Source organism: Streptomyces sp. NPDC015144, assembly GCF_043079735.1.
GTDB lineage: Bacteria > Actinomycetota > Actinomycetes > Streptomycetales > Streptomycetaceae > Streptomyces.
In genome coordinates this window covers 1-114782 of sequence record NZ_JBIBUU010000015.1, presented here as the reverse complement: position 1 = coordinate 114782, position 114782 = coordinate 1, and the positions used below count along the sequence as shown (strand labels likewise).

At 72.1% G+C, this 114782-nt stretch carries 94 protein-coding genes, 2 tRNA genes and 1 pseudogene (1 of these 97 running past the window's edge); 59 read left to right on the top strand and 38 right to left on the bottom strand.

Annotated elements, in window-relative coordinates:
* Positions 1-471, top strand: partial view of a glycoside hydrolase family 19 protein gene (locus tag ACF08W_RS24575; protein WP_392280545.1) — the 3' portion only. The gene continues 420 nt to the left of window position 1, outside the view; the window shows 471 of its 891 coding nt (coding positions 421-891); its start codon lies off the left edge, out of view; its stop codon occupies positions 469-471.
* Positions 472-565: 94 nt separating this feature from the next.
* Here the strand turns inward: ACF08W_RS24575 and ACF08W_RS24570 are convergent, their stop codons facing one another.
* A complete protein-coding gene (locus ACF08W_RS24570) occupies positions 566-2149 on the bottom strand; it encodes a helix-turn-helix domain-containing protein (RefSeq protein WP_392280586.1) in 1584 nt (527 codons plus the stop codon).
* Between the two features lie 427 nt (positions 2150-2576).
* Between ACF08W_RS24570 and dnaN the strand changes: the two genes are divergently transcribed.
* Together dnaN and ACF08W_RS24560 are read left to right on the top strand one after the other, a co-directional pair.
* On the top strand, positions 2577-3728 hold the full coding sequence (gene dnaN, locus ACF08W_RS24565) for a DNA polymerase III subunit beta (RefSeq protein WP_392280544.1): 1152 nt from the start codon (positions 2577-2579) through the stop codon (positions 3726-3728).
* A gap of 42 nt (positions 3729-3770) precedes the next feature.
* Positions 3771-4604, top strand: coding sequence for a phosphotransferase family protein (locus ACF08W_RS24560; RefSeq protein WP_392280543.1), 834 nt, complete (start codon positions 3771-3773; stop codon positions 4602-4604).
* A gap of 298 nt (positions 4605-4902) precedes the next feature.
* Here ACF08W_RS24560 and ACF08W_RS24555 read toward each other — a convergent pair whose 3' ends face one another.
* Both ACF08W_RS24555 and ACF08W_RS24550 read right to left on the bottom strand, forming a co-directional pair.
* Positions 4903-5337 carry a GNAT family N-acetyltransferase gene (locus ACF08W_RS24555; RefSeq protein WP_392280542.1) on the bottom strand — a complete coding sequence of 145 codons (435 nt, stop codon included), beginning with the start codon at positions 5335-5337 and terminating at the stop codon, positions 4903-4905.
* Positions 5338-5402: 65 nt separating this feature from the next.
* Complete coding sequence (locus ACF08W_RS24550; protein ID WP_392280541.1) at positions 5403-6224, bottom strand: S1 RNA-binding domain-containing protein; 822 nt, start codon at positions 6222-6224, stop codon at positions 5403-5405.
* Positions 6225-6510: 286 nt separating this feature from the next.
* Here ACF08W_RS24550 and ACF08W_RS24545 point away from each other — a divergent pair, with 286 nt between their 5' ends.
* Positions 6511-6885 (top strand): VOC family protein, encoded by a 375-nt coding sequence (locus tag ACF08W_RS24545; protein ID WP_392280540.1) that lies wholly within the window; start codon positions 6511-6513, stop codon positions 6883-6885.
* A 74-nt stretch (positions 6886-6959) separates the two neighbouring features.
* Here the strand turns inward: ACF08W_RS24545 and ACF08W_RS24540 are convergent, their stop codons facing one another.
* From ACF08W_RS24540 to ACF08W_RS24530, 3 genes are all read right to left on the bottom strand, one after another.
* On the bottom strand, positions 6960-8948 hold the full coding sequence (locus ACF08W_RS24540; RefSeq protein WP_392280539.1) for a YncE family protein: 1989 nt from the start codon (positions 8946-8948) through the stop codon (positions 6960-6962).
* Positions 8949-9112: 164 nt separating this feature from the next.
* Positions 9113-9349 carry a DUF397 domain-containing protein gene (locus ACF08W_RS24535; protein ID WP_392280538.1) on the bottom strand — a complete coding sequence of 79 codons (237 nt, stop codon included), beginning with the start codon at positions 9347-9349 and terminating at the stop codon, positions 9113-9115.
* The gene (locus tag ACF08W_RS24530) at positions 9346-10182 is read right to left on the bottom strand and encodes a helix-turn-helix domain-containing protein (RefSeq protein ID WP_392280537.1); all 837 of its coding nucleotides are present in this window, start codon (positions 10180-10182) and stop codon (positions 9346-9348) included. Before ACF08W_RS24530 ends, ACF08W_RS24535 begins: the two co-directional genes overlap by 4 nt.
* A gap of 155 nt (positions 10183-10337) precedes the next feature.
* Here ACF08W_RS24530 and ACF08W_RS24525 point away from each other — a divergent pair, with 155 nt between their 5' ends.
* Positions 10338-10748 (top strand): hypothetical protein, encoded by a 411-nt coding sequence (locus ACF08W_RS24525; RefSeq protein ID WP_385203385.1) that lies wholly within the window; start codon positions 10338-10340, stop codon positions 10746-10748.
* Between the two features lie 30 nt (positions 10749-10778).
* Here the strand turns inward: ACF08W_RS24525 and ACF08W_RS24520 are convergent, their stop codons facing one another.
* Entirely contained in the window at positions 10779-12725 is a 1947-nt protein-coding gene (locus ACF08W_RS24520; protein WP_392280536.1) for a protein kinase, read from the bottom strand.
* 232 nt (positions 12726-12957) lie between these two features.
* Here ACF08W_RS24520 and ACF08W_RS24515 point away from each other — a divergent pair, with 232 nt between their 5' ends.
* The 3 genes from ACF08W_RS24515 (at position 12958) to ACF08W_RS24505 (ending at position 15925) form a co-directional block, all read left to right on the top strand.
* A complete protein-coding gene (locus ACF08W_RS24515; RefSeq protein ID WP_392280535.1) occupies positions 12958-14325 on the top strand; it encodes an aspartate aminotransferase family protein in 1368 nt (455 codons plus the stop codon).
* Positions 14326-14468: 143 nt separating this feature from the next.
* Complete coding sequence (locus ACF08W_RS24510; RefSeq protein ID WP_392280534.1) at positions 14469-15164, top strand: GntR family transcriptional regulator; 696 nt, start codon at positions 14469-14471, stop codon at positions 15162-15164.
* A gap of 110 nt (positions 15165-15274) precedes the next feature.
* On the top strand, positions 15275-15925 hold the full coding sequence (locus tag ACF08W_RS24505) for a hypothetical protein (protein ID WP_352275816.1): 651 nt from the start codon (positions 15275-15277) through the stop codon (positions 15923-15925).
* A gap of 50 nt (positions 15926-15975) precedes the next feature.
* Here the strand turns inward: ACF08W_RS24505 and ACF08W_RS24500 are convergent, their stop codons facing one another.
* Entirely contained in the window at positions 15976-16794 is an 819-nt protein-coding gene (locus tag ACF08W_RS24500) for an SLATT domain-containing protein (protein WP_392280585.1), read from the bottom strand.
* A 363-nt stretch (positions 16795-17157) separates the two neighbouring features.
* Between ACF08W_RS24500 and ACF08W_RS24495 the strand changes: the two genes are divergently transcribed.
* The 8 genes from ACF08W_RS24495 to ACF08W_RS24460 all read left to right on the top strand — a co-directional run bounded on the left by ACF08W_RS24495 (position 17158) and on the right by ACF08W_RS24460 (position 26086).
* A complete protein-coding gene (locus ACF08W_RS24495; protein WP_352275815.1) occupies positions 17158-17493 on the top strand; it encodes a YbaB/EbfC family nucleoid-associated protein in 336 nt (111 codons plus the stop codon).
* Positions 17494-17548: 55 nt separating this feature from the next.
* The gene (recR, locus tag ACF08W_RS24490) at positions 17549-18148 is read left to right on the top strand and encodes a recombination mediator RecR (RefSeq protein ID WP_124719582.1); all 600 of its coding nucleotides are present in this window, start codon (positions 17549-17551) and stop codon (positions 18146-18148) included.
* 159 nt (positions 18149-18307) lie between these two features.
* On the top strand, positions 18308-18967 hold the full coding sequence (locus tag ACF08W_RS24485) for a DUF5063 domain-containing protein (protein ID WP_352275673.1): 660 nt from the start codon (positions 18308-18310) through the stop codon (positions 18965-18967).
* A 117-nt stretch (positions 18968-19084) separates the two neighbouring features.
* Complete coding sequence (locus tag ACF08W_RS24480; protein WP_392280533.1) at positions 19085-21199, top strand: LamG domain-containing protein; 2115 nt, start codon at positions 19085-19087, stop codon at positions 21197-21199.
* Between the two features lie 274 nt (positions 21200-21473).
* Positions 21474-22745: an aspartate kinase gene (locus tag ACF08W_RS24475; protein WP_352275670.1), complete on the top strand. Its 1272-nt coding sequence runs from the start codon at positions 21474-21476 to the stop codon at positions 22743-22745.
* A complete protein-coding gene (locus ACF08W_RS24470; protein WP_392280532.1) occupies positions 22742-23806 on the top strand; it encodes an aspartate-semialdehyde dehydrogenase in 1065 nt (354 codons plus the stop codon). Before ACF08W_RS24475 ends, ACF08W_RS24470 begins: the two co-directional genes overlap by 4 nt.
* A 367-nt stretch (positions 23807-24173) precedes the next feature.
* A complete protein-coding gene (locus tag ACF08W_RS24465) occupies positions 24174-24749 on the top strand; it encodes a SigE family RNA polymerase sigma factor (RefSeq protein WP_352275814.1) in 576 nt (191 codons plus the stop codon).
* Positions 24746-26086, top strand: a complete 1341-nt coding sequence (locus ACF08W_RS24460; protein ID WP_392280531.1) for a hypothetical protein — start codon at positions 24746-24748, stop codon at positions 26084-26086. The genes ACF08W_RS24465 and ACF08W_RS24460 overlap by 4 nt, the downstream gene beginning before the upstream one ends.
* Positions 26087-26259: 173 nt before the next feature.
* Here ACF08W_RS24460 and ACF08W_RS24455 read toward each other — a convergent pair whose 3' ends face one another.
* Positions 26260-27165, bottom strand: coding sequence for an SURF1 family protein (locus ACF08W_RS24455; protein WP_385203405.1), 906 nt, complete (start codon positions 27163-27165; stop codon positions 26260-26262).
* 98 nt (positions 27166-27263) lie between these two features.
* The gene (locus ACF08W_RS24450; RefSeq protein WP_392280530.1) at positions 27264-29111 is read right to left on the bottom strand and encodes a S9 family peptidase; all 1848 of its coding nucleotides are present in this window, start codon (positions 29109-29111) and stop codon (positions 27264-27266) included.
* Positions 29112-29181: 70 nt separating this feature from the next.
* Here ACF08W_RS24450 and ACF08W_RS24445 point away from each other — a divergent pair, with 70 nt between their 5' ends.
* Both ACF08W_RS24445 and ACF08W_RS24440 read left to right on the top strand, forming a co-directional pair.
* Positions 29182-30018 (top strand): methyltransferase domain-containing protein, encoded by an 837-nt coding sequence (locus ACF08W_RS24445; protein ID WP_352275661.1) that lies wholly within the window; start codon positions 29182-29184, stop codon positions 30016-30018.
* Positions 30019-30095: 77 nt separating this feature from the next.
* Complete coding sequence (locus ACF08W_RS24440; protein WP_392280529.1) at positions 30096-30644, top strand: nuclear transport factor 2 family protein; 549 nt, start codon at positions 30096-30098, stop codon at positions 30642-30644.
* Here the strand turns inward: ACF08W_RS24440 and ACF08W_RS24435 are convergent.
* The 3 genes from ACF08W_RS24435 to ACF08W_RS24425 form a co-directional block, all read right to left on the bottom strand.
* Positions 30614-31420, bottom strand: a complete 807-nt coding sequence (locus tag ACF08W_RS24435; RefSeq protein ID WP_392280528.1) for an SGNH/GDSL hydrolase family protein — start codon at positions 31418-31420, stop codon at positions 30614-30616. The genes ACF08W_RS24440 and ACF08W_RS24435 overlap by 31 nt on opposite strands.
* Before the next feature lie 348 nt (positions 31421-31768).
* Positions 31769-31948 carry a hypothetical protein gene (locus ACF08W_RS24430; RefSeq protein ID WP_352275657.1) on the bottom strand — a complete coding sequence of 60 codons (180 nt, stop codon included), beginning with the start codon at positions 31946-31948 and terminating at the stop codon, positions 31769-31771.
* Between the two features lie 108 nt (positions 31949-32056).
* On the bottom strand, positions 32057-32479 hold the full coding sequence (locus ACF08W_RS24425) for a hypothetical protein (RefSeq protein WP_392280527.1): 423 nt from the start codon (positions 32477-32479) through the stop codon (positions 32057-32059).
* A gap of 104 nt (positions 32480-32583) precedes the next feature.
* Between ACF08W_RS24425 and sigJ the strand changes: the two genes are divergently transcribed.
* On the top strand, positions 32584-33564 hold the full coding sequence (gene sigJ / locus ACF08W_RS24420) for an RNA polymerase sigma factor SigJ (protein ID WP_392280584.1): 981 nt from the start codon (positions 32584-32586) through the stop codon (positions 33562-33564).
* Between the two features lie 46 nt (positions 33565-33610).
* Here sigJ and ACF08W_RS24415 read toward each other — a convergent pair whose 3' ends face one another.
* The 4 genes from ACF08W_RS24415 to ACF08W_RS24400 form a co-directional block, all read right to left on the bottom strand.
* Complete coding sequence (locus ACF08W_RS24415; protein ID WP_392280526.1) at positions 33611-33766, bottom strand: hypothetical protein; 156 nt, start codon at positions 33764-33766, stop codon at positions 33611-33613.
* Positions 33763-34596: a DUF4365 domain-containing protein gene (locus ACF08W_RS24410; protein WP_392280525.1), complete on the bottom strand. Its 834-nt coding sequence runs from the start codon at positions 34594-34596 to the stop codon at positions 33763-33765. Before ACF08W_RS24410 ends, ACF08W_RS24415 begins: the two co-directional genes overlap by 4 nt.
* Before the next feature lie 244 nt (positions 34597-34840).
* A tRNA-Pro gene (locus ACF08W_RS24405) sits at positions 34841-34914 on the bottom strand.
* A gap of 101 nt (positions 34915-35015) precedes the next feature.
* The gene (locus tag ACF08W_RS24400) at positions 35016-35954 is read right to left on the bottom strand and encodes a metallophosphoesterase (RefSeq protein ID WP_392280524.1); all 939 of its coding nucleotides are present in this window, start codon (positions 35952-35954) and stop codon (positions 35016-35018) included.
* A 79-nt stretch (positions 35955-36033) separates the two neighbouring features.
* Here ACF08W_RS24400 and ACF08W_RS24395 point away from each other — a divergent pair, with 79 nt between their 5' ends.
* Positions 36034-36501: a GatB/YqeY domain-containing protein gene (locus ACF08W_RS24395; protein WP_352275648.1), complete on the top strand. Its 468-nt coding sequence runs from the start codon at positions 36034-36036 to the stop codon at positions 36499-36501.
* 154 nt (positions 36502-36655) lie between these two features.
* Here ACF08W_RS24395 and ACF08W_RS24390 read toward each other — a convergent pair whose 3' ends face one another.
* Positions 36656-38896 (bottom strand): transglycosylase domain-containing protein, encoded by a 2241-nt coding sequence (locus tag ACF08W_RS24390; RefSeq protein ID WP_392280523.1) that lies wholly within the window; start codon positions 38894-38896, stop codon positions 36656-36658.
* 386 nt (positions 38897-39282) lie between these two features.
* Between ACF08W_RS24390 and ACF08W_RS24385 the strand changes: the two genes are divergently transcribed.
* Positions 39283-39633: a WhiB family transcriptional regulator gene (locus ACF08W_RS24385; RefSeq protein ID WP_366299087.1), complete on the top strand. Its 351-nt coding sequence runs from the start codon at positions 39283-39285 to the stop codon at positions 39631-39633.
* A 12-nt stretch (positions 39634-39645) separates the two neighbouring features.
* Here the strand turns inward: ACF08W_RS24385 and ACF08W_RS24380 are convergent, their stop codons facing one another.
* Entirely contained in the window at positions 39646-41229 is a 1584-nt protein-coding gene (locus ACF08W_RS24380) for an ArsA family ATPase (RefSeq protein WP_392280522.1), read from the bottom strand.
* Entirely contained in the window at positions 41226-42212 is a 987-nt protein-coding gene (locus ACF08W_RS24375) for an ArsA-related P-loop ATPase (protein ID WP_352275642.1), read from the bottom strand. The genes ACF08W_RS24380 and ACF08W_RS24375 overlap by 4 nt, the downstream gene beginning before the upstream one ends.
* A gap of 72 nt (positions 42213-42284) precedes the next feature.
* On the opposite strand from ACF08W_RS24375, the gene ACF08W_RS24370 reads away from it, so the two are divergent.
* The 4 genes from ACF08W_RS24370 (at position 42285) to ACF08W_RS24355 (ending at position 44853) form a co-directional block, all read left to right on the top strand.
* Positions 42285-42443 (top strand): DUF4177 domain-containing protein, encoded by a 159-nt coding sequence (locus ACF08W_RS24370; protein ID WP_003967454.1) that lies wholly within the window; start codon positions 42285-42287, stop codon positions 42441-42443.
* On the top strand, positions 42443-42913 hold the full coding sequence (locus ACF08W_RS24365) for a RidA family protein (RefSeq protein WP_366299038.1): 471 nt from the start codon (positions 42443-42445) through the stop codon (positions 42911-42913). The genes ACF08W_RS24370 and ACF08W_RS24365 overlap by 1 nt, the downstream gene beginning before the upstream one ends.
* Positions 42914-43105: 192 nt before the next feature.
* Positions 43106-44026: an NUDIX hydrolase gene (locus tag ACF08W_RS24360; protein WP_392280521.1), complete on the top strand. Its 921-nt coding sequence runs from the start codon at positions 43106-43108 to the stop codon at positions 44024-44026.
* Positions 44023-44853 (top strand): MBL fold metallo-hydrolase, encoded by an 831-nt coding sequence (locus ACF08W_RS24355; RefSeq protein WP_392280520.1) that lies wholly within the window; start codon positions 44023-44025, stop codon positions 44851-44853. Before ACF08W_RS24360 ends, ACF08W_RS24355 begins: the two co-directional genes overlap by 4 nt.
* 139 nt (positions 44854-44992) lie before the next feature.
* Here ACF08W_RS24355 and ACF08W_RS24350 read toward each other — a convergent pair whose 3' ends face one another.
* Positions 44993-45667, bottom strand: a complete 675-nt coding sequence (locus tag ACF08W_RS24350) for a Crp/Fnr family transcriptional regulator (protein WP_014046869.1) — start codon at positions 45665-45667, stop codon at positions 44993-44995.
* Between the two features lie 253 nt (positions 45668-45920).
* Between ACF08W_RS24350 and nth the strand changes: the two genes are divergently transcribed.
* The 3 genes from nth to ACF08W_RS24335 all read left to right on the top strand — a co-directional run bounded on the left by nth (position 45921) and on the right by ACF08W_RS24335 (position 49096).
* Positions 45921-46859 (top strand): endonuclease III, encoded by a 939-nt coding sequence (gene nth, locus ACF08W_RS24345; protein ID WP_392280519.1) that lies wholly within the window; start codon positions 45921-45923, stop codon positions 46857-46859.
* A gap of 95 nt (positions 46860-46954) precedes the next feature.
* The gene (locus tag ACF08W_RS24340) at positions 46955-47803 is read left to right on the top strand and encodes an NUDIX hydrolase (protein ID WP_392280518.1); all 849 of its coding nucleotides are present in this window, start codon (positions 46955-46957) and stop codon (positions 47801-47803) included.
* 87 nt (positions 47804-47890) lie between these two features.
* Positions 47891-49096 (top strand): MarP family serine protease, encoded by a 1206-nt coding sequence (locus ACF08W_RS24335; protein WP_385203511.1) that lies wholly within the window; start codon positions 47891-47893, stop codon positions 49094-49096.
* A gap of 87 nt (positions 49097-49183) precedes the next feature.
* On the opposite strand, the gene ACF08W_RS24330 is transcribed toward ACF08W_RS24335, so the two are convergent.
* The 6 genes from ACF08W_RS24330 to ACF08W_RS24305 form a co-directional block, all read right to left on the bottom strand.
* Complete coding sequence (locus ACF08W_RS24330; RefSeq protein WP_352275629.1) at positions 49184-49387, bottom strand: hypothetical protein; 204 nt, start codon at positions 49385-49387, stop codon at positions 49184-49186.
* A 106-nt stretch (positions 49388-49493) separates the two neighbouring features.
* Positions 49494-50540, bottom strand: a complete 1047-nt coding sequence (locus ACF08W_RS24325) for an alpha/beta fold hydrolase (protein ID WP_392280517.1) — start codon at positions 50538-50540, stop codon at positions 49494-49496.
* Positions 50537-51070 carry a phage holin family protein gene (locus tag ACF08W_RS24320; protein ID WP_392280516.1) on the bottom strand — a complete coding sequence of 178 codons (534 nt, stop codon included), beginning with the start codon at positions 51068-51070 and terminating at the stop codon, positions 50537-50539. Before ACF08W_RS24320 ends, ACF08W_RS24325 begins: the two co-directional genes overlap by 4 nt.
* Before the next feature lie 46 nt (positions 51071-51116).
* Entirely contained in the window at positions 51117-52511 is a 1395-nt protein-coding gene (gene nhaA, locus ACF08W_RS24315) for a Na+/H+ antiporter NhaA (protein WP_352275624.1), read from the bottom strand.
* Between the two features lie 344 nt (positions 52512-52855).
* Positions 52856-54823 (bottom strand): acetate--CoA ligase, encoded by a 1968-nt coding sequence (gene acs / locus ACF08W_RS24310; protein WP_352275623.1) that lies wholly within the window; start codon positions 54821-54823, stop codon positions 52856-52858.
* Between the two features lie 254 nt (positions 54824-55077).
* Positions 55078-57930 carry a SulP family inorganic anion transporter gene (locus tag ACF08W_RS24305; RefSeq protein WP_392280515.1) on the bottom strand — a complete coding sequence of 951 codons (2853 nt, stop codon included), beginning with the start codon at positions 57928-57930 and terminating at the stop codon, positions 55078-55080.
* 419 nt (positions 57931-58349) lie between these two features.
* Here ACF08W_RS24305 and ACF08W_RS24300 point away from each other — a divergent pair, with 419 nt between their 5' ends.
* The gene (locus ACF08W_RS24300) at positions 58350-59615 is read left to right on the top strand and encodes a hypothetical protein (RefSeq protein ID WP_392280514.1); all 1266 of its coding nucleotides are present in this window, start codon (positions 58350-58352) and stop codon (positions 59613-59615) included.
* 99 nt (positions 59616-59714) lie between these two features.
* Here the strand turns inward: ACF08W_RS24300 and ACF08W_RS24295 are convergent, their stop codons facing one another.
* Positions 59715-60710: an ATP-binding protein gene (locus tag ACF08W_RS24295; RefSeq protein ID WP_352275621.1), complete on the bottom strand. Its 996-nt coding sequence runs from the start codon at positions 60708-60710 to the stop codon at positions 59715-59717.
* A 102-nt stretch (positions 60711-60812) separates the two neighbouring features.
* On the opposite strand from ACF08W_RS24295, the gene ACF08W_RS24290 reads away from it, so the two are divergent.
* On the top strand, positions 60813-61637 hold the full coding sequence (locus ACF08W_RS24290; protein ID WP_352275619.1) for an oxidoreductase: 825 nt from the start codon (positions 60813-60815) through the stop codon (positions 61635-61637).
* A 592-nt stretch (positions 61638-62229) separates the two neighbouring features.
* Here the strand turns inward: ACF08W_RS24290 and ACF08W_RS24285 are convergent.
* Positions 62230-63069 carry an HAD-IB family hydrolase gene (locus tag ACF08W_RS24285; protein ID WP_352275617.1) on the bottom strand — a complete coding sequence of 280 codons (840 nt, stop codon included), beginning with the start codon at positions 63067-63069 and terminating at the stop codon, positions 62230-62232.
* Between the two features lie 511 nt (positions 63070-63580).
* Here ACF08W_RS24285 and ssd point away from each other — a divergent pair.
* From ssd to ACF08W_RS24250, 7 genes and pseudogenes are all read left to right on the top strand, one after another.
* Positions 63581-64714: a septum site-determining protein Ssd gene (ssd, locus tag ACF08W_RS24280; RefSeq protein ID WP_392280513.1), complete on the top strand. Its 1134-nt coding sequence runs from the start codon at positions 63581-63583 to the stop codon at positions 64712-64714.
* A complete protein-coding gene (locus ACF08W_RS24275) occupies positions 64711-65859 on the top strand; it encodes a TadA family conjugal transfer-associated ATPase (RefSeq protein WP_392280512.1) in 1149 nt (382 codons plus the stop codon). Before ssd ends, ACF08W_RS24275 begins: the two co-directional genes overlap by 4 nt.
* Positions 65856-66731 carry a type II secretion system F family protein gene (locus ACF08W_RS24270; RefSeq protein WP_392280511.1) on the top strand — a complete coding sequence of 292 codons (876 nt, stop codon included), beginning with the start codon at positions 65856-65858 and terminating at the stop codon, positions 66729-66731. The genes ACF08W_RS24275 and ACF08W_RS24270 overlap by 4 nt, the downstream gene beginning before the upstream one ends.
* Positions 66728-67531 carry a type II secretion system F family protein gene (locus ACF08W_RS24265; RefSeq protein ID WP_392280510.1) on the top strand — a complete coding sequence of 268 codons (804 nt, stop codon included), beginning with the start codon at positions 66728-66730 and terminating at the stop codon, positions 67529-67531. Before ACF08W_RS24270 ends, ACF08W_RS24265 begins: the two co-directional genes overlap by 4 nt.
* An 84-nt stretch (positions 67532-67615) precedes the next feature.
* On the top strand, positions 67616-67816 hold the full coding sequence (locus tag ACF08W_RS24260) for a DUF4244 domain-containing protein (protein ID WP_385203541.1): 201 nt from the start codon (positions 67616-67618) through the stop codon (positions 67814-67816).
* Positions 67803-68162, top strand: coding sequence for a TadE family type IV pilus minor pilin (locus ACF08W_RS24255; RefSeq protein WP_352275612.1), 360 nt, complete (start codon positions 67803-67805; stop codon positions 68160-68162). The genes ACF08W_RS24260 and ACF08W_RS24255 overlap by 14 nt, the downstream gene beginning before the upstream one ends.
* Positions 68159-68527, top strand: a pseudogene (locus tag ACF08W_RS24250) (Rv3654c family TadE-like protein); the annotation flags it as partial. The gene ACF08W_RS24255 and the pseudogene ACF08W_RS24250, both read left to right, overlap by 4 nt.
* Before the next feature lie 43 nt (positions 68528-68570).
* On the opposite strand, the gene ACF08W_RS24245 reads toward ACF08W_RS24250, so the two are convergent.
* Positions 68571-71183, bottom strand: a complete 2613-nt coding sequence (locus tag ACF08W_RS24245) for a DEAD/DEAH box helicase (protein ID WP_392280509.1) — start codon at positions 71181-71183, stop codon at positions 68571-68573.
* Positions 71184-71261: 78 nt separating this feature from the next.
* Between ACF08W_RS24245 and ACF08W_RS24240 the strand changes: the two genes are divergently transcribed.
* The 11 genes from ACF08W_RS24240 (at position 71262) to ACF08W_RS24190 (ending at position 88312) form a co-directional block, all read left to right on the top strand.
* Complete coding sequence (locus ACF08W_RS24240) at positions 71262-71615, top strand: STAS domain-containing protein (protein ID WP_003967428.1); 354 nt, start codon at positions 71262-71264, stop codon at positions 71613-71615.
* A gap of 445 nt (positions 71616-72060) precedes the next feature.
* Positions 72061-72534 (top strand): ATP-binding protein, encoded by a 474-nt coding sequence (locus ACF08W_RS24235; protein ID WP_392280508.1) that lies wholly within the window; start codon positions 72061-72063, stop codon positions 72532-72534.
* Between the two features lie 309 nt (positions 72535-72843).
* A complete protein-coding gene (locus tag ACF08W_RS24230) occupies positions 72844-75231 on the top strand; it encodes a sodium-translocating pyrophosphatase (RefSeq protein ID WP_392280507.1) in 2388 nt (795 codons plus the stop codon).
* Positions 75232-75648: 417 nt separating this feature from the next.
* Entirely contained in the window at positions 75649-76257 is a 609-nt protein-coding gene (locus ACF08W_RS24225) for a small secreted protein (protein WP_385203553.1), read from the top strand.
* A gap of 105 nt (positions 76258-76362) precedes the next feature.
* The gene (locus ACF08W_RS24220) at positions 76363-77880 is read left to right on the top strand and encodes a methyltransferase (RefSeq protein WP_392280506.1); all 1518 of its coding nucleotides are present in this window, start codon (positions 76363-76365) and stop codon (positions 77878-77880) included.
* Positions 77881-78281: 401 nt separating this feature from the next.
* The gene (locus ACF08W_RS24215; RefSeq protein WP_392280505.1) at positions 78282-78479 is read left to right on the top strand and encodes a hypothetical protein; all 198 of its coding nucleotides are present in this window, start codon (positions 78282-78284) and stop codon (positions 78477-78479) included.
* Between the two features lie 424 nt (positions 78480-78903).
* Positions 78904-81786: a type I DNA topoisomerase gene (gene topA, locus ACF08W_RS24210; RefSeq protein ID WP_392280504.1), complete on the top strand. Its 2883-nt coding sequence runs from the start codon at positions 78904-78906 to the stop codon at positions 81784-81786.
* A 136-nt stretch (positions 81787-81922) separates the two neighbouring features.
* Complete coding sequence (gene tmk / locus ACF08W_RS24205; RefSeq protein WP_392280503.1) at positions 81923-85051, top strand: dTMP kinase; 3129 nt, start codon at positions 81923-81925, stop codon at positions 85049-85051.
* Positions 85052-85300: 249 nt separating this feature from the next.
* Complete coding sequence (locus ACF08W_RS24200; RefSeq protein WP_392280502.1) at positions 85301-86506, top strand: DNA polymerase III subunit delta'; 1206 nt, start codon at positions 85301-85303, stop codon at positions 86504-86506.
* A gap of 83 nt (positions 86507-86589) precedes the next feature.
* Complete coding sequence (locus ACF08W_RS24195; RefSeq protein ID WP_392280501.1) at positions 86590-88140, top strand: alpha/beta hydrolase; 1551 nt, start codon at positions 86590-86592, stop codon at positions 88138-88140.
* A gap of 98 nt (positions 88141-88238) precedes the next feature.
* A tRNA-Thr gene (locus ACF08W_RS24190) sits at positions 88239-88312 on the top strand.
* Between the two features lie 90 nt (positions 88313-88402).
* Here the strand turns inward: ACF08W_RS24190 and ACF08W_RS24185 are convergent.
* Positions 88403-89047 (bottom strand): response regulator transcription factor, encoded by a 645-nt coding sequence (locus ACF08W_RS24185; RefSeq protein WP_352275596.1) that lies wholly within the window; start codon positions 89045-89047, stop codon positions 88403-88405.
* A 259-nt stretch (positions 89048-89306) separates the two neighbouring features.
* The gene (locus tag ACF08W_RS24180; protein WP_392280500.1) at positions 89307-90620 is read right to left on the bottom strand and encodes a sensor domain-containing protein; all 1314 of its coding nucleotides are present in this window, start codon (positions 90618-90620) and stop codon (positions 89307-89309) included.
* Positions 90621-91035: 415 nt separating this feature from the next.
* On the opposite strand from ACF08W_RS24180, the gene ACF08W_RS24175 reads away from it, so the two are divergent.
* The 5 genes from ACF08W_RS24175 to ACF08W_RS24155 all read left to right on the top strand — a co-directional run bounded on the left by ACF08W_RS24175 (position 91036) and on the right by ACF08W_RS24155 (position 100353).
* Positions 91036-91770: an ABC transporter ATP-binding protein gene (locus ACF08W_RS24175; RefSeq protein WP_392280499.1), complete on the top strand. Its 735-nt coding sequence runs from the start codon at positions 91036-91038 to the stop codon at positions 91768-91770.
* Positions 91764-94226, top strand: coding sequence for an FtsX-like permease family protein (locus ACF08W_RS24170; RefSeq protein WP_392280498.1), 2463 nt, complete (start codon positions 91764-91766; stop codon positions 94224-94226). Before ACF08W_RS24175 ends, ACF08W_RS24170 begins: the two co-directional genes overlap by 7 nt.
* 264 nt (positions 94227-94490) lie before the next feature.
* Positions 94491-95477: a hypothetical protein gene (locus ACF08W_RS24165; protein ID WP_385203705.1), complete on the top strand. Its 987-nt coding sequence runs from the start codon at positions 94491-94493 to the stop codon at positions 95475-95477.
* Between the two features lie 56 nt (positions 95478-95533).
* A complete protein-coding gene (locus tag ACF08W_RS24160) occupies positions 95534-97384 on the top strand; it encodes an HSP90 family protein (protein WP_392280497.1) in 1851 nt (616 codons plus the stop codon).
* Positions 97381-100353, top strand: coding sequence for a tetratricopeptide repeat protein (locus tag ACF08W_RS24155; protein WP_392280496.1), 2973 nt, complete (start codon positions 97381-97383; stop codon positions 100351-100353). The genes ACF08W_RS24160 and ACF08W_RS24155 overlap by 4 nt, the downstream gene beginning before the upstream one ends.
* Before the next feature lie 82 nt (positions 100354-100435).
* Here the strand turns inward: ACF08W_RS24155 and ACF08W_RS24150 are convergent, their stop codons facing one another.
* On the bottom strand, positions 100436-101116 hold the full coding sequence (locus ACF08W_RS24150) for a phosphotransferase (RefSeq protein ID WP_392280495.1): 681 nt from the start codon (positions 101114-101116) through the stop codon (positions 100436-100438).
* Positions 101117-101282: 166 nt separating this feature from the next.
* On the opposite strand from ACF08W_RS24150, the gene ACF08W_RS24145 reads away from it, so the two are divergent.
* From ACF08W_RS24145 to ACF08W_RS24135, 3 genes are all read left to right on the top strand, one after another.
* Positions 101283-102650, top strand: coding sequence for an alpha-lytic protease prodomain-containing protein (locus ACF08W_RS24145; protein ID WP_392280494.1), 1368 nt, complete (start codon positions 101283-101285; stop codon positions 102648-102650).
* Between the two features lie 160 nt (positions 102651-102810).
* A complete protein-coding gene (locus ACF08W_RS24140; RefSeq protein WP_385203718.1) occupies positions 102811-103656 on the top strand; it encodes a carbohydrate-binding protein in 846 nt (281 codons plus the stop codon).
* A gap of 184 nt (positions 103657-103840) precedes the next feature.
* Complete coding sequence (locus tag ACF08W_RS24135; RefSeq protein ID WP_385203721.1) at positions 103841-104053, top strand: hypothetical protein; 213 nt, start codon at positions 103841-103843, stop codon at positions 104051-104053.
* Here the strand turns inward: ACF08W_RS24135 and ACF08W_RS24130 are convergent.
* From ACF08W_RS24130 to ACF08W_RS24115, 4 genes are all read right to left on the bottom strand, one after another.
* On the bottom strand, positions 104016-105722 hold the full coding sequence (locus tag ACF08W_RS24130) for a bifunctional 3'-5' exonuclease/DNA polymerase (protein ID WP_392280493.1): 1707 nt from the start codon (positions 105720-105722) through the stop codon (positions 104016-104018). The genes ACF08W_RS24135 and ACF08W_RS24130 overlap by 38 nt on opposite strands.
* Positions 105723-105812: 90 nt before the next feature.
* Positions 105813-106877: a type III polyketide synthase gene (locus ACF08W_RS24125; RefSeq protein WP_352275578.1), complete on the bottom strand. Its 1065-nt coding sequence runs from the start codon at positions 106875-106877 to the stop codon at positions 105813-105815.
* 468 nt (positions 106878-107345) lie between these two features.
* Positions 107346-108551 (bottom strand): cytochrome P450, encoded by a 1206-nt coding sequence (locus tag ACF08W_RS24120; RefSeq protein ID WP_385203728.1) that lies wholly within the window; start codon positions 108549-108551, stop codon positions 107346-107348.
* A 239-nt stretch (positions 108552-108790) separates the two neighbouring features.
* Entirely contained in the window at positions 108791-109789 is a 999-nt protein-coding gene (locus tag ACF08W_RS24115) for a DUF1259 domain-containing protein (RefSeq protein ID WP_392280492.1), read from the bottom strand.
* A 206-nt stretch (positions 109790-109995) separates the two neighbouring features.
* On the opposite strand from ACF08W_RS24115, the gene ACF08W_RS24110 reads away from it, so the two are divergent.
* Positions 109996-111192, top strand: coding sequence for a DUF2786 domain-containing protein (locus ACF08W_RS24110; RefSeq protein ID WP_392280491.1), 1197 nt, complete (start codon positions 109996-109998; stop codon positions 111190-111192).
* A 155-nt stretch (positions 111193-111347) separates the two neighbouring features.
* Positions 111348-113540 carry an FUSC family protein gene (locus tag ACF08W_RS24105; RefSeq protein WP_392280490.1) on the top strand — a complete coding sequence of 731 codons (2193 nt, stop codon included), beginning with the start codon at positions 111348-111350 and terminating at the stop codon, positions 113538-113540.
* Between the two features lie 7 nt (positions 113541-113547).
* Here ACF08W_RS24105 and ACF08W_RS24100 read toward each other — a convergent pair whose 3' ends face one another.
* A complete protein-coding gene (locus ACF08W_RS24100; RefSeq protein WP_392280489.1) occupies positions 113548-114051 on the bottom strand; it encodes a hypothetical protein in 504 nt (167 codons plus the stop codon).
* A 253-nt stretch (positions 114052-114304) separates the two neighbouring features.
* Between ACF08W_RS24100 and ACF08W_RS24095 the strand changes: the two genes are divergently transcribed.
* A complete protein-coding gene (locus tag ACF08W_RS24095; protein ID WP_352275568.1) occupies positions 114305-114547 on the top strand; it encodes a DUF397 domain-containing protein in 243 nt (80 codons plus the stop codon).
* Positions 114548-114782: the final 235 nt, after the last annotated feature.

The following is a 114782-nucleotide window of genomic DNA, read 5'->3' as shown; positions in this document are numbered from 1 at the left end:
GCGTTCCTCGCCAACGTCAGCCACGAGACGGGCGGCCTGGTGTACGTGGTCGAGCAGAACACGTCCAACTACCCGCACTACTGCGACGCCTCCCAGCCCTACGGCTGCCCGGCCGGCCAGGCCGCCTACTACGGCCGCGGCCCGATCCAGCTCAGCTGGAACTTCAACTACAAGGCCGCCGGTGACGCGCTCGGCATCGATCTGCTGAACAACCCGTACCTGGTCGAGCAGAACGCCTCGGTCGCCTGGAAGACCGGCCTCTGGTACTGGAACACCCAGAACGGGCCGGGCACCATGACCGCCCATCAGGCCATGGTCAACGGCGCCGGGTTCGGCGAGACCATCCGCTCCATCAACGGCTCCCTGGAGTGCAACGGCGGCAACCCCGCCCAGGTCCAGAGCCGCATCGACCGCTACAAGGCGTTCACGGCGATCCTCGGCACCACGCCGGGCAACAACCTGAGCTGCTGACCCCGTACCCCCTTGGGTGCGCACGACCCCACCCGACAGGGGCGTGTCCGGCTTCGGCCGGGCGCGCCCCTTCTCGGTGTCGGGGGGCGGTGGTTCAGCCGTCCCGGGCGTCCAGGGACCGCAGGGCGAGCCAGAGGTCGTACCGGGCGCTGGGCGCCTGGAGCAGCGAGCGGCCCAGTACGGATTCGAGCCGGGTGAGGCGCTTGCGCAGCCCCGGTACGGAGATGCCCAGGGCCTCGGCGGCCGGGGCGAGCTGGGCCTCGTGGCGCAGCCAGACCCGGAGGGTGGCGAGCGGGTCGGCGGTGTTCCGGGGCGTCTCGGGCCCGCCGGTCAGCGGGCGCAGCTGCTGGGCGGCCCACTCCCGTACGGCGGGGGCGCGCAGCAGTTCGTCCAGGTCGGGCGGTGTTCCGGCCGGTGTCCGTTCGTCGGGCCGGTGGCGGGCGCGGGGCTCGGTGGGGGTGGCGCGGATACGGAGGGCCAGGTCGAGGGTGGCCTGGTCGCCGACCCGGTTCAGGTCGAGCCCGAGCAGTTCACCGATGAGCCGGAGCCGGGCGGCGAGGGTGTTGCGGTGGATCTTCAGATGGTGGGTCGCGTGCGAGGAGAAGGCGAGCCAGGAGGCCAGCGTCGCCGAGAGCTCCTGGCTGCCCGGGTCCTGGGCCCGTCGCGGCAGATGGGCCAGCAGCGGGTGCAGCAACTGGTCGGCCCACCGCGCCCCGGCCGCTCCGGTGGCCACCGCCGGGTCGGGCGTCGAACCGAAACGGGAGTGCCGGTCCGGCAGGGTGCGGGCCACGGCCAGTGCGTGGAAGGCCTGGCGGTAGCCGGTCGCGGTGTCGGGCAGCGGCAGGTCCGCGCTGACGCCCACGACGCATTCGGGCACCGCCTCGGCCACCCGCAGCCCGAGCCGGTGTTCGGCGGCATCCGCCTCCGCCCTCGCGTCCGTGCCGGAGCCGGAGCCGGAGCCGGAGCCGGAGCCGGGGCCGGGGCCTGCGCCCGTGTCCGCGCCCGTGTCCGCGCCCGTATCCGTGTCCGTGTCCGTCGGGACGATCAGGATCAGGTGGCGGGCGTAGACCGGGCAGCGGACGATCCAGGACCGGCCGCCGGACAGCTCCGTGCAGATCCGGGCCACCTCGTCCCGGCGCCCGTTCGCGCACTCCACGACGTACACCCGGACCGGGTCCGGCAGCGGGGGTCTGAGGGCGCCCGCCACCTGGTGCGCTATCGACAGCTGGCCCGTCATGAGCAGATGCAGCACCGCCTCCCGGCTGCGGGACTCCGCGAGTTCGACGCGGCGCCGCTTGCTCTCCACCTCCTCCGCCGTCCAGCACAGGGCGAGCGGTGTCGCCACGTCGGAGAGCAGCCGGGCGAGCCCGTTCGGCAGCGGGTTCGGCGCGACCACGGCGAGGATCGGCCCGGCGGCGCCGTCCGGTCCGTCCAGCGGGAGGAGGAGGGCGGTGTGCTGCTCGTGGTCGAAGGAGAAGGCGCGCGCGTCGAGCCCCGCGATGTCCTTGGCGTACGCGCCCGCCAGCGCGGCCGCCGTGGTGCCCGTACCGTCCGTGCCCCGGTCCACGGCGTGCAGCACGGTGCCGGCCCCGTCGAGCAGTCCGGCCCAGCCCGCCGCCCGGCCGGACACCCAGTGCAGGAGTTCCCGCGAGCCGCCCGACCGGGCCAGCCGGTGCATCCGCATGACGTCATCGGCCCGTTCTCGCGCGCGCACCCATCCTCCATCCACCTGAAGTTCAGTCGAACGTCTGTCCGGATTTGGCTCCGGAGTCACCGGCCGAAACGGTCGGCCGGAGTCGGCGGCCGTGACCGTCCCACGGTTAAGCGGAATCAAGGCTGCCGGTTTGATTGTGCGTGCTGATACCCGCAGCGGTCCACACCGTGCGAATTGAAGCTTTCGGCCATGTACCCGAAGACCTAAAGTCCGAACACGGTTGCGGCACACCCCTTGGGGGAGGGGTTGGGGGGCGGCGGCCGCGGCTTACGGGGGTGGCCGCTGTCGTCGGCCGCAGCCGTTCTTTCTTCTCTCCGTTGTCAGTGACGGCTTCTAGGGTCGGGCCACGCCTTCGCGTCCGCGAGCCGAGCCGACCGGGAGAAGCCGCACCATGGAATTCCGTATTGACCGGGCCACCTTGACCGATGCCGTGGCCTGGGCCGCCCGGGTGCTGCCCACGCGTTCACCCGTTCCGGTGCTGGGCGGGTTGCTGCTGGAGGCGGCGGACGGCCGGTTGCGCGTCTCGGGGCTGGACTACGAGGCGTCCGCCCGGATCGAGGTGGAGGCGGAGACCGTACTGCCCGGTCGGGTTCTGGTGCTGGGGCGCCGCCTGTTCGACGTCTGCCGGGTGCTGCCCGACCAGGTGGTGGAGTGCGCGGTGGAGGGTTCGCGGTTCTCGTTGACCGGAGGGGGTGCGCGTTTCGGCCTCTCGGTGCTGCCGCTCGACGACTACCCGGCCGCTCCGGTGGTGCCGGAGGCGCTCGGCGAGGTGGACGCGGCGGAGTTCGCGGCGGCCGTCTCCCAGGTGGCGGTGGCGGCGGGCCGGGACGACGCGCTGCCGACCCTCACCGGCATCCGGCTGGCGCTGGACGGGGACACGATGACCCTGGCCGCCACGGACCGCTACCGGTTCGCGGTGCGCACCCTCACCTGGAAGCCCGGCCGGGACGGGGTCCTCGCCGATGCCGTGGTCCCGGCCCGCAGGCTCACCGAGATCGCCCGCGCGCTCAGCCCGTCCAGCCCGGTCCGGCTCGCGCTGGACGGTGGTTCCGCCGGCTTCGAGCAGGCCGGTACGCGGACGACGGTGCGCCTGTTCGACGGCCGACTGCCGCGCCACGCCAAGCTGTTCACGCTGACCGGCGCGTCCATCGCCGAGATGGAGCGGGTGCCCCTGCTCGCGGCCGTGAAGCGGGTCGCCGTCGTCGCGGAGGGCGGGAATCCGCTCCACTTCACCTTCTCCGGCGACTCGGTCCTGCTCCAGGCGGGGTTCGACGACGACGTCGCCTCCCAGCGCATCCCCGCCGTGTGGGGCGGTGCCGGTGAGCTGACCGTCGCCTTCAACCCGGCCTACCTGATGGACGCGCTGGGTTCGTTCGACGCCCCGGTGATCAGGTTCGAGCTGATGGGCCCCGGCCAGCGCGCGATGGTCACCGGCCGGACCCCGGGCCAGGAATCCCCGGGCCAGGAATGCCCGGACGATGAATTTCCGGAGCGGGAGACGTCCCACCAGCACCTGCTGATGTCGGTCAAGCCGCTCCTCTGACGTACGTCCGTACCCTGCGCGGAACTTGGCAGGATCGGCGTCATGACGGCTGCTGAACGGTGGAGCACCCACGCGATCGAGATCTGCGGCGACCTCGTGACGAAGCGGTACATGAAGGGGGACGCCCCTGCGCTTCTCGACCGCGAGTGGCGGGCGCTGACCCTGCTGGACGCCCACGCCCCGGGCTTGGCCCCCGTACCGGTCGCCGTGGACCGCGACGCCGATCCGCCGATGGTGGCGATGTCCCGGGTTCCGGGGGTTCCGCTGCGGGGGAGCCCGGTGGACGGGGAGCGGATGGCGGCGATGGCGAAGACGCTTGACGCGTTGTACGGAGCGGTCCCGGGCGACCGCCTTGCCCGGGTCCCGGTCCGGCCGGACCACTGGGCCGGGCTGGCCGTGCGGTTGCGCGACTGGCACGGGCGGGGGCCGGGCAAGGCGGCCGAGGGTCCGGTGTGGGCGGCCTTGGACGAAGGTATGGCCTGGCTGGACCGCCCGGGCCGGGCAGCGGGCCCCGACCCGGGCGGCCCGTCCGTGTTCGGGCCCGGCGACGGGAATCTCGCCAACTACCTCTGGGACGAGACCACGGCCCGGGTCGGGGTGGTCGACTTCGAGGACTCCGGCCGGAGCGACCGCCCCTTCGAACTCGCGGAGATCACCGAACATGTCTCCGGCTGGGTCGACGGAGGCTTCGACGCGGCTGCCTTCCTCGACTGTTTCGAGCTGACCGCCGCCGAGCGGGCCCGGTTGCGGGAGTGCCGTCGTCTGCTCGCTCTGACCTGGACGTTCATTCTCTCGTTCGACGACCCTGAACGGCCCAGGAACCCGCCCGGCACGGCAGCGCGCCAGGCGGAACGGCTCAGCGCTCTGCTGGGCTGACCGGCACGGTGGCTGCGGGCCTCGCGGCCGACCGGGCTCACGGCGCTGCGGGCATTCACGACGCGGTGGGGGCGTGGGACGCGGTCGCGAGTCGTCAGGCTTTTCTGGCACCGGTCCACCAGCGCTCCGACCGGGAACGCCCGCCGGAGCGCGTCGGCGGCGGGCCCGTCGACGGGACGGTGTACTCCCGCACCGGCTACGTACGCCCGCACTGGCTACCGGGTACGGCTCGGCTCGTGGACGTGCCACCCGGAAGCGGGGCAGGAGCTGCGTGCGGGCGCCTGCCAGGCGCTCCCCTTCACCCCTCGGCGCTGAGGGTCATGAACGTCTCCGGGTTCGGCACGACGACGAATCCGGCCTTCGCGTAGATCGCGTGCGCGTCGAGGGTCGTGAGGAGAATGCGCTTGAGCCGATAAGGGGCGAGGCGGTCGCGGACCGCTGTCGCAAGCCACGTTCCGAGCCCCCTGCCACGATGGGCCGGGGCGACGTAGACATCGCAGAGCCAGGCGAAGGTGGCCCGGTCGGTGACCACACGGGCGTAGGCGGCCTGGGTGCCTTCCGCGTCGTAGATGCCGAAGTTCAGCGATCCGCGCACCGCGTCCTCGACCGTCTTCCGGCTGCGTCCCAGTGCCCAGAACGCGTCCGTCGAGAGCCAACGGTGCACCCGTTCCACATCGAGGCGATCCGGGTCCGTCGAGAGTTCGTACCCCTTGCTTCCACCGCTGGTGACCATGGAGCGGCAGCGTATTCGTGACATCGGCACTTCCAAGTGGCCGCCACATGTGCCGAGATGACGTCTCAGCTTCTGTCGGACCCGTGGGGGAGGGCGAGTCGTACCCGGTGACGCGGGAGGTCGACCTCCGTGACCCTCACCGTGATCGGTTCGTCCTCATCGACGAACTGCTCCGGGGGCCGGTCCGGCTCGGCGGTCAGCTCGGACAGGTGGAGGAACCCCATCACGTCGGGGGCGAGCCGCACGAACACACCGAAGGGGACGATCCTGGTGACCGTTCCGGTGAGGACGCGCCCGAGCTGATCCGCGAACCGGATGAGTGGGTCTTCCTTCAGAGCCTTCAGGGAGAGCATGACCTGCCCGGAGCGCGTCTCCGCGATGATCACCTCGGCGGCGATCCGTTGGCCGGCTTCGACTGCCTCGGAGGGGTGGGTGATCCATTCCCACGACAGGTCCGGCACCCGGATGAAGCCGGTGCACGGACCGTCCGGTTCGCCGTCGACGTGGACGAACACCCCGAAGTTGTGCACCGCGGCGACCGTGCCGGTGACGACCTGCCCGGGGTCCAGCGCGAGGAGGAAGGATCGCAGGGCCGGAATCTCGCACGCTCTGGCGGAGAGGTGGAGCTGCCCTTCCCGCCAGCGTCCGATCTCTTCGGCCCTGATCTCCTGGCCCAGCTCGAACAGCTCGGACGGGTGCCCCGTCCGGCGCATCGACGCTTCGTGCTGAGGAATCCGGCCGATCTCGGCCGTCTCTGCTCCGGCGTCTACCAGCCGCACCAGGGTGTCCGCTCCGTCGAAACCGACGACCTTCACCGTTCTCGCGGCGCCCGGCCGGAGACGGTCGGCCAAGGCCCGAAGGCGGGGGTCGGGGGTCGACTCGGACACGGAGGCGAGTCTACGGGCCGTCCCGCCTGTCGGGACAAGGACGCCGCGTGCACCAACATCCGCTGCTGGAAAGTCCGTTGTCGGAGTCGGCCTGCTCGCGTAGGGTCGCTCGACGTGAACACCGGACCGGCACTACGCCACGCACGGATTGGCCACCCGGTGGAGGGCTGATCCCCCAGCGGGTGCGGAGAACGCACCCCCTCGGTTCTGCACGCGGACCTCCCGGCACTCGCGCATCGCGAGTCCCTCTCCATATTCCGCGTCGAACACCAACGAGGTCAGCTGAATGACAGCCACGTTCAACCACACCATCATCGCTTCCAAGGACCGCCACGAATCGTCCCGGTTCTTCCGTGAGTTGCTCGAACTCTCGGAGGCGCCGTCCTGGGGACCGTTCACCAATATCCGGTTCACCGACGGCGTGCTGCTGCAGTTCGCCGAGCCGCCGGTGGATCTCCAGATGCAGCACTACGCGTTCCTGCTCGACGACGAGCTGTTCGATCGCGCGTATCAGCGGCTGTGCGAGCGCGGCATCGAGCACTGGGCCGACCCGCAGATGCGCCGCTCGGGCGAGATCAACAACGAGCACGGTGGCCGGGGCGTGTACTTCAAGGACCTCTCCGGCCACGCGATCGAGCTGATCACCCGCCCTTATCTGTAACCGGGGCCGGACGGACGGGTGCGGGGCCGGGTGGATCACCCGGCCCCGCGGTCGAACGACGTTCCGCCGTACTTCTACTTGGTGAAGTAGAAGTACTGCCAGGAGCTGTGCGTGGTGGAGTTCACCGAGTCGCCCGAGCTGCCGTTGATGTAGGAAACCCGCATGCGCATCCGGTACCCCGTCTCATGGGTGCCCTTCAGCGTGATGACCGTCTTCCCGTTGGTGCCGAGCCGGAAGTAGTCCGAGCCCGCGTCGTACCACTTGCCCTGGTAGTTCAGCTGGAGCGACAGCTTGTGGGCGCGGTTCTTGTAGTACGTCATCGACGTCGTGAAGACCGGGTCGGTCTTCTTGTGGAAGTACTTGTACGACGTCTTGCCGATCTTCGCCGTCTTGTACTGCTTGGAGATGGAGGTCGAGACCTTCACCTTCGCGTACGAGGTCGACTTGGTCGTCTTGCCCGCGTACCGGCCGTCACCCTTGAAGACCGCGGTGACGGTGGTGTCCCGGGTCATGGCGATGACGGCGGACAGGTTGCCCTTGGAGTTGACCTTGCCGGTCTTCACCAGCCTGTTCGGCTTGTCCGCGCCGAACGGGTCCGCCCACAGCTCGACGGTGCGGTTCTTGTACGTCTTGCCGAGGTGCGCGGTGAACGTCACGTCGGCACCGTACGAGTACAGCGCCTTGTTGTGGTTCAGGGTCAGCGAGGGCACCGTGCGGGGCACGGAGACCTTCGCGGAGCCGGAGCCCGCCGAGTGGGACGCGTCGCCCGCGTACGTCACCTTGTACGTGACCTGGCCGCCCGCGGTCGGGGTGTCGGTGAACGAGAAGCTGCCGTCCGACTTCAGCGTCACCGCGGGCAGTGCCTTGCCCTTGGGCGACTCGATGTCGGTGCGGGTGACCGTGGCCTTCGCGCCGGCCGGGAAGGGGCTCGCCGAGCTCGCCTTGCCGGTGACGGTCAACTTCTTGTTCAGCGCCGACTTCTCCGGAGCCTTGACCGTGACCGTCGTCGGCGACTTCATCGCCTCGGTCAGCACCCGCAGCGAGCGGACACCGTAGCTGTTCTCGGTGACCGCGAACAACCGGCTGTTGTCCGGAGCCCAGGCCAGTCCGGCCGGGGTCAGCGTGTCCGCACCACTGGTGTTGCCGGTGTTGGGGAAGTCGTACGTCCGGATCGCCTTGGTGGAGCCCTGCTTGTAGACGTACACGTCCGGGCTGTATATGCCGTCGATACCCGCGGCCACCGTGCCGTCCGGCGCGATGTCCACGGCGTTGGGGTACGAGTTGGACGGGTAGGCGATCCCCGGCGTCAGGTCCGCGGTCTTGTACGACTGGTGGTTGTACGGGTACCCGCTGGCCACCACGACCTGCGAACCGTCCGGCGTCAGCGCCAGGTCGCGCAGGTTGCTCCCGTCGGTGCGGGTCTGCGCGGTGCGCGTGGCCGTGCCCGAGGCGACGTCGTAGACGGCGAGCTGGACGGGGCTCTGCCCCTCGATCCCGGCGGCCAGGGTGTTCGGGGCGCCCGGCGTGGACGCCAGGGTCGGCGCCGCGTACCAGGTACGGTCCGGGTCCTGGTCCAGGGCCACGACGGGCTCCACGCCGGACAGGTCGAGCGAGCCGATGTTGCCCTCGGCCGCCGCCCCGTAGCCGAACCAGAGCTTGCCGCCGGCCAGCGCCGGATAGGCGGGCTTGGTGTTCTCGCCGGTCGCGTACCGGGCGGACTCCACCAGAGCGGCGGTGTCGATCACGGCGATGGCGTCGGCGCCGGGCACACCGGCGTACAGCGTGCCGGAGTCGGCGGAGAGTTCGAGACCCTTCACGCCGGGCAGGGACGGGATGGTGCCGACCACGTTGCCGCTGTAGTCGGTGGCGAGGACCTTGCCGGTGACCGGGTCACTGATGAAGACCCGGTGGTGCACGCCGTCCGCGACGACATCGCCGACGGAAGCGGCGGGAATGACCTTGCTGGAGTCGGCGGCGGCCGGATTCGCCGCCCCGCCGACCAGAACCACTGAGCTGAAGAGGACCGCGAGCGTGGTCGCGGTCGAGATTCTGCGCGTACGCAAAATGAATTACCCCCACGGTAAGAGGGGGGCCGAGGCATCCGTCGACAAGAGACGGGACGCGACCCCACGCACGCAGGGTATGACATGTACGTCCACAGGTCGCACACATTTGCGGTGCCGGGGTCCGGATGACCGTCCCCGACCCGCGAATTGTTCCGTTTCGCTCAGTCCGCCCAGGTGAGGAACGCAGCCCAGGCCCCGGGAGCCACGGCGAAGGCGGGCCCGTCGGTCGCCTTGGAGTCCCGGACGTGGACGGCGTGCGGGCAAGTGGCCACCTCGACGCAGTCACCGCCGCTGGCGTTGCTGTACGAGGACTTGTGCCAGTCGAAGGCCACCTCGACGCACTGGCCGCCGCTGGCGTTGCTGTAGCTGGATTTGAACCACCGGAGGGACGTGCTCATTCCGTTTCTCCTGCCAACTGCTGGAACAGGTCCAGCGATTCACGAGGACCCATGGCCTGTGACTGGATCTTCGCACACCGCTGGGAGTACGTACTCACCTTCGCCGGGTCGCTGAGCGTCCAACTCTCCTCCTGTGCTTCCAAGTAGGCGAGGTGCTGGTGGTCCGGAGTCTCGATCAGGCTCAGGCCGCCATGTCCTCCGGCGTACTCCCCGCCCAGCCCGGCGTCCAGAGGGAGCACCCGAAGCGTGACATTGCGGCGCTGGGCGCACTCGACCAAGTACTGCATCTGCTCCCGCATGATCTCCTTGCTGCCGATGATCCGCCTGAGCACCGACTCTTCCAGAACGACCTCGATCAGAGCCGGCGGCTCGCGGTCGAACAGTGCCTTACGTGCCATCCTTGCGCTGACCAGCTCCTCCACCCGATCGTGGGGCAGTGGCGGGTATCCTCCGCCGATCAGCGCTCGCGCGTATGCCTCGGTCTGGAAGAGACCATCGATGAGATAGGTGGCGTACAGCCGAAGGCTGAGCGCCTCCTGCTCCAGCAGCGCGTAGTTCTTGAACTGCTCCGGGTACGTCTCCAGCCGCATGTACCGGCGGCAGCGGTTGAAGAATTTCGTCTCGCCGTGGAACACCTCGTTCAGACCCACCAGCATCTCGTCACTGGCAGGCTGGGCGCAGGTCTCCATCGCGCTCACCGCTGCAGCGGAGTAGCCGAGCTCTTCGCCCAGCCGGGTCTGCGTCCAGCCCCGTTCGGTGCGCAGATCACGCGCCATGTCGGCGACGATCCTGGCCATGGCACTGGCCGTTTCCTTGTTCTCCGCTCGCGCCATGTGCGACCCCCTTTCGACTCAACCGGTCTCAACCGGTCACTACCCGAATCAGCCCGACTCGACTGGAATTCAGGGGAGTTCGCGCAGGTCAACGAGTGTGCGACGCCCCTGTGTGGCCTGAGGAAACGCTAGCCAGTCAAGGGAAGACTGGTCCTGTGAACGCAACGAAAAGTGCGGTCGGATTCGGGTGGATTCCATACTCCGGATTTCAACTGCGCAAAACAGGAGTCCAATTCGACGCCGTGCGCTTCGAGGGGGACGAAGGGCGTCGGCTCGCCCTGATGATGGAGACGATCACGGGCGGTGAGCCCGGTCCGGTGGTGGCCGAGGCCAGTGGGAAACGGTCGGTGTACTTCCTCGTGCCGGCCGGGAGCGCCGAGGGGAAGGCGTGGCCGGACGGGGCCGTGGTGCTGAACGCGGCGCCCGGCCGGGTCAGCTACGTACCGGTTCCGGCTCTCCACGGCCGTACCTGGCCGGTGTCGTGGTACTTCCCGCCCACCGCTCCCGGCAGGTTCGTCCACACGTTGCTGCTGCTCGGCACGGCCACGGCGATACTGGGCCGATAACGTGCGTGGTGGGGCGTGAGGGGCGGCCGCCTAGCCACCCTTGGTGTAGGTGAGCCGGTCTCCGCTGGCGCTGTTCTCGCGGGTCAGGGTGCCGTTCGGGTGCAGGGTCAGCGTGGTGGCGCCCCCGGCGGTGCAGGACGTCATCGGCTCGCCTGACTCGACCTCGGACGGTCCCACCCTGACCGGGCCGCCCTCGGCGGGCTCCGCGGCGAGGTCGGCCCGGAAGACACAGCGGTAGGTGTTTCCGTTGTCGAGCGGCCCCTCGGCGGTGAGGGTCAGGACGCTCTGGCCGACCGAGCCCTGCTGGATGACGAGTTTCCGGGTGGAGCGTCCGGCCGGGTTGTCGATGGTGCCGGTCCAGGTGCCGAGGTAGCCGGTGGGGATGGCGCCGTCGCCGTTCTTCCCGTCCGTGCCGGGGGACGGGGCCGGGCCGCCCGCGTCAGGGGAGGACGGGGCGGCGGTGGTGGAGCGGTCGGGGCGGTGGTGGTCCGTCGGCTCCTCGTTCATGAGCGTGTAGACCGAGCCGCCCGCGCCGATCGCCACGAGCACGGCGACGATGACGAGCGCGATGGTCGAGCCCTTGCCACGGCGGGCCGGTTCGGGCTCGGGGTGGGGGTTGCCGGGGTGGGCGGGGCCGAAGGGGGGCGTGGGTCCGAAGCCGGTGTGCGGGTACGACGCCTGCTGGTGCTGCGGCGGGTAGCCGTACCCGGTGGGCGGCTGCGGCGCGCCGAAACCCTCGCCGGGATGCGGCTGGGCGGCCGGCGGATAGCCGTAGCCGGGGGCCGGGGTCTGCGACGGGTAACCGTAGCCGGGGGCCGGGGTCGGGACCGGGGTCTGCTGCGGGTAGCCGTGGCCGGGGGCCGGGCCGTAACCGGGAGGCGGGGTCGTCCGGGGGTGCTCCCGGGACCGCTCCCCCGGGAAGCCCGACAGATCCTCCGGGCCCTCGGACCCCCCGGCGTCCCCGGGCCCCGCGGCCTGTGCGGCGGCCTGCGCGGACGCCGCGGCCGGCCCGGCCCGCCCGGCCTCCTCCGGAACTTCCGGATCCTCCGGGTCCTCGGAGTCCAGCAACTCAACCGCGTGACGGCCGAGTTGGGCGATCAAGGCGCCCGGGAGCCACGGCTCGGCGGGGTCGGCGTCCGCCAGCCGGTCCAGGATCGCTTCGGTCGTCGGGCGGGCGGCCGGGTCCTTGTGCAGGCAGTCCCGCACCAGGTCGACGAGGTCCACCGGAACCCCGGTCAGGTCCGGGTCCTCCTGCGCGATCCGGAACATCTGCGCGTGCACCCGGCTGTCGCCGGTGCCGAACGGGAGCCGGCCGGTCGAGGCGTACGCCAGCACCGTGCCGAGGCAGAACACGTCGCACGCCGGGGTCACCCGCTCGCCGCGCACCTGCTCCGGCGCCATGAACCCGGGCGAACCGACCAGGGCGCCGGTGCGGGTGACCCCGCCGTCGGTGGCGGTGTCGAAGGCGCGGGCTATGCCGAAGTCGATGACGCGCGGACCGTCGATCGTCAGCAGAATGTTGGAGGGCTTCAGATCGCGGTGGATCAGCCCCGCCGCGTGGATGGCCCCGAGTGCGTGGGCGAGCCCGGACCCCAGGATGTGCACCGAGCGCTCCGGCAGCGGACCGTACGCCCCCGAGGGCGCCCCCGCCACGCGCGGGCGGCCGGTCACCGTGGCGTGCAGCGAGGGCCCGGCGACGTACCCCGTGGCGACCCACGGCACGGCGGCCTCCGTGTCCGCGTCCAGCACCGGGGCCGTCCACGCGGAACCGACCTGGCGGGCGGCCCGCACCTCCTGGCGGAAGCGGTCCCGGAACTCCTGCTTCTCGGCCAGCTCAGCGCGTACCAGCTTGATCGCGACGGTCCGGCCCCGCTCGGACCGGGCCAGATAGACCTGGCCCATGCCCCCGGCGCCGAGCCGTCCCAACAGCCGGTAGGCGCCGATGGTGCGCGGATCTTGCGGTGTCAGGCTCTGCATTGACGCTGACACGTCCTTCCCCCAGGAATCGGCACTCTGCCCGGCCGGGCCCGGTCTGGTCCGCCCGATGCCCGCACGATCATAGGGATGCACGCGGGGCACGCCCGGAGCGGTTGCGGTTCCGGAACCACCGGAAGCACTTCCGGCGACCCGACACCCTGCCCAGCGGAACGCCCCACGCCATACAAGGTGGTCATGTCGGAACGGTCCCGGTACGGCCTACGCTCGCCGCATGACCCCTCATGTCGACCCCGCCGCCGGTGCGGCCGTCAAGGCCGCCGACCGAGCGCACGTGTTCCACTCCTGGTCCGCCCAGGGCCTGATCGACCCGCTCGCCGTCGCCGGCGCCGAGGGGGCGTACTTCTGGGACTACGACGGCAACCGCTACCTCGACTTCACCAGCGGCCTCGTCTACACCAACATCGGCTACCAGCACCCCACCGTCGTCGCCGCGATCCAGGAGCAGGCGGGCAAGCTCGCCACCTTCGCCCCCGCGTTCGCGATCGAGGCACGCTCCGAGGCCGCACGCCTCATCGCCGAGCGCACCCCCGGCGACCTGGACAAGATCTTCTTCACCAACGGCGGCGCCGAGGCCGTCGAGAACGCCGTCCGGATGGCCCGGCTGCACACCGGCCGCACGAAGGTCCTCTCCGCGTACCGCTCGTACCACGGTGCCACCTCCACCGCGATCAACCTGACCGGTGACCCGCGCCGCTGGCCGTCCGACAACGGCTCGGCGGGCGTCGTCCGCTTCTGGGCGCCGTTCCTCTACCGCTCGCCGTTCTACGCCGAGACCGAGGCCGAGGAGTGCGCCCGCGCCCTCCAGCACCTGGAGGACACCCTCGCCTACGAGGGCGCCGCCAACATCGCCGCGATCATCCTGGAGACCATCCCCGGCACCGCGGGCATCATGACCCCGCCGCCCGGCTACCTCAAGGGCGTCCGCGAGATCTGCGACCGGTACGGCATCGTCTTCATCCTCGACGAGGTCATGGCCGGCTTCGGCCGCACCGGCAAGTGGTTCGCCGCCGAGCACTTCGACGTGGTGCCCGACCTGATGACCTTCGCCAAGGGCGTCAACTCCGGTTACGTGCCGCTCGGCGGCGTCGCGATCTCCGCCGAGATCGCCGCGACGTTCGACACCCGCCCCTACCCGGGCGGACTGACGTACTCCGGCCACCCGCTGGCCTGCGCCGCCGCCGTCGCCACCATCCGGGTGATGGAGGACGAGAAGGTCGTCGAGAACGCCGCCCGTATCGGCGAGACGGTCCTCGGCCCCGGCCTGCGCGAACTCGCCGAGCGCCACCCGTCCGTCGGCGAGGTCCGCGGCCTCGGCGCGTTCTGGGCGCTGGACCTGGTCCGCAACAAGGAGACCCACGAGCCGCTGGTCCCGTACAACGCGACGGGCGAGGCCAACGCGCCGATGGCGGCCTTCGGCGCGGCGGCCAAGAAGAACGGCCTGTGGCCCTTCATCAACATGAACCGCACCCACGCCGTGCCCGCCTGCAACATCACCGAGGCCGAGGCGAAGGAGGGCCTCGCGGCCCTCGACGCCGCGCTCTCGGTGGCCGACGAGCACACCGCGTGGCGCACCCCGTGACGCGCCGCGTGACGGACCCCTTGTGACGTGATGGCGCCCCTCCCCACCCCTCCGACACCGCTCAGGTGTCCCTTCTGCCCGGATACGGGCACGGCGGCCCTGGATTAAGGTGACCGCAGGTAAAAGGAACGGGGAGGGGCGCCATGCGCGCGAGCGGAGCTGTGACCCGCAGCACACTGCGGCAGCAGATCGCGGACGCGCTCCGTGACGAGGTTCTCGCCGGACGGCTCCAGCCGGGGCGGGAGTTCACGGTCAAGCAGATCGCCGACCAGTACGGGGTGTCGGCGACCCCCGTGCGCGAGGCGCTCTTCGATCTCTCCGCCCAGGGACTGCTGGAGACGGACCAGCACCGGGGCTTCCGGGTGCGGGAGTTCACCGTCGCCGACTACCGGTCCCTGGTCGAGGCCCGCAGCCTGGTCATCGACGGCGTGGTCCGCAGCGTCTACTTCGGCGGCGGGGCCCCGGTCGCGCCCCCCTCGGCGTACCTGGACCGCCTGGTCGCCGTACGCCGCCGGGCCCAGGAGGCCGCGCGGGCGGCCCGCGGCGGCGACCTGGACATCCTCATCGGCTACGACCTGCGGTTCTGGCGCGAGCTGGGCGCCCTCGTCGGCAACGCGTACATCAACGAGTTCCTGCACCGACTCCGCGTACAGGCATGGGTGTTCGCGGTGCCGTACCTGCGCCGCGACGCCGGCGACCGGGACGCGCTCTGGAACGGGCACGAGGACCTGGTCGCGGCGATCACGATCGGCGACCCCGGCGCGGTGCGCACCGTGCTGGACGACTATCAGAACCACGCGCTGGGCTGGGCGGACCGGCTCGCGACGGAGAACCGGTAGCGCGCGGGGGCGCGGAGGACCGGGTCCACTGTGCGTGGCGCGCACACCGCATTACGCTGTCCCGACCACCCCGAACATTCCGATGCGCACCCGTGGGAGAGCGAGACCTCGTGGCCTGTGACCTGTGGCTGGTCCCCCTCGTCGATGTGCTGTGCCACAGCCCCGACAACCCGTTCGCCGAAGAGATCGCCGCCTACGACAAGGCGTTGGGCGAGGCCGGACTGCCGTCCGTCCCGGTGTACGCCTACATGCCGGGCCTGACCGGCGAAGTGGCCCCCGTCGCGGGCTTCGACTACGACGCGCTGCACTGCCTGCGCCGCGCCCACCTGCTCCAGCTCAGCGGACTGGCCGTCACCCCGGTCGGTGAACTCGGCAGCGACTACGAGCAGTTGCTGGAGATGTTCGAGGAGGCGGCCCGCCAGTCCCACCTGGTCTGGCACTACGACCACGCCGGGGCGTACGTCCCGCTGGACTTCGCCACCCCGCTCGCCGCCGACGACCTGCTGGAGGGCGGCGGCCCGCTCGGCTCCTCGCACGGGCTGTTGCGGGAGCTGGAGTTCGTCGCCCCGGCCATCGGTATCGACCCGGCGAACCCGCCGGCCGCGCCGCTGCCGCCCGCCGCGCCGACCTCCCTGGAGGAGCCGTCCGCGTCGACGCCGTACGACGACGGCCCGTTCGCCCGCGAGCGGCACGTCTGGCTCGGGCTGCACGCGGCGGCGACCCGGAGCCTGGCCCAGGGATCGATGATCGTCTTCGGGTAGGCCCCGGGACCTGGGGCCGGAGAGGCCTCAGGGGTTCAGCAGGGGACGTGTCAGCGGGGGGACTCCGGCGGGCGCTGGCGCGGCATGTTCGGCCGGGCCAGCGTCTGCAGCGGGAACCGCCCGGACAGCGTCCCCGGGTCCGGACGCGCGGTGCTCCCGGCGTGCGACGACAGGGCCTGCATCCCCATCGGCGCGGGCCCGGCCCGGAACTCCACCATCCAGTCCGCCGTCTCCGTACGCACCAGCTCCGCGACGTCCTCCGAGAACCGCCGCAGCACCCCCAGGCACCGCTCCGCCGCCTCGCTGGCCGTCCCCTCGGTCGGCCCGAGCATCTCCCGTACGCACTCCGACGCCCAGTCGAACTGGAGGACCTGGAGCCGCCGTTGCACGGCCTGGGCGGTGGCGAGATTCCTTATCCAGCCCGAGGTGAGCCCGAAGTACCGGTCGCAGGCCATGCACGCGGCGCCCAGCAACAGCGACAGATAGCCCCAGCCCGCCACCCCGCGCAGCGCCCCGGTCAGATCGAGCAGCGGCAGCGCGGCGCCCGCCACCGCCCCGAGCGCGGTACCCATCCGCAGCGTCCTGGCCGCCCGGCGTTTGCGCACCCGGTCGCCCAGGTACCACGTGGCGGTGCGCAGCGCGTCGGCCTCGACCCAGCGGTAGACCTCGTCGAGACGGTCGGAGGGCTCGCCCCAGTCGCCGAGCGGGAACGGCGCGACGGTCAGGTCCCCGCCCCGCCCCCGGCGTCCCCGAACCGCCCGCCCCCGGTCGTCATCGTCCCGCCCCCGGTCGTCCCGGCCCCGATCGTCCCGGCCTCGTGAGCCGGAGCCCGGGCCGGGCTCGTTGCGGGGCGGCCCCTCGGGCTGCATCTCCGGCTGGCTCACCGGGTACTCCTCTGCGTAGCGACGCCTGACATGGCGATGGGCGAGACGGGGTGGGTGCGCACTGCTTTCCGGCGTGGCCGACAGTACCGTGACGGTGACATTGAGTGACGGCCGATGTGCCTGGGTGTCCTGATGTGTATGCCCTTCCTATCGCCGAACGGTGGGCCATGGGGGAGAAAACGCGTGATTACCGGTTGCGCCGGTCCTGTGATCAGGTATACGAGCGCGGCAAGGGCCGCCTGAAACTCACCCGAAAGAGTTGCCCGTGAGTGAGTGGGGCGCGTTGTCCGGGGAGCACGTAGGCTCGGCATACCGAAGCTTTTTGTCGTCGAATTGCCAGGAGTGACCGTGATCCCCGGTGGCGGGCAGCCCAATATGCAGCAGTTGCTGCAGCAGGCCCAGAAGATGCAGCAGGACCTCGCCGCGGCCCAGGAGGAACTGGCCAGGACCGAGGTAGACGGCCAGGCGGGCGGCGGTCTCGTGAAGGCCACCGTCACCGGCTCCGGCGAGCTCCGCAACCTGGTGATCGACCCGAAGGCGGTCGACCCCGAGGACACCGAGACGCTGGCGGACCTCGTCGTCGCCGCGGTCCAGGCGGCGAACGAGAACGCGCAGGCGCTCCAGCAGCAGAAGCTGGGCCCGCTGGCCCAGGGCCTGGGCGGCATGCCCGGCCTCCCCTTCTGAGCCCCGCGCCCACCGAGAAACCAGACGACGCAGGTAGGAAAGGAAGGCGTTCCCGTTGTACGAAGGCGTGGTTCAGGACCTCATCGACGAGCTGGGCAGGCTGCCCGGCGTCGGTCCCAAGAGCGCGCAGCGGATCGCCTTCCACATCCTCCAGGCCGAGCCGACCGACGTGCGCCGGCTCGCCCACGCGCTCCTGGAGGTCAAGGACAAGGTGCGGTTCTGCTCGGTCTGCGGCAACGTCGCGCAGCAGGAGCAGTGCAACATCTGCCGGGACACACGCCGCGACCCGTCGGTGATCTGCGTGGTCGAGGAGCCGAAGGACGTCGTCGCGATCGAGCGGACCCGCGAATTCCGCGGCCGTTATCACGTACTGGGCGGTGCGATCAGCCCGATCGAGGGCGTCGGCCCGGACGATCTGCGTATCCGCGAGCTGCTGGCCCGTCTCGCCGACGGGTCGATCACGGAGCTGATCCTGGCCACTGACCCCAACCTGGAGGGCGAGGCCACCGCGACGTACCTCGCCCGGATGGTCAAGCCCATGGGCCTGCGGGTCACGAGGCTGGCCAGCGGTCTGCCGGTCGGCGGCGACCTGGAGTACGCGGACGAGGTGACCCTGGGCCGTGCCTTCGAGGGGAGGCGCCTGCTCGATGTCTGACACCGCCGGTGCGGGCGCCGGAGCCGGAGGCGATGCGTCCTTCGGTGTTCTTCCGGCGGCCGTTTACCCGACCGGTGCCGCGACTCACGGCAGCTTTAGGTTCGGCGGCGCTATGTTCTACTCACCGTTTGCGACCGTGCTCCGCGGGAGGTCCCCTCGATGTCCGACGCCACGCTGAACTCCGTCACGCAGGACCCGGACGACTTCGCCGTCCAGATCGCCGACCAGATCAAGACATTCATCGTCGCGGTCACCGAGGTGTCCAGGGTCGAGGAGCCCGAGGAAGCCGTGCCCGTCCTGCTGCTCCAGGTCTCCCAGCTCCTGCTGGCGGGCGGCAGGCTCGGCGCGTACGAGGACATCGTCCCCGACGAGCGCTACGAGCCGGACCTGGGCGCGGAGCCGGACGCGGACGGGCTGCGCGAGCGGTTCGCCGTCCTGCTGGAGCCGATCGACGTCTACTCCGAGGTCTTCGACCCGTACGAGCCCCGCAAGGCCCCGGTCCCCGCCCGGATCTCGGACGGCCTGGCCGACCTGGTGACCGACCTGCGCCACGGCCTGGCCCACTACGAGGAGGACCGCACCACCGAGGCCCTGTGGTGGTGGCAGTTCTCCTACTTCTCCAACTGGGGCTCCACCGCCTCCGCCACCCTGCGCGCCCTCCAGTCCCTGATCGCCCACATCCGCCTCAACCAGCCCCTCCAGGAGCTGGACGGCCTGGACACCGACTCGGAGACCATCGACGACGAGCTGGCCGAGGAGGCGGGCCGCGTCATGGCCGAGGAGATCGCGGGCCCGCTGGGCCTGCGCCCGGTGCAGTAGCGGAGCTGTTCCCTCCATGTGAGTGCATAACGCACGTGCCTGTGTCGGGGCGCGTTGCTAGCCTCCCGGTGAGCTGTGAATCTCACAGACAGTCACTGGGGAGGGTATATGCGTGAAATGAGCGGTCCGGGACGTCGAAGAACGGCCCGGCTGGGGGCGTTGTCGCTGGCCACGGCGGCGATGCTGGCGGTGCAGGGGATGGCGGTCGCGGTCGCCGATCCGGCCCCGGGCGGCTCGTGGGCCTCGGAGCTGGAGACCGGCAGCCGGGCGTGCGCGGCCGGGGACGCCAAGGCGTACGTCCGCACCATGCCGGCGCTGCGCGCGGTGCTGTCGGACCCGGCGGGTGTGGGCGGGGCGGACAGGCCCCCGGTCGCGGCCGAGTTCGAGGTGTGGTGGGCGGCCGACGGAGGCGTCGAGCGGCGGCAGATGACCTCGACGTCCAAGCCTCAGGGGTCGGTGTTCTCCTGGCACCTGCCCGAGGACCTCGGCATCCCGGCCGACACCGTCGTCTCCTGGCACGTACGGGCCGTCAGCGGGACGAACACCTCGCCCTGGAGCTCCGTGTCCGGCGTGGGCTGCGAGTTCGTCTACGACGGCGAGAGCCCGGCGGCCCCGGTGGTGACGTCCACCGACTACCCGGACAACGACGACTGGACGGACGGCGTCGGCGTCCACGGCACCTTCCGCGTCGTCTCGTCCTCCGACGACGTCGTCATGTACAAGGTCGGCTTCGGGGGCGGGCCGCAGCGGGAGGTGGCGGCACCGGGACCCGGGCAGGCCGTCGACATCGACTTCGTCCCGCAGACAGCCGGCCTCACGTGGGTGGAGGCCCAGGCGTTCGACCGGGCGGGCCGCAGCAGTGCGCCCACGACCTACTTCTTCCGGGTGGGGTCGGGTCGCTCCCCGGTCGCGCACTGGAAGCTCGCCGACACCGCGGGCTCGCAGACGGCGGCGGCCGAGTCCGGCACGGCGGCCCGGGCGGGCAGCGGCACCACCTTCGGCGCGGACGCCCCGTCCGGCACGGATCTGGCCTCCACGGCGCTCCTGGACGGCACGGAGCAGGGCTACATCACCCCGGACGCGCCGGTGGTGCGGACCGGGGACGACGGGTCGTTCTCGGTGGGCGCCTGGGTGCGCCCCGCCGCCGTGGACGGCACCCGGACCGTCGCCGGGCAGGACGCCGGGGACGGCTCCGCGTTCACCCTGGGGCTGCGGCAGGACGGCGGGCAGCCGGTCTGGTCGTTCGCCGTGGGGGACGAGCGGCTGGACGGCGGACGTCCCGTCGCGGGCAGGTGGACGTATGTGCTCGGCCGGTACGACGCGGTGACCGGCAGCGCCCGGCTGTACGTCGACGGCAGCCCCGTGGGGGAGGAGCGGCAGGTGACGCCGGGCGGCGTCGACGGGGCCTTCCAGATCGGGCGGTCGAAGAGTGCGACCGGCTACCGGGACCACTGGCGGGGCGAGATCGGCGACGTCCGGGTCCATGACCGGGTGCTGGTCCCGGGCGAGATCGCCGGGCTCGCCGTCCGGAAGGCCGAACGGCTGGCCCACTGGGACATGGAGACGGCGGCGGACGGCGCCAGCCCCGAGGTGGGTGGCGGGCAGCCGCTGAGGCTCGCCCCGGGAGCGTCGGTCCGGCGCTACGACGACGTGTGCGAGCCGGCCGACCCGGGCTGCGACCCGCTGGACATGATCCTCGCCGGCGACGGTCACCTGCGGCTGGACGGGGTCTCCGGCTACGCGGCCACCGACCGGCCCGTCGTCGACACCGGCGGCAGCTTCTCGGTGAGTGCGACGGTGCGGCTGGCCGACGACGAGCCGGCCCGCCCGATGACCGTCCTCTCCCAGGGCGGGAAGCACGGTGACGCCTTCAAGGTGCGCTACCAGCCGTCCACGTACAGCTGGGAGCTGGTGATGTCCCACGCGGACGGGCCGGGAGCGGCCGAGACGGTGGTCTCCCGGTACAGCCAGCCGGACGGCGGCTTCGGGGTGGGCCACCAGATCGCCGTGGTGTACGACGAGTCGGCGGGCACGGTCACGCTCTACGTCGACGGCTACGCCGAGACCGAGGGCACGGCCGAGTTCCACGACGCCTGGACCGGCGACGGCGGCCTCCAGGTCGGCCGGGGCCGGACGGCCGACGGCTGGGGCGAGTACTTCCACGGTGCCGTCGACCAGGTCCGGGCCTTCTCCGGGGCGCTGACCGCCGGCGAGGTCCAGGCCCTCTGGTAGGGGCCACAGGCCCCCGGTTCCGGCCCGGCCCGGCCGGAACCGAGGGCCCGCCGGGCCGCGCCCGCTGTGGGATGAGGCACAACCGGGCGCGTTCGGGAGTACGGAGGGGCGCGGTGGGCAGACAGGACGGGGCGGGTGCCCCGGTGCGGCCCGGTACGGAGCGTCGGTGATCGATTGGTGAGCGAAACATCTCACCATGTGGTATCAACGGGGCGTTTTCGGACCGCTCGTTAGACTGAGTCGACCGCAGTAATGGACTGAGCGAGGAGCGCACGTGGGCCTTGTCGTGCAGAAGTACGGAGGCTCCTCCGTAGCCGATGCCGAGGGCATCAAGCGCGTCGCCAAGCGAATCGTCGATGCCAAGAAGAACGGCAACCAGGTGGTTGTCGTGGTGTCCGCGATGGGCGACACGACGGACGAGTTGATCGATCTCGCGGAGCAGGTCTCCCCGATCCCTGCGGGGCGCGAGTTCGACATGCTGCTGACCGCCGGAGAGCGGATCTCCATGGCCCTGCTGGCGATGGCGATCAAAAACCTGGGCCACGAGGCCCAGTCGTTCACGGGCAGCCAGGCAGGCGTCATCACCGACTCGGTCCACAACAAAGCGCGCATCATCGATGTGACGCCGGGCCGGATCCGTACGGCGCTGAACGAGGGGAACATCGCGATCGTCGCGGGGTTCCAGGGCGTGTCCCAGGACAAGAAGGACATCACCACCCTCGGACGCGGCGGGTCCGACACCACCGCCGTCGCCCTCGCGGCCGCGCTGGACGCCGAGGTCTGTGAGATCTACACCGACGTGGACGGCGTCTTCACCGCCGACCCCCGGGTCGTCAAGAAGGCCCGGAAGATCGACTGGATCTCCTTCGAGGACATGCTGGAGCTGGCCGCGTCCGGCTCCAAGGTGCTGCTGCACCGGTGCGTCGAGTACGCACGCCGCTACAACATCCCGATCCACGTCCGCTCGTCCTTCTCCGGACTGCGCGGCACCTGGGTCAGCAACGAGCCGCAAGGGGACCAGAAGGTGGAGCACGCGATCATCTCCGGAGTCGCCCATGACGTCTCCGAGGCCAAGATCACCGTCGTCGGAGTGCCGGACAAGCCGGGCGAGGCCGCCTCGATCTTCCGCACGATCGCGAACGCGGAGATCAACATCGACATGGTGGTGCAGAACGTCTCCGCCGCGTCGACCGGGCTGACCGACATCTCGTTCACCCTGCCCAAGGCCGAGGGCCGCAAGGCCATCGACGCCCTGGAGCGCAACCGCGACGGCATCGGTTTCGCCTCGCTGCGCTACGACGACCAGATCGCGAAGATCTCGCTGGTCGGCGCCGGTATGAAGACCAACCCGGGGGTCACCGCGGGCTTCTTCGAGGCGCTGTCGGACGCCGGGGTCAACATCGAGCTGATCTCGACCTCCGAGATCCGCATCTCGGTCGTCACCCGCGCCGACGACGTCAACGAGGCCGTCCGCGCCGTGCACACCGCCTTCGGCCTCGACAGCGACTCCGACGAGGCCGTCGTCTACGGAGGCACCGGCCGATGACCGCCCGCCGCCCCTCGCTCGCGGTCGTCGGCGCGACCGGGGCGATCGGCGGCGTCATGCTCCAGATCCTCTCGCAGCACGCGGACGTCTGGGGCGAGGTGAGACTGGTCGCCTCGTCGCGCTCGGCCGGCCGCAAGCTGGTCGTGCGCGGCGAGGAGAGCGAGGTCCTCGAACTCACCGAATCCGTCTTCGACGGGGTCGACGTGGCACTGTTCCTGGTCCCCGACGAGGTCTCCGCGCGGTGGGCGCCGATCGCCGCCACCAAGGGCGCGGTCGTCGTCGACGACTCCGCCGCCTTCCGGCTGGACCCGGACGTCCCGCTGGTCGTCCCCGAGATCAACCCCCATGCCGCACGGATCCGGCCGCGCGGCATCGTCGCGAGCCCGAACTGCACCACGCTCGCGCTGATCGTCGCGGTCGGCGCGCTGCACGCCGAGTTCGGGGTGCGGGAACTGGTCGTCTCCTCGTACCAGGCGGTGAGCGGGGCCGGCCGGGACGGCGTGGCGGCACTGCGCGAGCAGCTGTCGCTGGTCGCCGGTACGGAGCTGGGCACGAAGCCGGGCGATGTGCGCCGGGTCCTGGGCGACGCGGAGGCCGGCCCCTTCGCCGCGCCCGTCGCGCTCAACGTGGTGCCCTGGGCCGGAACGGAGGCCGGGGACGGCTGGTCGTCGGAGGAACTCGCGATCCGCGAGGAGTGCCGCAAGATCCTCGACCTGCCGGAGCTGCGCATCTCGGCCACCTGCGTGTACGTACCCGTCGTCGCGACGCACTCGATGTCCGTCCACGCCAGGTTCGAGAACGAGATCGCGGTCGACCGGGCCCACGAGATCCTGGCGACGGCACCGGGCGTCGTGCTGTACGACAACCCGTCGGCGGGCGACTTCCCGACACCGTCCGACGTCGTCGGCACCGACCCGACCTGGGTCGGAAGAGTGCGCAGGTCGATGGATGATCCGCGCGCCCTGGAGCTGTTCGTCTGCGGCGACAACCTCCGCAAGGGGGCCGCGTTGAACGTGGCCCAGATCGCCGAATCGGTGGCCGCCGAGTTCCCCCGGTCCTGAACGGACCACTTTTGTACGGTCTGTGAACGCTCTGTGAGTAAGTTGAAACTCTCAACCTCTTGAGCTGGGGTGTCGCGGTATCCGACGATGATTTCCGGCCTGCTGCAACCACTGGCCCGGAGAGGTGCGTCTCTGTCGTCACCCCTGGCGCGGCGGGGCGCGCATTCGGGGCATCCGGGGTCTTCGGGGAAGAGCAGGTACGTATGAGGGCATGTCGCACGGCGGGGAACGCGGTGCCGCGCGCGTACAACCCTGACGGGGGGAAATGTGTCCAACTGGCGTGGCAGAGGTTCTCGACATCACAGTGGTGGGCCCGTTGCGCGGCGCTTCGGTGCGCCCGCTCCGGCGGCCCCGCGCGCCCGGCGGCATGCCGGTGATCGCGCCCATGCCCGCAGCCCGCTCCACCAGGTTGCCCGCGCAACGCGGGGGCGTTGAGGAGGGCGTGGCCGCCGGAACGACGGTCGACCACCTCACCGAGACCTACCGGGCCCACTACCGGTCGCTGCTGGGCCTCGCCGCCCTGCTCCTGGACGACACGGCCTCCTGCGAGGACGTGGTGCAGGAGGCGTTCATCCGGGTGCACTCGGCGCGCAACCGGGTGCGCGACCCGGAGAAGACGCTCGCGTATCTGCGTCAGACCGTCGTCAACCTCTCCCGCTCCGCGCTGCGCCGCCGCATCCTCGGGCTGAAGCTGCTCTCCAAGCCCATGCCGGACATGGCGAGCGCGGAGGAGGGGGCGTACGACCAGCTGGAGCGGGACGCGCTGATCAAGGCGATGCGGGGGCTGCAACGGCGCCAGCGGGAGGTGCTGGTGCTGCGCTACTTCGCGGACATGACGGAGGCTCAGGTCGCCGAGACGCTCGGGATATCCCTGGGTTCGGTCAAGGCGTACGGATCACGCGGGATCGCCGCGCTGCGGGTCGTGATGGAGGCGCAGGCATGAGCCGCCGTACGGACGGAAACGGTCCCGAGCACGAACAGGAACGTGGGAACGGGAACGGGAGCGAGGCTCCCCGCCCCGCCGGCGCCGAGGACCGGAACGAGCCGGTCGGCCCCGATGAGTCGGCCGGCCCCGATGAGCCGGTCGGCTCCGACGAACTGGTCGGTTCCGACGAGTTGGGTGACCTGAGTGATCCGCGGGCGCTGAAGGACCTGCGCGACCTGCGGAACGTACGGGACCTGCGAGGGCTCTTCGGAGCGGGGCCGCACGACTCCCCCGACGACTCCCCGGGCGAAGCCCCGGACGGTGACGGCGACGGGCGCGCCTTCGACGGGGACGTGCTGCGCGACCTGATGCACGGCGCCGTCAAGGACCTGAAGCCCGTCGACGGCACGCTCGACCACCTCAAGCGCGCGGTTCCCGCCCGGCGGGCCAAGCGGCGGCAGGCCGTCGTCGGCATGGCCGCGGCGGCGCTGCTCATGGGCACCGCCGTACCCGCCCTCGTCCACGTCGCGAACTCGGACGGGTCCAGCACCGCCAAGACCGCGATGGCCGGACACGGCGAGCAGGCGCAGGGCGGCAACGGAACGGACCGCGGCGCACAGGCCGGCGGGAAGAACACCAACGGGTCCACCGACGGCCAGGGCGACGGCGACCCGGACCGGCCCGCGAGCGCCGACGGCCCCGCGGACACCAACGGTTCCGACGGAGGCGGGGGACTGTCCGGCGGCACCGCCGACCCGCACGGAGCCTCGGCCGACTCCCTGCCGAGCTGCGACGCGGGGCAACTCGGCGTCGCCTCGGCCGAAACCGGCGCGGCCGGCCCCGACGGGACGGTCTACGGCACCTTCCGGATCGCCAACGTCTCCGGCACGGAGTGCTCGGTCAGCGCGAGCGGCAGTGTGGGCTTCCAGGCCATCGGCGCGGCCGACCCGTCCAGGATCGCGGTCGTCCAGCACACCGCCGGTGACGCCGCGTCCGGGCTGCCCGATCCTTCTCAGGAGCAGCGGATGGTGCTGCTGAAGCCGTCGATGGCGTACGAGGTGAAGTTCGCCTGGGTGCCCAAGGACACCTGCCCGTCCACCGGAGCCTCGCCGAGCCCGACGCCGAGCGACGACACGGGCGGGGCGGGCGGCGCCGCGGCCGGAGCGGGCAGCGGCGACGGGAACGCGGCCACCGTCGCACAGCTGGGCAGCGAGGACGGCAGCGGCGGCACGCAGGACGGCAGCATCGCCGTGACCCACATCCCGGAGGCCGGGGCGCCGGTCGCACAGGCGCGGATCTCCAACGCCTGCTCGGGCACGATCTACCGGACCGGAGTACTGGCCCCGGCCTCCTGACCCCGTCGCCCCGCACGGTGCACGCGGCACGCATGGCACCCGCGGCGCACCGCGATACGTGCGACGCACGCGGCACGCGGTACGCATAGGACCCGTGCGGCGTGCGTACCGTGCACGTACGTACCGCCCACGGGCCGGTGCGTACCGTGCACGTACGTACCGCCCACGGGCCCTCAGGCCGTCCGGGACGGGGCCTCCGCCTTGTCGTCCCCGTGGCCGGCGGCCGCGCCCGCCTGGGCATCGGCATCGGCTCCGGCTTCCGCTCCGGCCTCCGCATCCGCCCCGGCTTCGGGCCCGGTCTCCGCGACCAGACCCAGCTGCTGGTCACGTGCCGCCTCGGCCTCGCGGCGGACCAGCCGGAACCACATGAAGAGCACGAACCCGGCGAAGACGAACCACTCGCCGGTGTAGCCGAGGTTCTGGAACGCCTTCAGGTCGAGCCCGGTGCCCTGCGCCACCGCCGCCGGTACGGGACGCAGCGCCCCGGACGCCTTGGCCGCCCCCGGTTCCCCGGTGTCCTGGACCGTCACCCACGCGTCGTAGACGTCGTACGGGACGAGGTTGACCAGGGACGCGGCGCTGATCATGCCGAGCTGCCCGTCGGGGAGCCCGCCCCGCGTGTCGACCCCGTCGGTGGAGGCGGTCTCGGACGCCTGGAGGTCGCCGGTCACGGTGACCGTGCCGGTCGGCGCGGCGGGCACGGCGGTCCGGCCGGGCTGACCGGGCAGCCAGCCCCGTACCACCGGCAGCGCCTTGCCGCTGTCCGTGCGGAGCATGCTCAGGACGTAGAAGCCGGGCTTCTTGTCCAGCTCCCGGCCGGGCACCAGGAACTGGTCGGCGTACCGGCCGGTGGCGGTGGCGGGGCGGCCCGAGGTCACCGTGCTCACGGGCAGCAGCCGGTCGATCGGTTCGGCGGCTCTCGTGCCCGGTGCGGGCTGCTTCTCGGCCGCGTCGTGCGTCTGCACGCGGTCCTCGAAACGGCCGAGCTGCCAGGTGCCCATGAACACGCAGAACGGAATGGCCAGCACGACGAAGAGGTTGATCCCCCACCAGCGCGGGGTCAGCAGGAACCGGTACACCCCTCCACGGTACGGTCCTCCCTCCGCCCGCCCGGAGCGGGGTGCCCGCCCACGCGTCGCGCACCCCGCCCCTCGGCCCTTCACTTCCCGCCTTCCGCCTACGCGCCGGGCGCCTCCGCCCCGCCCAGGTGGCGCCGGGCGAAGTCCAGCTCCAGCCGGACCTGCTTGATCCGCTCCTCCACCACGAGCGAACCGTGCCCCGCGTCGTACCGGTACACCTCGTGCGGCGCGTCCCGCTCCTTCAGCCGGTCCACGTAGTTCTCGATCTGGCGGATCGGGCAGCGCGGGTCGTTGACGCCCGCCGAGATGTAGACCGGCGCCCGCACCGCGTCGACGTACGTCAGCGGGGACGAGGCCTCGAAGCGCTCGGGCACCTCCTCCGGCGTACCGCCCAGCAGCGTGCGGTCCATCGCCTTCAGGTCCTCCATCTCGTCCTGGTACGCCGTGACGTAGTCGGCGACCGGGACCGCCGCGAGGCCGAGGGCCCAGACGTCCGGCTGCGTACCGAGGCCGAGCAGGGTCAGGTAACCGCCCCACGAGCCGCCGGAGAGCACCAGCCGCTCCGGGTCCGCGAGGCCGGACTTCACCGCCCACTCCCGGACCGCCGCGACGTCCTCCAGCTCGATCAGCCCGATCCGGTGCTTCAGCGCGTCCGTCCACGCCCGGCCGTAACCGGTGGAACCGCGGTAGTTGACCCGGACGACCGCGTAGCCGTGGTCCACCCAGGCGGCCGGGCCGGAGGCGAAGGCGTCGCTGTCGTGCCAGGTCGGGCCGCCGTGCAGCTCGAACACCGTCGGGAACGGCCCCTCGGCCGGGGCCGCGGGGCGCTGCACGAGCGCGTGGATCCGGCCGCCCGGCCCGTCCACCCACACGTCCTCCACCGGAACCGACCCCGGCGCCTTCGGGCCCGGCGGATCGAGCACCACGGCCCCCGAGGTGGACCGGATCACCGGCGGCTGCGCGGCCGAGGACCACAGGTACTCCACCGTGCCGTCCGGCCGGGCCGTGGCCCCCGACACCGAACCGGCGGGCGTCTCCACCCGGACGGGCCCGCCCTCCGCCCCCGGCACGTACCGCCACAGGTCGCTGCGGGCCTCGAAGGCGTGCACGACCAGCAGCGCCGAGGCGTCCGGATACCACTCGGCGACCACATCACCGGGCAGGCCGATCGAGAGCTCCGTCTCCTCGCCCGTCGTCGGGTCCCAGATCATCGGCTCCCAGCGGCCCCGGCGCTGATGCCCGACCAGCAGCCGGGTGTCCCCGGCCACCGGCGCGAAGCCCAGCACAGTCAGCCCCAGCTCCTTCGTACCGCCCTCGGTGTCGTCCAGCTCGGCGACCGTCGACCCGTCCGGCCGGACCACCCGCAGCGCGGAGTGCATCGCGTCGCCGTGCTCGGTGTGCTCCAGGGCGATCAGCGTCCCGTCCTGGCTGAGGTCACCGACGCCCGCCGACTCGCGGTGGCGGTAGATCTCCACCGGAGGCTCCCCGGGCCGCACGACATGGACCGTCGTCCCGTCCTCGTCGGTGGAGCGGCCGATCACCGCCGTGCCGTCCCGGCCGATGGCGAGCCCGGCCGGGTACGCGGGCCCGAGACCGGGCGCCGCCGGCTCGTCGGCCCCGCCACCGTGGAACGGCCGGCGCATCCACACCCCGAACTCGTCCCCGTCGGTGTCGTCGAACCACCAGATCGACTCCCCGTCGGGCGTCAGCGCCCCGTCCGTCGTGCCGTTGGGGCGGTCGGTCACCTGCCGCTGCTCGCCGGTGGCGCGGTCCCACGCGTACAGCTCGTACGTGCCCGTCGCGTTGGAGACGAACAGCGCGCGGTCGGGGGCGTCCTCCGCCCAGTCGGGCAGCGACACCCGCGGCGCCCGGAAGCGCTGCTCCCACGTCGGCGTGGAAGCGGGAGCGGGCGTTGTCGGTCCGGTCGAGCCGGTGGTCTCAGTCATGCCCCCATTCTGCGCGGCGACGCCGACAATTCGTTCGCCCCGCCCCCAGCCTGTGGATAACCTCCGGACCATGCATCTACCGACGCCCGCCGACTGGCACGAGGCGAACCGCGCACACTGGGACGAGCGGGTCCCCATCCACGCCGGGAGCGACTTCTACGACCTCGCCTCCTTCCGCGCGGGCAAGGAGGCCCTGCGCGATTTCGAACTCGCCGAGGTCGGCGACGTCACCGGCAGGTCGCTCCTGCACCTCCAGTGCCACATCGGGGTCGACACCCTCTCCTGGGCCCGGCACGGCGCCGCGCAGGTCGTCGGCCTGGACTTCTCCGAACCGGCCGTCGAGACCGCGCGCTCCCTCGCCCACGAGCTGGGGTTCTCCCCGGACCGGGCGGCGTTCGTCGCGGCCGACGTCTACGACGCGGCGCAGGCCGTCCCCGACTCCTCGTACGACATCGTCTACACCGGCGTCGGCGCGCTCAACTGGCTGCCCGACATCGTCCGCTGGGCCGAGACCGCCGCCTCGCTCGTGGCGCCGGGCGGCTTCCTCTACCTCGCCGAGTTCCACCCGATGACGGACTGTCTGGATGACGGGACCGGGACGACGATCGCGTACGACTACTTCAGCCGCGACGCCTGGGTGGACGAGACGCCGGGCACGTACGCGGACTTCGACGCGCCCACCGTCCACAACCGCAGCGTCGAATGGACGCACCCGATCGGCGAGGTCGTCTCGGCGCTGGCCGCCACCGGGCTGCGGATCGAGTTCCTGCACGAGCACGACGTCTCGCTCTTCGCCCGGTTCCCCACGCTGGAGCGGCGGGACGACGGCTTCTACCGCTTCCCCGCCGACCGGCCGCGCATTCCGCTCATGTACTCCATCAAGGCGTCGAGGGCCGCCGCTTCCTGAGATCCGGAGCGGATCCCGGGACGCGCCCAGGCCCTGGTCCGGGCCGGTTGTCAGTGCCGGGGTCCACACTCGGATCCATGACGACGACTGCCGATCTGCGCGCCGCGGTGGAGACGTACTGGAGCGCGGCCGAGGCCCGCGACTGGGACGCCCTCGCCGCCACCCTGGCCGACGACGTGCTGTACGAGGTGCCGCAGACACGTGAGTACGTGCGCGGGAAGGAGCGGTATCTCCGGTTCAGCCGCGCGTGCCCGGAGGGCCGTAGCGTGCGCGTCGAGTCCGTGGTGACCGACGCCGAGGCGCGGCGGGCCGCCGTCCGAACCCACTTCGTGATGGAAACGGACCCGGACCTGGGCCTGGACGCGGGTGCGTCGGAGGCCGGTGCGCCCGGGGCGCACCGGTCCCCGGGGGAGACGCTCGCCCTGCACTTCTTCGTGTTCGACGAGGCGGGGCGGATCAGCGCGATCACCGGCTTCCGGCCCGAGCCGCGCGAGTTGTCCGAGTCGCCCGAGACGTCCGAGTCGCCCGAGCGCGGCGGACCGCCGGGGGATAACCCGGGCGGCCCGCCGCGCCCCGTACCTCCGTCGTCCGCGCGCTACGCGGCCGAGCGGAAGGCCGGCAGATAGCCGCCGGACTGACCGGCGGCCTTGGGGTGGTACGAGTTGTAGACCGGCAGCGTCACGCTGTTCAGCCACGCGTCGCCGGAGCACAGCTCGTGCCCGGTGAACTCGTCGACCACGCTGGAGAAGGTGAACCCGGCGTTGGCGGCCTGCTTGGCGATGACCCCGTTCAGGACGTCCGAGGCGTTGTTGATGGCGGACCGTTCCTTCTCGGTGAGGCCCGCGATGCAGCTGCCGCTCAGTTGGTAGAAGCGCGGATAGCCCAGCACCACCACATGGGCCTGCGGCGCCCGCGAACGGATCGACGCGTAGAGCGAACTCAGGCCGGAGGGAAGCGAGTTGTTCATCTGGGAGACGGCGGTGGAGATGCTGCTGAGACAGGCGGTCTCACCGGACAGCACACAGTCCTGCATGACACTGGCGAAACCGACGTCGTTGCCGCCCGCGGTGACGCTGACCAGGCCGGTGGACGAGCTGAGCGACCCGAGCTGGGTGGAGGCCACCGAGCTGGTCGTGGCGCCCGAGCAGGCGACGAAGGCGAACGTGGAAGGCGAGTTGGCGGCGGCCCAGAGGTAGGGGTAGGCCTTGGTGCTGCGGCGGCAGTCGCCGCTGTCCGAGATATAGCTTCCGGAACCTACGCCGGAGGAGTACGAGTCGCCGAGAGCGACGTACCCGCCGGCGGCGGCCGAGGAGCTTGCCGAAGCGGGCTGGGCAACGCCCAGCGCGGCGACGGCGGCTAGGACCAGGGTGGATGCGGACGCCCAGAATCTCCGTACTGACATGGCTGTCAGCCCTCCGAAATGTGGGGGGTGGGTGGGGGGTTGATCGAGCGCCACGTTTCTAGCAGCTGTCAGTACCGGCCGGTAATAGCTGGGGAAGAACTAGTCTGATATGCCCGAATGATCGTTCGGGTGTCATAGCTCCGCGCGTAGACAAACCCCCGTCCGGGCCCCGGACGGGGGTGGTGCGGAGGTGCGCGGAGTCAGGAATTCACCACGTGAAACCGCCCTCCGCGGCGGCACCCGGTGGGGGTGCCGCCGCGGAGGGCGGTTGGGGTGGCGGTTCGGGGGCTGCCCGGTGGATCAGCTTTGGGCGTGGCCCGTTTCCGCCATCGTCTGGGGGTGGGAGGGTCAGTTGTGGCCGAACCTCCGCTGCTTCCGGTGGGAGACCTGCTCCGAGATCGAGCGCACCGTTTCCTGGGCGGCCGTCGGCCGCTCCTGCTCCTGGGTCCCCTTCGTCTCCGGGGTGGAGCTGCGTTCGTGGCCGCCGGTGCGGGCGCCCCGATTCTGTCGAGTCTGCTTCTTGCCCACGATCGTGCCTCCTGTTGCGGCTTTCGGACGATGGGCCATGACCAGACTCGCACGCGGTGACAAAAGGTGCATTCCGGGTTGTGTCCGTCGAGTGCGGCTCTCTCCGGATCACGCCCTCGGGCGGCGGACCAGCGCCTGGGCCAGCACCAGCACGCTCAGCCCGAACATCAGGACCCCGAGCGGAACGTGGACCGAGGGGACATGCGCGATCCCCAGCACCACCTGCACCGAGGCGAGTACGAGAAAACCGGACGCGTACAGGATCGACCGGGGCGAACCGCCGCCCGGCCGCCAGAGGAGGACCGCCGCGAGCACGTACAGCATCGACGCCCCGTACATCACCCGCGCACCGACGCCATGCAGCGTCTCGCCGTAGGAGGTGGCGAGCAGCAGCCCCGCCGTCACCGCCTGGAAGAAGATCGCCAATGTCTGCAGAACCGTCGCGACCTGCACAAAGGTGACCAGGCCCCCCGATGCCGTGCCCGCGTCCGCTTCCGCCGTACCCGGTACTTCCGTCGCCCGTATGGCCATGACACGGTCCCCTCTTCTGCCTCGCGGCGGTGGTCAGTAACCTCTCGATGATTCGACGAAGCAGCCCCACGGAATGTGAGGCGGCAACGGGGGCGAACATGGTCATGAGCACGGCGTTCGACAGAGCCCCCGGGGCGATGGACGGTGAGCGGCGCCGGTTGATCAACCTGGCCTACCGGCTCCTCGGCTCGCTGGCCGAGGCGGAGGACGCCGTACAGGAGACCTACGCCCGCTGGTACGCGCTGTCGCCGCGACGGCGGGAGGCCGTCGAATCACCCGCCGCCTGGCTGACGACGGTGGCGAGCCGCATCTGCCTGGACGTGCTCGGCTCGGCACGGGTCCGGCGTGAGGCGTACGTCGGCGCGTGGATCCCCGACCCACTGCCCGACCGGATGGAGTGGCTCGGCGGGCGGCCGGTCGGCGGCGGTGCGGAGGCGGCCGATCCGGCCGACCAGGTCACCCTGGACGAGTCGGTGGACATGGCCTTTCTCGTCGTACTGGAGTCGATGACGCCCGCCGAGCGCGTGACGTTCGTCCTGCACGACGTCTTCCGGTACAGCTTCGCGGAGATCGCCGGGTTCATGGACCGTACGCCCGCGGCCTGCCGGCAACTGGCCTCCTCGGCGCGTCGGCGGATCGGGGCCGAACGGGCACGGCCCCCGGCCCTTCCGGTGTCCGATCAGGCCGGGCTGGTGCGGCACTTCAAGGAGGCGTGGGAGGCCAAGGACATCAGGGCCCTGGTCGGCCTCCTCGATCCCGACGCCACACTGACCGCCGACGGCGGCGGCTTGGTCGGTGCCGTCCTCCGGCCGGTCGAGGGCAGCGAGCGCATCGCCCAGTACATGATCTACATCGCCGACAAGGCCCCGGGGCTGGAGCTCCTGGAACGCTCGGTCAACGGCCGCCCCGGCCTGGTCGCCCAGCACGCGGGCGTCACGCTGACCGTGGCCGCGTTCCAGCTCACCGGCGATCGCATCAGCCACATCTGGGCCGTCCGCAACCCGGAGAAGCTCCGCCCCTGGACAGGTAACGGAGGCGGCGCAGGGGGCACGGGAGGCGTGGGGGACGCAAGGAACGAGGAGTGACAGCAGGGGCCGTACTCGCCCAGGGAGCCCGACGCGGCCCGCGCCGTCAGCCGACGCTCCGGGCGCACGCCGCCACCGCCGCGATCAGCCGGTGGTTCTCGGGCGCTCCTCCGCCCCCGCCGAACGAGAACCGCCTCCGGGTGTAGCTGTAGGCGATCCCGGCGGCGGGATCGGCGAGGGCCTGGGCGCAGACTTCTCTCATCCCGATACCCCGACACCGTGCCGGGCTCGCTCCGTTGAGGAGAAGCAGGACGCGAGCCACAGGGCCTCCGGCATGTTCAGGATCACTCCACTGATGAACGGGATGGGCATGCTCCGCCGGAGCTCCTCCGGGAAGTCTCCGCCGAGATCGAGCCCTTGGGCCCAGGCGCCCGGCAGAAGCAGCCCGCTCGGCCTGATCGGTATCGGATTCCAGTCGAGGTCGCTGTGGAGGAGGGTGGCATGGGGCTCCCCGGGGCGCTGCCAGAAGATCAGCTGCTCATCGAACTCGTTGACCCAGTGCAGGACATGGTCCGAGCGATCGAAGACGACCCCCGCCATCTCTCCCAGGTGGGCCAGGACCGCGTTCCGTCCCCGGTACCCGCCGACGTACGCACGGGCCTCGTTCACGAAGTCCGCCACGGTGTTGTCGTCCAGCACCGACGACCCGGACAGCCTGATGGTGCGCGGCCGGTGGCCCTTCTGCCTCCCCACGCGGAGTTGCTTCGTGGCGTTGGCCCAGTACAACTGCTCCGTGTCCGGATCGAAGACGACGCAGAACACGGGCACGTTGCCGTTCGCCCACGTCTCGCCGTGCTGCCGCACCGGCACCGCGTAGCCGTACGACCGTCTCCACGAGACGCCGCCCTTCACCTGGACCTTGATGACGTCGTTGGTCACCCGCCCGGCGTGGGCGAAGGTGACGTACAGATCCTCGCCGTAGTCGTTCTGCCCCGAGATCTCCTCCACGACGTGATCGTGGCTCTGCAGCAGTGTGCGCAAGGCGTTCACCGCCGCCTGTTCCACCCTCCGCCCACTCGGGATCCTCGTCATGCCCCGCCCCTCACGATCCGTTGTTGTCCGCTTTCAGCGTGCCACCATGGTCTGACAACGGGGTAAGGGAAGGCGCCTTGTGTGGAGAGCGGCGGGCGTGGGACAACCAGGGCGCCGGAGCGGCACCCCCGCTCGATCCGTGGCCCGAGCGGGGGTGCCAACCGGCTCCCGAAAGGTCTCGGAAACCACTCAGGGGCCTGATCCGATTTCTCGGATCAGGCCCCTGACCTGGTCTTACTGGCTGTCGGGGTGGCGGGATTTGAACCCACGACCTCTTCGTCCCGAACGAAGCGCGCTGCCAAGCTGCGCTACACCCCGATCGTCGCTGGTGTCCCGGCGACATCGATTACTTTAGCCCACCCGCGCCCGCAGACGAAATCCGGTTTCTGCGGAGCGGGGCGGGGAAGGGGGCCGGCGGTTCAGTCCCGGGCCGTCAGGGTCAGGAGCGTCGCCTCCGGGGGGCAGGCGAAGCGGACCGGGGTGTAGCGGTTGGTGCCGCAGCCGGCGGAGACGTGGAGGTAGGCGCGGCGGCCGTCCATGGAGTGGGTGGAGAGGCCCTTGACCCGGTCCGTGTCCAGGTCGCAGTTGGTGACCAGGGCCCCGTAGAAGGGGATGCAGAGCTGGCCGCCGTGGGTGTGACCGGCCAGGATCAGCGGGTAGCCGTCCATGGTGAAGGCGTCCAGGGAGCGCAGGTACGGGGCGTGGACGACGCCGATGGAGAGGTCGGCGCCGGTCTCCGGGCCGCCCGCCACCTCGGCGTAGCGGTCGCGCTTGATGTGCGGGTCGTCCAGGCCGGTGAAGGCCAGCTCCATGCCGTCGATCTTGAGGCGGCCCCGGGTGTTGGACAGGCCCAGCCAGCCCGCCTCGTCGAAGGCGTCGCGCATGGGTTCCCACGGGTTGTGGACGACGCCGACCGCGGGGGCGTTCCCGTTGAGGCCGTGCTTGCCGCGGGCCTTCTCCACCAGGTAGCGGGCGGGGTTGCGCAGCTTCGGGCCGTAGTAGTCGTTGGAGCCGAAGACGTACACCCCCGGGAACTCCATCAGGGGGCCGAGCGCGTCGAGCAGCTCGGGCACGGCCTCGGGGTCGGAGAGGTTGTCTCCGGTGTTCACGACGAAGTCCGGGCGCAGGCCGGCCAGAGACTGGAGCCAGGCGCGCTTCTTGCGCTGGCCGCTCACCATGTGGATGTCGGAGACCTGGAGCACCCGCAACGGGCGTGCCCCGTGCGGCAGCACGGGGATGGTGACCCGTCGCAGCCGGAACGAGCGGGCCTCGAATCCGGCGGCGTAGGCGAGACCGGCCGCGCCGATCGCCGCGCCGACTGCCGTGACTTTCAGGGGGACTCCGTAGCGTGCGCGCATGTGTCCATCGTCGCAGACACCCTGCGGCCAGCGGAAAACCTGCGGGCGCGGGCTGCCCCGTACCTGCCACAATCAGCACATGACCACCACGCTCAAGTCGCAGCTCAAGGAAGACCTCACCACGGCCATCAAGGCGCGGGACGAGCTGACCTCGTCCACGCTCCGGCTGACCCTCACGGCCATCACGAAGGAGGAGGTCAGCGGTACCGCGGCCCGCGAGCTCTCCGACGACGAGGTGCAGAAGGTGATCGCCAAGGAGGCGAAGAAGCGCCGCGAGGCGGCCGAGGCCTTCGCGCAGGGCGGCCGGACCGAGCAGGCCGAGCGGGAGAAGGCGGAAGGCGTGGTGCTCGAGGCGTACCTGCCGAAGCAGCTCAGCGACGACGAGCTGGGCGCGATCGTGGCCGCCGCCGTCGAGGAGGCCAGGGCCGCCGGGGCCGAGGGCCCGCGTGCGATGGGCGCCGTCATGAAGATCGTGAACCCGAAGGTGGCGGGGCGTGCGGACGGTGGCCGGGTGGCCGCCTCGGTGAAGAAGCTCCTCGCGGGCTGAACCCGGCCGGGCAGCGCCCCGCGCGCAGGACGGCATCGAACGGAGCGGTCCGGGCACGCGGCACGGAACAGGGCGGAACAGAACAGAACAGAGCGGGGGGCCTCCCGCGGATCCAGTGTCCGCGCGAGGCCCCCCGCTCTGCTGTCGTGGCCGCTCAGGGGCCCTGCGCGCCGCCGTTGTTCTGGCCGCGGTGGCCGCCGTTGTTGCCGCCGTTCATGTTGGGCGGGACGGTGATGCCGGGGAAGGGGTTTCCGTCGTCGGGCTTCCCGCCCCCGTTTCCGGGCTGGTTGTGATCGCGGCCCTTGTCCTTGTTCTTGTCCCTGTCCTTGTCGTTCTTCTGCGGGTCCGGGATGTTCACCGTGTTGAAGGCGGGGGCGTCCACGCCCGCCAGTGCTCCCGTCATGGCGTCGCGCCAGATCGGTCCGGGGACCTGGCCGCCGTAGACCTTCGCCTGGAAGACGCCGCCGATCGTGATGTTCTCCATCTTGACGCCCTGGGTCGGGCTGCCGACCCAGACGGCGCCGGACATGTTCGGCGTGTACCCGACGAACCAGGCGTTCTTACGGAAGTCCGTGGTACCGGTCTTGCCCGCGTTGTCGCGGTTCTGGAGGCCGGCCTGCTGACCCGTACCGGAGTCGATCACGCCGCGCAGCAGGGTGTTCACCGTGTCGGCGGTCGTCGGGGACATGGCCTGGGAGCAGGAAGTCTTGGGCACCGGGAGCGAGCGGCCGTTCGCCTTGGTGACCGAGAGAACCGCGACCGGCGTGCAGTACGTGCCGCGGTTGGCGAAGGCGGCGTACGCGCTGGCCATCGTCAGCGGGGACATCCCCTCCGTGCCGAGCGCGATGGCCGGGGTCTGCGGCAGCTTCGCGCCGTTGCCCTGGATCACGCCGAGCTTGTCGGTCAGCTGCGTCACGGGGCAGAGCCCGATGTCCTGCACCATCTGGATGAAGTAGGTGTTGACGGACTTCGCCATCGCCTCCTTCAGCGCGTACGGCCCGCGCTCCGACTCGTCCTCGTTCGGCACCGTCTCGCCGCTCGTGTTCACGTACGGCTTGGAGCAGGTCTGCACCGACGGGTAGGGCATCTCGTACGGCGAGGAGTAGACCTGGGTGGCGGGCCTGCCCCGCTCGATGGCGGCCGCGGCGACGAACGGCTTGAACGTCGAGCCGCTCGGGAAGCCGTAGTTCGAGCCGCCCATGTCCTTGTTGACCGAGTAGTTGTACTGGGTCTCGTCGTTCCCGAAGCCGTACGGCTTGGACTGGCCCATGCCCATGATCCGGCCGGTGCCCGGCTGGACCAGGGTCACCGCCGTCGCGACCTTGTCCGTCTTGTAGACGTGCTGGGCGATCGAGTTCTGCACCGACTGCTGGGACTGCGGGTCGAGCGTGGTCCGGATCGTCAGGCCGCCCTGGTTCCAGAGCTTGGCCCGGTCCTCCTTGGTCTTGCCGAAGACCGGGTCGGTGAGGAAGACGTGGCGCACGTAGTCGCAGAAGAAGCCGGCGCCGCTGACCGCGGTGATGCAGCCGTTCTTCGGCTTCTTGATGTGCAGCTTGATCGGTGTCTTCTTCGCCTTGTCGGCGGCGTCCTGCGAGATGTTCCCGACGTCGGCCATGCGCTGGAGCACCATGTTGCGGCGCTTGGTCGCCTCGGCCGAGTCGTTGACCGGGTCGAACCGGCTCGGCGACTGCACCACGCCGGCCATCAGCGCGGCCTCCTCCAGCGTCAGGTCCTTCGCGGACTTGGAGAAGTAGCGCTGCGAGGCGGCCTCGATGCCGTAGGCCTGCTGCCCGAAGAAGGTGATGTTGAGGTAGTTCTCCAGGATCTTCTTCTTGCCCAGCTCCTGCTCGACCTGGATCGCGTACTTCAACTCCTGGATCTTGCGGCCCATCGTCTGCTGGGTGGCCTGCGCGACCTTGTCGGGGTCGTCGCCCGCCTCCTCGACGAAGACGTTCTTCACGTACTGCTGGGTCAGCGTCGACGCGCCCTGCGCGGTGCCGCCCGACTGCACGTTGCGGTTGAGCGCACGCAGGATGCCCTTGAGGTCGACTGCCCCGTGCTTGTAGAAGCGGGCGTCCTCGATCGCGATGATCGCCTGCTGCATGTACGGGGAGATGTCCTTCAGCGGGACGACGGTGCGGTCGCGCGAGTACACCGAGGCGATGAGGCCGCCCTTGCTGTCCAGGATCGTGGTGCGCTGGCTCAGCGGCGGAGTCTTCAGATTGGAGGGGATCTCGTCGAATCCCTCCACTGTCCCCTTGGTCGCGAGACCCAGTGCTCCGGCGGCCGGCAGCGCGATGCCCGCGAGGACGACTCCGGAGAGGGCGGCGACACCGAGGAACTTGGCGGCCTGCTGGGTCGTCGAGAGACCCCCGCCCGAGCGCTTCTTTGGCATGGGGGCAGCCTACGTTCTCATTCGCCGGACACACGTATATGCCTTGGCCTAAGCTGCTCCCAACTGTCACAGCAGCCCGGTTCCGCATCAACCCCCGTGCACGGCCCGGTCCCGATCCAAGGCGCACCCGAATTCGCCTTGTGTGTCATGGAATGCCCGTTGTGAACCAGGAGGAGTGTCCCGGTTCGCAGGGGATGTTCTTATATGCCCTCGCCTCACTCCTCTGGGTGATCTGCCGTATACGCATAGTCCGTTCGGGCCATTCAAGATTGGGCCCGAAGGGGGTGTTGTGCTGTCGCCACCTTCCGTAACGTCCTCAACTGGCAGCGGTGAATATGCCGCTGTCGCCGTGGGGGAGCCTCGATTCGGGAGAGGACGGCGCCGTGATGGGCTGGGTAACCGACTGGAGTGCGCAGGCAGCCTGCCGCACTACCGATCCGGATGAACTGTTCGTACAAGGGGCAGCGCAGAACAGGGCCAAGGCGGTGTGCACCGGATGCCCGGTGCGGACCGAGTGCCTGGCCGACGCGCTGGACAACCGCGTCGAGTTCGGCGTGTGGGGCGGGATGACCGAGCGGGAGCGCCGCGCACTGCTGCGCAGACGTCCCACCGTGACGTCCTGGCGTCGCTTGCTGGAGACCGCGCGCAGCGAGTACGAGCAGTCGACGGGCATCCTGCCCGTGGCGATCGGGCTGGACGACGACGAACTGCACGCGAGGTACGCCGCGGTGGGATAGGACGGACGAGCGCTACACGGCTCCGGCCGACGAGGAAGCGGACGAAGCGGAATCGGCGGAACCGGTCGAGAGCCTGTCACCCACGGCCCGGAGCCCTTCCAGGTCGTGCACGTCACCGGGCAGCGCGGCGACATGGGCCACCGCGACCTCCGGATGCAGCGCGGTGAAGTGATCACGTGTGCGCTGTTCCCGCGCGACCAACTGCATGCGCTCGGCGTGCAGGCGCAGCAGCCCCGCGGTCAGCTCCTCGATGCTCTCCGTGCTCTCTGCGCGCTTCGTGGTCCTCGTGGTTCTCGTGTGCTCGTCGGTCCCGTCGTTGTTGCCGTTCTCGCCGTTCTCGTCGTTTTCGCCGCTCTCGGTCTCCGCGGTATCGACGCTCTCCGTCTTCTCGACGTGCTGGGCGTTCTCGGTGTGCGCGTGCTCGGACGTGGCAGCGGGCGCGACGGCGGCTTCGGGGGAGTCGGCCGCCCGGTCGGCCCGGTCACGAAATCCAGCCTTCCCGGCCGCCTGATCCACAATGCCGATTCCGGAAAGATTTTCCGCGGCGGTGAGGGCCTGCTCCGCGGAGAGCCGGGCGGCGTCGCTGCCCTGGACCCGGTTGAGCACCAGCCCGGCCAGCGGCATCCGTTCCGCGGCCAGCCGCTCCACGAAGTACGCCGCCTCGCGCAGCGCGTCCCGCTCCGGTGTCGCGACGACCAGGAACGCCGTACCCGGCGCCTGGAGCAGCCGGTACGTGGCATCGGCGCGGGTACGGAATCCGCCGAACATGGTGTCCATCGCCGCGACGAAGGTCTGTACGTCGCGCAGGAACTGTCCGCCGAGCAGCTTGCCCAGGGTGCCCGTCATCATCGACATGCCGACGTTGAGGAACTTCATCCCGGCCCGGCCGCCCATCTTCGCCGGGGCCATCAGCAGTTTGATGAACTTCCCGTCGAGGAACGACCCCAGCCGCTTCGGCGCGTCCAGGAAGTCCAGCGCGGAGCGCGACGGAGGGGTGTCGACGATGATCAGGTCCCACTCGTCGCGCGCACGCAACTGCCCGAGCTTCTCCATCGCCATGTATTCCTGGGTGCCCGCGAAACCGGCCGACAGGGACTGGTAGAAGGGGTTCTCCAGGATCGCGCGGGCCCGCTCAGGGTCCGCGTGCGCCTCGACGATCTCGTCGAAGGTCCGCTTCATGTCGAGCATCATGGCGTGCAGCTCCCCGGTGCCCCCGGCCCCGGCCACGCCCGTGTCGTCACCGGCCTCGGCACCGGCGTCGTCACGCACGTCGTCGCCCTTGAGGCCCGGCACCCGGCGCGGGACGTTGTCCAGCGAGTCGATGCCCATGGACTGGGCGAGCCTGCGCGCCGGGTCGATGGTGAGGACGACGACCTTGCGGCCGCGCTCGGCCGCCCGTACGCCGAGGGCCGCGGCGGTCGTGGTCTTGCCGACGCCGCCGGAGCCGCAGCAGACGACGATCCGGATGTCCGGATCGTCGAGGAGCGCGTCGACGTCCAGAGCGGGAGCCGGAGCGGGAACGTCGATCTCCTGGGCCTCACCCGTCACTTGGCTCTCCTGGTCCTCCCCGGTCTCCTCGGTCTCGTGCCGCGTCATGCGTCCACCGCCTGTGCCGCTTCGTCGGCCACGCCCTGTTTGCGGAGCTCGATCGCCAGCTCGTAGAGACCGGCCGGGTCCATCCCCTCGCCGATCAGCGGGAGTTCGTACCCGGGCAGCCCCAGCTCGGCCAGTACGGCGCGCTGTTCGCGTTCCAGCCCGACGCGCTGGGCGTGCTCGGCGGCCTGCTCGACCAGGGGGCGGACGAGCGCGGCGGAGCCGGTCACCCCGGCGCGGGTCAGGGCCTTGGCGATCTCCTTGCGGCGGCCGGTCGCGGCGGTGCGCAGGGTGTCCTCGTCGAGCAGGTGGGGGCGGACCATGTTCACGATCACCCGGCCCACCGGCAGCTCGGCGGCGCGCAGCTCGGCGATGCCGTCGGCGGTCTCCTGGACCGGCATCTCCTCCAGCAGCGTCACCAGATGGACGGCGGTCGCGGGGGACTTCAGCACCCGCATCACGGCTTGGGCCTGGTTGTGTATCGGGCCGATCCGGGCCAGCCCGGCCACCTCGTCGTTCACGTTGAGGAAGCGGGTGACGCGGCCGGTGGGCGGGGCGTCCATGATCACGTGGTCGTAGACGTACCGGTTCTGCTTGTCCTTGCGGCGTACGGCCTCGCAGGCCTTGCCGGTCAGCAGCACGTCCCGCACGCCGGGCGCGATCGTGGTGGCGAAGTCGATCGCGCCGAGCTTCTTGAGCGCCCGGCCCGCGCTGCCCAGCTTGTAGAACATCTGGAGGTAGTCGAGCAGGGCGCGCTCCGCGTCGATCGCGAGGGCGTACACCTCCCCGCCGCCCGGCGCGACGGCGATCTTGCGCTCCTCGTACGGAAGGGGCTCCGTCTCGAAGAGCTGGGCGATGCCCTGCCTGCCCTCGACCTCCACGAGGAGAGTGCGCTTGCCCTCGGTCGCGAGGGCAAGCGCGAGGGCGGCGGCGACCGTGGTCTTACCGGTACCGCCCTTGCCGCTGACGACCTGGAACCTGCTCACGTATTCGAGCCTAACCAGTCGTGCCGCACGCTACGCACGAGGCCGTGCGTGCCAGGTATTACAGTCGGGCCCATGACCAAGTGGGAATACGCGACCGTGCCCCTTCTCGTGCACGCGACCAAGCAGATTCTGGACACCTGGGGCGAGGACGGCTGGGAGCTGGTCCAGGTCGTTCCCGGCCCGAACAACCCCGAGCAGCTCGTGGCCTACCTGAAGCGGGAGAAGGCGTAGTGGCGGGCGCGGTCGAGGCGAGGCTCGCCGAGCTCGGGCTGACGCTGCCGGACGTCGTGCCGCCGCTGGCCTCGTACCAGCCGGCCGTGCGGTCCGGGGCGTACGTGTACACCTCCGGCCAGCTGCCGATGGTGGAGGGCAAGCTCGCGGTCACCGGCAAGGTCGGTGCGGAGGTCACGGCAGACGAGGCCAAGGACCTGGCGCGGACCTGTGCGCTCAACGCGCTGGCCGCCGTGAAGTCCGTGGTGGGCGACCTGGACCGGATCGCCCGGGTGGTGAAGGTCGTGGGCTTCGTCGCCTCGGCCTCCGACTTCACCGGGCAGCCGGGCGTCATCAACGGTGCCAGCGAGCTGCTGGGCGAGGTCCTCGGCGAGAAGGGCGTGCACGCGCGGAGCGCGGTGGGCGTCGCGGTGCTGCCGCTGGACGCGCCGGTCGAGGTCGAGATCCAGGTCGAGCTGACCGGAGCCTGAGCCCCAGGCCCCTGTTCTCCGTTGTTTCTTCGGTTTCTTCCGTCTCATCCGTCTCTTCGATGTGCTCCGATCCCGTCCGGTCATGACGACCGGGCGGGATCACGCGTACCCGGCCCTCGCGCCCGTGCGCGGGGGAGGGCGTGGATCTGTTCACCTCTCGAACATCGGCGTGGTTCCGGATAGCCTCCGGCCATGTCCAATGGTCAGTGGTACCCACCGGAATGGCCCGACCGGATCCGGGCACTCGCCGCAGGTGAGCTGAGGCCCGGGACCCCGAAGCGGGCCGCCACCGTGATGCTGCTCCGGGACTCCGCCGCCGGTACGGGCCAGGGCCCCGCCGTCCACATGCTCCGCCGCCGCACCTCCATGGCCTTCGCCGGAGGCGCGTACGCCTATCCGGGTGGCGGGGTCGACCCGCGCGACGACGACCGGCTGGTCGGCTGGGCCGGGCCCGCGCTGGAGAGCTGGGCGGAGCGGCTGGGCGTCGACACCCCGGCCCAGGCCCAGGCCATCGTGTGCGCGGCGGTCCGTGAGACGTACGAGGAGGCGGGCGTCCTGCTCGCCGGGGAGAGCGCCGACACGGTGGTGGGCGACACCACGGGCGCCGACTGGGAGGCCGACCGGGCGGCGCTGGTCGCCCGGGAGCTGTCCTTCGCGGAGTTCCTCGACCGGCGGGGCCTGGTGCTCCGCTCCGACCTGCTGGCCGCCTGGGCGCGCTGGATCACTCCCGAGTTCGAGCCCCGGCGCTACGACACCTGGTTCTTCGTCGCCGCCCTCCCCGAGGGCCAGCGCACCCGCAACGCCTCCACGGAGGCCGACCGCACGGTCTGGATCGGCCCCGGCGAGGCGGCGGACGGGTATGACCGGGGCGAGCTGCTGATGATGCCGCCGACCGTCTCCACGCTGCGGTCGCTGAGGCCGTACGGGACGGCCGCGGAGGCCCTGAAGGCGGCGGAGTCCCAGGACCTCACCCCCGTACTGGCGCGGGCGCGGCTGGAGGGGGACGAGCTGGTGCTGAGCTGGCCGGGACACGACGAGTTCACCAAGCGCATCACGCACACCACGGACACCACACGCATACCGGGCGGCGGCGCGAGCGGTGAGGCCGGATGAGCGGGGCCTCGGCCCTTCCCGGGCAGCCGCGGGGCGGGGTGCTGTCCGGCCCCGCCACCAGCCGTGCCGTCAACGTCCTCGCCCCCAACGCCTCACCGATGACGCTGGACGGCACCAACACCTGGATCGTGGCCGAGCCCGATTCCGATCTCGCCGTCGTCATCGACCCCGGCCCGCTGGACGACGGGCACCTGCGGGCCGTGATCGACACCGCCGAGCGGGCGGGGCGCCGGATCGCGCTTACCCTGCTCACCCACGGGCACCCCGACCACGCGGAGGGCGCGGCCCGCTTCGCCGAGCTGACCCGTACGAAGGTGCGGGCACTGGACCCGGCGCTGCGGCTGGGCGACGAGGGGCTGACCACGGGCGACGTGATCACCACCGGCGGCCTGGAGCTCCGGGTGGTGCCGACCCCGGGCCACACCGCGGACTCGCTCTCCTTCCACCTGCCCGCCGACCGGGCGGTGCTGACCGGGGACACCGTCCTCGGGCGCGGCACGACGGTCGTCGCGCATCCGGACGGGCGGCTCGGCGACTACCTCGACTCGTTGCGGCGACTGCGTTCACTGACCGTGGACGACGGGGTGCACACGGTGCTGCCGGGGCACGGGCCGGTGCTGGACGACGCACAGGGCGCGATCGAGTTCTACCTCGCGCACCGCGCACACCGACTGGCCCAGGTGGAGTCGGCGGTCGAGGCCGGGTACCGGACGGCGCCGGAGGTGGTGGCGCGGGTCTACGCGGACGTGGACCGCTCGCTGTGGCCGGCCGCGCAGCTCTCGGTGCTGGCGCAGCTGGAGTACCTGGACGGGCACGGGTTGGCCTGAGCACGGGTGGGCCCGAGCCCAACGGGCCCCGCCTGAGTACGCGCCGGCCTGGACGCGGGCGAGGCCCCGCCGAAACGGCGGGGCCTCGTACGTCACACGGCGCGTACGGGGCGTACGCGCGGTCCTGACGGGGTCGCTCTCAGCGGGACCGCTTCGCCAGGCGCTCCACGTCCAGCAGGATCACGGCGCGGGCCTCCAGGCGCAGCCAGCCGCGCCCGGCGAAGTCGGCGAGCGCCTTGTTGACCGTCTCGCGGGAGGCGCCGACCAGCTGGGCCAGCTCTTCCTGGGTGAGGTCGTGGACGACGTGGATGCCCTCCTCCGACTGGACGCCGAAGCGGCGCGACAGGTCGAGCAGGGCGCGGGCGACACGGCCCGGGACGTCGGAGAAGACCAGGTCGGACATCTGGTCGTTGGTCTTGCGCAGACGGCGGGCGACGGCGCGCAGCAGGGCCGTGGCCACCTCGGGGCGGGCGTTCAGCCAGGGCTGGAGGTCGCCGTGGCCGAGGCCGAGGAGCTTGACCTCGGTCAGCGCGGTCGCGGTGGCGGTGCGCGGGCCCGGGTCGAAGAGCGACAGCTCACCGATCAGCTCGCCGGGGCCGAGGACCGCCAGCATGTTCTCGCGGCCGTCGGGGGAGGTGCGGTGGAGCTTCACCTTGCCCTCGGTGACCACGTAGAGGCGGTCGCCCGGGTCGCCCTCGTGAAAGAGCGCGTCACCGCGTGCGAGGGTCACCTCACTCATCGAGGCGCGGAGCTCCGCGGCCTGCTCGTCATCGAGCGCCGCGAAAAGCGGGGCGCGCCGCAGAACGTCGTCCACGAAATCTCTCCTTGTCGGCCTGTACAGGGAACCGTGGTCCCCATCATGCCGGACGGTAAAACAGTGCGATCAATCACAAACCAGTTTGACGCACGGGCGTGCCGAACAGTGCGGCAGGGGGCCGATCGGGGGCGGATGCATGGTGACAGGGGCGGATGTCAGTGCGTGGCTCTAGGCTGGCCGGGTGTCCAAACCGCCGGTGAGAGCGCAGGCCAAGGGGGCTGATGAGGTGTCGGGAGGACCTGATTCCGCTGTGGGCGAACAGGGCTCGGTTCGCCCGGGAAGAGCGGCGAAAACCGGAGTGATCAAGTCCGGAAAGCCCGGGTCCGATACGTCCGGGGCCGCGACGCCCACGGGCGGAACCGCCGCGTCCAAGGGCCGGGCCAAGGGCGCAGCCGCAGCGCCCAAGGCCGCAGCCGGGTGGAAATCGGAGTCGCGGCTGGCGATGGTGCGCCGGGCCCGCCGGATCAACCGCGAGCTGGCCGAGGTCTACCCGTACGCCCACCCCGAGCTGGACTTCAGGAACCCCTTCGAGCTCCTGGTCGCCACGGTCCTCTCCGCCCAGACCACCGACCTGAGGGTCAACCAGACCACCCCCGCGCTCTTCGCCGCCTACCCCACCCCCGAGGACATGGCCGCGGCCGTCCCCGAGGAGATGGAGGAGCTGATCCGGCCGACCGGATTCTTCCGGGCCAAGACGAAGTCGCTGATAGGGCTGTCCACGGCGCTCAGGGACAACTTCGGCGGAGAGGTGCCGGGGCGGCTCGACGATCTCGTCTCGCTCCCGGGGGTCGGCCGCAAGACCGCCAACGTCGTGCTGGGCAACGCCTTCGGTGTTCCAGGGATCACCGTCGACACGCATTTCGGACGGCTGGTCCGGCGCTGGCGGTGGACGGAACAGGAGGACCCGGAGAAGGTCGAGGCCGAGATCGCCACGATCTTCCCCAAGAGCGAGTGGACGATGCTCTCGCACCGGGTCGTCTTCCACGGCCGCCGCATCTGCCACGCGCGCAAGCCCGCTTGCGGCGCCTGCCCGATCGCCCCGCTCTGTCCCGCGTACGGCGAGGGCGAGACGGACCCGGAGAAGGCCCGGAAGCTGCTGAAGTACGAGATGGGCGGCCAGCCGGGGCAGCGGCTCAGCCCGCCGGCCGACTACCCCGGCAAGCCCGCGCCGCCGCTCGGGGCCGGCTGACGGACGGGCCCGGTCCCGCGCGTCCGCTTTCGGTCGCTGTCGGGGAGACCGGAACGAAAAGCGTGACGACAGCCGTTGTGAGACGAGGGGTGCCTATGAAGACGCATGAACAGAGCACGGCGGCGGGGCCGGACGCCGACGCCGCCGACCGGCCCACCGCCGACCGGCCCACCGCCGACCGGCCCGCTGCCACGGGCCGGGGCGCCGCGACCGACGGCACCGCGACCAACGGCGCTGCGGCCGACGGAGCCGCGACTGACGGAGCCGCGGTCGACGGGACGATCGGCGTCACGGCCGAGGGGCTGCCGTCCTGGCTCGATCCCGTCCTGCACGCCGCGCGGACGGTCCAGCCCGACCAGCTCAGCAGCTTCCTGCCGCCGGAGAGCGGGGCCGGGCGGCAGTCCGCCGTGCTCGTCCTCTTCGGGGAGGGCGAGCGGGGCCCCGAGCTGCTGCTCATGGAGCGGTCCGGCAGCCTGCGTTCGCACGCCGGGCAGCCGTCCTTCCCCGGCGGCTCCCTGGACCCGGAGGACGGCGACCAGGCGACCATCGGCCCGCTCAGAGCGGCGCTGCGGGAGGCCAGGGAGGAGACCGGCCTCGACCCCCGGGGCGTCCAGATCTTCGGGGTGCTGCCCCGGCTGTACATCCCGGTGAGCGGCTTCGTCGTGACGCCGGTCCTGGGCTGGTGGCGCTCGCCGAGCCCGGTCGGCGTCGTCGATCCGGGTGAGACGGCCCGGGTCTTCACCGTGCCCGTGGCGGATCTCACGGACCCGGCCAACCGCGCGACCGCGGTCCATCCGAGCGGGCACAGAGGCCCGGCGTTCCTGGTCGAGTCCGCTCTGGTGTGGGGTTTCACGGCCGGGGTGATCGACCGCATCCTGCACTTCGCGGGCTGGGAGCGTCCCTGGGACCGGGCCCGGCAGGTGCCGCTCGACTGGCGTGCATGACAGGCTGATCCGTACTGCGCTGTCCGGCCCCGCCCGGACCCAGTCGAAGGGAACGGGCCCGGTGACGAATCTGCGAGGCTATAGACGGTGAACGTGCTGGACATCCTGCTGCTGGTCGCCGCCGTGTGGTTCGCGGTCATCGGCTACCGACAGGGGTTCGTCGTCGGCATCCTGTCGGTGATCGGCTTCCTGGGCGGCGGGCTCGTCGCCGTCTACCTGCTGCCGATCCTGTGGGACCAGCTGACGAACGGCTCCGAGGTCTCGTCGACGGCCGCCGTCGTCGCCGTCGTCATCGTGATCGTCTGCGCCTCGGTGGGCCAGGCGTTCACCACCCATCTCGGCAACAAGCTGCGGCGGCACATCACCTGGTCGCCCGCGCGCGCCCTCGACGCCACCGGCGGCTCCCTGGTCAACGTCGTCGCGATGCTGCTGGTCGCCTGGCTGATCGGCTCCGCGCTGGCCGGTACGACCCTGCCGACGCTGGGCAAGGAGGTCCGCAGCTCGTCGGTCCTGCTCGGGATCTCCCGGGTGATGCCCAACCAGGCCTCCAGCTGGTTCACGGACTTCTCCTCGGTCCTCGCGCAGAACGGATTCCCCCAGGTCTTCAGCCCGTTCGCCAACGAGCCGATCACCGAGGTCCGGGCCCCGGACCCGGCGCTGATCGGCAGCCCCGTCGCGGCCCGCGCCCAGAAGTCCATCGTCAAGGTCGTCGGTACGGCACCGAGCTGCGGCAAGGTCCTCGAAGGCACCGGCTTCGTCTTCTCCGACCGCCGGGTGATGACCAACGCCCATGTCGTCGGCGGCGTGGAGGAGCCGACCGTCCAGATCGGCGGCCAGGGCCGGCTGTACGACGCGAAGGTCGTCCTCTACGACTGGCGCCGTGACATCGCCGTGCTCGACGTGCCGGATCTCGACGCGAAGCCCCTGAAGTTCGCCGACACCGACAGTGACGCCCGCAGCGGCGACAGCGCCATCGTCGCGGGCTTCCCGGAGAACGGCTCGTACGACGTACGGGCCGCGCGGGTGCGCGGCCGCATCGACGCCAAGGGCCCGGACATCTACCACCGGAGCACCGTTCGCCGCGATGTGTACTCCCTCTACGCGACGGTCCGTCAGGGGAACTCCGGCGGTCCGCTGTTGACGCCCGAGGGTGACGTGTACGGCGTCGTCTTCGCCAAGTCGCTCGACGACCCCGACACCGGCTACGCGCTGACGGCCGACGAGATCCGCCAGGACATCGAGCGCGGCCGTTCCGCCAACCAGCAGGTCGACAGTCAGGCGTGCGCCCTCTGAGCCACCGCCGCCTGCGGGGACGCGGGGGAGCGCCGGGACCAGGCCCCGTCGGGCCGGTGATCTCTCACCGGCCCGACGGGGCAGAGGTCATCCGCGTGGATGGCGCAATCGCGCCGAGACCCAGCGGGCCCGACGGCGCAGAATGCGCGGAATGCCCAACTGGAGATCGTGCAGACCATGCATATCGCGCACCCGGCCCTGCGGGCCGCCCCCCTCGTGAGTGCTCGGACCGGCCGTGGCGGTCGAGCGGCGGTTGCGTGCTGCGTCACCGAAGTCGTGCGTCCAGCCCATACCGGGACGTCTGCCCGGGCCTCATGGTCGGTAACCACCTATCCGCCAGCCAATTGGCCTATGCGCCAGGCAATTGGCCGTTCCCCGGACAACTGCGTCCGTACGGCTACCGATCGGGCTCGGGGTCCTTGAGCCAGTTGATGAGTTCGGCCGAGAAGCCGATCGGGTCCTCCTCGTGCGGGAAGTGCCCCAGACCGTCGAAAAGTCGCCACCGGTACGGCGCCTCGACGTACTCGCCGGAACCGGCCGAACTGCGTGTGCGCATCGCCGGATCGAGCGAACCGTGCAGATGCAGGGTCGGTACCCGGACTGGCAGCCGCATCCGCCGGTTGAACTGGATTCCGTCCGGGCGGGCGAGGGAGCGCACCATCCAGCGGTACGGCTCGATCGAGCAGTGCGCCGTCGACGGGATGCACATCGCGCGCCGGTAGACGTCCAGCGTCGCGTCGTCGGGGAAGTCCGGGGTACGGGGCCCGGCCCAGTCCCGGATCAGCCGGCCGACCAGTGCGGCGTCGTCCGCGACGAGCTGACGCTCCGGCACCCAGGGGCGCTGGAAACCCCAGACATACGAACCGGCCCGGGTCTGCGCGGGGTCGGAGAGCATCGAGGAACGCCAGCGGCGCGGGTGCGGCATCGACGAGACCACCAGCCGGCGCACCAGCTTCGGGCGCATCACGGCGGCCGTCCAGGCGAGGTAGCCGCCCAGGTCGTGGCCGACCAGGGCCGCGTCCGGTTCACCGAGCGAGCGGATCACGCCGGTGACGTCGAGCGCCAGGTTGGCGGGGTCGTAGCCCCGGGGCGTGCGGTCGCTGCCGCCGACCCCGCGCAGGTCCATCGCCACGGCCCGGAAACCCGCGTCGGCCAGCGCGGTGAGCTGGTGGCGCCAGGTCCACCAGAATTGCGGGAAGCCGTGCAGCAGCAGCACCAGCGGCCCTTCGCCGGCCTCGGCGATGTGGAAACGGGCGCCGTTGGCCGCCACGTCCCGGTGGGTCCAGGGCCCGTCGAACCGCACCGGCCCGCCGGAGCCACCCGGCACCCCTGAGGCGTCCGGGCCGGGAAGGACGACGGGGCCGTCAGGGCTGTCCGGGCCGGCGGGGTCGTGGGGGCCGGGCGTGGCGCCGGGGCCGGCGGAGCTGGAATCGCGGACCGTCATGCAGACGAGCGTGCCACACCGGAGGGCTTGTCCTGGCCCGGCGCCTTCTCCATGCCGGTGCCCGCCAGCGTGCTGCCCGAGACGGCCGGACGGCGCGCCCCGGCGGGTACGACCGGCCGGGGGTGCGGCTTGACGCCCTGGAGCACGGCCGCCGTCTGCTTGGCCGAGGCGATGGACTTCTCCGGCGGCTTGACCTTCTTGAACTTGGCGACGGCGAACAGCGCGAACAGCCCACCCAGGAGGATGAACGCGCCGCCCACGATCAGGAACGACCAGGCAAGCCCGAGCCCCAGATTGTGAATCCCGTACGCCGCCGCGAAGCTCAGCACCGGGATCGAGAACAGGAGGAACACACCCGCGACGATCATCACCACACTGCCGGTGACGCCGCGTTTGACGTCCTGTCGCACCTCGGCCTTGGCCAGGGCGATCTCGTCGTGCACCAGTGCGGACATCTCGGCCGTCGCCGTGGCGACCAGCTGCCCGAGACTGCGGTCGGCGTGGCCCGCGTCGTTGCCGGGGTCGCTCATCCCTGACTCCCTCTTCTGCTCTCCTGCCAACACATCTGGTGTCAGATCATGCCGGACTGTCCGGCTTGCTGCTCGCTGCCCCCGCCAGTTCGGCAAGGCGCCGGTGCTCCGCCGCCTTCTTCTCATGGATCTCGGCCATCCGCAGGTGGTACTCCGGATCGTCCTGCTCGTAGACGTCGGGTACCCCGTCCGCGTCCTCGTCGCGCTCCTCCGCCTCGTGCAGTTCGCGGTACTTCCGTACCCGCAGCTTGAGCAGCACCGTGGCGAGGACGGCGGCCGTCAGGGAACCGAACAGTACGGCGGCCTTGACCTCGTTGATCATGGACTGGTCCCCGGCGAAGGCCAGCTCGTCGATGAGCAGGGAGACGGTGAATCCGATCCCGGCGAGGGTGGCGACCGCGAAGACGTCCGCCCAGGCCAGCTCCTTGTTCAGCTCCGCCTTGCTGAAACGGCTGGCCAGCCACGTACCGCCGAAGATGCCCACGGTCTTGCCGACGACCAGGCCCAGGACGACCCCGAGCGTCTCGGGACGGGTGAAGATGTGCGCCACCGCGTTGCCGGAGAGGAAGACGCCGGCGGAGAAGAGCGCGAACAGAGGTACGGCGAAACCGGCCGACAGCGGGCGGATCAGATGCTCGATGCGCTCGCCGGGCGACTGGCTCTCGCCCTCGTGCCGGGTGCAGCGGAGCATCAGGCCCATGGCGACACCGGCGATCGTGGCGTGGATGCCGCTGTTGTACATCAGACCCCAGATGACCAGGGCCAGCGGCACGTAGACGTACCAGCCGCGTACGTTCTTCCGCAGCAGCAGGTAGAAGACGGCCAGCCCGACGACGGCGCCGCCGAGGGCCATGAAGTTGATCTGCTCGGTGAAGAAGACCGCGATGATCAGGATGGCGAAGAGGTCGTCGACGACGGCGAGCGTCAGCAGGAAGGCGCGCAGCGCGTTCGGCAGCGAGGTGCCGATGACCGCGAGCACGGCGAGTGCGAAGGCGATGTCGGTGGCGGTGGGGACGGCCCAGCCGCCCGTCGAACCGCCACCGACCACGTTGACCAGGAGATAGACGAGGGCCGGAACCGCCATTCCGCACAGCGCGGCGACGACCGGGAGCGCGGCCGCCTTGGGGTCGCGCAGCTCGCCCGCCACCAGCTCCCTCTTGAGCTCCACGCCCGCGACGAAGAAGAAGATCGCGAGCAGGCCGTCCGCAGCCCAGTGCGCGACGGAGAGGTTGAGCCCCAGGGACGTGGGACCGATGTGGAAGTTGCTGACGGCGGCATAGCTGGAGCCGAAGGTGTTCGCCCACACCAGCGCGGCCACTGCGGCGACGAGGAGTATGACGCCGCCCACGGTCTCGGTGCGCAGGGCTTCGGCGAGGTAGTTCCGCTCAGGAAGGGAGAGCCTGCCGAGAAACGTACGGCGGCTGGGGGTGGGCGCGGCCACGAGTGGGATCCTCCGGGTCGGTTCGGCAGCGATGGCATGGCTGATGCACTTGCCGACCAGACTTCCCGGCACCCCTGTGGAGATTTTCGTATGAAGTTGTTGGGCGTAACCGCCACTCTACCCGGGGTGCGCAGGGCTGTACCCGACGATCTTCGCTTCGCTTCCCCCGGGAAACCCCGGAAAACGCCCGAGGGGCACCCGGCGTGTTGCCGGATGCCCCTCGGTACCGCTGGTCGGACCTCGCGGTCCTGCGGGCTCTCCGTCCCGCGTTCTCTCCGTCCCGGTGGCTGCTCGGCCGGCCCGGTGGCTGTTCCGCCCCGGTGGCCGCTCAGCCCCGGTGCCGCTCAGTCCTCGGAGGAGGACGACGGCAGCTGGTTCTGGATGAGGTCCATGACCGACGAGTCGGTGAGGGTCGTCACGTCGCCCAGCTCGCGGTTCTCGGCGACATCGCGCAGCAGACGCCGCATGATCTTGCCGGAGCGGGTCTTCGGCAGCTCGGCGACGGGAAGGACCCGCTTCGGCTTGGCGATCGGACCGAGCGTGGCGCCGACATGGTTGCGGAGATCGGCGACGAGCTCGTCGGAAGCCTCGGCCGAGCCACGCAGGATCACGAAGGCCACGATGGACTGGCCGGTCGTCTCGTCGGCGGCGCCGACCACGGCCGCCTCGGCGACCGAGGGGTGCGACACGAGCGCCGACTCGACCTCGGTGGTCGAGATGTTGTGCCCGGACACGAGCATCACGTCGTCGACCCGGCCGAGCAGCCAGATGTCGCCGTCCTCGTCCTTCTTGGCACCGTCGCCCGCGAAGTACGTGCCCTCGAAGCGGGACCAGTAGGTGTCGATGAAGCGCTGGTCGTCGCCCCAGATGGTGCGGAGCATCGACGGCCACGGCTCGGTGAGGACGAGGTAGCCGCCCCCGCCGTTCGGGACCTCGTTGCCCTCGTCGTCGACGACGGTGGCCGAGATGCCGGGCAGGGCGCGCTGGGCGCTGCCCGGCTTGGTCTCCGTCACGCCCGGCAGCGGCGCGATCATCATCGCGCCGGTCTCGGTCTGCCACCAGGTGTCCACGATCGGGCACCTGTCGGCGCCGATGTGCTTGCGGTACCACATCCACGCCTCGGGGTTGATCGGCTCGCCGACCGAACCGAGGATCCGGAGGCTGCTCAGATCGAACTTGGCGGGGATGTCGTCTCCCCACTTCATGAACGTCCGGATCGCGGTCGGCGCGGTGTAGAGGATCGTGACGCCGTACTTCTGCACGATCTCCCAGAAACGCCCCTGGTGCGGGGAGTCGGGCGTGCCCTCGTACATGACCTGCGTCGCACCGTTGGCCAGCGGGCCGTAGACGATGTACGAGTGGCCGGTCACCCAGCCGATGTCGGCCGTGCACCAGAAGACGTCGGTCTCCGGCTTGAGGTCGAAGACCGCGTGGTGGGTGTACGCGGCCTGCGTCAGGTAGCCGCCGGAGGTGTGCAGGATGCCCTTCGGCTTACCCGTCGTGCCGGACGTGTAGAGGATGAAGAGCGGCTGCTCCGCCTCGAACGCCTCGGGGGTGTGCTCGGCGGACTGGCGGCCGGTGATCTCGTGCCACCAGATGTCGCGGCCCTCGGTCCACGCGGTGTCCTGGCCGGTGCGCCGGACCACGACGACGTGCTCGACGGTGTCGATACGGGACACGGCGTCGTCCACGGCGGGCTTCAGCGCGGACGGCTTGCCGCGCCGGTAGCCGCCGTCGGCGGTGATGACGACCTTGGCGTCCGCGTCCTGGATACGGGCGGCGATGGCGTCGGCGGAGAAGCCGCCGAAGACCACCGAGTGCGCGGCACCGATGCGGGCGCAGGCCAGCATCGCGATGGCGGCCTCGGGGATCATCGGCAGGTAGACCGCGACCCGGTCGCCCTTGCCGACACCGAGCTCGATGAGCGCGTTGGCGGCCCGGGAGACCTCTTCCTTGAGCTGCGCGTAGGTGATGGCGCGGCTGTCGCCGGGCTCGCCCTCGAAGTGGATGGCCACCCGGTCGCCGTTGCCGGCCTCGACGTGGCGGTCCACGCAGTTGTACGCGACGTTGAGCCTGCCGTCCGCGAACCACTTCGCGAAGGGCGGGTTGCTCCAGTCGAGCGTCTCGGTCGGCTCCGTGGCCCAGGTCAGGCGGCGGGCCTGCTCGGCCCAGAAGCCCAGCCGGTCCGCCTCTGCCTGCTCGTACGCCTCCGCCTTGACGTTGGCGTTCGCGGCCAGATCGGCAGGCGGTGCGAACCTCCGCTCCTCACGAAGCAGATTGGCCAAGCTTTCGTTGCTCACGACATCTCCCATTCCCAGGGTGTCCGTTGTGTCCCGGGCATAGCTCATCAGGCCAAAGGCCGGGTGACAAGGGGCTGCCCGGAAATGGTTTAGACCTGTGTCCCTTGAGGTGCGTCTGTCCGGTGCACCTCACTCACGTGCGGGACGTGGTCCTGCCGGCCGCGTCGCGTACGACGTGGTGCCGTGCGGCGTCATGCCGTGCGCAGTGGTGCGGCGCGGCGCGGGGGCAGGACCACAAGGTGTCACGGACCGGGGACGGCGGCGGTTCAGACGCCGGTGCGTTCCCGTTCGTCCGAACCGGTGGGTCCGGCAGGCTCCGCCGGGTCCACGCGGTCGAAGACCTCGTCGGGATCCAGCCCACTGCTCGCACCCTCGGTCAGCAGATACGCCTGCGCCTCGCCGACGTGGAAGTACATGCCGTGCAGCCGGAGCGTTCCCTCGGCGAGCCGCTGTGCCACCGACGCGTGTTCCCGCAAATGGTCCAACTGCTGGACCACATTGGTCAGGCAGAGCTGCTCCAGCGCATCGGCCGGCAGCCGCCCGGAGATCCGGGCCCAGGCATGATGCCGGGACGACATCCGCTTCAGGCTCGGCAGCCCGTGTCTCAGCCACCGCCACAGGGACGTGGGGGGATGTTCCGCTTCGGGCCCGGCGCCGAGCAGCGCCTGCATCGCTCCGCAGCCGGAGTGCCCGCAGATGGTGATCGACTCCACCTTCAGCACGTCCACCGCGTACTCGATCGCCGCGCCCACCGAATGGTCGCCCGAGTCGGCGTTCGGCGGCGGCACCAGATTGCCGATGTTCCGCACGGTGAACAGATCGCCGGGGCCGCTTGCCGTGATCATGCTGGTGACCAGGCGGGAGTCCGCGCAGGTGATGAACAGCTGGGACGGACGCTGCCCTTCGGCGGCCAACCGGGCCAGCTCGTCGCGCACCAGCGGGGCGGTGTGGCGCTGGAACGAACTGAGACCGCTGGCCAGCCGGTGGCCGCCCGCGCCGTACCGGGGCCCGGGTGCGGCACCGACGTCGGAGGCTTCGGGCCGGGGGCCGACGGAGTGACCGGCGCGAGGATCGGTACGGGGACCGGGATCGGCGTGGGCAGCCGTACGGGGTGCGGTGTGGGGCGAAGGGATGGGGCCGGTGGAGTGATGGAAACCGGGAGCCGTGCCTCCAGCCGAATCCTGGTCCTGACCTTGACCTTGACCTTGACCTTGGCCCTGGCCCTGGTTCTGGTCCGGGGCCGGTGTTGGGGCCGGGCGGGTGTCCGGGGCCGGGGCTGGTTCCGGACAGGTACCCGGGACCGGGTGCGAAGCCGTGTCCTCAGGTGGGCCCGCGTCCGCGTCGGTGTCCGGAAGCGGGGCCGGGGCCGCGGAGAGGAGAGCGGGGGCGTCGTGGCAGTGATGGTTGCGCCACGGCGTCCAGGGGCGGCAGCAGGCGTCCGCCGCCGAGGTGGGCTCCGCGATCCGGCTACCGGACCGGCCGGTGAACACGACCTTGCCGCCGTGGGCGGTCTGGGCATTGCTCCAGTCCTGGATCGCCTCGTACGCCGCGTGGTCCATGAAGAAGCCGTCCAGTTCGACGACGACGTTTCCGTCCTGGGGCAACTGCCCGAGCGTGCGGCTGAGCCGGGGCACGGCGAGAAACGTGAGCTGCCCCCGCACGACGACCAGATGCAGCCCCCCCTGATCGGTGACCGTGATCCCCGTCCTGGCCAGGCGGTGCAGCGCGACCACGACCGCCACCGCGATGCCGATCGCCACCCCCTTGAGCACGCCGAAGAGGATCACCCCGGTGATCGTCGCCCCGTACACCAGGAATTCGCGGTGCTTGTGGACGTTCCGGATGTGGGCGAGGCTCACCATCTGGATGCCGACCATCATCACCAGCGCGGCGAGCGCGGCCAACGGGATCCACTCCAGCACCGTGACGAGCAGCCCGGTGGCGAGCAGCACCCAGACGCCGTGCAACACGGTGGCGGCCCGGGTCCTGGCTCCGGCCCGTACGTTCGCCGAGCTGCGCACCGCGCCGCCGGACACGGCCAGCCCGCCGACCAGTCCGGACATGACGTTCGCGATGCCCTGGGCGCGCAGTTCACGGTCGAGATCGGAACGCCTGGCGGGCAGCGCGGGCGCGGCGGAGGACGGGGGACCGGCGGATGGGGTGGCAGCGGAGGGCGGATCGGCAGTCTCGGCTGCGGGCCCGGGCGGCGGCACGGGTGGGACCGGTGCCGAGGACGCGGCGGACAACTTGTCCACCGCCACCGCCGCGAGCAGTGATTCCAGGCTGGCCACCAGCATCATCGTGAACACGGCGGTGGCCAGGGCGAGCACCGGGCCCTGGGGCAGCTCCGGCAGGACGTGCGAGCGCCAGGACGGAAGATCGACCCGGGCGATCCCGGGTGCTGCCACCGCGGCCACCGCCGTGGCCGTCACTACTGCGGCGAGGGCGGTGGGAGCGCGTCGAAGACCTCTGCCGATCCGCCCCGGAATCCGGGGCCACAGGACGAGAACGGCGATGGTCAGCAGCCCGATGAGCGGGGCGGCCGGACTCACCCGGTCCAACTGGTCGGGAAGGGCCAGGGCGTTGGCGACGGCCGAACTCTGCGGTGAGCCGCCGAGTACGATGTGCAGCTGGGCGAGGGCGATGGCCACGCCGATGCCGGCGAGAGTGCCGTGCACGATGGCGGGGCTGACGGCGAGAGCGCTGCGCGCCGCCCGTAGCGAGCCCAGCAGGATCTGCAGAAGCCCGGCGCCGATGGTGATCGCGCAGGTGGTGCGCCAGCCGTAGATCTGGATCAGCTCGGCGGTGACGACTGTCAGCCCGGCGGACGGGCCGCTGACCTGGAGCGGGGTGCCGCCGAGCAGCCCGGCGACGATGCCGCCGATCGCGGCGGAGATGAGACCGGCCTCCAGCGGGGCGCCCATGGCGACGGCGAGGCCGAGTGACATGGGGACGGCGAGCAGGAAGACCGTGATCGATGCGGACAGGTCGGAGCCGGAGATGCGGAAGCGTCCGCCGCGAGGTGGCGGCGGGCTGTGCGGTTGCTTGATTCCCGAGGCGCGCGAGGGGCGCGAACTGCGGGATGTGCGGTCATGGCGAGTGGGGACGCAAGCGAACATGTTCCCGTCTCCTCCGGGGCAGCGCGGTCGCGGAATGTGGGGCGCGGCCGTGGGTCACGGCGTGCAGCGGCGGGATTTCTCAACTCTCGGTAAACGAACAGTAATGGGGAGTAAAGATTCGTGTCCATGCTTGGGAGTAAATAGCCAATTTGACCACCCGTTCAGGTGAATAATCATCTTTTCATTCGGCCTGTCGTGCTGAACAGGCGAAGTCATGTGCGAACTTGGCCGCGCCGCGTCGCCACTTCGATGCGGATCACCTGCAGGGAAGGGGTGGGCTGATGACGGCCGCCATGACAGGAGCCGCCGTGAAGAGGTGTGCCACCGGAAAGGGATCCGAGAGGAACCCCGGGAGGCGGAACTCCAGGAGGAAGGAACCTGCGGCGCGGGCCGTTACAGGGCGAGTCGCGCTGGGGGCCGTGGCCGTCGTGCTCACCGCAGGCGTGGCCGGTTGCTCCTCCTCCGGCAAGGATGGCGGGGCGGGGGCGGTGAAACAGGTCCCCGGCTCGAAGAGACTCCCTGCGGGTGCGAAGGGCGCGGCGCCGGAAGCCGCGCCCAACCGTGTGTTCCGGCTGATCGGCGACGGCTCCACCGCCTTCACCGGCAGTCAGCCGGAGCAGCCCGTTCCCACACGTCTGGCGCCGGGACGGAAGCCCCCGCAGTTCGTGGTCTTCTCCTGGGACGGTGCGGGCGAGGACAGCCAGAAACTCTTCTCGCACTTCCGCGAGGTCGGGAGGAAGCACCACGCGACCATGACGTACTTCCTCAGCGGCGTGTACATGTTGCCGAAGGAGAAGCGGAAGCAGTACGACCCGCCCAAGCACAACGCCGGAAGCTCCGACATCGGGTTCAACGACACCCAGGGGATCCGCGACACCATCACCCAGGTGCGTGGGGCCTGGGAGGACGGCAACGAGATCGGCACCCACTTCAACGGCCACTTCTGCGGGCCCGAAGGCGGAGGCACCTGGTCGGTCGACCAGTGGAGGAGCGAGATCCGCCAGGCCAAGACCTTCGTGAAGGAATGGAAGTCCAACACCCCCGGACTCGCGGCCGAGAAACCGCTCCCCTTCGACTACGACAAGGAACTCGTCGGCGGCCGCACCCCCTGCCTGGAAGGGCGGGAGAACATGGTGGCCGCCGCGCGGACGATGGGCTTCCGCTACGACTCCAGCGGGGTCGGCAACCAGGTCTGGCCGAAGAAGAAGGGCGGAATCTGGGACCTGTCGATGCAGCTCGTCCCCGTCCCGGGCCGCGCGTTCGAGACGCTCTCGATGGACTACAACTTCATGTTCAACCAGTCGGGCGTGACCCAGGGCGACCCGGGCATGCACGAGTACTGGGGCAACCAGATGCGCGACGGTCTGCTCCGGGCCTTCGATCGCGCCTATGCGGGGAACCGTGCCCCGTTGATCATCGGGAACCACTTCGAGTCCTGGAACGGCGGCACCTATATGCGCGCCGTCGAGCAGACCATCGCGGCGGTCTGCACCAGGAAGGAGGTGCGTTGTGTCTCCTTCCGGCAGTTGGCCGACTGGCTGGACGCGCAGGCCCCCGCGACACTCGCGAAGCTCGGCACGCTCGGCGTCGGTCAGGCTCCCGAGCGGGGGTGGAAGGTGTTCCTCGGCGGTACGGACGGTGGTGCGGACCGCGCCGTTCACCAGCCCGACCGCGCCGTTCACTAGCCCGGTTGCCCGGGAGCCCAGGAGCCGTTCCTGGTGTCGGCCCGCCTGGCGCCGGCCCGCCGGGCAGGGCCCGGGCGGACGCGGCGCCCCGCGCGAGGCTCAGACGGGCTGAACCACGCCGTCCCGCGCGTACCGCTCGTCGAGGACGAAGGCGGGATCGACCTGCGCGGCCAGATCGGCGCCCGTCTTCTCGTTGCCCCAGCTCTCCGCGTTCTTCAGGTGGAAGTGCACCATCTGCCGCGTGTAGCGCCCCCAGTCCCGCTGACCGTACGAGTCCTCCGCGGCATCCTGCAGCGCCTGGAGCGCCATCCGGTTCTCGGCCTCCAGCAGTTCGAACCGGGCGGGCCGGCCCTTCTCCATCGTCCGCACCCAGTCGGAGTGCCCGACGGTGACCAGGAGGTCGTCGCCCACCTCGGAGCGCAGGAACTCCAGGTCGTCCTCGCCCTGCACCTTGTTGCCGATGACCTTCAGCGCGACCCCGAAGTCCCGCGCGTACTCCTTGTACTGGCGGTAGACGGAGACGCCCTTGCGGGTCGGTTCGGCAACCAGGAACGTCATGTCGAAGCGGGTGAACATTCCCGAGGCGAAGGAGTCCGAGCCGGCCGTCATGTCGACGACCACGTAGTCGTCGGGGCCGTCGACGAGGTGGTTGAGGCACAGCTCGACCGCGCCGACCTTGGAGTGGTAGCACGCCACTCCCAGATCCGACTCGGTGAACGGACCGGTGACCATCAGCCGGATCTCCCCGTCGTCCAGCTCGACCGTACGCGCGCAGGCGTCGTAGATCGGATTGTCCTCGCGGACCCGCAGCAACCGGGAACCCTCGCCGGGCGGGGTCGTCTTGATCATCGTCTCGCTGGAGGCGATGCGGGGGTTGGTGCCGCGCAGATAGTCCTTGATCAGAGGCAGGTGCGCCCCCATCGCGGGCAGTGCGGCGGCTTCCCGGTCGTCGAGGCCGAGCGCGGCCCCCAGGTGCTGGTTGATGTCGGCGTCCACGGCGACGACATCGGCTTCATTGGCGGCGAGGTGGCGGATGAAGAGCGAGGACAGCGTCGTCTTGCCGCTGCCGCCCTTCCCCACGAAAGCGATCTTCATGTTCACCTAGGGTAGCGGTGTGAACGCGTTGTGCTGTCGAGCTTCGTGAAGAAGGCCACTCCCGGGCGGTATCGGTGCGGGGTGCGCGTAGCCTCCCTACTTATGAGTACGACTGCCTCTGATCCGCTCGCCGCCCTCGGCGCCCTGCCGGGTGTCGCCGACGCGGTGGACTCCGTACGCAAGGCCGTCGACCGGGTCTACGGTCACCGCGTCATGCGGCGCCGCAGCAACGAGGTCACCGCGGAGGCCGCGCTGCGCGGAGCCCGCGGTTCGGCGGCGCTCTCGGGTGCCGACTGGAGTCTGGAGGAGGTGCGGCGGCGCACCGATTTCGGCGGTGACGGCGAGGCGCGGGTGGTCGGCGCGGCGCTGCGGCTGACGGCCGAAGCGGGCCAACTGCTCTCCATCTGGCGGCAGTCGCCGCTGCGGGTCCTCGCGCGGCTGCACCTGGTAGCCGCCGGTGGAGCGACTCCCGACGACGCGGTCGGCCGGCCGCGGCTGGCCGGTGAGTCGGTGGACGAACCGTTGATCGAGGCGGCGCTGCCGTCGGCCGACGAGGTGGCCGGGCGGCTCGAGGGGCTTTCCGGGCTGGTGCTCTCGGGCACGTCGGCGCCCGCGCTGGTGGTGGCGGCGGTCGTGCACGGTGAGCTGCTGGCCCTGCGCCCGTTCGGTTCGTACAACGGTCTTGTCGCGCGGACCGCCGAGCGGATCGTGCTGGTCGGGAGCGGGCTCGATCCCAAGTCGATCTGCCCCGCAGAGGTGGGGCACGCCGAGCAGGGGCGGGCGGCCTACACCGCCGCGTTCGCGGGCTACCTGTCCGGGACGCCGGACGGGATGGCGGCCTGGATCGCCCACTGCGGCCGCTCGGTGGAACTGGGCGTCAGGGAGTCGACGGCCGTGTGCGAGGCATTGCAGCGCGGCGCCGCCTGACGGCGCGGCGGTTCGTCGGCCGGAGGGGGAGGCGACCGGCGGGTGGGGCGACCGGGAGCTGTGCCGGTCGGCGGGTGCGTCTGCCGACGGGCGCGAGGAGAAGAATCCACCGAAGTAACTTCACCGGGGTGTTTCGGGAAAATATCCGTGCGGTGTCGGCATGAACCCCTGGTGCGCCGCATCGGCTCAGGGTCTCGGCGGGGCTTTGCTATCGGTAAAAGGGTTGCGGCGGCACCGTCCTCGGTACCGCCGCTGGCATGTCCGCCCAGTTACCATGCGTCCTCGAAATGTGCCCATCAGGTCGGGATTCTTTGCCCGTTCCCTGGTGCGGCTGGCCCGTAATCGACGGGTCGACGTCGCGTGGGTGCTCGGTTTTCATGCTCGGTCCGTGGGGCCGTCTCTGCGGTAAAGGTAATCCTCTCGGATGTCCTTGGTCTCGCGGGCCGTTGAGTCATTTGTACTCCAGAGCCGGGGTGAGCGGTAGTGGAGGCCCCACTTCTTTACTTTTGGGTTCAATTACGGGTGAGTTGGATAATTCGACGCCCACTGTTCCGCCGCCCGTGCCTGCCGGACGGCGGAACAGCGGTCCGTATCAGGCGGGGCCCACTGCGGCGCGCCGGCGGGAGGTGTACCAGACGAGGCCCGCGGTGACGGCCGCTGCTCCCACCGCGGCCGCCGCGACCAGCGCCGGGCGCGGCGGCAGGGAGAACGTGGGCAGCCGCTGCTTGAGCCGGACCGGTCGGTTGAAGACGAGGACCGGCCACTCGCGCAGGGTCGCCTCGCGCCGCAGCGCGCGGTCCGGATTGACCGCGTGCGGATGGCCCACCGACTCCAGCATCGGTACGTCCGTGGCCGAATCGCTGTAGGCGTAGCAACGCGAGAGGTCGTACCCCTCCGACACCGCGAGTGACCTGATCGCCTCGGCCTTGGTGGGCCCGTACGCGTAGTACTCGACCTCACCGGTGAAACAGCCGTCGTCCCCGACGACCATGCGGGTCGCGACGACCCGGTCGGCGCCGAGCAGCTCACCGATCGGCTCGACGACCTCGGCGCCGGAGGTCGACACGATCACCACGTCGCGCCCGGCGGTGTGGTGTTCCTCGATGAGTGTCGCGGCTTCGTCGTAGATGATCGGGTCGATCAGATCATGGAGGGTTTCGGCAACGATTTCCTTCACTTGCTGGACGTTCCAGCCCTTGCAGAGCGCGGAGAGATATTCCCGCATCCGCTCCATCTGGTCGTGATCTGCACCCCCGGCAAGGAACACGAACTGTGCGTACGCAGTGCGCAGTACTGCGCGGCGGTTGATCAGACCGCCTTGGTAGAAGGACTTGCTGAAGGTCAGCGTCGAAGACTTCGCAATGACCGTCTTGTCCAGGTCGAAGAAGGCTGCTGTGCGCGGCAAGAAGCGGTTTTCCACAAGGCAGAGCATAGGGGGACACCATTCGGCGTAAACCCCGGCGCGTGGGTTTGCTTGAGAAGGCCCTCGGGTACACCATGGAAGTCACGGATCGTTCGCGACCGTGCTAACCCGGTCCGGCTCCTCCCCCCCCGAGTCGGCCGTGGGGACGACCCCCGCTCTCCCCCCCGGCGGGGGTCGTCGCATGTCCGGACGTGTTTCTTCCGTTCGGGATCCCGCATTCCGCCCCCATTCCGACCGTGGCGATTCGTCGGTCGAGCCGCCCTCCACCACCCTGCATCGTGACTGTGCGTAGCGGAAGTGCTGCGCTGTGGAGATCGCCGATATGGGCGACGGAGTTATTCACAACGGCGGAGTTATCCACAGTTCTCAAGCAAGATCCACACGATTTTCCGCATCGCTGCACGGTGATTCCCAGCCGCGAAGTCCGCGGTTCGTGGAATCGCCCGTCCCGGGACACTCCGTCCGGGACGCCGCGGGCCACGACGCAGGTGCAGTTTCAGTGGGAAGAGGTGGGGGATTCGTGGCTGGGACCCGTGCGGGGGATCATGCGCAGGCCGCCGGAGCGCGGCGGGGCGGACCGCTGATCGTGACCGAGGACGTGGAACTGCTCGACGACCTGCTGCGGCTGTGCGCCGCGGCCGGGGCGGAGCCGGAGGTGCGCCCGTCACCGCCCGAGGACGGGGACGGGGACGGCTGGGAGCGGGCCCCGATGGTTCTCGTGGGCGACGACGCCGCCCAGCGATGCCGGGGCGCGGTGCGCAGGCGGGGCGTGATGATCGTCGGCAGAGGGCAGGACGTGCCGGAGATCTGGCGACGGGCCGTGGAGATCGGGGCCGAGTACGTGCTGCGGCTGCCCGAATCGGAGAGCTGGCTCGTCGACCAGCTGGCCAACGCGGCGGAGGGAGTGGGCCGGCCGGCGCTCACCGTGGGGGTGATCGGAGGCCGGGGCGGCGCGGGCGCTTCCACGCTGGCCTGCGCCCTCGCGGTGACCGCGGCCGGGTCCGGTCGGCGGACCATGCTGATCGACGGCGATCCGCTCGGCGGCGGCATCGACGTACTGCTCGGCGGTGAACGGGCTGAGGGGAAGCGATGGCCCGACTTCGCCCATTCCCGAGGTCGGGTCGGCGGAGGGGCGCTGGAGGAGTCACTGCCCGAACTGCATGGGCTGCGGGTGCTCAGCTGGGGGCGCGACGACTGGGTGGCCATTCCGCCGCAGGCCATGCGGGCCGTGCTGGCCGCTGCCCGCCGACTCGGTGGGGTGGTGGTCGTCGACCTTCCGCGCCGGTTCGACGAATCGGTGGCCGAGGCGCTCGCCCAGCTGGACCTCGGACTGCTGGTGGTGCCGGGCGAACTCCGCGCCGTCGCCGCGGCGAAGCGGATCGCGTCGATGGCCGGGGCGGCCCTCGACGACCTGCGGGTGGTGTGCCGCGGGCCGTACGCGGCGGGCCTCGACGCCCCGTGGATGGCGCAGGCGCTGGAGCTGCCCCTGGCCGGTGAACTCCCGCTCGACAACGGGCTGTCGACGGCGCAGGACGGCGGCGCGCCGCCGGGTGGCCGCGCGCGCGGTCCGATGGCCAGGTTCTGTACGGCGTTCTGGGAGCAGGTCCTCGTGGAGGAGCGTTCGGCGGGAAGCGCCAAGGGCGGTGCGTCATGACGGAGGCGCTGCTCGACGCCGTACGGCAGCGGCTCGCGCAGAGCGGCACGGCGCCGACGCCGGCCGGGGTGGCGGCCGCGCTGCGCGCCCAGGGGAGGCTGCTCGGCGATACGGAAGTGCTCGGTGCGGCCGATGAGTTGCGCGGTGAGCTGGTCGGTACGGGGGTGTTGGAGCCGCTGCTCGCCGATCCGGCGGTGACGGACGTGCTGGTGTCCGCTCCGGACCGGGTGTGGGTGGATCGGGGCGGCGGGATCGAGCTCACCGGGGTGACCTTCACGGACGCCGCCGCGGTGCGCAGGCTGGCGCAGCGGCTGGCCGCCGTGGCGGGGCGGCGGCTGGACGATGCCCGTCCCTGGGTGGACGCGCGGCTGCCGGACGGCACCCGTATGCACGCGGTACTGCCGCCGGTGTCCGTGGGCTCGACGTGCCTGTCGCTGCGGGTCGTGCGGCCCAGGGCTTTCTCGCTGGCGGAGCTGGTGGCGGCGGGGACGGTCCCGCCGGGTGGTGACCGGATGCTGCGGGCCCTGGTCGAGGCCCGGGTCTCGTACCTGATCAGCGGGGGCACGGGAGCGGGCAAGACGACCCTGCTGTCGAGTCTGCTGGGGGCGGTCGGGGAGCGCGAGCGGATCGTGCTCGCCGAGGATTCGGCGGAGCTGCGGCCGGACCATCCGCATGTGGTGCGGCTGGAGTCCCGCCCCGCGAACCAGGAGGGGGCGGGCCGGGTGACGCTCCGGGACCTGGTGCGGCAGGCGTTGCGGATGCGGCCCGACCGGCTGGTGGTCGGGGAGGTGCGGGGTGCCGAGGTCACCGATCTCCTGGCCGCGCTGAACACGGGCCACGAGGGCGGTTGCGGCACTGTGCACGCCAATGCCGCCGAGCATGTACCGGCCCGTCTGGAGGCGTTGGGCACGGCGGCCGGGCTGGACCGGGCGGCGCTCCACAGCCAGCTGGCGGCGGCGCTGTCGGTGGTGGTGCACCTTGCGCGGGACCGGTCCGGTCAGCGGCGGATCGCCGAGGTGCAGGTCCTGGAGAGGGATGCGTCCGGGCTGGTGGTGACCGTGCCCGCGCTGCGCTGGGGTGCCGACGGGTTCGTGCGGGAACGGGGCTGGGAGCGACTGCGGTTCCTGGTCGGGGGTGCCTGGTGAGCGGGGGAGCGTCCACGGGACTGTCGGTGGGGGTGAGTTGCGCGGTGGCCCTGTGCGCCGGGGCGGCGGCCTGGCTGGTGGTGGCGCGGGACCACGGGCGGTGGCGGGCCGATGCCTTGCTCGTCGCCCCGGGTGGTGCCCGGTCGGTGTGGTGGAAAAGGGCCGGGGCGCGGGTACGGCAGCGGTTGTCGGGGCGGTGGGAGCTGCTCTGCCTCGTGGCGGCGGCGGTCGTCGCGGTGCTGGGGCGGTCGGTGCTGCCGTTGCCGGCCGGTGTGGTGGCGGTGCCGGTGGTACGGAGGTGGCTGCGACGGCGGGCCCGGGGCCGGGAGAGGGAACGCCGCGCCGCCGGGGTGGTGGCGCTGTGCGGTGCGGTCGTGGGTGAGCTGCGGGCCGGACACGAACCGGGACGGGCGTTGCTCGTGGCCGTCCGCGACACCGGAGCCCTGGGCGCGGAGGAGGCCGCTGTGTCCGCTGCAGCCCGGTTCGGTGGCGACGTTCCGGCGGCGCTCCGGCAGGCGGCGCGCGAGCCGGGGCTGGAGGGGCTCGCGGGGGTGGCGGCCTGCTGGCGGGTGGCGGCGGACCGCGGGGCCGGGCTCGCGGCGGGGATGGACCGCCTGGAAGGCGCGTTGCGGGCGGAGGCGCGTGGCCGGGCCGAGTTGCTGGCCCAACTGGCGGGGGCCTGGTCGACGGTGGCCGTACTGGCACTGCTCCCGGTGCTGGGGCTCGGGCTCGGGGCGGCGCTCGGGGCCGATCCGTTGCGTGTGCTATTGCACACCCCGGCCGGGCTGGCCTGCCTGGCGACGGGCGGCCTGCTGGAGGCGGCCGGGCTCCGTTGGGCCGCCGGGATCGTACGGGCGGGGGAGGTGGCATGAGCGCGGGGGCCGGCGAGGTGGTCCGGCAGCTGGTGGCGGTGTGCGCGGTGTCGAGCGCGCTCGTGGCGGTGGGCCTCGTCCTGGCCGGGACGGCCCGTCGGCGGGCGGTACGTCGTCGGGGCGCGGCGCTGATGGCGGTCGAGGGGCGAGGGAGGCCCCGGGGCGGGCCGGCGCCGTGGTGTGCCGTGCCCGGCGCCCGGGTGAAGGAGTGGGCCGTGCCGCTGGGGGTCGTGGTGGTGGGCTGGGTCCTGGTCGGCGGCCTGCTGGGGTGCCTGGCGGGGCTGGCCGGGGCGTACGGGGCCCGCCGGTGGCAACGGGGTCGGCAAGGGCACGCGGCCCGGGCGGCGGATACGGCGGAGGTGAGGCGTCAGCTCCCGCTGGCGGCCGATCTGCTGGCCGCCTGCCTCTCCGCCGGGGCCGGTCCCCGGGAGGCGGCGGAGGCGGTGGGGGAGTCACTGGGCGGACCGGTCGGGGACCGGCTGGCGCGGGTGGCTGCGGAGATCCGTCTGGGCGGTGACCCTTCGGCGGCCTGGGGGAGGTTCGGGGAGATACCGGGGGCCGGCCCGCTGGCCCGCTGTCTGGACCGTGCGGGGTCGACGGGGGCACCGGCGGCGGAGCCGGTGGCGCGGCTGGCCGAGGCGATGCGGGCGGAACGGACGAGCGCGGCCGTGGCACGGGCGCAGCGGGCGGCCGTGGCGGTCACCGCCCCGGTGGGGCTCTGCTTCCTCCCCGCGTTCCTGCTGGTCGGTGTGGCGCCGGTGGTGTTCGGCCTGGCGAACGGGCTGCTGCGTACGGGGTGACGCAAGTCAGCCGCGTACAAACCGGCTGAAAAGTGCGTGTGCAATCAATTTCTGGATGAATCAAGAATTTCACGGGGGTTTGTAATGATGCGGCGAATCAGGAACTGGGTACGGGGCATGGCGCGCCGGGGCCGGTCGGACGACGGAATGACGACATCCGAATACGCGGTGGGAACCATCGCGGCCTGTGCCTTCGCGGCGGTTCTCTACAAGGTGGTCACCAGCCAGCCGGTCATGACCGCGTTGCAGTCGCTGGTGAAGGAAGCGCTCGATGCGAAGTTCTGAGAACGACCGGGGGGCGGTGACGGCGGAGGCGGCCATGGCGATTCCGGTGCTGGTGGTGTTCGCGATGACGCTGGTCTGGGCGCTGGTGGCCGCCTCCGCCCAGATCCGGTGCGTGGACGCGGCACGGGCCGGGGCGAGGGCGGCGGCCCGGTCCGAGCCGGAGCCGCAGGTGCTGGAGGCGGCCCGCTCGGCGGCCCCCGGAGGGGCGGACGTCGCGCTGGAGCGGACCGGGGAGCTGTGGCGGGTGCGCGTGGCGGCGTCCACCCCCGGTCCGGGCCCGCTGGCCCTGACGCTGCACGCGGAGGCGGTCGCACTGGCCGAGGACACGGTGGGGGCGGCGCCATGACTCCGACGGGTGGACGGAGCGAACAGGGCGTACGGGGGCGGGCGGCCGTCCCCGTACGGGCGGGCACCGCGGCCCTGGCCCGGCTCCGTACGGCGGTTTCGGCCCGGTCGTGCGGGGACCGGGGCCTGGCCACGGTGTGGGTGGCGATGACGGCGGCCACGCTGTGCGCGGTGTTCGCGGTGGTGCTGGCCCTCGGGCAGGTGGTGGTCGTCCGGCACCGGGCGGGCGGTGCGGCGGACCTGGCGGCCCTGGCCGCGGCCGACCGTGCCCTGCGCGGCCCCGAGGAGGCGTGCGCGGCCGCCGGGCGGGTGGCCGCGGCGCAGGGAGCGACGGTGGTCCGGTGTTCGGTGAGCGGGGAGATCGCCGATGTGACGGCCCGGGTCGCCTTCGGCCGGTACGGGCCGGAGGTCAGGTCCCGGGCCGGTCCTCCGGCGGCTGGACCTGGCGTTCCTGGGTCCGCCGGTCCTCCGGCGGCTGCTCCTGGCACTCCGGGGTCCGTCGGCCCTCCGGCGGCTCGTCCCGGTGCTCCGGGGCCGCCGGCGCGGGCCGGACCGCTTCCGGGTTCGCGGGGTCCGGGGGAGCGGACCGCAGGAGTTCGGTGAGCAGGCGTACGGCGCCGCGTTTGTGCAGCGGTTCGTTGCCGTTGCCGCATTTGGGGGACTGGACGCAGGACGGGCAGCCCGCCTCGCACTCGCAGGAGGCGATCGCCTGGCGGGTCGCGGTCAGCCAGGCACGGGCGGTGTGGAAGGCCCGCTCGGCGAACCCGGCACCGCCCGGGTGGCCGTCGTACACGAAGACCGTGGGCAGCAGGGTGTCGGGGTGCAGCGGTACGGAGACGCCGCCGATGTCCCACCGGTCGCAGGTGGCGAAGAGCGGCAGCATCCCGATCGAGGCGTGCTCGGCGGCGTGCAGGGCGCCGCCGAGGATCTCCGGATTGATCCGGGCGGCGTCGAGCTGGTCCTCGGTGACCGTCCACCAGACGGCCCGGGTGCGCAGGGTGCGGGGCGGCAGGTCCAGCTTGGTCTCGCCGAGGACCTCTCCGGTGAGCAGTCTGCGCCGCAGGAAGGAGACGACCTGGCTGGTGACCTCCACGGAGCCGTAGCAGAGCCGCCCGTCACCCCACGGGATCTCGGCGTCGGTCTCCAGGACCGCGATGGAGGTGGTGTCGCGCGCCGTGGTCGAGTACGGCGGGGCGGCCTCCTCCACCAGGGCCACCGCGTCCTCCAGGTCGAGCTTCCGGACCAGGTAGGTGCGGCCCTGGTGGAGGTGGACGGCGCCCTCGTGGACGGAGGCGTGCGCGTCCGATTCGTCGACGGTGCCCAGCAGCCGGCCGGTGCCCTCCTCGACGATCTGGACGGGGCGGCCGCCCCCGCCACGGATGTCGGTGAGGTCGGCGGCGCGCTCGCGTCGGGTCCAGTGCCAGCCCGACGCCCGCTTCCGCAGCAGCTTCGCGGCCTCCAGTTGCGGCAGCAGCCCGGAGGCGGCCGGGCCGAAGAGTTCCAGGTCGGGCCCGGTGAGCGGAAGCTCCGACGCGGCGGCGCACAGATGGGGGGCGAGGACGTACGGATTGTCGGGATCGAGGACGGTGGACTCCACGGGCTGCTGGAACAGCGCCTCGGGGTGGTGGACGAGGAAGGTGTCCAGCGGGTCGTCACGGGCCACCAGGACGGCCAGCGCGCCCCCGCCGGAGCGCCCCGCGCGGCCCGCCTGCTGCCACAGCGACGCCCTGGTTCCGGGGTACCCCGCGATGACGACGGCGTCCAGGCCGGAGACGTCGATGCCGAGTTCGAGGGCGGTGGTGGCGGCCAGCCCGAGCAGCTGCCCGGAGTGCAGGGCGCGCTCCAGGGCCCGGCGCTCCTCGGGGAGGTAGCCGCCCCGGTAGGCGGCGACCCGGTCCGGCAGGGAGCGGTCCACCTCGGCGAGACGTTCCTTCGCGATGACGGAGATCAGCTCGGCGCCGCGCCGGGAGCGTACGAAGGCGACCGAACGGACGCCCTGGACGGTGAGGTCGGTGAGGAGGTCCGCGGTCTCGGCGGTGGCGGTGCGCCGGACGGGGGCGCCCTGCTCGCCGTTCAGTTCGGTCAGGGGCGGCTCCCACAGGGCGAAGACCATCTCGCCGCGGGGCGAGGAGTCGTCGGCCACCTCCTGGACCGGCAGACCGGTGAGGCGGCCCGCCGCCACGGAGGGCTCGGCCGCGGTGGCGGAGGCGAGGAGGAAGACGGGATCGGCGCCGTAGCGGGCGCACAGGCGGCGGAGCCGGCGTATCACCTGGGCGACGTGGGAGCCGAAGACGCCGCGGTAGGTGTGGCACTCGTCGATCACGACGAAGCGCAGCGCGCGCAGGAAGGAGGACCAGCGGGGATGGGCGGGGAGTATCCCGCGGTGCAGCATGTCGGGATTGGTCAGGACGTAGTTGGCGTACTGCCGGACCCACTCGCGTTCCTCGACCGGGGTGTCGCCGTCGTAGACCGCAGGCCGGACGGCGTTGCCGAGGGGGGCGGCGAGCTGCTTCACCCCCCGCCGCTGATCGGCGGCCAGGGCCTTGGTGGGGGCCAGGTACAGGGCGGTCGTGCCGCGGCCGTTCGGCGCCTCGGAGCCGTCGAGCAGGGTGCTGAGGACCGGGGCGAGATAGGCGAGCGACTTGCCGGAGGCCGTGCCGGTGGCGATCACGACGGATTCGCCGTCCAGGGCGTGCTCGGCGGCGGCCGCCTGGTGGACCCACGGGTGTTCGATTCCGGCCCGCTGGATCGCGGCGACGACTTCCGGCCGGATGCGATCGGGCCATATGGCATGGGTTCCCGTACGCGGGGGCAAGTGCTCCGTATGAGTGATGCGCGCGGATCGGCCCGCCACGGCGGCGAGCCGGTCGAGGACCATGGCGGGAGAGGGTCTGGGGTCGCTGTTCCCGGGTGGTCGACCGGGGCGGTGATTCTTGGCCATCGGCACCGAGTGTGTCACTGGCGTGACGGACAATGGTCCCAAGGCGTCGTGCATGGCTGCTGGTAAGTGATTGAATGCCATCGCGGCTGGCGATCCGTCCCCCGGCTCCGCCGGGGAGACCGAGGGGCGACCGCTCGATAGCAAGGTGCTGGAGGATCCGTGGACCTGTCCTTGTCGACTCGCAATGTGTCCGGCCCTGGTGGCGACCGTACGGTCGTCGAGGTCGGTGGCGAGATTGATGTGTATACCGCGCCCAAGCTGCGCGAGCAGTTGGTGGAGTTGGTGAATGACGGCAGCTACCACCTGGTTGTCGACATGGAAGGCGTCGACTTCCTCGACTCCACCGGCCTCGGCGTGCTCGTGGGTGGCCTGAAGCGTGTCCGGGCCCATGAGGGCTCGCTGCGTCTGGTCTGCAACCAGGAGCGCATTCTCAAGATCTTCCGGATCACCGGTCTGACCAAGGTGTTCCCGATCCACACCACGGTCGACGAGGCCGTGGCGGCCACCGACTGATCGTCGGTCCGCAGCCGGGCCACCGGCCGGAGGGCGAGGCGTTCGGAGGAACGTCGGCCAGTCGGCCGGTGAGGCGTTCGCCGATGACCGGGCAGATGCTGCCCGGGCGGCCCTCGCCGGTCCGCCCGCTGCCGACCCGTCGGTCGCCGACTGCCGGCCACCGGCTGCCGCGCGCTGCCCGCCGTCCGCCGTTCAGCGGTCCGCCGTTCAGGTGTTCGGCGGATGTCGTCCGGTGAGACCGCTTCTCGGCCGCCGTCCGGGGCGCCCGCCGCCGTGGCAGCCGTCCGCCGGGTCCGGCGGTGGGTCGACGGCCCGCCCCGACCGGTGGGCGACGACGCGACCGGGGCACCGCCGGTGCCGGAAGATGGAACGCGGAAGAAGAACAGGGACGCCGGGCCGTGCGCCCGGGGCCCGGATGCACGCCCGTACGTCTGAGGGGGATCGCATGGCCACCGTTGAACTCCGCTTCAGTGCCCAACCCGAACATGTCAGGACGGCCCGCCTCGTGGCGGCCGCCATGGCGCGCCGGGCCGGGGTCGACGAGGCCGTGCTCGACGAGGTCAGGCTCGCCGTCGGCGAGGCATGCAGCCGTGCGGTCGGACTGCACCGCACCCATGGCATCACCACACCCGTCTCCGTCGCCCTGATCGAGGGGGAGAAGTCCTTCTCCGTCGAGGTCGGCGACGAGGTGCCGGGGCCGGGGGCGGATTCCGTCGAATCCGATGGCGGCGCGCACGGTGCCACGGAAGGCCCGGCGGGGCTCGACCAGCCGGATCGCGAGAGCGGGGCGGACGGCGAGGACGAGATGGGGCTCGCGGTCATCAGCGGCCTCGTCGACGACATGGAGGTGTTGTCGGGGGCCAACGGCGGAGTGATCCGTATGAGCTGGCCCAAGGCGCCCGCGCCGGTGTTGCCGTAACCGTCTGCTGCCGTAGCCCCGGGCCGGCATAACCCGGGCCGCCGCCGTAACTTCGAGCGGTCCGGCACGGTCCCGGTATCGCCGCTCGATTTTCGAGGCCCTGCTGAGCAGGGCCTCTTTCCTTTGTCCGGGACCAATGATCTGCGGAGAACGTGCCTGCCCCATTACTGCATTCGGGTCGATACCGAGAAGCGATCATTTATCGGCCGGTCGGCCGCGGGTAATGACATTTACCCGCACGCTGTTTTGATCGGCTCCCGCTCCCTACAATTCGTCCACGTCTTGAGCGCTGAGCTTCAAGGAGGACGTATGGCGGAGTTCTTCAACACCCCACTGGCCGTACTGGCGCAGGAATCCGCATTCTCAGCACCCCCCGGCCGGTCCGCTTCCGCGGCGGCCGTGGTTCTCACCGACGGCAACCGGGCCATCGTGGTCGGTGTCGCGGCCGTCGCCCTCGTCGCCCTGGTGGTCGCCGGACTGCTGGTACGGCAGGTGCTGGCGGCCGGCGAGGGGACCGAGCGCATGAAGTCGATCGCCGCGGCCGTCCAGGAGGGCGCGAACGCCTATCTGGCCCGGCAACTGCGTACGGTCGGTCTCTTTGCCGTGGTGGTTTTCTTCCTGCTTCTGCTGCTTCCGGCCGACAACTGGTCGCAGCGCGCGGGCCGTTCGCTGTTCTTCCTGGTGGGTGCTGCATTCTCGGCGGCCACCGGATACATCGGAATGAGGCTCGCCGTACGCAGTAATGTCCGTGTGGCGGCTGCTGCGCGTGAGGCGACTCCCGGGAAGGGCGAGCCGGAAAAGGACCTCACCACCGTCGCGCACCGGGCAATGAAGATCGCATTTCGTACCGGTGGCGTGGTCGGCATGATCACTGTCGGGCTCGGTCTGCTCGGCGCGTCCTGCGTCGTGCTCGTCTACGCCGCGGACGCCCCGAAGGTGCTGGAGGGCTTCGGCCTCGGCGCCGCACTGATCGCCATGTTCATGAGGGTCGGCGGTGGCATCTTCACCAAGGCGGCGGACGTCGGGGCCGACCTCGTCGGCAAGGTCGAGCAGGGCATCCCGGAGGACGACCCGCGCAACGCGGCCACCATCGCGGACAACGTGGGCGACAACGTCGGAGACTGTGCGGGGATGGCGGCCGACCTCTTCGAGTCGTACGCCGTGACGCTCGTCGCCGCGCTCATCCTCGGCAAGGCGGCGTTCGGGGACTTCGGGCTGGCCTTCCCGCTGATCGTTCCGGCGATCGGGGTGATCACGGCGATGATCGGGATCTTCGCGGTCGCCCCCCGGCGTGCCGACCGCAGCGGGATGACCGCGATCAACCGCGGTTTCTTCGTCTCCGCGGTGGTCTCGCTGGCGCTGGTGGCCGTGGCCGCGTTCTCCTATCTGCCGTCCTCGTACGCGGATCTGGACGGTGTCACCGACCGTGCCATCACGTCGCACAGCGGCGATCCGCGGATCTTCGCCCTGGTCGCCGTCGCCATCGGCATCGTGCTGGCCGCCCTGATCCAGCAGCTGACCGGCTACTTCACCGAGACGGACCGGCGCCCGGTCCGGGACATCGGGAAGTCCTCGCTGACCGGCCCGGCCACCGTCGTCCTCGCCGGTGTCTCCATCGGGCTGGAGTCCGCCGTCTACACGGCGCTGCTGATCGGCCTGGGCGTGTACGGGGCGTTCCTGCTCGGCGGCACGTCGATCATGCTGGCGCTCTTCGCCGTGGCCCTGGCGGGGACCGGGCTGCTCACCACCGTCGGTGTCATCGTGGCCATGGACACCTTCGGCCCGGTCTCGGACAACGCGCAGGGCATCGCCGAGATGTCCGGCGACGTGACGGGGGCCGGGGCGCAGGTCCTGACCGATCTGGACGCCGTCGGCAACACCACCAAGGCCATCACCAAGGGCATCGCCATCGCCACCGCCGTGCTGGCGGCGTCGGCGCTCTTCGGCTCGTACCGCGACGCGATCGCCACCGCGGTCGACGACGTCGGGGCGCGGGCCGGGGAGCTGACGCTCAGCCTGGACATCTCGCAGCCCAACAACCTGGTGGGCCTGATCCTCGGGGCGGCGGTCGTCTTCCTCTTCTCCGGGCTCGCGATCAGCGCGGTGTCGCGGTCGGCGGGGGCCGTGGTGTACGAGGTGCGGCGGCAGTTTCGCGAGCATCCCGGGATCATGGACTACTCGGAGAAGCCGGAGTACGGGCGCGTGGTCGACATCTGCACCAAGGACGCCCTGCGCGAGCTCGCCACTCCCGGGCTGCTGGCCGTCATGGCGCCGATCGCCGTCGGCTTCACGCTCGGGGTGGGGGCGCTGGGGTCCTACCTCGCGGGTGCCATCGGGGTCGGCACGCTGATGGCGGTCTTCCTCGCCAACTCCGGCGGCGCGTGGGACAACGCGAAGAAGCTCGTCGAGGACGGCCATTACGGCGGAAAGGGCAGCGAGGCCCATGCCGCGACCGTCATCGGCGACACGGTGGGCGACCCGTTCAAGGACACGGCGGGCCCGGCGATCAACCCGCTGCTCAAGGTGATGAACCTGGTCGCCCTGCTCATCGCCCCGGCGGTGGTGCAGTTCAGCTACGGGCAGCACGCGAGCGCCGGAGTGCGCGCGGTGGCGGCGGCGGTCGCCGTCGCGGTCATCGTCGGCGCGGTGTACGTGTCCAAGCGGCGCGGGGTCGCGGTGGGCGCCGAGGACGCGTGACCGTGGCCGGAGACGGATGCCTCGGGTGCGGATGACCCGGGTGCGGATGACCCGGGGCGTGTGACCCGGGACGGGTGGCCGGGCGCCGGTCGTCGAGGTCGGGCGACCGGTGTCCTGCGCCCTGTGCCCGACGACCTGCGCCCGGTGTTCGGTGTCCCGGCTCCGGTCAACATGCCTGTCAGGCTCAGGTGCTGATGGGGCGTCCGCTGCAGAAGGCGGCGATGCGGTATCAACCGTTCGGGTGGTGATGCGCGCATGCGTTCCTGGGCTCCGAGGGCTGGGCGGGTGAGTTGTATCTCCTTCGATCTCCTTGGTGCAAATGGCTGCAAAAGGTCACCCATCGGACAGCTGGCATCCGGGTAGCGGGTGCTCGCCGTGTAAGTTCCGGGGCCGAGAGTCTTGGAAGGGACCGATCCGGTGAACAAGAAGCTTGCGGCCGCGCTGTCCTGCGGCGCGGTACTGGTACTGACGCTGTCGGGGTGCGGCGGCGACGACAACAGCGCCAAGGTGAACGACTGGTCCAAGAAGGTCTGCGACAAGGTCCAGCCGCAGCTCCAGAAGATCGCGAACGCCAACGCCGCCATCCAGCAGCAGACCGCGGACAACAGCAAGCCCGCCGACGTCCAGAAGACCGACTCGGCCGCCTTCCAGCAGATCTCGCAGGCGTACAAGGCGCTGGGCGCGGCGGTCGACGCCGCCGGTCCGCCGCCGGTCGAGGACGGCGAGACCACGCACAAGGAGGCCGTCAAGGAACTCGACGCCTCCTCCGTGGCGTACGCGAACCTGCAGAAGAAGGTCGACGCGCTGGACACGAAGGACCAGGCGGCGTTCGCCGACGGGCTCAAGGGCATCGCCGAGGAACTGACCAAGATCAGCAGCAGTGGTGACGAGTCGTTGAAGAAGCTCCAGTCCGGCGACGTCGGCGCCGCGATGGCCAAGCAGAAGGGCTGCCAGAAGCCGAAGCCCTCGGCTCCGGCGGAGAACACCAAGCCGTCCGAGCCCGCCGCGCCCAGCAAGAAGGCGTGACGCGGCGCCGGCGACGCCCTGTGTGAGGGGCGGCCGGGCGGGCCGCGCGAGTGGTCCGGGCACGGGGCCGCTGCCGTTGTCGGTGGGAGCGGACACAATGGGTGGGTGAGTACGACCAGCCTCCCCGTGCCCGACCGTTCGCCCCGGCTCCGCGAAGCCCTGCTCGCCGCCGCCTTCACCGCCGACGGGCTCCTCGACCTGCTCGGCGCGCCCGCCTACGCCGCGCTCGCCCGCAGCGAGACGGTCCCGGCGCTCCGGGCCACCCGGGGCGGCTCCCCGCTCGACACGCTGGTGCGGCTCTTCCTGCTCCAGCGGTCCGTGCCGTACGAGCGGGCCCGCGCCGCGCTCCCGCTGGCGGAGTGCGCCGAGGACGGCTGGGTGGTCCACGAGGGCGACGAGGTGCGGGCCACGGTCGACGTGCGGCCGTACGGCGGCCCCGAGGGGCAGGACTGGTACATCGTCTCCGACCTGGGCTGCGCGGTCGGTGGCGCGGGCGGCATCGGTTCGCACGAGGAGGGCGTGGTCCTGGGCGTCGGCGGGGCGTCCACCACGCTCGCCGGGATCACCGTCCGTAGACCCGTCGCCTCCGCGCTCGACATCGGTACCGGCTCCGGCATCCAGGCGCTGCACGCCGCGCAGCACGCCACCCGGGTCACGGCCACCGACCTCAACCCGCGGGCGCTCGACTTCACCCGGCTGACCCTCGCCCTGTCCGGCGCCGCCCCGGCCGAGCTCCGCCAGGGCTCGCTGTACGAGCCGGTCGGCTCCGCGACGTACGACCTGATCGTCTCCAACCCGCCGTTCGTCATCTCGCCCGGCGCCCGCCTCACCTACCGCGACGGCGGGATGGGCGGGGACGACCTGTGCCGGACGCTGGTGCAGCAGACGGGCGAGCGGCTGAACGAAGGGGGGTACGCCCACTTCCTCGCCAACTGGCAGCACGTCGAGGGCGAGGAGTGGCAGCACCGGCTGGGCTCCTGGGTGCCGCACGGCTGCGACGCCTGGATCGTGCAGCGCGAGGTCCAGGACGTCACCCAGTACGCGGAGCTGTGGCTGCGCGACAGCGGCGACCACCGCACGGACCCCGCGGAGTACGCCGCGCGGTACGACGCCTGGCTGGACGAGTTCGAGGCCCGCAGGACCAAGGGCGTCGGCTTCGGCTGGATCACGCTGCGCAAGTCCGCCGCAGCCGCCGCCGGCCGTCCGTCCGTCGTGATCGAGGAGTGGCCGCACGCGGTGGAGCAGCCGCTCGGCCCGGCCGTCGAGGCGCACTTCGCCCGTCAGGACTACCTCCGCGAGCAGGACGACGCGGCGCTCCTGACCGGGCATTTCACCCTGGCCGCCGAAGTGGTGCAGGAGCAGGTCGGGCTGCCCGGCGCGGAGGACCCGGAGCATGTGGTGCTCCGTCAGAACCGCGGCATGCGGCGCGCGACGAAGGTCGACGCGGTCGGTGCCGGCTTCGCCGGGGTCTGTGACGGGACGCTGCCCGCGGGCCGCATCCTGGACGCGATCGCCCAGCTGATGAACGAGGACCCGGTGCTGCTGCGCGACCGGACGCCGCAGGCGATCCGGCTGCTGGTCGAGGAGGGGTTCCTGGAGCCGGTTCCCGCAATGGAGGGCTGACGCGCGCTCCGGTAGCGCCGGGGAGTCGCGGGGCCCGTCCCGGGTGTGCACCGCGTCCCGAGAAACCGCGGGGCTCCGTCCGGGTGTGCGCCGGTGCGTACGGCCGGAGCGCTCCGTTCCCGTCCGGGCGTACGCCGTCGTGCGCGGGAGGGTCCGTCGCCACCAGGGCTTTCGGGTGCGCCGCCGCGGATGAGTCCCGGCGCCCGCGGATTCCGGATGGGGGCTGTCACCGGTGCTGGAACAGAGCTGGTACCGGGACGGAGAAGGGGCGGGGAAGAAGCCGGGGCGAGGCGGGCGGATCCGGCCATTCACCCGGGGTTCGCATCGACGACGCCCGGCGGTGGCAGCCTCCTCCCGACCGGGGCCGCCCCGGCCGGACCGGCACCGGAAGGCGTACGGGTATGGAGAGCGGACCCGCGGTCCTCGCCGGAGCGGCGTTCGCGCTGTTCGGCGCCGCGCTGCTGCTGTGGACGGGGACGCGCGTACTGCACCGCGCGCCGGTGGCGCACGGCGTGAGTCCCCTCGCCTCGGCGGCTCTCGCCACCGTGTTCGGCGTCCTCCTTCTCGTTCTCGGCGTGTGGTGCTTCACCCGGGTCTGAGCCCGGAGCAGTGGTCCCGGAACCGTGATCCGCAGCCGTGAGGTCCCGCAGCCGTGATCCGAGCCGTTCCCGGGGCCGGGCCGGGACCTTGGAACGGGGCGATGCGCGGCAGGGCCCCCGGCGGCCGCGCTTCGGGGAGGCGGGGCGGGGAACACGCCCGGACCGCACCCGGTCCGCCGTCCGTGCCCGTACCGTCGGGACCACCCCCGGAAACCCGCAGGCAGCGACCGCGCACCGGGCGTATCGGGCGGTCCGGGCGGCAGGAATGCCGGAAGTCGGGTTACCGTTCGAGTGGCCGTTGCGGGCTTTTGCCGTTTGACACGGGGGCGGGTTGTACCGTCACACTCCGCAGCGACAGCACCATCGGCAGCGCCCCAGCACTGCCCGGATGCCCACCGAGCGTCGACCGGAGAGAAGAGCGAAGTTGTCCCCGACCAGCGAGACCGCACAGGGCGGCCGCCGACTCGTCATCGTCGAGTCGCCCGCCAAGGCGAAGACGATCAAGGGCTACCTCGGCCCCGGATACGTCGTCGAAGCGAGCGTCGGGCACATCCGCGACCTGCCGAACGGGGCCGCCGAGGTCCCGGACGAGTACACCGGCGAGGTCCGTCGGCTCGGCGTCGACGTCGAGCACGACTTCCAGCCCGTCTATGTCGTCAACGCGGACAAGAAGGCGCAGGTCAGGAAGCTCAAGCAGCTGCTGGCCGAGTCCGACGAACTCTTCCTCGCCACCGATGAGGACCGCGAGGGCGAGGCCATCGCGTGGCACCTCCAGGAAGTCCTGAAGCCCAAGGTCCCCGTCCACCGGATGGTCTTCCACGAGATCACCAAGGACGCGATCCGGGCCGCCGTCGCCAACCCGCGCGAGCTCAACCAGCGCATGGTCGACGCCCAGGAGACCCGCCGCATCCTCGACCGGTTGTACGGCTACGAGGTCTCGCCGGTCCTGTGGAAGAAGGTCATGCCGCGCCTGTCGGCCGGCCGCGTCCAGTCCGTGGCGACCCGGCTCGTCGTCGAGCGGGAGCGCGAGCGCATCGCCTTCCGCTCCGCCGAGTACTGGGACCTCACCGGCACCTTCGCCACCGGCCGCACCGGTGACGCCTCCGACCCGTCGACGCTGACCGCCCGGCTGAGCACGGTCGACGGCCGCCGCGTCGCGCAGGGCCGCGACTTCGGCCCGGACGGACGGCTGAAGCAGGGCTCCGCCCAGGTGCTGCACCTGGACGAGGCGAACGCCCGCGCCCTGGCCGCCGCGCTCGCCGACTCCTCGTTCGCCGTGCGGTCCGTCGAGTCGAAGCCGTACCGCCGTTCCCCGTACGCGCCGTTCCGGACGACGACCCTCCAGCAGGAGGCGAGCCGGAAGCTGGGCTTCGGGGCCAAGGCCACCATGCAGGTCGCGCAGAAGCTGTACGAGAACGGCTTCATCACCTATATGCGTACCGACTCCACGACCCTCTCGGACACCGCGGTGGCCGCCGCCCGCGCCCAGGTCACCCAGCTCTACGGCGCCGGATACCTGCCGGAGAAGCCGCGCACGTACGCCGGGAAGGTCAAGAACGCGCAGGAGGCGCACGAGGCGATCCGCCCCTCCGGCGACCGCTTCCGCACCCCCGCCGAGACCGGCCTGACCGGCGACCAGTTCCGGCTGTACGAGCTGATCTGGAAGCGGACCGTCGCCTCCCAGATGAAGGACGCGGTCGGCAACTCGGTCACCGTCAGGATCGGCGGCCGGGCGAGCGACGGCCGGGACGCCGAGTTCTCCGCATCCGGCAAGACGATCACCTTCCACGGCTTCATGAAGGCGTACGTCGAGGGCGCCGACGACCCGAACGCCGAGCTGGACGACCGCGAGCGCCGGCTGCCGCAGGTCGCCGAGGGCGACGCGCTGTCCGCCGAGGAGATCTCGGCCGACGGCCACGCCACCAAGCCGCCCGCCCGCTACACCGAGGCCTCGCTGGTCAAGGAGCTGGAGGAGCGCGAGATCGGCCGCCCGTCGACGTACGCGTCGATCATCGGCACGATCCTGGACCGCGGCTACGTCTTCAAGAAGGGCACCGCGCTCGTCCCGTCGTTCCTGTCGTTCGCCGTGGTGAACCTGCTGGAGAAGCACTTCGGCCGGCTCGTCGACTACGACTTCACCGCGAAGATGGAGGACGACCTCGACCGGATCGCGCGCGGCGAGGCCCAGTCCGTGCCGTGGCTCAAGCGCTTCTACTTCGGCGCGGGCGACGACCAGGCGGGCGCGGGCGCGGCCTCCGACGCGGGCAACGGCGACGGCGACCACCTCGGCGGGCTGAAGGAGCTGGTCACCGACCTCGGCGCGATCGACGCCCGGGAGATCTCCTCGTTCCCCGTCGGCAACGACATCAAGCTGCGCGTCGGCCGCTACGGGCCGTACATCGAGCGCGGCGAGAAGGACGCCGAGGGCCACCAGCGCGCGGACGTGCCGGAGGACCTGGCGCCCGACGAGCTGTCCGTGGAGTACGCGGAGGAGCTGCTGGCCAAGCCGAGCGGCGACTTCGAGCTCGGCGCGGACCCGGTCACCGGCAACCAGATCATCGCGAAGGACGGCCGCTACGGCCCGTACGTCACCGAGGTGCTGCCCGAGGGCACGCCGAAGACCGGCAAGAACGCGGTGAAGCCGCGGACCGCCTCGCTCTTCAAGTCCATGTCCCTGGACACGGTGACGCTGGCCGACGCGCTCAAGCTGATGTCGCTGCCGCGCGTCGTCGGCGAGGACGCCGAGGGCGTCGAGATCACCGCGCAGAACGGCCGCTACGGCCCGTACCTGAAGAAGGGCACGGACTCGCGGTCGCTCACCTCCGAGGAGCAGCTCTTCGACATCACCCTCGAAGAGGCGCTGGCGATCTACGCCCAGCCCAAGCAGCGCGGCCGGGCCGCCGCCAAGCCGCCGCTGAAGGAGCTGGGGACGGACCCGGTCAGCGGTGCCCCGGTCGTGGTCAAGGACGGCCGCTTCGGCGCGTACGTCACCGACGGCGAGACCAACGCGACGCTGCGCACCGGCGACAGCGTCGAGGAGATCACGCCGGAGCGCGGCTACGAGCTGCTCGCCGAGAAGCGCGCCAAGGGACCCGCCAAGAAGAAGACGGCGAAGAAGGCCCCGGCCAAGAAGACCGCCGCCAAGAAGACGACTGCCAAGAAGACCACGGCGGCCGCGAAGAAGACGGCGGCGAAGAAGACGACGACGGCGGCCGCGAAGAAGACCACGGCCGCCAAGAAGACGGCCACGACGGCCAAGAAGACCGCCGCGAAGAAGACGACGGCCTCGGCGTCCGTGGAGGACTGACCGGCGAGCGTACGCAGGAGGGGGCCGGGGTTTCCCGGCCCCCTCCGCCGTGCGGGCACGCGGAACGGACACACCCGGCGGGCGTATGTTCGGGCGGGGCCTCCGGGGACCTCACCGCTCCGGATAGGCTGGGCGGATGACGCGAGCCGAGCAGCCAACGGTCGTGAGCCCCACCTCCGACACACTTGCCGCAGACTCACGGGAGCGTGCCGTACGAGCGCTGTTGCGCATCCCCCCGCTGAGGCGGTTGTGGAGCGCACAGCTCATCGGCGGTACCGGCGACGCCCTCGCCCTTCTCGTCCTGGTGCTGATGGCACTCCAGGCGGCGGTCCTGGAGGGCACCTTCGGAACCGGCTACCGGGGCGCGGCGTTCGCCGTCGCCGCGGTGTTCGGCGCCCGGATCCTCGCCACCCTGGTCTTCGGGGCCGTACTCCTCGGTCCGCTGACGACGCTCACCGCGCCCGGCGGGCCGGTCGACCGGCGGTGGCTGATGATCGGGACGGACGGGCTGCGGCTCGCGCTGCTGGTCGTCGCGCCGCTGTGGATCGACTGGATGCCCGACAAGGCGCTGACGATGATCCTCGTCACCGTCTTCGTCACCGGCGCGGCCGAACGGCTCTGGACGATCGCCAAGGACAGCGCCGCCCCCGCGCTGCTGCCCGCCCCGCCCATCGAGGGCGCCGCCGTGCGCCCGCTGCCCGACCGGCTGGGCGCGTTGCGCCGGCTCTCCCTGCGCACCGACTTCGCCGCGATCCCCCTGGCGGCCACCGTCCTGCTGGTCGCCACGCTCGTCGGCGAACTGCTGGGCACCGGCCTGGAGTGGTTCTCGATCCACCAGGCGGCGCTCGGTTCGTACGTCGCCGCCGGGCTCTTCTCGGCGTCGGTCTCCACCCTGTACTTCCTGGAGCTGCCCGGTACGCAGACCCCGCGGCCGCGCTCCCCGCTGGAGGGCCTGCGCCGTCCGTCGTCGGCCGGGGGCGGGCCCGACCGGGGCCGTACCGGGGCCGTTCCGCTGCTGGTCGGCGCGTCGGCCGCGGTCGCCGGTGCGATCGCCGCCGCCTCCGCCGTCTCCGTGCTGCACGCCGCCGACCTGGGCGGCGGCCCCGCCACCTTCGCGCTGCTGATCCTCGCCCTGACCGGGGCCACCGGCGTCGGCGTGCGGACCGCGGAGAAGGTGCTGCCCACGCTGTCGCGGCGCCGGCTGTTCGCCCTGGCCACCGCCGTCACCGGGATCGCGCTGCTCGCGATGGGCCTGGTGCCCGACACCGCGACCGTGCTGCTGCTCGCGGTGCTCGCCGGTTACACCGCCGGCGTCGCCGCCCACACCGGGCACGCCCTGACCGACCAGGAGACCGACGAGTCCCGCCGGGCCCGGACCACCGAGCACCTCCAGGCCGTCGTACGGGTCCTGATCGCCCTGGGCGCGCTGGCCGGTCCGCTGCTGGCCGCCGCGATCGGCGCCCACCGGCTGGGCTCCGGCGACTTCGTCTTCGAGCACGGCGGCGCGGCCTACGCGCTGATGCTGATCGGCGCGCTCCTGCTGCCGGTCGCCGCGCTCGTCCTGGCGAAGACCGACGACCGCTCCGGCGTCCCGCTCCGCCGCGACCTGCGCGAGGCGGTGCGCGGCGGCGACCCGGCCGTGGCCCCCGCCGCGACCGGCTTCTTCATCGCGCTGGAGGGCGGCGACGGGGCGGGCAAGTCCACCCAGGCGGAGGCGCTCGGCGACTGGATCCGGGCCAAGGGCCACGAGGTCGTCGTCACCCGCGAGCCGGGCGCCACCCCGGTCGGCAAGCGGCTCCGCTCGATCCTGCTGGACGTCTCGTCGGCCGGGCTCTCCCACCGGGCCGAGGCCCTGCTCTACGCCGCCGACCGCGCCGAGCACATCGACTCGGTGGTCCGCCCGGCGCTGGAGCGCGGCGCGATCGTCATCTCCGACCGCTACATCGACTCGTCCGTCGCCTACCAGGGCGCGGGCCGCGACTTCTCGCCGACCGAGATCGCCCGGATCTCGCGCTGGGCGACGGACGGGCTCGTTCCGCATCTGACGGTGCTGCTGGACGTCGACCCGGAGACGGCGAGGGAACGGTTCACCGAGGCCCCCGACCGGCTGGAGTCCGAGCCGCCCGAGTTCCACGCCCGGGTCCGGTCCGCCTTCCTGACGCTGGCCGCCGCCGACCCGACCCGCTACCTGGTCGTGGACGCGGGCCAGGAGCCCGAGGCGATCACCACCGTCGTACGCCACCGGCTCGACCAGCTGCTGCCGCTCTCCGAGGCCGAGATCAAGGCCCAGGAGGAGGCGCGCAGGGCGGCCGAGGAGGAGGCCCGGCGCAAGGCCGAGGAAGAGGCGGCGCGCAAGGCCGAGGAGGAGCGGCTGGAGCGCGAGCGCCAGGCGCAGCTCGCCAAGCTCCGCGCCGAGGAGGAGGAGCGCAAGGCCCGCGAGCTGGCGGAGGCCCGCCGCCGCGAGGCCGAACGCGAGGCGGAGGAGGCCCGGCAGCGCGCCGAGGAGGCCCGCCGGGTCGCCGAGGAGGAGCGGGTCCGGCGGGAGGCCGAGGAGGCGGCCCGCGAGGCCGAGCAGGCCCGGCTGCGCCGGAAGGCCGAGGAGGACGCCCGGCTGCGCAAGGAGGCCGAGGCGCAGCGGCTGGAGAAGCAGCGGAAGGCCGAGGAGGCGCTGCTGCGTGCCGAGGAGGCGCGCAGGCGGGCGGCGGCCGAGGCCGCCGAGGCGGCGGAGCGGGCCCGTGCGGAGGCCGCCGCGGCCGCGTCCGTCCCGGAGAACGAGATCACCGTCCCGACGCCGATCATCGACCCGAACGACGTGACGCAGCAGGTGCCCGCGCCGGACGGTCCGGGCGCGCGCGCCGACGAGGCCGAGACGGCGATGCTCCCGAAGGTCCAGGACGGGAACGACCGCTCCGGGTGGTCCGGTGCGTCGGACGAGACGACGGTCCTCCCGCAGGTACGGGACGCTCCGGAGACCCGGGACACCGACCCGGCGGACCGGGTGCCGCGCGGCATCTTCCGCGACGAGCGCCCGGGGGGCTCCGCGGCGGAGAGCGAGAACGAGCGGACCCGGGAGCTGCCGCAGGTCGGCGACGCCCAGCCGGTCCAGGACCGGGGCGGCCGGGGCCGCCGACCGCGCCCCGACTGGGCCGAGGAGACCCCGCTGGACGACCTGCCGTCGCTGGCGGACGAGCTGCTGGGCGATCACCACGACGGTCCGGGGGACGACGAGGGGCAGGGCCGCCGGGGCCGCCGACCGCGCCGCTGACGGCCGGTGACGGCCGCCCGGCGGGGGTTCCCGCCCGGCGGCCGCCCTCCGCCCGGCCGGGATTGTCGGACCCGTCCCCCACAATGGGAGCCGGACCGGAAGAACCGGCCCGGCGAGCGCCGATGGACCCACCGGCACGCGGCCGACGTGAGCGCCGGCCGCAGCCGGCTCGCACATCGGCACGCAAGCGACAGCAGAGCGCGTCCGCACAGCGCGACAGCGCGACAGCGCCGGAAGGGCGGTGACCCCATGTCCGTCTGGGACGACCTGGTCGGCCAGGACCAGGTGGAGGAACAGCTCGGCGCCGCCGCCCGGGACGCCGACGCGCTGGTCACCGCCGGTGCGGCGGGGGAGCCGGTGCCGCCCACGTCGAAGATGACCCACGCCTGGCTGTTCACCGGACCGCCCGGTTCCGGCCGCGACACCGCGGCCCGGGCCTTCGCCGCCGCCCTCCAGTGCACCAGCCCCGACCGCGCCCTGGGCGGCGCCCCCGGCTGCGGCTTCTGCGACGGCTGCCACACCAGCCTCATCGGTACGCACGCCGACGTCGAGGTGGTCCGTACCGACCTGCTCTCCATCGGCGTGAAGGAGACCCGCGACCTGGTCCGCCGTGCCCAGCTCTCGCCGGCGGTGGGCCGCTGGCAGGTCATCGTCCTGGAGGACGCCGACCGCCTCACCGAGGGCGCGGGGAACGTCCTGCTGAAGGCCGTCGAGGAGCCCGCGCCGCGTACGGTGTGGCTGCTCTGCGCCCCCTCCCTGGAGGACGTGCTGCCCACCATCCGCTCCCGCTGCCGCCACCTCACGCTGCGCACGCCCCCGGTCGACGCGGTCGCCGACGTCCTGGTCAGACGGGACGGCGTCGAGCCGGAGCGGGCCGCGTTCGCCGCCCGGGCCACGCAGGGCCACATCGAGCGGGCCCGTCGCCTCGCGACCGACGAGCGGGCCCGCGCGCGCCGCGCCGCCGTGCTCAAGCTCCCGCTGCGGGTGGAGGACATCGGGGGCTGCCTCAAGGCCGCCCAGGAGCTGATCGACACCGCCACCGAGGATGCCAAGCAGGTCTCCGAGGAGGTCGACGTCAAGGAGACGGAGGAGATGAAGGCCGCGCTCGGCGCCGTGGCCGGGGGACGGATGCCGCGCGGCACCGCCGGGGTGATGAAGGAGCTGGAGGACCGGCAGAAGCGCCGCAAGACGCGTACCCAGCGCGACAGCCTCGATCTCGCGCTCACCGACCTGACCGGCTTCTACCGCGACGTGCTGGCCATCCAGCTCGGCTCCCGGACCGCCATCGCCAACGCCGACGCCGAGGACGCCCTCGACCGGATCGCCCGCGCCTCCACGCCCGAGCGCACCCTGCGCCGGATAGAGGCGGTGATCGCCTGCCGCCGGGCCCTGGACCGCAATGTGGCACCGCTCCTCGCGGTCGAGGCGATGACGATGGCCCTGCGCGCGGGCTGACGCGGCGTCCGGTCCCGGGAGGTCGATTCACCCGTACGGGGAGCGACCCGGGCGAACCGGTACGGGGCGACTACGCTCCGGGGATGGACTCCAGGCGTTCGCTCCGCACCCTCGTCACCACGCTGCTCGGTACGGCCGGCCTGCTCGTCGCGGGCTGCACCGGTGGCGGTTCGACGGGCTCCGCGCAGCCCTCGGGAGCCTCGTCCGTCTCCGCCCCGGCCGTTCCCGCCGGGCTCACGTCGTACTACGCGCAGCGGCTGAAGTGGCGGGACTGCGGCGTCGAGGGGTTCCAGTGCGCCACGATGAAGGCGCCGCTGGACTACGCGGAGCCGAACGGCGGCGACATCGACCTCGCCGTCTCCCGCAAGGCGGCGACCGGTCCCGGCAAGCGGATCGGCTCCCTCCTGGTGAACCCGGGCGGTCCCGGCGGCTCGGCCGTCGAATACCTCCAGGACTACGCGGGCATCGGCTACCCGGAGCAGGTCCGGGCCCGTTACGACATGGTCGCCGTCGACCCGCGCGGGGTGGCCCGCAGCGCGCCCGTCGTCTGCCTCACCGGCCCGCAGATGGACCGCTTCACCCAGGTCGACCAGACCCCGGACGACGCCGCCGAGATCACCGCGCTGAACGAGGCGTACCGGCAGTTCGCGCAGGGCTGCGCGAAGCGGTCCGGCAAGGTGCTGCCGCATGTCTCCACCGTCGAGGCCGCCCGCGACATGGACATGTTGCGGGCCCTGCTCGGCGACGAGAGGCTGAACTACGTCGGGGCGTCGTACGGCACCTTCCTCGGCGCGACGTACGCCGACCTCTTCCCCGCCCGGGTCGGCCGGCTGGTCCTCGACGGCGCGATGGACCCCTCGCTGGACGCCGCCGAGCTGAACCGGGACCAGACCGCGGGCTTCGAGACCGCCTTCCAGGCCTTCGCCGCCGACTGCGTGAAGAACGCGGACTGCCCGCTCGGCACCGCCTCGGCCGCCGACGCCGCCGCCCGGCTGAAGCGGCTCTTCGCCGAGCTGGACGCCCACCCGATCGGCACCGGCGACACCCGCGAACTCACCGAGTCCCTGGCCACCACCGGGGTCATCGCCGCCATGTACGACGAGTCGGCCTGGCCGCAGCTGCGCGAGGCCGTCGCCGCCGCCCAGGACGGGGACGGCTCCGGCCTGCTCGCCCTCTCGGACAGCTACTACGAGCGCCGCCCGAGCGGCTCGTACGCCAACCTCATGTTCGCCAACGCCGCCGTGAACTGCCTGGACCAGCCGCCCGCCTTCACCGACGCCAGGGCCGCCACCCGGTCCGTCCCGGACTTCGAGAAGGCGTCCCCGGTCTTCGGCAGGTCCTTCGCCTGGGCCGCCCTGAACTGCGCCGACTGGCCCGTCCGCCCCACCGGCACCCCGCACCGCGTGACGGCCGAGGGCGCGGCCCCGATCGTCGTGGTCGGCACCACCCGCGACCCGGCCACCCCGTACAAGTGGGCCCGCTCCCTGGCCGGCCAGCTCTCCTCCGGCACCCTCCTCACCTACGAGGGCGACGGCCACACCGCGTACGGCCGCGGCAGCGACTGCGTCGACACCGCGATCAACACCTACCTCCTGGAGGGCACCCCGCCCGCCCGGTCCAAGAAGTGCTCCTGACCTGCACGAACGGCCCGCACCAGGGCTGGTACGAAGCACCCCTGGAAACTGTGTAGACTTGGCGACGCTGCTGATCGCACCATAGTGCGACAGGGCGTGCCGCCTTAGCTCAGTTGGCCAGAGCAACGCACTCGTAATGCGTAGGTCTCGGGTTCGAATCCCGAAGGCGGCTCCGTGAAAATCCCCAGGTCAGTCCTCTGACCTGGGGATTTTTCTGTCGAATGACCTTGGAGTCCCGGGCGGATCCGGGATCTGCGGGAGGTCAGCCGCGCAGGTAGGCCAGGACGGCCAGTACCCGGCGGTTGGTGGCGTCCGACAGGCTCAGGTCCAGCTTGGTGAGGATGGAGCCGAAGTGCTTGCTGACGGTGCCCTCGCTGACGTGCAGGGCCGCGGCGACGGAGGCGTTGGACCGGCCCTCGGCCATCAGCGCGAGGACCTCCTGCTCGCGCGGGGTCAGTTTGGCCAGCGGGTCGCGGCGATGGCGCAGGAGCTGGCGCACCACTTCGGGGTCGACGACGGTCGCGCCGGCGGCCACCCGCTGGAGGGCCTCGATGAACTCCTGGACGTTGCCGACGCGTTCCTTGAGGAGGTAGCCGACGTGGGTGCCGTCGGAGGAGTCGAGCAGCTCCTCGGCGTAGGCGCGCTGGACGTACTGGCTGAGGACGAGGATGGGCAGCCGGGGGTTCTTCTCGCGCAGTCGCAGCGCGGCCCGCAACCCTTCGTCGGAGAAGCCGGGCGGCATCCGTACATCGGTGACGACGATGTCGGGGTCGTGCTCGGCGACGGCTGCCGTGAGTTCGTCGGCCGTGCCGACGCCGGCGAGGACCTGGTGGCCGAAGCGCTCCATGAGGCCGACGAGGCCCTCCCGCAGCAGCACGCTGTCCTCGGCCAACACGATGCGCAACATCTGGCTCCTCTGATGGGCTAGGGGGTGTCTGATAAATGAGTGCGGGTGAAGGAGCAGGGTCCGGTGCGTGCGATCGCAAGGCGCCGGGGTGTCTGCGGATGGGGTCTCCCCTGCTCGAACGGAGTTGAGAGCTCGGGGAAGGAGCCACGTGGGCGGTTCGGCAACGCCGCGAGCAGTGGGGTGTCCCCTGCTCGAGCGAAGCCGAGAGCTTGGGGATGTGCCGGAACCCGCGACGCCGCAGGCATGTGTCAGACACCTCCTAGCGAGCCGGCGGGGCGTCGGGGCGGCGGTCCGGAGCCGGGGTGCAGGGCACGAGGAGGCGGAAGAGCGTGGGCCCGCCGGACGGTGAGGACACTAGCAAATGCCCGCCGAGGACCGAGATGCGATCAGCGACCCCCTCCAGCCCGGTGCCGTCGGCCTCGTTCGCGCCGCCCACGCCGTTGTCCCGGACGCGGACGACGAGTTGGCCCTGGTCGACGCGGGCCTCGACGGTGGCCCGGGTGGCCCGGCTGTGCTTGGCGACGTTCGCCAGCGCCTCGCACACCGCGAAGTAGACGGCGGACTCGACCGCTTCGAGGAACCGGTGGGGGAGGTCGAGATCGAGGTCGACGGGGACCGGGGAGCGGTCGGCGACGTCCTCGATGGCCGCGGCCAGCCCCCGGTCGGTGAGGATCCGGGGGTGGATGCCCCGGATCAGCTCCCGCAGCTCGACCAGAGCGGCCTGGGCCTCGCCGTGGGCCTCGGCCAGGAGCCCGGCGAGGGGCTCCTCGTGGGCGTCGAGGCGTGCCAGGCCCAGCCGCATGGACAGGGCGACCAGCCGCTGCTGGGCGCCGTCGTGCAGGTCGCGTTCGATACGGCGGCGCTCGGCCTCGAAGGCGTTCACCAGACGCGTCCGCGACCGGCTCAACTCCTTGACCCGCACGTCGTCGTGGGAGGGCGGCGCATCGAGGAGGAGGCGGGTGAGCTGTGCGCGTCCCGCGGCGAGCAGGCCCAGCGGATAGGCCAGCAGGGGGAGCAGGAGCAGCCCGGCCAGGGCGGCGGCGAACGCCGCCGGATAGGAGTGGACCAGCCACAACTTGATGACACGAGCCTCCTCGCCACCGCCGGCCGTGGCCATGACCAGGGGGGTGGAGATCAGCCCTCCGCTCACGCCGATGACCGTGCCGATGACCACTGCCTCCAGCGGCCACAGGAGGAAGCCGAAGAGAAGGGCGTAACCCAACTCCCGCCAGGTGGAGCGCTCCTGGAGACGGGTGCGCAGCCAGGCGGCGGGCCCGGTGTGCGGCGGGTCCTGGTGGGCGTCGGCCAGTGGCACGGCCGGATCTATCAGACGCAGCCGGCGCCGTTCCACCTGCGCGACCGGCAGGCCGGCGAGGACCAGCGTCAGCAGGAGCGGCACCCCAACGAGGACCACGGTCAGCAGGCTGCCGGCCAGCGCGAGGACGAGCAGACAGACCAGCACGGCGGCGCCCACCGGCACGCTGGTCAGGAAGTACAGGGCGCAGCGCCACGGCCAGCCGCTCCGGAGGTACCGACGCTGGTGCAGGGCCTGCCAGAGGCTGGGTGCGTGCATGGGGGCACGATAGGAGGCCCGTGTCGCGCGGACCATCCAGCCGGCTCCACCATCGGACCGGTAGCGAACTCCCGGTATGGGCGGCCACCAGGTGTATGGGGCGGCTCCGTGCGGGTGCCCGGGCGGAGCCGTACCCGGGGTGGTCGGGGCTGGTCGCGCTGTTGTGGGCGCCCTGCTGCGCGGGGCTCGGGCTGCGCGCCGGGAGCCCGGTCCGTTCCTCCTTGGTGCGGGCCGGTGCCGCGGTCACCCGACCTGTTCGGCGGCAGGAGGCTGCCCACGCACGTTGCTGTCGCCGCCGGGCGCTGCCTTCCCGCCCAGGGCCGCCACCGTACGGGGAAGGGTGGAGTTACCTCCACCCCGAAGACTCCCTCCGGCTGCGATGTGCGCCCATTCCGGGCCCGGTTGAGTGGACGCCATGAATCAAGCAGCCGTCCGACTCCGTTCGGTCACTCGCTCCTACGGCAGGGGCGCCGGTGCCGTGACCGCCCTGGAGAACGTCTCCCTGGACATTCCCCGGGGCACCTTCACCGCCGTCATGGGGCCCTCGGGCTCCGGCAAGTCGACCTTCCTCCAGTGCACCGCGGGCCTGGACCGACCGTCCAGCGGCCGGGTGCTGCTCGGGGAGACCGACCTGAGCGGGCTGAGCGAGAAGAAGCTCACGCTGCTGCGGCGGGACCGCATCGGCTTCGTCTTCCAGGCGTTCAACCTGCTGCCCTCGCTCACCGCCGAGCAGAACGTGGCGCTGCCGCTGCGGCTGGCCGGACGCCGCCCCCGGCGGAGCGATGTCCTGGACGTGCTGCGGAAGGTCGGACTGCGCGAGCGGGCCGGGCACCGGCCCAGTGAGATGTCCGGTGGACAGCAGCAGCGGGTGGCGCTCGCCCGCGCCCTGGTCACCCGGCCGGAGGTGCTCTTCGGCGACGAGCCGACCGGCGCCCTGGACACCACCACCAGCCGTGAAGTGCTCACGCTGCTGCGGCAGATGGTCGACCAGGGGCAGACCGTCATCATGGTGACGCACGACCCGGTGGCAGCCTCCTTCGCGGACCGGGTGCTGTTCCTCACCGACGGACGGGTCCACGACGAGCTGTTCTCCCCGACGGCCGAGCGGGTCGCCGCACACATGACCCGACTGGCGGCCCTCCCGTGCTGACACTCGCTCTGCAGGGAATGCGGACCCGCTGGGTCACGTTCATCGGCTCGTTCATCGCCCTCGCCCTCGGCGTCGGCCTCATCGCCACCACGGGGCTCGCCCTCGCGGCGACCTTCAGCGCTCCGGACCGCGGGCCCGAGCGGTTCGTGAAGGCGCCGGTCGTCGTGAAGACCTCCGGCCTCGTCCGGGCGGACACGCCCATCGGGGAACGTACGCAGACGATCACCGACCCCGCGCCGGTCCCGGCCGCCGTCACCGCGAGGCTCGCGGCGCTCGGCAAGATCGTCGAGGACCGCACCTTCCCCGTGTCGGGCCCCGGGCTCGCCGAGGACACGGTCGGCCACCCGTGGTCGGTCGCCGCGCTCACCCCCTACACACTGACCTCCGGACGCGCACCCTCGGCGCCCGGCGAAGCCGTCGCCACCGGGGACGCGCTGCGGCCCGGCGCCCGGGTGCGGGCCGCCACCGTCCGCGGGACCGAGCAGGTCACCGTCGTCGGGACGGTCGCGTCGGCCGGCTTCGAGAACGCGCTGTTCTTCACCGAGGCCGAGGCCGCGCGGATCTCTCCCGCCGTGGACGCCGTCGCCGTGCACGCCCCGGCCGACCGGGTCGAGGCGGCCGTGGGCGCCGGATTCGACGTGCTGACCGGCGGGGAACGCCGACGCGCCGACCCGGACCCCGACCGGGACGAGGAAGCACTGGTCTCGGTGAACGCGCTCCTCGGCACGGCCGCGGGCGTCACCGGCTTCGTGTCGGTGTTCGTCGTCGCCTCGACGTTCTCCTTCGCGGTCGCCCAGCGGCGCCGGGAGTTCGGGCTGCTGCGCACCGCCGGTGCCACCCCCTCCCAGGTGCGGCGGATGGTGTTCATCGAGGCGCTCGTCGTCGGTGTGCTCGCCTCGGCGGCCGGCTGCGGGCTCGGCGCGGCGGGCGCGCCGCGGCTCGCCTCCTGGATGGCCGACAGCGGCATCGCCCCCTCCTGGTTCCGGATCGGCGAGCAGACGTGGCCGCTGCACACCGCCTTCTGGACGGGCCTGTTCGTCGCCCTGAGCGGGGTGGCCGTCTCCTCGTGGCGGGCCGGCCGGGTCGGCCCGACGGAGGCGCTGCGCGAGTCCGCGGTCGACTCCCGCGCCATGCCGGTGAGCCGCCGGCTGATCGGCATCGCGGTCCTCGCGGCCGGCTTCGGCCTGCTCTCGCTGGCCCTGCTGGACAACCCGGGCGACGTCCTGAAGCGCAAGACCTACGTCACCCAGCCGATGCTGCTGATCGTCGGCTTCGCCCTGTTCGCGCCGGTCCTGGTCAAGCCGCTGACCCGGCTGCTGACCTGGCTGCCGGCCCGCCTTCCCGGCGCGACGGGCATGCTGGCCCGGGAGAACGCCTCCGCCGGGGTCCGCAGAACCGCCGCCGTCGCCGCGCCGGTCCTCATCACGGTGGCCCTCGCCGCCTCTCTGATGGGCACCACCGCCACGATCGGCGGGGCCAAGGCCGACGAGGCGCGGCAGCAGATCACCGCGGACCTGGTCGCCACGGCGGGCGGGGAGGGCCGCGCGCTGCCCGACGAGTTCGTCCGGCGCGCCCGGTCCGTCCCCGGTGTGACCGTCAGCGAGTCCCGGTCCACCGGTGTGACCGTCCTGGAGGAGGGGGTGGCTCTCGTCAAGTCCGAGGCCAGGGCGGTCGATCCGGCGGTGCACGCGGCCGTCTCCCGGCTGCCCGTCGTCGCGGGCCGCCTCGCCGACCTGGACGACGACAGCATCGTCGTCAACGAGGAGTGGCTGACCACGAAGGTGGGCGACAGGGTCTCCGTCTGGCTGGGCGACGGTCGCAAGGCGGATCTGCGCATCGCGGCGGTCCTCTCCACCGGCACCGGCGGCAACGGCGTCTACCTCACCGAGCACAATGCCGACGGCGCCCCGGTGGACCGCGTCGACCTCGCGCTGCCCCGGGACGGCGCCCACAGCGCGGCGGCCGCACTCGGCGCCGCCGCGAAAGCGGCCGGCGTGCGGCTCCTGACGGGGGACCAGTGGGTCGGGGCCCGCTACCCGGGCTCCAGCAGGGACACCTGGCTCGGCCTGTGGATGATCCTCGGGATCGCCCTGGTCTACACGGGCATCGCGCTCGCCAACACCCTGATGATGGCGACCTCGGACCGGGTCCGCGACCTCGCCTCGCTGCGTCTGACCGGCGCCACGAAGGGACAGGTGCTGCGGCTCGTCGGGGCCGAGGCACTGGTGGTGGTCGCGGTCGGCACGGTGCTCGGGGCGGTGATCGCCGGGGTGAACCTGCTGGGCGTGTGGGGCGCCCTCGGCCTGCTCGGCGTGTGGTCCGACGTCGTGGTGCCCTGGGGCACGGTCGCCGCCGTGGTCGGCGCGAGCGCCCTGCTCGCGACCGTGGCCTCCGTGCTGCCCGCGTCGTTCGTGCTGCGCGTCCGGCCGGTCGAACTGGCGGGCATGCGCGAGTGACCGCTCGGTCCCGGGAACTGCTGGGCGGCCGGGGGCGGATCCTCGCCGCCGAGCCCGACCCGGTACGGGCGGCCCGCCCGAGCCCGCGGTTCCGGGGCGCCCGACGCCGCGTTCCTTCCCGGGGAGCCCGCAGGGGAGGAATCGCCGACGCACGGGGCGCCGCCGGTGAGGGCTGTGGAGCACGGGTGAAAACTCTGTGGAGGCGATGTCGGTGGTGCGGCCTATGCTGCACCCCAAGACGGCGGTTCCAGGGGAGGGTTCGGCATGCTCGGCAGGTTGTTCGGCAGGGGTGGGGCGGGGGTCGAGGCCGATCCGTACGCGTTGCCCGTGCCGTTCCACAAGAGGGCGTCGGTGTACGAGCTGCGGGCGCTCGGGGACCGGCGGGTGCTCGCGCTGGTGGAGGCGGCCGGGGCGGGGGACTGGGGAGCGGTGCGGGCGGCGCTGGCCCCCTTCGACCTGGGCCGGGACCACGCGGTGCTGAATGAGCTGGCCGATGTGGCCGGGGTGGAGGAGTGGATCGGTCGCGCCGTCGAGGAGGACGGGGAGCACCGGGCGACGGCTCTGCTGATATCCGGGGCGCGTCAGATCATGTGGGGCTGGGAGGCCCGCACCTCGGCCCGCGCGGCGGACGTCTCGCGGGACCAGTGGCGGGTCTTCCACGAGCGGCTGAACCTCGGCGAGGCCCGGTTGCTGGAGGCCGCCGAGCTGAGGCCGGAGTGGATCACGCCGTGGAGCCAACTGCTCATCTCGGGACGCGGCATGTCGCTGGGGCCCGTCGTGACCCGGGCCCGCCTCGACGCGGCCCTGCGCCGCGACCCGCTCGACCTGGACGCCCACCTCGCGTGGATCTCGCAGCTCCAGCCCCGATGGGGCGGTGAGCCCGGTCAGGCCCTGGCGTTCGCGCGTGAGGCGTTCGCCCGCGCTCCCCACGGAAGCAGGCTCGGCTGTGCGATCGCCATGGCGCACATCGAGGAGGCGGTCGAGGCGGGGCATGCGAGCAGCATCGAAACCCCGGAGATCCGCGCCGAGTTGAGCATGGCGGCCGAACGCAGCATCCTGCACCCCGACCATGTACGGACCCTCGGGTGGCAGTACGACTTCAACACGTTCGCCATGGCCCTGTCGATGGCGGGCGAGTGGCGCACGGCCCGGCGGGTCTACCAGGTGCTCGACGGTGCCTGCACCACCTGGCCGTGGGAGTACTTCGGGAGTCCCCGGAGGCAGTACGCCCGCGGCCTGCGCCGGACCTGACCGCCTCTCCCCTCTCTCCTTTCTCTCCTCCCCCCTCCTCCTCTCCCGGACTGCCGATGACTCTGCACGACACCCCGGCGACCCCGCCCGGCGCCGATCGCACCTTCCAGGTGGATCTGCGCGGCCTCGTCGACCTCCTCTCCCACCACCTCTACTCCAGCCCCCGCGTCTACCTGCGTGAACTCCTGCAGAACGCGGTGGACGCACTGACCGCCCGGCAGGGCCTCGCCCCGGACGCGCCCGCCGGGGCCTTCGGGATCCGGCTGTACGCCGACGGCTCGGTGGTGCGCGTCGAGGACGACGGGGTCGGCCTCAGCGAGGCCGATGTGCACACCTTCCTCGCCACGATCGGCCGCAGCAGCAAGCGCGCCGACCGGATCGCCGAGCAACGCGCGGACTTCATCGGTCAGTTCGGGATCGGGCTGCTCTCCTGCTTCCTCGTCGCCGACGAGATCCACGTCCTGAGCCGCTCCGCCCGCACTCCGGATGCGCCCGCCGTGGAGTGGCGGGGGCGCGGTGACGGCAGCTACACCGTCCGTACGCTGCCCGCCTCCGCCCGGACCCGGCCCGGCACGACCGTCACGCTGACCCCGAGGGCCGACACCGGCGAGTGGACGGGCCCGGAGCGGGTGCACGCGCTGGCCCGGCAGTTCGGCTCCCTGCTGCGCCACCCGGTGACCTTCGAGGACGGCTCCGGCACCCCCGCCGTACCGGTCAACCCCGAGCCCGCGCCCTGGGAGCGCACGTATCCCACGCCCGGGGCGCGGTCCCGGGCGCTGGCCGGGTACGGGGAGGAGGTCTTCGGGTTCACCCCGCTGGACACCATCGAGCTGGACCTGCCGGCCGTGGGGCTGAAGGGCATCGCCTGCGTGCTGCCCGAGGCGGTCCCGGCCGGGCGCCGCCACGGCCACCGGGTGCACGTCAAGGGCATGCTGCTGTCCGAGCAGGCCGAGGAGATCCTGCCCGAGTGGGCGTTCTTCGTCCGCTGCGTCGTCGACGCGGAGAGCCTGCGCCCGACGGCCTCCCGCGAGTCCCTGTACGAGGACGACACGCTCGCCGCCGTCCGCGACGCCCTCGCCGAGCGGCTGCGGGCGTGGATCGCCCGGGTCGCCGCCAGCGAGCCGGAGCTGCTCGAACGGTTCCTGCACGCCCACCACCTGGCCGTGAAGTCGCTCGCCGTGCACGACGACGAGATCCTGCGGATGCTGCTGCCCTGGCTTCCGTTCGAGACCACCGACGGGCACACCACGCTCGACGAGTTCGCGCGCACCCACCGCACGGTGCTGGTGACGTCGAGCGTGGAGGAGTTCCGGCAGGTCGCGGCGATCGCCTCGGCCGCCGGGCTCGGCGTGGTCAACGGCGGCTACACGTACGACCGCGAGCTGATCCACCGGCTGCCCGAGATCAGGCCCGAGGTGGTGGTCGCCGACCTCGATCCGGAGACCCTCACCGCCCATCTCGACCCGGTCGACCGGGAGACGGAGCTGGCCGCCACGGCCTACCTCGCCCTGGCCCGGGACGCGCTCGCCGTCTTCGACTGCGACGTCGCCCTGCGCACCTTCCACCCGGCGTCCGCCCCCGCCCTCCTCGTCGACAGCCGCGAGGCCCGGCACGAGCGGACCCGCTCCCGGCTCGCCCGGGAGCAGGAGGGCGGGGTGTGGGGCGACATCCTCGGTGCCCTGCGCCGGGAGGCCCCTCGGGCCCAGCTGATCCTCAACCAGCTCAATCCGCTGGTCCGCGCCGCCGTCGCCATCGAGGAGCCCGAACTGGCCCGCACCAGCGCCGAAGCCCTCTACGGACAGGCCGCGATGCTGTCCCGGCGCCCGCTCCGGCCCGCCGAGTCCAGCCTCATCAACCGCTCCTTCCTCGACCTTCTCGCCCACGCCCTCCGCAAGGACAGCCGATGACGCCGAACACCCCCCGGAACACCGACGAGCTCTACCGGGCGCTGGCCGCGAACGACGAGCGCCCCTACGGCCGCACCCGTACGCTCACCGCCGAGGAACTCGTCGACGTGGCCGAGCGGTTCGAGGAGCCGGCCCCGCTCGTCGACGCGCTCTTCGAGCTCCAGGAGGCGTACACCTACGGCTCCGAGCCCCGGAAGTCGCCCGTCGTCTTCGCCCGGCTGCTCAACCTGTTCGACGAGCAGCCCGACGTCTTCGATGAGCGCCGCCGCCACACGCTGTTCTGGCGGTTCAAGTGGGTGGCCAACGCCCTGCTGGTGCTGCCCGAGGTGCCGCTGACCGGTGTGCGGCAGTGGCTGACGGAGATGCGCGACCGGTACGAGAAGGCCGGGCTGGACCTCCAGCCCTACTACGGCCAGGCGTACCAGCTGGCCGCGCACACCGGTGAGGGCGCCGACCTCGCCTACGAGCTGTGGGCGAGCCGCACCCGCAGCCGGCTCAGCGACTGCGAGGCGTGCGAGATCTGCGAGCAGGCCCGCTACCACCTCGCGGCGGGCGACGACGGGCGGGCCCTGGAGGTCTGGGAGCCCGTCCTGAAGGGGAAGGCGTCCTGCCAGGAGGAGCCGGCCCGCTCCGTCTCGTACGCGCTGCTGCCGCTGGTGCGCTCCGGGCACACCGACCGCGCCCGCGAGCTGCACCTCTCCGGCTACCGCATCTGCCGCCGCAACCCCTCGATGGCCGGGGAGGTCGGGCGGCACCTGGAGTTCTGCGCGCTGACCGGCAACGAGAGCCGTGGCCTGGAGCTGCTCGCCGAGAACCGGAACCTGTTCGCCGAGGTCGACTCGCCGCTGGACCTGCTCCAGTTCCTGACCGGGGTGGAGGTGCTGCTCCGGCGCGTCGAGGCGCTCGGCCACGGCGGTCTGCCCGCCGCCGGGTACGCGGGCCGGTCCTGGACGGTGGCCGAACTCCGCGCCGAGGTGGGGGAGCGGGCCGACGAGCTCGCCGCCCGCTTCGACGCCCGTAACGGAACCCCGGCCCACACCGACCGGCGCCGGGCTCGCCTCGACCGGGCCCCGCTCGTCGACGCGCTGGAGCTCACCCTGCGCACCCGCGGCCTCGACGAGGTGGCCCCGGCCGCCGCGCCGGCCGCCCCGGCCCCCGCCGCGCTCCCCGATACCCCGGCGGAACTCGTCCTGCGGGCCCGGGAGTTGGACCAGCAGGGGCATCCGGAGGCGCGGGAGTACTGGGCGCGGCTCCGGGCCCTCGTCGCCGCCGGTGACTACACCCACCCCGACGACCCGGCCGTGGGCCCGCTCGCCCGGCTGCGCGCGGACCTGCTGGGCGACGAGGCGGACCGGGCGAACGAGCGGGACGCGTTCGCCGAGGCCACCGCCCTGTACGAGGAGGCGGCCGGGCTGTACGAGGACGCCGGGGAGCCGGGCGCCGCCACCGAGGCCCGTGCCAGTGCGCTGCTCACCGCCGCGGAGAACGCCGCGAGCGGGACCGGTGGGGCTGAAGGGGCCGAAGGAGACGGTGAGGACGGCGAGGACGGCGGGCCCGGGGCGAAGGCCGCCGCGCTGACCGCCGCCCACGCGTCGATGGTCCGGCTCCACGAGGAGGCGTCCGGGCTCGCCCCGTACCAGGAGGCGCGGCTGCTGCGGCTGCGGGCCACCGCGCTCGGCATGCGCCTGCAGGCGTCGGGGAGCGGGGAGCACGTGGAGCCGGTCCTCGCCGAGACCGAGCTGCTGCACGCGTTCGCCACCCGGCACGACCTCCCCACCCAGATATCCGGCGCCCTGATGCTGCGGGCAACCACCCACGCCCTCGCCGGTGACCTGCCCGCCGCGGTCGCGGTGCTCGACGGCCACGTCGGCCGGCTGCGGGAGCACGGCCCCGCCTGGCACCTGCCCCGCACGCTCGCCCTGCGGGGCCGGATGCGGCTGGGCCTCGGGGACGTGGAGGAGGCGCGGGAGAGCCTGGCCGAGGCGCTGCGGCTGACCGCCGACTGGCCGGGCGACCAGTCCGGGACCGCCCGGATCCACGCGGATCTGGCCGAGGTGGTCCTGCGCCTGGGCCGCCCCGACGAGGCGCTGCGCCATCTGACCCGCTCGGCGGAGCTGGAGATGCGCGAGGGCCGCCGGTTCGACGCGTACTGCACGTACAGCGGTGCGGCCGGGCTCTGCCTCGACCTGGGTCGTTTCGAGGACTGCATCGCCCTGCTCGACTCGCTGCTGGCCGAGCCGGACATCGCGGCCGGGGAGGTGGACGACCGGCTCGTCGCCCAGCTCCGGCTGACCCGGGCCCGCGCGCTGTACGCGGGGGAGGACCTCAAGGCCGCCACGGAGGAGTTCCTCGCCCTCGCGGCCGAGTCGGCCGGCTGGGACGACGACCCGGGCAGTCATGTGATGATCGCGGCGGAGACGGCCGTGGCCCTCGCCGAGTCCGGGGAGGCCGACCGGGCCCGCGAGGCCGTCGATCAGGCGCTCGCCGCCCATGCCCTGGCCCCGCGCTACGAGCGGATCAGCGGCTGTCTGCGCGAGCTCGCCCGGCTGCGGGTCCAGCAGCAGGGCGAGGACGGGCTGCCCGGCGCCCTCGACCTCCTGGCCGACGCGGGCCGGGTCGCCGACGAGGCCCGCGCCGCCGGGTTCGAGGCCCAGGACCGTCCCCTCGACACCGCCCTGGCCTACGAGTACGGCCGGGTCCACGCCCACGCCGGTGCGTACGAGGAGTCCCTGGCCGCGCTGGAGCGGGCCGCCGCGCTGGCCGGCGAACCGGCGGCGGAGGGGGACGAGGTGGAGGAGTGGGCCGAGTGCGTCCGGCTCGCGGCCGCGGTGGAGGGCATCTACCTGGAGCGGACGGACGCGGCCCTCGCCCGCCTCGGCGCGGCCGTGACCCGGCTGACCGCGCTGGGGCGGGCCGAGGACGCCGAGCCGCTGACCTCCCTGGCGGCCCGCCTGCGCGACGAGGAGTAGGCCGCGGGCCGACGGTCCGCCCCGGCCGACGGTCTGCCCCCGGCCGCGCCGTCGGCCCCTCGCGCCGTCGCCCGTTAGCCCGTCAGCCCGTCAGGTCCCGGACCAGGGCCGTCGCCGGTCCGACGAGGGCGCGTTCGTGCGGGCTCATCGTCGGATTGGCGGTGCGGTGGCGGGCCGCCTCGGCGAGGTCGGGGTCGGGGAGGGGGCCGGCGGCGGCGAGGCGGGGGGCCAGGGCGCGCAGCAGGGTGTGCGCCGGGTCGGCCAGGGGGGACGCGGTGTCCACCGCGATCTGGGCCAGGATCAGCGCGGACATCGCGCGGTCCAGGGCCGGGGCGCCCTCCGCCGCGTTGCTCCAGTCGATCACCACCGGCCCCCGGTCCGTCAGCATCACATTGCCGGGGTGCAGGTCCAGGTGGAGGATCCGGTCCCCGGGGTCCGGGGAGAGCCGGGCCGGGACGGTGTGGAGTTCGGCGAGGAGCCCGGCCAGCAGGGCGCCCGCCTCGTCCGCCGACACCTCCCCGGCCAGCAGCGCGTCCAGCATTGTCGGGCCGGTCAGCCGCTCCAGCACCAGGTCGCCCGGGTGCGTCTTCGCGTCGCGCGGGCCCAGCCGGGGGACCGGGCAGCCGTGCGCGGCGAGGTAGGCCATGACGATCCATTCGGGCGTGGCGTCCATGCCGTCCCGGTAGCGGCGCAGGACCCACTCCTCGTCGAGCGCGTACACATCGGCCGAACGTCCGGCGCCGAGCAGCTCACCTATTCGCATGAGGCGAACCTACGGGCACCGGCGGCGGATTGGGACGCCCGGGGCCGCCCGGAAGGGTCTTCCCGGCGGCCCCATAACGTGAAGTGAGGGGGAGAACGGGATCTCCTGGCAATGACGTGTACGCGGCTACGTTGTCGGCAATTCCCCCGAAGTCAAGGAGAGTTCCGTGGAGAGCTCCACACTCCGCAGACGTGCCCTGGCCGCGTGTACCGCCACCGTGGCCGTCGGGGCGCTCGCGCTGGCCGGCCTGTCCGGCAGCGCGTCCGCCGATCCGGCGCCCCAGCTCCGCACCCCCACCGCCGCGGGGACCGGGCAGCTCTCGCCCGGTCTGCTGGAGGCCATGCAGCGCGATCTCGGCCTGAACGAGGCCCAGGCGCGCGGCCGGATCGGTCACGAGACCCGGGCGGCGGCGATCGCCTCCGCGCTGAAGCACACGCTCGGCGCGGACTTCGCCGGCGCCCGGGTCAGTGGTGACGACGCGGCCCTGACCGTGTCCACCACCGACGCCGCCCACGCCGAGGAGATCCGCCTCGCCGGGGCCCGGCCCGTCGTCGTCGCGCACAGTCAGGCCGAACTCGACGCCGCCAAGGGCGCGTTGGATCGGGTCGCGCTGCGCGGTGCCCCCTCCGGCGTACCGGTCTGGTACGTCGACGTGGCGAGCAACCGGGTCGTCGTCGAGGCCGCCGGCGCCAAGGCCGCCAAGGCGTTCCTGGCCGAGGCCGGGGTGTCGGAGAAGCTGGTGACGGTCCGCCGGTCCACGGAGCGGCCGCGCACGTTCGCCGATCTCCGGGGCGGCGACGCGTACTACATGAACGGCCTGGGCCGGTGCTCCATCGGCTTCCCCGTGAAGCGCGGCACCCAGGGCGGTTTCGTCAGCGCCGGCCACTGCGGCACGCCGGGCGTCACCACCAACGGCTCCAACCAGCAGGCGCAGGGCTCCTTCCAGGGCTCCACCTTCCCGGGCCGCGACTACTCCTGGGTCGCCACCAACACCAACTGGACGCCGCGCCCCCTGGTGAACGGCTACGGCAACGGCGACATCACCGTCACCGGTTCGACCGAGGCCGTGGAGGGCTCGTCGGTCTGCCGCTCCGGCTCGACGACCGGCTGGCACTGTGGCACCGTGCAGCAGCGCAACACCAGCGTCACGTACCAGGAGGGCACCGTCTCCGGGGTCACCCGCACCAATGTGTGCGCCGAACCCGGTGACTCCGGCGGCTCGTTCATCTCCGGCAGCCAGGCGCAGGGCGTCACCTCCGGCGGCTCCGGCAACTGCTCCCAGGGCGGTACGACGTACTTCCAGCCGGTGAACCCGGCGCTCCAGGCGTACGGGCTGACCCTGGTGACCAACGGCACCGGGCCCGACCCGAGCAACCCGCCGACCAACCCGGGCGGCACCTGGAAGGAAGGCACGACGTACGCGGCGGGCGACGTCGTGACGTACGGCTCCGACAGCTACCGCTGCCTCCAGGCGCACCTGGCGCAGCCCGGCTGGACGCCGCCGAACGTGCCGGCCCTCTGGGCCCGCGTCTGAGGAACCGCTCCGCAGTGAGCGCCGGCGGCCCCGTCCGCACCGGGGCCGCCCCGGTTACCGCGCCCGCCCGGCTACCGCTCCGGCCTCCCGGCCGGGCGGCGCGCACCCCGCACCGCTCCGTGTCATGAACGTGCCCTTCCCCCACCCCGAGGAATCAGCCATGACCCCAGAACCGACCGAGGGCCAGAACCCCGGCGACGGCAAGATCAGCCGCAAGACCCTGCTCAAGGCCGCGCTCGTCGCCGGTACCGTCCCGCTGCTCGCGGGCGGTGGCGTCGCGCTGGCCCGGGACGCGGGCTCCGGCGGCAAGCCGCTGGCCCCGACGCCGAACTGCGACGACGGCGACGGACCGACCCACGACCAGATCGAGGGCCCCTACTTCAAGCCTAACTCCCCGCTCCGCACCAGCCTGATCACCGACAGCACGCCCGGTGTCCGGCTGACCGTGAGCGGCTACGTCTTCGGCCGGGCGTGCCGGCCGATCTCCGGCGTGCTCCTGGACTTCTGGCAGGCCGACACCAACGGCGCCTACGACATGAGCGGATTCGCCTTCCGCGGGCACCAGTTCACCGACCAGTCGGGTGCGTACAGCCTGACCACGATCGTGCCGGGGCTCTACCCGGGGCGCACCCGCCACATCCATGTGAAGGTGCAGGCGCCCGGCTCGTCGATCCTGACGACCCAGCTCTACTTCCCCGGCGAGCCGCGCAACAACACCGACATGCTCTACGACCCGGCGCTGCTGATGAACGTCCGGGACGTGGGCTCGGGCCGGCAGGGGACGTTCGACTTCGTCCTGAACATCGCCCAGAACCCGACCGACCCGCCGACCGACCCCACCGACCCGCCGACCGACCCGCCCGGCTCCACCTGGAAGTCCGGCACGGCCTACAAGGCGGGGGACCGGGTCACGTACAACGGGGTCGCGTACCGCTGCACCCAGGCCCATACGTCCATGGCCGGGTGGGAACCGCCGAACGTCCCTGCGTTGTGGGCACGCGGGTAGACACGCGGCACGGCGGGCGACCCCGCCCCGCAGGTCCGGGCCGGGGTTCCGCCGGCCCGGACCTTCCGCTGTCCGGTACCCGTCCGAGGGGGGGTGGGTGCCGGGCAGCGGAGTAACCTGGATCCGTACGGCTCCCCGTGGGCCGCACCGCTCGGCCTGCGCGTCCGAAGGGGGCCGGAATCGTATGGACACCCTGGTCACCGTCGCGGTCGTCCTCGTGATGATCGCGGTCGCGGCGTACGTCATCCATCGGCTGAACGCACGCCACCGCCACCACCATCTGCGCCCGGCGCACTACGACCACGGGCTCGCCGGGTTCGGCGACGCCCCGGGGCCGGGGGACAGTTCCTCGACGGAGGCTACTTCGCGTCGGAGTAGCGCTCCACCACCGCCGTAGTGAACGGGAAGCGGACGGGGGTCTCACCGAAGACGGTCCGCCCGGCCAGCTCCCCGGCCGCCCGGATCGCCTCCACCACGGCCGTCGCCTCCTCCTCGGGACAGTGCACGATCACCTCGTCGTGCTGGAAGAAGACCAGCTCGGCGCGGAGCCCGGCGGTACGGACCGAGCGGCGCAGGGCGGCCAGGAGCAGCAGCGCCCAGTCGGCCGCGCTGCCCTGGACCACGAAGTTGCGGGTGAAGCGGCCCCGCGCGCGGGCGTTCGACGAGGCGTAGCCGGGGGTGGGGCCCGGGCCGGAGCCGTCGTCGGAGCCGTCCGGCCCGGCGCCCTCCTGCGGGATGCCGGCCTCCTCGTACTCCCCGCTCCCGGCGGCCGGGGGGCTCGTCCGGCCCAGCCACGTGCGCACCAGGCGGCCCTCCTCCCCGGCCTTCGCGGCGTCGTCGACATAGGCCACGGCCTGCGGGAACCTCCGGCGCAGGGCGGCCAGGTTCTTCAGGCCGTCGCCCGAGGTCTGGCCGTAGACGGCGCCCAGCAGGGCGATCTTGGCGTGGTCCCGGTCGCCCTGGAACGCCCGGTCGGAGAGGGCGGTGTACAGGTCGCCCTCGTGGCCCGCCACCTCCATCAGGCCGCGGTCGCGGGAGATCGCGGCGAGGACCCGGGGCTCCATCTGGTCGGCGTCCGCGACGACCAGGCGCCAGCCGGGGTCGGCGACGACCGCGCGCCGGATCACCTTGGGGATCTGGAGCGCCCCGCCGCCGTTGGTCGTCCACCGGCCGCTGACCGAGCCGCCCGGCTGGTACTCGGGGCGGAAGCGGCCGTCGCGCACCCAGTCCTGGAGCCAGGACCAGCCGTGCGCCGTCCAGATCCGGTACAGCTTCTTGTACGCGACGAGCGGGGCCACCGCCGGGTGGTCCAGGCCCTCCAGCTCCCAGCGGCGGGTGGACCGGACCGTGATCCCGGCCTGCGCGAAGGCCCGCACCACGTCGGCCGGGAGGTCGGGGCGGACCCGTCTGCCGAAGGCGGCGGACACCTCGTCGGCCAGCTCGGCCAGCCTCCGGGGCTCGCCGCCGCCCGCGTACCGCTCGCCGAGCAGCTCGTGGAGGACCTCGCGGTGGACGTCGGCCCGCCAGGGCAGGCCGGAGCGGTGCATCTCGGCGGCGACCAGCATGGCGGCCGACTCGGCGGCGGTCAGCAGCCGCATCCTGCCGGGGTGCTCGGTGGCGTCGTGGCGGCGGAGCTGGTCGGCGTAGACCTCCAGCAGGGCGTCGAAGGGGAGCGGGGCGGCGGGCCGGGGCTCGAAGAGCGAGGACTGCGCGCCGGGCTCCGCCGAGCGGGGCGGCGGGTCGGCCGGCACCGGGGCGCCGTGCAGCCGGGCGTGGGCGGCCGCGGCGGAACGGGGCTCGCCGAGGCGGCCCTCATGGGCCAGGAGCAGGGACTCGGCCACCTCGATGTCGTAGCAGCGGTCCACCGGGACACCGGCGGCGAGCAGCCGGGGGTACACCTCGGCGGTGGAGCGCCAGACCCAGCGGGTGACCTCGGGGCGGGCGCGGACCGCCGCCACCGCGTCGGGCTCGGCGACGACCGGCCCCACGGGCAGGCCGTCCGGGGCCAGCGGTGCGAGGAGCGCACCGCCGGTCTCCGTCATGGCCAGGGCCCACCGTTCGGTCATGCCTTCGAGTCTGGCAGCCGGGACTGACAACGCCCGGTGGCCGCGCCCCGTACCCGGTACGGAACGCGGCCGTCCGAGGGCCTCGGGACCTCAGAGCCCCGATTCGGACGCGGAGGTCCAGGTGCCCAGGGAGATCTCGGCGGTGATGCCCGGCCCGAACCCGGCCATCAGCCCGCGATGGCCGTCGAGCGCCGATGCCTCGTCGAACATCCGGCCGAGGGCGTCGATCACCACGGCGCTGGCGATGTTGCCGTACTCGGTGAGCGTGGCGCGGCTGAAGCGGAACGCCTCGGGCGGCACGTCCAGGAAGTGGCTCAGGTCGTCCAGGATGCGCGGGCCGCCCGCGTGGATGATGTAGAAGTCCATCTTCCCGGCGTTCCACTGGTGCTCCTCGGCGACCGCCTCCAGGGCCGGAGCAAGCGGTTCCATCGTGCCGGGCACCCGCTTGTCGAGCTGGAAGTGGAAGCCGGTGGAGCGGACCGCGTAGGAGATCCAGTCCTCGGTGTCCGGGATGATGAACGAACCGTTCCGCTCCAGCCGTACGCCCGTGCCGCCGTTGCCGCGCAGCACGACGGCGGCTATACCGTCGCCGAACAGCCCGTTGGAGAGCAGGGAGCCGACACCGAGGTCGGTGGGCTGGTAGCAGAGCGAGCAGAACTCGCAGGCCACGATGAGCACATTGGCGTCGGGGTACGCCGTGCAGTAGTCGTGGGCCCGGTTGACGGCGGCGCCGCCGGCGGCGCAGCCGAGCTGGGCGATGGGCAGTTGGCGGGTCTGCGGGCGGAAGCCCATCTCGCCGATGAGCCAGGCGGTCGGCGGCGGCATCATGAAGCCGGTGCAGGAGACGTACACGATCAAGTCGATCTGGTCCGGCTCCAGTTCGGCCTGGTCGAGCGCCTGGCGGACGACCGCGGGCACCCGGGCCTTGGTGTGTTCCTCGTACGTGATGCTGCGGGCGTCGAAGCCGGGGTGCTGGAGCACCTTCTCGATCGGCTGGATCAGGTGCCGCTTCTGTACCCCGGTGTGCTCGATCAGGCGCAGGACCAGTTCGAGCTGCGGGTGGTCGCCGTGCAGCCGTCGGGCCAGCTCAAGGGTTTCCTCGTTGGTGATGACGTGCTCGGGAACCGCGATGGCCGGCTTGCAGAGAACCGCCATGGAACTCCTCCTAGCGGATGTGGTCCACACGGCCGGGCCCGTACGGGGGTCAGGGGCGTCGGCGGGCCGGAGACGGGGAAGCTCCGCCGCACGCAGGCACCACGGTGTGCTGCGTGGAGGTGGCGGGCTGATGGATTCCGGCGCCGGGCAGGTGCTCCTGAGCGTGGGCGCGGACGGGCCGACCGTTGAAGACTTTGTCCCGGGGGCCTCTCCGTCCGGAGGAAGAGACCCGGCCGTTCGTGGGCGGAATTCGGATCCGCCACGGCTTGGGTGGCCGTCGGGATCACGCTACGGCAGGCGGGTGGGCGCCGCACGTCGAGCGATCGTCGACGATCGTTCACCCGCTCGGAACGCGGCTCGCGCGGCCCGTGGGGCGCGGGCGGGGGCACGGCGCGGCTGCGCCCGCCCCGGTTGCCGGTGGCCCGGGGCGGGCGCATCATCGAGGGCGGCCGGTCGGCGGCCCGTCGCTCACCAGGTGACGGGCAGTTCGAGCGGGTAGCGCCAGATCGACGTCTTGTTCCAGCGGATCTCCTCGGCCGGGGCGGCCAGCTTCAGGGCGGGGAAGCGCTTCAGCAGCGTCCCGATGGCGACTTCGAGCTCGGTGGCCGCGAGCGGGGCACCGAGGCAGTGGTGCCCGCCCCAGCCGAACGTCATGTTCGACGGCCCCTGCCGCTCCAGGTCGAGCACGTCGGGGTCGTCGAACTTCCGGGGGTCGCGGTTGGCGGTCAGATAGGAGACGTGGACGATGTCCCCCTCCTTGATCCGCACCCCGCTCAGCTCCACGTCCTCCAGGGCGACCCGGGGGATGCCGACGCCCTTGCGGAACGGGATGAAGCGCAGCAGCTCGTCCATGGCCTGGGGGAGCATGTCGGGGCGCTCGCGCAGCATGGCCAGCTCGTCGGGCCTGGTCAGCAGCGTGTAGGCGATGTTCCCGATCTCGTACGTGGTGGTGTCCTGGCCGGTGATGAGCAGCACCATGGCCATCACCGTCAGCTCCTGGTCGTCCAGGATCTCGTCGCCGTCGCGGGCGGTGGCGAGGGCGCTGATCAGGTCGTCGCCCGGGTTGGCGCGCCGTTCGGCGGTCAGCTCGGCGAAGTAGGCGCGCAGGTCGGCCTTGGCCTGGACGGCGTGGGGCTTGTTCTCGACGGTGGTGTCCATCATGGTCCGCGCGTAGGCGCGCAGCTGGGCCTGCTCGGCCTCCGGGATGTCGAGGACCTCGCAGATGGTGGTCAGCGGCAGCGGGGCGGCGAGGTGCGCGAACAGGTCGGCGGGGGCGCCCTGCTCCTCCATGCGGTCCAGCAGTCCGTCCACCACGTGCTGGGTGCGCACCCGCATGCGCTCCATGTGGCGGGGGGCGAACCCCTTGGAGATGAGGCTGCGGAGCCGGCTGCTGGCCGGCGGGTCCATGACGTTGATCGCCTCGTCCTGGACGATCGGCTCGGGGGTCATGCGCGGGAAGTCCCGGCCGATGATGGCGTGGCGGCTGAACCGCCGGTCGGTGGTCACCGTGCGTACGTCGTCGTAGCCGGTGACGAGCCACGCCTCGCCCTCGCCGTGCGGGAGGCGGATGCGGGAGACGGGTTCCTCGTTCATCAGGTGCCTGAGCACCGGGTCGAATTCGAGGGCCTCGGCGTAGTCGAACGGGCAGAGCCGGGCGCCGGTGGCTGGTTCCATGCGGAGCTCCAGAGGGTCTGGCGGGTGGTTCGGGTGCGTGGGGTGGGAGGGCCGGGGACGGGGACATGGGTGCCCGGTCCTCGGCCGGGCCACGCGCCGGGCCGGTCCGATTGGTCCATATGCAGAACGGAATCGGTGCCGCCGGTCGCTGGACCGGCGCAACACGGCCCGGCCCGGGGCCGGATCGGAGCCTGTCGGGCGGCCTTCGGCCGGGCCGGTCGGAGACCGCCCGACAGGTCTCAGCCGCCCGGCACGACGTTCGTGGCGTCCACGGCGGCCCGCAGCGTGCGGGCGAGCCGTACCCCGTCGTCCACCGCCCAGAAGTGGGTGAAGAACAGCCGGGGGCTCTCCGAGAGGTGGTGGTTGTGCAGCTCGACCAGCTTGATCCCGCCGCGCCGCAGGGCCTTCAGCACCTGTGGGACCTCCTCGGCGAGCATCGCGCAGTCGCCGCTGAGCGCGGCCCGGCCGCCGCCGACCGGCTGGAAGTTGAACGCGCTGGTCGAGCCCAGTCCCGGCGGCAGGACGAGCGGGCCGTCGGCGATGGTCTCGCGGCGCCAGAAGAGGACCTTGAAGAGCCCGTCCTCGACGCTGCCCCGGGCGCCCAGCGCCGCCTCCATCCCGGCGATGTCCAGGTCGACCGGGGTGCGCCGGTCGGGCGGTTCGGGCGGTGGGGTGCCGGTGCGGTCGAGGCCGGCGCGCAGCCCGCGGGCCAGGGCCACCGGATCGTGGCCGTGGCCGTGCACATGGACCCACCAGAGGTCGGGGATCTGGGCGAGCAGGTGCTTGTGGAGGGCGGTCTGCTCGATGCCGTGCGCCTGCCAGGCGTCGATCACCCCCTGGAGTTCGCGCTCGGTGACCACCATGTCGCCCATGAGCATCGTGGTGCCGTCGGCGTAGCGGATGAAGGCGACATGGGTGCCGAGGGCGAGGCCGGGGGTGACGACGACCCCGTCGGAGACCACCAGGAGGTCACGCCGGGGAAAGCCCGTGTGGTACGTCGTCTCGCGCAGCATGTTGCCGGGGCGGCCGAGCGCCTCCGCCACCCCGGCCCAGTCGGCGGGCTCGGTGGGCACCGGCCGGACGAGCGGTCCGTGCGCCGTCCCGTCCGCGCGGGCCGTCCCCGTGGTGCCCGCCGCGGCCAGTACCGGGGTGAGGGCGGCGGCGGTCAGTAATCCCCGCCGCGTCGGGGCCGCCGCGGCCGCCCGTACCCGGGGTTCCTGGGGTCGTCTCCCGGTCATCGCACCATCGCCTCCGCCTGTTCGATCGGATCCATGGCGCGATGAAAGCATGCGAAATCGTGATGAAAACATAGAAAGCGGATACACCGTCAGCGGGTGCGGCCGGACGGGTGAGGCCGAATATCGTACGGAAGTTCGATATCCACAGGGTGTGGACGGTCGGGCCCGGCCCCGGCCCGCCGTGCCGCCCTGCCTACCCTGGCTCCATGGAATCGGTGACCGACCAGGCGTGCGCGGCGGCCCTCTACGCGGACGGCGACGCCGGGCTCGACGCCGGGGCCTCCCTCCTCGCCGCCGACCCGGCGTCCGACGCGGAGCTGTTCCGGCGCGGCGAGGAGTTCGTCCGCCGCGCCTGGGAGCGCGGCTGGCAGCCCGCCGACGTCGTCCGTACGGTCCGCCGCGAGCTGGACGAGACCGCCGCCGGGATCGCCGCCGGGCTGATCGGCGCGGAGACCGCGCGCTACGAGGTCCTGCCGCCGCGCTGGCGGGCCCAGCTCGACGCGCTGCCCGAGGCCCCGCCCCGCAACCGCCCGGACCGGTTCTCCTACGCCTTCGCCGTGCTCGGGCTCTACCGGCTGCTGCTCGGGCTCCCCGCCATCGAGCCGGTCGGCCCCCCGCCCGGCGCCGCCGGGGATGTGCTCCGGCGTGCGCCCGCGCCCGACGAACCCCGGATGCTGACCCGTATCCGCGCCCTGCTCGCCAAGGCGGAGGCGACCGGTTTCCCGGAGGAGGCCGAGGCGCTCACCACCAAGGCGCAGGAGCTGATGGCCCGCCACTCCATCGACGAGGCGCTGCTCGCGGCCCGCACCCATGGCGCGGACGCGCCCGGCGCCTGCCGGATCGGGGTGGACGCGCCGTACGAGACGGCGAAGGCGATCCTGCTCGACGCGGTCGCCACCGCGAACCGCTGCCGCTCGGTGTGGAACAGCGACCTCGGCTTCTCCACGGTGGTCGGCTTCGATCCCGACCTGGACGCGGTGGAGCTGCTGTACACCTCCCTGCTGGTCCAGGGCACCGTCGCGATGACGCGGGCGGAGGCGGGCCAGCGGGCCGGCGGACGCAAGCGGACCAAGACGTTCCGGCAGTCGTTCCTGATGGCGTACGCCCAGCGGCTGGGCAGCCGCCTCGCCGCCGACACCGCCCGGGTCACCGCCGAGGCCGAGGCCGAGGGCGGGTCCGGGGGCGCTGCGGAGGAGGGCGCCGCCCCCGCCCTGCTCCCGGTCCTCGCCGCCCGCGACGTCGCGGTCACGGCCACCGCCGAGCGGATGTTCCCGAGGACGACCACCACCCGGGTCCGGGGCGCCACCGACCTCGACGGCTGGACCCACGGCACGGAGGCGGCGGACCGGGCACGGGTGGCCGGCCGCGACCCGCAACTGCGCGGCGGGCGCGGAAAGCACTGAGGGGGCGCGAAGGGCGCTCGTACCCCGTACGCGACGGTGCCCGCGCGCCGTACGCGACGGTGCCCGCGCCCCGCACCCTTCGCGCCCCGCCCCTCCCGCGCTCCGAAACCGTGCAATTCGGGCCAATAGGTCGTCAATCCGGCTAGGCTCAAGGCATGAGCTGGCTCCGGGCGCTGAAGGAGACCGCCCGCTCGGGGCTCTCGATCGAGCGACGGCGGCTCGAACCGCTCATCGCGATCCGCGGCGCGACCGGGCTCGCCCTGGTCATCGGGGTCGCCCTGGCGTTCTTCGGGCCGGTGGTCGCCGCGAGCTCCGCCTTCGGGGCGTTCCAGGCGGCCATCGCGACCTTCCAGCGCAGCTGGCGCCCCCGCCCGGTCCTCGCCCTGGTCTCCGGGGCGAGCCTCGCCGTGTCGACCTTCCTCGGCTATCTCACCGGCTCGCGGGAGGTGCTCTTCCTCGCCCTGCTGGTGCTCTGGACGTTCCTCGCCGGCCTGTCCTGGGCGGCCGGGCCGACCGGGGGCATCATCGCCGCGTCCAACGTCGCGATCATGCTGGTCACCGTCACCCTGCCCACCTCCGTCGCCAACTCCGCCGTGCACGCCGGGATGATCCTCTTCGGCGGGGTGGTGCAGGCGGTGCTCATCGTCCTGTTCCCGGTCCGCAGATGGGGCCCCCAGCGCGACGCGCTTGCCGACGCGCTGGCCGCCGAGGCCGACTACGCCCGTCGGCTGCGCCACGACCCGCTCGCCCCCTTCGACCCCGTCCCCCTGATGACGGCCCGCAGCGCCGCCGCCGTCACCCCGCGCCAGGCCCGCCGCCGGCCGCCCGAACTGCGCGGCCCGCGCGGGGTCGCCGAGCGGATCCGGCCGGTGCTCGCCTCGCTCGCCGACCCGTCCCTGGGCGTACCGTCCGAGGGCCCGGAGCGGGAGCGGGTCCGCGAGCTGCTGGCCGCCGCCGGATCGCTGCTGGACTCGGCGGCCCGCGCGATCCGGCACGGCGATCCGGTCGAGCTGGACCCGTCCGCCGTGGCCGCCCTGCGCACCCCCGACACCGGCACCCTGCTCACCGGCCCGCCGCTGCGCGCCGCCGACCGCCTGGCCGTGCTGCTCTCCGACGTCATCGAGACCGCCGAGGGCGAGGGCACCAAGGAGCAGGACGGCCGGGCGGCGGAGGCCGCCGAGGAGCTGAAGGCCCGCGCCGACCACCGCCCCGCCGTCCCGCACCGCCACCGCAACCGCCCCCACCGCCCCGGCCTGCTGCGGCTGATCCCGGTCGTGGCGAAGGCGATGCGCGCCGAGGTGCGGCCCGGCTCCCCGATCCTGCGGCACGCGATCAGGCTCTCCGTCGTCGCCGCCGTCGGCTACCTCATCGGCACCACGCTGCCCTTCGGCCACGGCTACTGGGCACCGATGGCCGCCGTCATGGCGATGCGGCCGGAGTTCACCCAGACGTACGGACGGGCGATGGCCCGCTTCGGCGGCACGATCGTCGGGGTCTCGCTGGCCACCGCGATCGTCCAGACCGCCCACCCCGGAGTGACCACGGCCGCGGTCCTCGCGGTGGTCTGCGCCCTGCTGATGTACCTGCTGATGCGCACGGGATACGTGGTCGGCCAGGCCTGCGTCTCTGCCTATGTCGTCTTCCTGCTCGGCATGGCGGGCGACGACTGGTCCCAGACCGTCCCCGAACGCGTCGTGCTCACCCTGGTGGGCGGCCTGCTGGCGATGGTCTCGTACGCCCTCTACCCGGCCTGGGAGACGCCCCGGCTCCACGGCAGGCTCGGCGACTGGCTGAAGGCGGACGGACGGTACGTCGCCGCGGTCGTCGAGCAGTACGCCGACCCGGCCGAACGCGGCCACGACGACGTGCGCGCCGCGCTGCTCGACACCCGCGAGGCCCGGGTCGCCTGGCAGGAGGCGCTGGAGGCCGCCCGGCACGAACCGGTCCGCAACCGCGGCCTCTCCCGGGCCGCCGCCGACGACACCGAGCACGCGCTCGCCCAGTTCGGCCGGGCCGCGATGCTGCTGGAGGCCCATCTGCCGAGCGGCGGCGCCACCCCCGTACCGGGCGCGGGGCGGCTGGCCGACGCGCTGCGCCGGGCCACCGAGCGGGGCGCGAAGGCGGTACGCGAGCGCCGGGTGCCGGACTGGTCCGAGGTGGATGAGGCGCTGGCGGAGTGGGACGCCCGGGTCCGGGCGGCCGAGGGCACCGACCGGGCGGAGGCGGACCCCTTCGTGCGGGAAGGGGTCCACCTCCTCCTCGACTCCCTGGAGGAGTTCTCCCGGGGCCTGGACGGCCGCCCGGACACCGGGCGGCAGCGCGACGGGCGTTCCGACGCCGCGAAGTGACGTGCGGTCAGGACGTCGGCAGGTCCGACAGGTCGGGCAGCCCGGACGGAAGCGCGCCGGCCGCGGTCTTGGCCAGCGTGTCGCGGACCCCGCTGGACCAGGACACCACGAGGGTCTTCCCGTCGAGGGACTCGACGGTCCCCGAGGTGCGGTCGTCGCCGCCGTCGACGCACTTGAGCGTGAACGTCACCGTGCCGGAGCCCGCCACGGTGCCCGTGCAGGCCCGCTGTTCGGTGACGAGCGCGACCTTGCCCGAGGCGACCGACAGGACGACCGCCTTGCCGCCGGTCCTCCCGGCCCAGCCGCCCTCCAGCGCCGCGGCGTCGGTCCCGCTGTCCCCGGTCCCGCCGTCACCCTCCGTGTCGGGGGCCGGGTCGGCCTGCCCGGTGGCCGCCCCGCTCGGCGCGCTGTCGCTCTTCCCGCCGTCGCCGCCGCTGCCGCAGCCGCTCAGTACCAACGAGGCGAGAAGACCGGCGGCGACCACGGCGCCGGTACGTACGATTCTGTGCATCTGTAATTCCCCCTTGCCGACAAAAGACCGGGCCAAGTTATCAGCGGGATACAAGGGGGTGGAGAGGTTCATCGGGGGTAGACGGAGCCGGAGCGGCTTCCTGTGCGTCTGTCATGGGGGAGTAAAGGCTGTAATCGCGGGAACACCCCCCGTGCACGTGCATCCGCGCATGCATCTGCTCATGCAGCGGTAATTGAACACAGCTATGATCCGGGACAGTTGACACTTGCACCTTGCAACTCGGGAGCGTCCTGTGCACCACGTTCACAACGGCATGGCGGCCACGGAGCTTCGCGGAGTCGTCTGGCAGAAGAGCCGACACAGCAACTCCCAAGGTTCCTGCGTGGAGTTCGCGAAACTACCCGACGGAGATGTGGCGATGCGGAATTCGCGCCACCCCGACGGACCGGCCCTGGTCTATACACCGGCCGAGATAGAGGCGTTGCTCCTCGGCGTGAAGGACGGGGAGTTCGACCACCTCGTGGCGGGCGGCTGATCGCATTCCGTAACGGCGCGGGATGATTCCCGCGACTTCCGCGCGGCTGTCGTACACATCACACGGTGGAATGCGGAGGGGCCGGGCGGGGCGTCGCCACGACACCCCACCCGGCCCCTCCGGCCGGTTCTCTCAGCCCCCTAGGACCTGTCTTCAAACTGCCGCCTGCCGTGCGGTGTCCGGCACGCACGCTCGCCGCGTTGTCGGGGTCACCCCGATACATCCAGTATCGGAG

What these genes read in the sequence shown, in the direction of transcription:
- ACF08W_RS24330 (WP_352275629.1), bottom strand. Translation starts at nt 49,387, where the DNA reads ATGGGCTGGACGCACGACTTCGGTGACGCAGCACGCAACCGCCGCTCG.
- ACF08W_RS24545 (WP_392280540.1), top strand. Translation starts at nt 6,511, where the DNA reads ATGACAGCCACGTTCAACCACACCATCATCGCTTCCAAGGACCGCCAC.
- ACF08W_RS24395 (WP_352275648.1), top strand. Translation starts at nt 36,034, where the DNA reads ATGACCACCACGCTCAAGTCGCAGCTCAAGGAAGACCTCACCACGGCC.
- ACF08W_RS24230 (WP_392280507.1), top strand. Translation starts at nt 72,844, where the DNA reads ATGGCGGAGTTCTTCAACACCCCACTGGCCGTACTGGCGCAGGAATCC.
- acs (WP_352275623.1), bottom strand. Translation starts at nt 54,823, where the DNA reads ATGGGAGATGTCGTGAGCAACGAAAGCTTGGCCAATCTGCTTCGTGAG.
- ACF08W_RS24400 (WP_392280524.1), bottom strand. Translation starts at nt 35,954, where the DNA reads ATGCGCGCACGCTACGGAGTCCCCCTGAAAGTCACGGCAGTCGGCGCG.
- ACF08W_RS24535 (WP_392280538.1), bottom strand. Translation starts at nt 9,349, where the DNA reads ATGAGCACGTCCCTCCGGTGGTTCAAATCCAGCTACAGCAACGCCAGC.
- ACF08W_RS24480 (WP_392280533.1), top strand. Translation starts at nt 19,085, where the DNA reads ATGAGCGGTCCGGGACGTCGAAGAACGGCCCGGCTGGGGGCGTTGTCG.
- ACF08W_RS24355 (WP_392280520.1), top strand. Translation starts at nt 44,023, where the DNA reads ATGAGCGGGGCCTCGGCCCTTCCCGGGCAGCCGCGGGGCGGGGTGCTG.
- ACF08W_RS24435 (WP_392280528.1), bottom strand. Translation starts at nt 31,420, where the DNA reads ATGTCAGTACGGAGATTCTGGGCGTCCGCATCCACCCTGGTCCTAGCC.
- ACF08W_RS24390 (WP_392280523.1), bottom strand. Translation starts at nt 38,896, where the DNA reads ATGCCAAAGAAGCGCTCGGGCGGGGGTCTCTCGACGACCCAGCAGGCC.
- ACF08W_RS24115 (WP_392280492.1), bottom strand. Translation starts at nt 109,789, where the DNA reads ATGACCGGGAGACGACCCCAGGAACCCCGGGTACGGGCGGCCGCGGCG.
- ACF08W_RS24570 (WP_392280586.1), bottom strand. Translation starts at nt 2,149, where the DNA reads ATGCACCGGCTGGCCCGGTCGGGCGGCTCGCGGGAACTCCTGCACTGG.
- ACF08W_RS24125 (WP_352275578.1), bottom strand. Translation starts at nt 106,877, where the DNA reads ATGGCGGTTCTCTGCAAGCCGGCCATCGCGGTTCCCGAGCACGTCATC.
- ACF08W_RS24295 (WP_352275621.1), bottom strand. Translation starts at nt 60,710, where the DNA reads ATGAAGATCGCTTTCGTGGGGAAGGGCGGCAGCGGCAAGACGACGCTG.
- ACF08W_RS24285 (WP_352275617.1), bottom strand. Translation starts at nt 63,069, where the DNA reads ATGCTCTGCCTTGTGGAAAACCGCTTCTTGCCGCGCACAGCAGCCTTC.
- dnaN (WP_392280544.1), top strand. Translation starts at nt 2,577, where the DNA reads ATGGAATTCCGTATTGACCGGGCCACCTTGACCGATGCCGTGGCCTGG.
- ACF08W_RS24415 (WP_392280526.1), bottom strand. Translation starts at nt 33,766, where the DNA reads ATGAGAGAAGTCTGCGCCCAGGCCCTCGCCGATCCCGCCGCCGGGATC.
- ACF08W_RS24140 (WP_385203718.1), top strand. Translation starts at nt 102,811, where the DNA reads ATGACCCCAGAACCGACCGAGGGCCAGAACCCCGGCGACGGCAAGATC.
- sigJ (WP_392280584.1), top strand. Translation starts at nt 32,584, where the DNA reads ATGAGCACGGCGTTCGACAGAGCCCCCGGGGCGATGGACGGTGAGCGG.
- ACF08W_RS24100 (WP_392280489.1), bottom strand. Translation starts at nt 114,051, where the DNA reads ATGCACAGAATCGTACGTACCGGCGCCGTGGTCGCCGCCGGTCTTCTC.
- ACF08W_RS24215 (WP_392280505.1), top strand. Translation starts at nt 78,282, where the DNA reads ATGGAGAGCGGACCCGCGGTCCTCGCCGGAGCGGCGTTCGCGCTGTTC.
- ACF08W_RS24385 (WP_366299087.1), top strand. Translation starts at nt 39,283, where the DNA reads ATGGGCTGGGTAACCGACTGGAGTGCGCAGGCAGCCTGCCGCACTACC.
- ACF08W_RS24165 (WP_385203705.1), top strand. Translation starts at nt 94,491, where the DNA reads ATGCTCGGCAGGTTGTTCGGCAGGGGTGGGGCGGGGGTCGAGGCCGAT.
- ACF08W_RS24445 (WP_352275661.1), top strand. Translation starts at nt 29,182, where the DNA reads ATGCATCTACCGACGCCCGCCGACTGGCACGAGGCGAACCGCGCACAC.
- ACF08W_RS24340 (WP_392280518.1), top strand. Translation starts at nt 46,955, where the DNA reads ATGAAGACGCATGAACAGAGCACGGCGGCGGGGCCGGACGCCGACGCC.
- ACF08W_RS24120 (WP_385203728.1), bottom strand. Translation starts at nt 108,551, where the DNA reads ATGGAACCAGCCACCGGCGCCCGGCTCTGCCCGTTCGACTACGCCGAG.
- ACF08W_RS24555 (WP_392280542.1), bottom strand. Translation starts at nt 5,337, where the DNA reads ATGGTCACCAGCGGTGGAAGCAAGGGGTACGAACTCTCGACGGACCCG.
- ACF08W_RS24275 (WP_392280512.1), top strand. Translation starts at nt 64,711, where the DNA reads ATGACGGAGGCGCTGCTCGACGCCGTACGGCAGCGGCTCGCGCAGAGC.
- ACF08W_RS24515 (WP_392280535.1), top strand. Translation starts at nt 12,958, where the DNA reads ATGACCCCTCATGTCGACCCCGCCGCCGGTGCGGCCGTCAAGGCCGCC.
- ACF08W_RS24320 (WP_392280516.1), bottom strand. Translation starts at nt 51,070, where the DNA reads ATGAGCGACCCCGGCAACGACGCGGGCCACGCCGACCGCAGTCTCGGG.
- ACF08W_RS24160 (WP_392280497.1), top strand. Translation starts at nt 95,534, where the DNA reads ATGACTCTGCACGACACCCCGGCGACCCCGCCCGGCGCCGATCGCACC.
- ACF08W_RS24485 (WP_352275673.1), top strand. Translation starts at nt 18,308, where the DNA reads ATGTCCGACGCCACGCTGAACTCCGTCACGCAGGACCCGGACGACTTC.
- ACF08W_RS24460 (WP_392280531.1), top strand. Translation starts at nt 24,746, where the DNA reads ATGAGCCGCCGTACGGACGGAAACGGTCCCGAGCACGAACAGGAACGT.
- ACF08W_RS24440 (WP_392280529.1), top strand. Translation starts at nt 30,096, where the DNA reads ATGACGACGACTGCCGATCTGCGCGCCGCGGTGGAGACGTACTGGAGC.
- ACF08W_RS24105 (WP_392280490.1), top strand. Translation starts at nt 111,348, where the DNA reads ATGAGCTGGCTCCGGGCGCTGAAGGAGACCGCCCGCTCGGGGCTCTCG.
- ACF08W_RS24530 (WP_392280537.1), bottom strand. Translation starts at nt 10,182, where the DNA reads ATGGCGCGAGCGGAGAACAAGGAAACGGCCAGTGCCATGGCCAGGATC.
- ACF08W_RS24380 (WP_392280522.1), bottom strand. Translation starts at nt 41,229, where the DNA reads ATGACGCGGCACGAGACCGAGGAGACCGGGGAGGACCAGGAGAGCCAA.
- ACF08W_RS24370 (WP_003967454.1), top strand. Translation starts at nt 42,285, where the DNA reads ATGACCAAGTGGGAATACGCGACCGTGCCCCTTCTCGTGCACGCGACC.
- ACF08W_RS24465 (WP_352275814.1), top strand. Translation starts at nt 24,174, where the DNA reads ATGCCGGTGATCGCGCCCATGCCCGCAGCCCGCTCCACCAGGTTGCCC.
- ACF08W_RS24255 (WP_352275612.1), top strand. Translation starts at nt 67,803, where the DNA reads ATGCGAAGTTCTGAGAACGACCGGGGGGCGGTGACGGCGGAGGCGGCC.
- ACF08W_RS24500 (WP_392280585.1), bottom strand. Translation starts at nt 16,794, where the DNA reads ATGCAGCCCGAGGGGCCGCCCCGCAACGAGCCCGGCCCGGGCTCCGGC.
- ACF08W_RS24185 (WP_352275596.1), bottom strand. Translation starts at nt 89,047, where the DNA reads ATGTTGCGCATCGTGTTGGCCGAGGACAGCGTGCTGCTGCGGGAGGGC.
- ACF08W_RS24175 (WP_392280499.1), top strand. Translation starts at nt 91,036, where the DNA reads ATGAATCAAGCAGCCGTCCGACTCCGTTCGGTCACTCGCTCCTACGGC.
- ACF08W_RS24410 (WP_392280525.1), bottom strand. Translation starts at nt 34,596, where the DNA reads ATGACGAGGATCCCGAGTGGGCGGAGGGTGGAACAGGCGGCGGTGAAC.
- ACF08W_RS24450 (WP_392280530.1), bottom strand. Translation starts at nt 29,111, where the DNA reads ATGACTGAGACCACCGGCTCGACCGGACCGACAACGCCCGCTCCCGCT.
- ACF08W_RS24520 (WP_392280536.1), bottom strand. Translation starts at nt 12,725, where the DNA reads ATGCAGAGCCTGACACCGCAAGATCCGCGCACCATCGGCGCCTACCGG.
- ACF08W_RS24195 (WP_392280501.1), top strand. Translation starts at nt 86,590, where the DNA reads ATGGACTCCAGGCGTTCGCTCCGCACCCTCGTCACCACGCTGCTCGGT.
- ACF08W_RS24235 (WP_392280508.1), top strand. Translation starts at nt 72,061, where the DNA reads ATGGCCACCGTTGAACTCCGCTTCAGTGCCCAACCCGAACATGTCAGG.
- ACF08W_RS24200 (WP_392280502.1), top strand. Translation starts at nt 85,301, where the DNA reads ATGTCCGTCTGGGACGACCTGGTCGGCCAGGACCAGGTGGAGGAACAG.
- ACF08W_RS24360 (WP_392280521.1), top strand. Translation starts at nt 43,106, where the DNA reads ATGTCCAATGGTCAGTGGTACCCACCGGAATGGCCCGACCGGATCCGG.
- ACF08W_RS24425 (WP_392280527.1), bottom strand. Translation starts at nt 32,479, where the DNA reads ATGGCCATACGGGCGACGGAAGTACCGGGTACGGCGGAAGCGGACGCG.
- ACF08W_RS24260 (WP_385203541.1), top strand. Translation starts at nt 67,616, where the DNA reads ATGATGCGGCGAATCAGGAACTGGGTACGGGGCATGGCGCGCCGGGGC.
- ACF08W_RS24265 (WP_392280510.1), top strand. Translation starts at nt 66,728, where the DNA reads ATGAGCGCGGGGGCCGGCGAGGTGGTCCGGCAGCTGGTGGCGGTGTGC.
- ACF08W_RS24130 (WP_392280493.1), bottom strand. Translation starts at nt 105,722, where the DNA reads ATGACCGAACGGTGGGCCCTGGCCATGACGGAGACCGGCGGTGCGCTC.
- ACF08W_RS24150 (WP_392280495.1), bottom strand. Translation starts at nt 101,116, where the DNA reads ATGCGAATAGGTGAGCTGCTCGGCGCCGGACGTTCGGCCGATGTGTAC.
- ACF08W_RS24510 (WP_392280534.1), top strand. Translation starts at nt 14,469, where the DNA reads ATGCGCGCGAGCGGAGCTGTGACCCGCAGCACACTGCGGCAGCAGATC.
- ACF08W_RS24110 (WP_392280491.1), top strand. Translation starts at nt 109,996, where the DNA reads ATGGAATCGGTGACCGACCAGGCGTGCGCGGCGGCCCTCTACGCGGAC.
- ACF08W_RS24470 (WP_392280532.1), top strand. Translation starts at nt 22,742, where the DNA reads ATGACCGCCCGCCGCCCCTCGCTCGCGGTCGTCGGCGCGACCGGGGCG.
- ACF08W_RS24135 (WP_385203721.1), top strand. Translation starts at nt 103,841, where the DNA reads ATGGACACCCTGGTCACCGTCGCGGTCGTCCTCGTGATGATCGCGGTC.
- ACF08W_RS24290 (WP_352275619.1), top strand. Translation starts at nt 60,813, where the DNA reads ATGAGTACGACTGCCTCTGATCCGCTCGCCGCCCTCGGCGCCCTGCCG.
- ACF08W_RS24180 (WP_392280500.1), bottom strand. Translation starts at nt 90,620, where the DNA reads ATGCACGCACCCAGCCTCTGGCAGGCCCTGCACCAGCGTCGGTACCTC.
- tmk (WP_392280503.1), top strand. Translation starts at nt 81,923, where the DNA reads ATGACGCGAGCCGAGCAGCCAACGGTCGTGAGCCCCACCTCCGACACA.
- ACF08W_RS24305 (WP_392280515.1), bottom strand. Translation starts at nt 57,930, where the DNA reads ATGTTCGCTTGCGTCCCCACTCGCCATGACCGCACATCCCGCAGTTCG.
- ACF08W_RS24325 (WP_392280517.1), bottom strand. Translation starts at nt 50,540, where the DNA reads ATGACGGTCCGCGATTCCAGCTCCGCCGGCCCCGGCGCCACGCCCGGC.
- ACF08W_RS24560 (WP_392280543.1), top strand. Translation starts at nt 3,771, where the DNA reads ATGACGGCTGCTGAACGGTGGAGCACCCACGCGATCGAGATCTGCGGC.
- ACF08W_RS24245 (WP_392280509.1), bottom strand. Translation starts at nt 71,183, where the DNA reads ATGGCATTCAATCACTTACCAGCAGCCATGCACGACGCCTTGGGACCA.
- ACF08W_RS24155 (WP_392280496.1), top strand. Translation starts at nt 97,381, where the DNA reads ATGACGCCGAACACCCCCCGGAACACCGACGAGCTCTACCGGGCGCTG.